Below are 88,671 nucleotides of genomic sequence, written 5' to 3'. Positions count from 1 at the left end.
TGCCAACCTGGGGCAGGCGGAGAAGGATGGTCGTGTTGTTACCCCAATGCACCTGGATGCCGAGTAATCCATAACTAACACAAATCCAAATGTGGGAGGGGGCTTGCCCCCGATGGCGGTGTATCAGTCGATGTGACATTGACTGAACGACTGCTATCGGGGGCAAGCCCCCTCCCACATTTGGATCTATGTTGGCCCGGCGATTTTAGTCCAAGCCAACAATAGAACAGGCCCTCACAAAAGTGTTAGCTGGGCCAAGACCGCGCCAGTACCATCAAGGACTATCTGGTGGATAAAGGGCAGTTGGAAGCAACCGGGTTTACTTCATCGATGCCAACCTGGGGCAGGCGGAGAAGGATGGTCGTGTTGTTACCCCAATGCACCTGGATGCCGAGTAATCCATAACTAACACAAATCCAAATGTGGGAGGGGGCTTGCCCCCGATGGCGGTGTATCAGGCGATGTGACGTTGACTGAACGACTGCTATCGGGGGCAAGCCCCCTCCCACATTTGTGCTTTGTAGGCCTGGCGATTTTCCAAGCCCACAATAGAACAGGCCCCGACACAAGTGCCGGGGCCTGCAATGACCACATCCGTGTGGTCGGTCGCATGAACTCGTGAGGTGCATTGAGTGGATATCTAACTCACTCTCCGCCGCCGACGTACAGTTCAGTCGATTGGTTAAGCGTTACTCTGCTTTCAGGCCATCGGCCGATACAGCTTTAACGCCTTTGATTTTCTTGGTGATGTTCACCGCGGTGGTTTTCTGTGCTTCGGTAACGGCTGCGGTCGAAGACAGGGAAACAACACCTTTGTTGGTTTCGACTTTGATGTCGGTGCCAGGGATGCCTTTCTCGGTTACCAGGTCAGCTTTCACCTTGGTGGTAATCCAGGTATCGGAAGTAGTTTCTTTAGCGCCAGCAGCTGCGCTTTTGGTTTTGTCGACGTTGTCGGCTTTGGTTGCGCCGCCAGCCAGCAGGCCGTCAGCGGAAACTGCAGTTACACCTTTGATTTTCTTGGTGATGGCTACAGCAGTAGCTTTCTGTGCGTCAGAGATAGCGACTGTCGAGGACAGGGAAACCACACCTTTGTTGGTTTCAACCTTGATATCCCCACCAGGAATGCCTTTTTCAGTCAGCAGGTCAGCTTTGACTTTGGTGGTGATCCAAGTGTCAGAAGTGGATTCTTTAGCCTTGGTCACTTCACCAGCAGCCAGGGTCATTGGCGCTTGGGAAGTCTGTGCAAAGGCCACGTTAGCACCCATGGCCAGGGTCAGAGCGGTAGCAGTAGCGAGAGCGAAATTCTTCATACGAGTAACTCCTGTTTTATTAAAAGTCTGCAGTGTGTGAACCTTGATGCTGCAGCGTTAACAGGGATATTGCAGGCAGTGTGCCAAGTTTTGGTATCGGAATAATCCCTTTAAAATCAATAAGATATGAATTATGCCGATTTCCGAAATCGTGCAACTTGCATGAAGCCCATCGTGCCTGCATGCAAGTTGCGGCTTTTGGCTTGGGGTAAACGGCTGATTTCGCTTCATTTTCCCGCGCCCATAAAAAAAGGACCCCTAGGGGTCCTCTCTTTCAACGTAAAGCGCCGGGGTAATTAAACGCCCGAAGCCTTGGCTGCTGCTACGTCCTTGATGGACAGCTTGATGCGGCCGCGGTTATCCACGTCCAGTACCAATACTTCCACTTCCTGGCCTTCTTTCAGAATGTCGGTCACTTTCTCAACGCGAGCGTCGCTCAGCATGGAGATGTGAACCAGACCGTCTTTGCCCGGCAGGATGTTGACGAATGCGCCGAAGTCGACGATGCGCTCAACCTTACCGACGTAGATCTTGCCGATCTCGGCTTCGGCAGTGATGCCCAGAACGCGCTGACGTGCTGCTTCAGCCGCTTCCTTGGTTTCGCCGAAGATCTTGATCGAGCCGTCGTCTTCGATGTCGATCGAAGCCTTGGTCTCTTCGCAGATCGCACGGATGGTCGCGCCGCCTTTACCGATAACATCACGGATTTTGTCGGTGTCGATTTTCATCGCGATCATGGTCGGAGCATTTTCCGACAGCTCAGTGCGGGACTGACCAATGATCTGGTTCATCTGACCGAGGATGTTCAGGCGCGCTTCCAGGGCTTGGCCCAGAGCGATTTCCATGATTTCTTCGGTGATGCCTTTGATTTTGATGTCCATCTGCAGCGCGGTAACACCTTTAGCGGTACCGGCTACTTTGAAGTCCATGTCGCCCAGGTGGTCTTCGTCACCCAGGATGTCGGTCAGGATGGCGAACTTCTCGCCTTCCTTAACCAGGCCCATTGCGATACCGGCAACCGGCGCCTTCATCGGTACACCAGCGTCCATCAGTGCCAGGGAAGCACCGCAAACGGACGCCATGGAGCTGGAGCCGTTGGACTCAGTGATTTCCGACACAACACGGATGGTGTACGGGAACACGTCGGCAGCCGGCAGCATGGCAGAGATCGAACGACGAGCAAGACGGCCGTGACCGATTTCGCGGCGACCAGCGCCACCCATGCGACCACACTCACCTACCGAGAACGGCGGGAAGTTGTAGTGCAGCATGAACGGGTCTTTTTTCTCGCCTTCCAGGGTGTCCAGCAGCTGTGCGTCACGGGCAGTACCCAGGGTCGCGACTACCAGCGCCTGGGTTTCACCACGGGTGAACAGGGCCGAACCGTGAGTCTTGGGCAGAACACCCACTTCGATGTTCAGCGGACGTACGGTGCGGGTGTCGCGGCCGTCGATACGTGGCTTGCCGTTAACGATGTTTTCGCGAACGGTGCGGTATTCGATTTCGCCGAATGCAGCTTTGACTTCGCTGGAAGAAGGCTGGCCTTCTTCACCGGACAGCTTGGCTACAACCTGGTCTTTCAGCTCGCCCAGGCGCGCGTAACGATCAGCCTTGACGGTGATGGTGTAGGCGTCGGAGATGGCAGTACCGAACTCGGAGCGGATAGCGCCCAGCAGTTCAGTCGCTTCAGCTTGTGGAGCCCAGGCCCATGTTGGCTTGGCAGCTTCGGCGGCGAGTTCTTTAACGGCGTTGATCACAACCTGGAACTCGTCGTGAGCAAACAGTACGGCGCCCAGCATCTGGTCTTCGGTCAGCTCTTTGGCTTCCGATTCAACCATCAACACGGCTTCCGAAGTACCGGCAACGACCATGTCCAGGCTCGAAGCTTTCTGCTGCTCGTAAGTCGGGTTCAGCAGGTAGCCGGTGCTTTCGTGGAAAGCAACGCGGGCAGCGCCGATCGGACCATCAAAAGGAATGCCGGAGATGGCCAGGGCAGCCGAGGTACCGATCATCGCAGCGACGTCCGGATCGGTCTTCTTGCTGGTGGAAACGACGGTGCAGACAACCTGCACTTCGTTCATGAAGCCTTCTGGGAACAGCGGACGGATCGGACGGTCGATCAGTCGGGAGGTCAGGGTTTCTTTTTCGGAAGGACGGCCTTCACGCTTGAAGAAACCGCCAGGGATCTTACCGGCAGCGTAAGTCTTTTCCTGGTAGTGAACGGAAAGAGGGAAAAAGCCTTTGCTTGGGTCAGCGGTCTTGGCGCCAACTACGGTCACCAATACGGTGACGTCGTCGTCAACGGTAACCAGCACTGCGCCGGAGGCTTGACGGGCGATACGGCCTGTCTCGAGGGTAACGGTCGACTGACCGAACTGGAATTTTTTGATAACCGGGTTCACGGTGTCCTACCTTCTTTGTGGCTCTTGGGGAACTTGTCTTCTTGCGAAATTCTTGGGCAATGTCGGGAATCGGCCCAACCCTTGTCCAGGGTAAAACGTGTGTCCAGATAAAACTTGAGGCTGGGAGCCTGCCATGGGCCAGCGGGAATCCCACTGACACACGGCAGACAACCAACCTCTAGCGCAATCGCTTATTAGCGACGCAGACCCAGGCGACCGATCAGAGTCTGATAACGACCCAGATCCTTGCCTTTCAGGTAGTCCAGCAGCTTACGGCGCTGGTTTACCATGCGGATCAGACCACGACGGGAGTGGTGATCTTTACCGTTGGCCTTGAAGTGACCTTGCAGCTTGTTGATGTTGTGGGTCAGCAGTGCAACTTGCACTTCTGGCGAACCAGTGTCACCAACAGCTTGCTGATAGTCAGCTACGATTTGTGCTTTTTCTTGAACGTCGAGAGCCATGAGGCAATCCTTTTTTCAGGAAACCACCCAAAGGGCAGTTTCAACAGGCCAGGGACAAATCCCTGTATCTAAAAATGAGTGTTGACCGTGCCTGTTAACAGCCACACTCGTTCGGTCATTCTGACCGAATCAGTCGACGCGGCGCGATGCGCCCGTCTTCGCTCACTTCACCGATACCGATAAAGCGACCGTTGTGATCTTGTACCCGCACCATGCCGAACTTAGGGGCATCCGGTGCACGTACCGGCTGGCCGTTGAGCCAGTAGAACGCGCTGTGCTCCGAGAAGTGCAGCAATGGCCAATCCAGCAAACCGCTGTCCGATGGCATCAGGAAGCGATCAACCGCTTCATTGCCGCCTTCGGCGTGTACCGCTTCCAGCTCTTCCAGCGTGACCGTCTGGGCCAGGCTGAAAGGACCGGCCTGGGTGCGTCGCAGCTCTGCAACGTATGCGCCGCAACCGAGCTGTTCACCGATATCTTCCACCAGGGTACGGATATAGGTGCCTTTGCTGCAGTCCACGGCCAGGCGGGCAGTGTCGCCTTCATGGGCGAGCAATTCCAAGCGCGCAATAGTAACAGAACGCGGTTCGCGCTCCACTACTTCACCCGCACGTGCCAGCTTGTAAAGAGGCTGCCCGTCACGCTTGAGCGCCGAGTACATCGGCGGTATCTGACTGATTTCCCCACGAAAAGCGGGTAAGGCAGCCTCGATATCAGCACGACCAACGGTCACGTCGCGAACCTGCAGAACATCACCTTCGGCGTCGGCCGTGGTAGTGGTCTTGCCCAGTTGCATCAGGGTTTCGTAACCCTTGTCGGAATCGAGCAGGTATTGCGAGAACTTGGTGGCCTCACCAAAGCACAACGGCAGTACGCCGGTGGCCAGGGGGTCGAGGCTGCCGGTGTGCCCGGCCTTCTCGGCATTAAGCAGCCAGCGGACCTTCTGCAAGGCGGCATTGGAGGTGAAGCCAATGGGCTTGTCGAGCAGAATGATGCCGCTGACGTTGCGACGGATACGTTTGACCTGAGCCACCGCTTACTCCTTGGCGTCTTCAGGTGTGGACGGGTGCTGGCTGTCTTCAGCCACGGCGCGCTCGATGAGTGCCGACAGGTGCGCACCACGCACGACGCTTTCGTCGTAGTGGAAGTGCAACTGCGGAACGCTGCGCAGCTTCATTTCACGGGCCAACTGCATGCGCAGGAAACCCGCGGCAGAGTTGAGCACCTTGATGCTTTGCGCGATTTCTTCGCTGCTGTCCTGCCCCATCACGGTGATGAAGATCTTGGCGTGACCTACGTCACGGCTCACTTCAACGGCGGTGATGGTGACCAGGCCAACGCGCGGGTCTTTGACTTCGCGACGGATCAGTTGGGCCAGCTCGCGCTGCATCTGATCGCCGATACGCTGGGTACGGCTGTATTCTTTTGCCATGTCTTGTTACCTGTTACTGCCACACGGTGAAACCCGTGGGGTCTGAAAGCGGCAAACGCCCGGCCTGACAAAAGCCAGACCGGGCGTTGCGTTTAGAGTCCGTACGCTGCGCGGGGCATTTGCATGCCCACACGCGGCGTGGCTCCGGAAGTACGCGAGTTAGAGGCTGCGAGCAACCTGGACCTTCTCGTAGACTTCGATCTTGTCGCCAGCCTTGACGTCGTTGTAGCTCTTGACGCCAATACCACATTCCATACCGGCACGAACTTCGGAAGCGTCATCCTTGAAGCGGCGCAGGGATTCCAGCTCGCCTTCGAAGATAACGATGTCTTCACGCAGTACGCGGATTGGACGGTTACGGTACACGGTGCCTTCGACAACCATGCAACCAGCGATCGCGCCGAATTTCGGCGAGCGGAACACGTCACGCACTTCGGCGATACCCAGGATGTTCTCCCGGACGTCACTGCCAAGCATGCCGGTGAGGGCTTTCTTGACGTCTTCGATGATGTCGTAGATGACGTTGTAGTAACGCATGTCCAGGCCTTCCTGCTCGACGATCTTGCGAGCGCCAGCATCGGCACGCACGTTGAAGCCGAACAGTACAGCGTTGGAAGCCAGTGCCAGGTTGGCGTCGGACTCGGTGATACCACCGACACCGCCACCGACAACACGCACTTGCACTTCGTCGTTACCCAGGCCGTTCAAGGCGCCGTTCAACGCTTCGAGGGAACCACGAACGTCAGATTTGAGGACGATGTTAAGCGTCTTCTTCTCTTCCTGGCCCATGTTCTCGAAGATGTTTTCCAGCTTGCCAGCGTGAGCACGGGCCAGCTTGACTTCGCGGAACTTGCCTTGACGGAACAGAGCCACTTCACGGGCTTTCTTCTCGTCGGCAACTACGCTCATCTCGTCGCCAGCGTCCGGGGTACCGTCCAGGCCGAGGATCTCGACCGGGATAGCCGGGCCGGCTTCCTTGATTGGCTTGCCGTTCTCGTCGAGCATGGCACGTACACGGCCGTAGTTCGAACCGACCAGCACCATGTCGCCTTGGCGCAGGGTACCGTCTTGAACCAGAACGGTCGCAACCGGGCCACGGCCCTTGTCGAGACGGGACTCAACCACAACACCACGGCCAGGAGCCGATGGGGTAGCGGTCAGTTCCAGTACTTCGGCTTGCAACAGAACAGCTTCAAGCAGTTCGTCAACGCCAGTACCCATCTTCGCGGAGACCGGTACGAATGGAGTGTCGCCACCCCACTCTTCGGAGGTCACGCCGTGCACCGACAGTTCGCTACGGATGCGATCGAGATCAGCGCCCGGCTTGTCGATTTTGTTCACTGCAACCACCAGAGGAACGCCAGCTGCCTTGGCATGCTGAACGGCTTCGATGGTTTGTGGCATCACGCCGTCGTCTGCTGCAACCACCAGGATCACGATGTCGGTCGCCTTGGCACCACGGGCACGCATTGCGGTAAACGCGGCGTGACCAGGGGTATCAAGGAACGTCACCATGCCACGGTCGGTTTCAACGTGGTAAGCGCCGATGTGCTGGGTAATACCGCCGGCTTCGCCTGCAGCAACCTTGGCACGACGGATGTAGTCGAGCAGGGATGTTTTACCGTGGTCAACGTGGCCCATTACGGTCACAACCGGTGCACGGGAAACAGCCTCACCTTCAAACTTCAGGGACTCGGCCAGGGAATCTTCCAGGGCGGTGTCGCTGACCAGGGTCACTTTGTGGCCCAGCTCCTCGGCAACCAGTTGGGCAGTTTCCTGATCCAGTACCTGGTTGATGGTGGCCGGAGTACCCAGCTTGAACATGAACTTGATGATTTCAGCAGCCTTGACCGACATTTGCTGAGCGAGATCGCCAACAGTGATGGTCTCGCCGATCTTCACTTCACGCACGACAGGGCCGGTTGGGCTCTGGAAACCGTGGGCGTTGCGTTTTTTCAGCTTGGCCTTGCCGCGACCACCACGACGGAAGCCATCGCTTTCTTCGTCGGTAGTACGTGGGGCAACGCGTGGAGCAGGCGCTTTCTCTTTGACCGAGGCACGATGCGGAGCGTTTTTACGCTCGCCATCGCCACCACCACCGCGACGATTGTTGTCGTCAGCACGTGGTTTGTCCGGACGACGAGGTTCGTCGCGCTTGCGAGCGTCAGCTGCCGGAGCAGGTGCGGCGGCAACCGGAGCGGCCTCACGCACAGCTTCAACAGGAGCACCAGGCGCGGCAACCGCGTCAGTGGCAGCAGGTTGCGCAGCAGCAGGCTGGCGACGCGCTTCTTCTTCGGCGCGACGCTTGGCTTCTTCTTCAGCCTTCTGACGAGCAGCATTTTCTACTGCGCGACGTTCATCCAGTTCGCGTTTGCGCTCGGCTTCGATTTCTTCCGGGCTGCGCTGTACGAAGACTTTCTTCTTGCGTACTTCAACGCTAATGCTCTTGCTACCAGCAACACGCAGGGTGCTGGTGGTTTTGCGCTGCAATGTAATCTTGCGCGGTTCTTCCACTTTCGCCTTGTGGCTGCTCTTCAAGTGAGTCAGCAAAGACTGCTTCTCACTATCGCTCACACCTTCGTCGGCGGCGGTGTGCGGCAGACCTGCCTCACGCATCTGCTGCAACAGGCGCTCTACCGGTGTTTTGACCTCATCGGCCAGTTGTTTCACCGTGACTTGCGTCATGCACTTCTCTCCTCAGGCCGCGCCTAGTTACTCGAACCAATGGGCTCGGGCGGCCATGATCAACTTGCCGGCACGATCATCGTCAATGCCGTCGATGTCGAGCAGATCGTCAATAGACTGCTCGGCCAGGTCTTCGCGGGTAATTACGCCGCGCACCGCCAGTTCCATCGCCAAATCCTTGTCCATACCCTCAAGCGAGAGCAGGTCTTCGGCCGGATGGGCGTCTGCCAGCTTTTCCTCAGTAGCGATGGCTTTAGTCAACAAACGATCCTTGGCCCGAGCGCGAAGCTCGTTGACGGTGTCTTCGTCAAAGCCGTCGATGTTGAGCATTTCTTCCAACGGTACGTAGGCAATCTCTTCCAGGCTGGTGAAGCCTTCATCTACCAGCACCTGTGCCAGGTCTTCATCGACTTCCAACTCTTCGATGAAGTTGCGCAGGATGTCACCGGTTTCAGCTTGCTGCTTAGCCTGGATGTCCGATTCGGTCATCACGTTCAGGGTCCAGCCGGTCAGTTGGCTGGCCAGACGCACGTTCTGACCACCACGACCAATGGCCTGAGCCAGATTGTCTGCGCCAACGGCGATGTCCATTGCATGGGCATCTTCGTCAACGATAATTGCCGCCACTTCAGCTGGCGACATGGCGTTGATCACGAACTGCGCCGGGTTATCGTCCCACAGCACGATATCCACACGCTCACCGCCCAATTCGCCGGACACTGCCTGGACGCGCGAACCGCGCATACCGATGCAAGCGCCTTGCGGGTCGATGCGTTTGTCCTTGGAGCGGACCGCGATCTTGGCACGCGAACCCGGGTCGCGGGACGCAGCCATGACTTCGATCAGGCCTTCGGCGATTTCCGGCACTTCGATACGGAACAGCTCGATCAGCATCTCTGGCGCGGTACGCGACAGGATCAACTGAGGGCCGCGGTTCTCGGTGCGGATTTCCTTGAGCAGCGCACGCAGACGCACGCCGACACGGAAGGTTTCGCGAGAGATGATGTCTTCACGAGCCAGCAACGCTTCGGCGTTGTTGCCCAGGTCGACGATCACGTTGTCGCGGGTAACTTTTTTCACGGTGCCGGAGATGATTTCACCCAGGCGCTCGCGATAGGCGTCAACGACTTGAGCGCGCTCGGCTTCGCGAACCTTCTGCACGATGACCTGTTTAGCGGTCTGTGCAGCGATACGGCCGAACTCGATCGATTCGATCTTTTCTTCGACGACATCACCGACCTTGGCGCCAGGGTGCGTTTCAGCAACCTTGCTTGGCCAGGTTTCGATGGCCGGATCATCAAGATCGGCTTCTTCGACGACCGTCCAGCGACGGAACGTCTCATAGGCACCGGTGTGGCGGTTGATTTCCACACGCAGATCAACTTCGTCTTCAAAACGCTTTTTGGTAGCAGTGGCCAGGGCCAGCTCCAGCGCTTCAAAAATCACGTTTGCCGGTACGCCCTTTTCATTGGATACCGACTCAACAACCAGCAGTACTTCTTTGCTCATCGTACGCCTCGCCTTTCGCAAGCCATTGGATCCGCGGGATCCGCGTCTCAGTCAAAACTGGGAATAATGTTGGCCTTGTCGATCATATCGATCGGCAACAGGAACTCATGGTCTTCTACCTGCACCACGACATCCTGTTCTTCTACACCGCGCAGAAGGCCCTGAAAGTTGCGTCGCCCTTCGAATGGGGAGCGCAGCTTGATCTTCACTTGTTCACCGGCAAATTTTGCAAACTGATCAATAGTGAACAGTGGGCGTTCCATGCCTGGCGAGGAAACTTCGAGGGTGTATTCAACGGAAATCGGATCTTCAACATCCAGCACGCCGCTGATCTGACGGCTGACAATGGCACAATCGTCCACCAGCACGCCGCCCTCTTTATCGATATAAACGCGCAACATTGAGTGGCGACCTTGAGCCGAAAACTCAATACCCCAGCATTCATAGCCTAGGGCCACGACCACCGGGGCCAGCAAGGCCTGCAACTCTTCTAGCTTGCTCGACACCTGAACCCCCTCGTGCATGTATGTGCATGCTGTGCAAAATAAAAAAATGGGCGAAACGCCCATCCTTGAAACGCCGTCGAACAGCGGCGTTGAAAGTGTCCAGTTAACAAAAAGCCCCTTAAAAGGGGCTCCGCTAAAACTGGTTGCGGGGGCCGGATTTGAACCGACGACCTTCGGGTTATGAGCCCGACGAGCTACCAGACTGCTCCACCCCGCGACAAAGCTGGGGCGGAAGTATACGACCGATCCCTTACAGGGTCAATGTAACCTTCCACCTACAAGAAAGCCCGCAACAGCGGGCTCTCCTGATAATTGGTACCGAGAAGGGGACTCGAACCCCTACACCCTATGGGCACAACCACCTCAAGGTTGCGTGTCTACCAATTCCACCACCTCGGCAATACAGCGCTTACAACCCTTCTTACTTCTGCTCTTGAGCTGGAGGTACGTCAGTCGCTGGAGTAGCCGACTTTTGCTCTTGAAGCACCGGGACATCATCAGAAGCCGGTTTTGCTTTTGGTACTTCCAACACTGCTGGGTTTGGGAGACCTACTTGAGTCAGCACATGAGCTTTCTCTTTAGCAAAGTAACCTAACCCCAAGCTGGTTATGAAGAAACCGGCGGCAAGTATAGCAGTAAACTTACTAAGAAAGGTAGAGGAACCTTGGCTTCCGAACACAGTATTTGAAGCACCTGCACCGAAAGACGCACCAGCATCCGCACCTTTACCCTGTTGCAGCAAAACCAGGGCAACTACGCCCAGAGCAGCCAACAGATGAAAAACGACTACGACTGTTTCCAGCATTTTTTCAGTTTCCCGCGGCGCGACAGATCGCACCGAACTCATCTGCATTCAGGGAAGCTCCACCAATGAGCCCCCCATCGATATCCGGCATGCCGAACAGTTCGACCGCATTGGCCGCCTTCACGCTGCCGCCGTATAGAAGCCGCACACCTTGTGCGACCTCAGAATTCTCTGCCGCCAACTGCGCGCGGATGGCTGCGTGCACATCCTGCGCCTGTTGCGGTGTAGCAGTCAGCCCGGTACCAATGGCCCAGACCGGCTCGTAAGCAATTACCGCTTTTGCAAATGCACCAACACCCAGCTCCTCGATGATGCTGCCCAGCTGACGCGAGACAACTTCAAGAGTCTTGCCCGATTCACGCTGCTCAAGGGTCTCCCCTATGCACAACACTGGAATCAAGCCACAAGCCTGTGCCGCTGCGAACTTGCGATTGAGTGTCCCATCACGCTCGCCCATCATCTGACGGCGCTCGGAGTGCCCGACAAGCACATAGGAACAACCCGCATCGACCAACTGACTTGGCGCAACCTCACCCGTCAGAGCACCTTGCATGGCTTCCACCGCAGAGTTCTGCGCGCCGACCTGAATCGACTTACCCTTCAAGCCATCAACCACTTGGGTGATATGCAAGCAAGGTGGGAAAACCGCAACATCAACACCGCTAGGCAAGGCCAAGTGACGAAGGCCGTTGATCAGCTCAGCGACACTGGCGCGGGTACCGTGCATCTTCCAGTTACCAGCTACCATAGTGCGACGCATGCTGTACCTCGTCGGTCAAAGTGGGCGCAGATGTTACCCAACCACATCATCACTGGCAAGCCGAATTCAGGTGCAAACTTCAGTTACCAGTTTTGCCAGGTCTTCGGCATGGCCGCGAACCTGTGTTTCGTCATCACCTTCGACCATGACGCGCACCAGAGGCTCTGTGCCGGACTTGCGCAACAGCACCCGCCCACGCCCCGCCATTGCCTGGGTCACGCGCTCGCAAGCCTCTTTGACAGCTGGGTGCTCGATCGGGTTTTCGCCACCGGCGAAACGCACATTGAGCAAAACCTGAGGGCACTTACGCAGGGCCTGCCGCGCCTGGGCGAGGCTCTCCTTGCGACGACGCAACGACAGCAACACTTGCAACGCGGCAATAATGGCGTCCCCCGTGGTGGTGTGCTGGAAGCAAACCACATGCCCGGAGTTCTCGCCGCCGACTTGCCAATTACGCTCAAGCAGCTCGGCAATTACATAGCGGTCGCCCACGTTCGCACGAACGAATGGGATGCCAAGATCAGCCAAGGCCAGCTCCAACCCCAGGTTGCTCATCAGCGTCCCTACGACGCCGCCTTGCAGCTTGTCACGCTCATGCAGGTCGCGAGCGATGATGAACAGCAGATCATCACCGTCTACCACCGCCCCCGTGTGATCGACCATCAGCACGCGATCGCCATCACCATCGAAGGCGATCCCGAGGTCGGCATGCTCAGAAAGCACGGCGGCTTGCAACTGCTCCATGTGGGTAGAGCCACAGTTTTCGTTGATATTCAAACCATTCGGCTGCGCGCACAGTACCGTTACATCGGCGCCCAGCTCCTTGAACACGCTTGGAGCGACTTTGTAGGTCGCGCCGTGAGCGCAATCGACAACGATCTTGAGACCGGCAAAATTGGTACTGCTCGGCACGCTGCTTTTGCAAAACTCAATGTAACGGCCAGACGCGTCATTGATGCGCGACACTTTGCCCAGCTTGCTGGACTCGACCACGGTCATCGGCGCATCCAGCAGCTCTTCGATCATCAGCTCGATCTCGTCCGGCAACTTGGTGCCCTGGCCCGAGAAGAACTTGATGCCGTTGTCATCATGAGGGTTGTGGGAAGCACTGATCACAATACCGGCTTCAGCGTGAAAGGTACGCGTCAGGTAAGCGATCGCCGGTGTAGGCATTGGCCCCAACAGCATTACATCGGCACCTGCTGCCGACAAACCGGCCTCCAGTGCGGACTCAAACATGTAACCCGAAATCCGGGTGTCCTTGCCAACCAGGATGCGGCACGCACCCATGCTGCGGAAGGCCATGCCTGCCGCCCAACCCAGCTTGAGCATGAAATCAGGAGTAATCGGAAACTCGCCGACCCGACCACGGATACCGTCGGTGCCAAAGTATTTTTTAGTCATAAGTACTCCATCATTCTTATTCGGCAGATTCTACAGCAGCGATCATGCGCACCACGTCCACGGTTTCGGCGACGTCATGCACGCGCAGGATCCGCGCACCTTTGGTCACCGCAAGCGCCGCCAGCGCAAGACCACCGTACAGTCGCTCACCCACAGGACGATTCAGGGCCAGGCCTATCATGCTCTTGCGTGAAACACCGACCAACAGGGGCCGACCAAGGGCATGCAGCGACTCCATGTGCTTGAACAGGCTTAAATTATGTTGCAGGGTCTTGGCAAAGCCAAACCCGGGATCAAGGATGATCTTTTCAGGTGCGATTCCCACGGCAGCACATTGAGCGATCCGCTCAGCCAGGAAATCACTCACCTCGCCAACCAGATCGTCATAGTGCGGATCGTTCTGCATGGTGCCGGGCTCGCCCAGCATATGCATCAGACAGACCGGCAGGCCAGTGGCCGCCGCCGCGTCCAGAGCACCATCACGCTGCAGCGAACGCACGTCATTGATCAGCCCGGCACCCAGGCGCGCGGTTTCACGCATGACCGCAGGGGTGGAGGTGTCCACCGATATGATCACATCCAGCTCACGCGCGATGCGCTCGACAATCGGCGCCACACGCTCAAGCTCCTCCACCGGCGAAACGACGCGAGCACCAGGCCGTGTCGACTCACCGCCGACATCGATCAGGGTCGCACCCGCTGCGACCATTGCCTCTGCATGACGCAATGCGGCATCCAGCTGACTGAAACGGCCGCCATCGGAGAAGGAATCGGGGGTTACATTGAGGATGCCCATAACATGCGTATGGGCCAAATCAAGAACCCGGTTGCCGCAAGGCAACCGGGTAGAGGACAACACAGAAGTCATTTCAAACCTTAGTGGTCAGCTGCCGGGCCGCCGATCGGGGTTTCCGGGCGTTCGTTCTGAACCACTGGCGGAGTACCGGAAGTACCCGAACCGCCTTCCCAATCGCGAGGTTCGCGCGGTGTACGACCCGCCATGATGTCGTCGATCTGATCGGCATCAATGGTTTCGTACTTCATCAGCGCATCCGCCATCGCATCCAGCTTGTCACGATTGTCAGTCAGGATCTGCTTGGCCGTGCCGTAGCACTGATCAATGATGCTGCGCACCTCGGAGTCGATCAGCTTGGCCGTCTCACCCGAGAAGCTGGCGCTCTGACCACCACCGCCACGACCCAGGAACACTTCACCTTCTTCCTCGGCATACATCAAAGGACCGAGTTTTTCCGACAAGCCCCACTTGGTCACCATGTTCCGTGCAATCTGGCTGGCACGCATGATGTCGTTGGAGGCACCGGTGGTGACACCGTCGAAGCCCAGGGTCATCTCTTCGGCAATCCGCCCGCCGTACAGCGAGCAAATCTGGCTGATGAGCGCACGTTTGGAGAGGCTATAACGGTCCTCTTCCGGCAGGAACATGGTGACACCCAGCGCCCGGCCTCGAGGAATGATCGACACTTTGTAGACCGGGTCATGCTCAGGCACAACGCGACCGACAATGGCGTGACCGGCTTCGTGATAAGCGGTGTTCTGCTTCTCTTTTTCGGACATGACCATGGATTTGCGCTCGGCGCCCATCATGATCTTGTCTTTTGCCAGTTCGAACTCTTTCATTTCAACGATGCGCTTGCCGGTACGGGCGGCGAACAGCGAGGCCTCGTTCACCAGGTTGGCCAAGTCGGCACCGGAGAAGCCTGGGGTACCACGGGCAATCACGGCAGGAGCCACGTCGTCACCCATGGGTACTTTGCGCATGTGCACTTTGAGGATCTGTTCGCGACCACGGATGTCCGGCAAGCCGACCACCACTTGACGGTCGAAACGGCCTGGACGCAGCAACGCCGGGTCCAATACGTCAGGGCGGTTAGTCGCCGCGATGACGATGATGCCGTCATTCATTTCGAAGCCGTCCATCTCCACCAGCAACTGGTTGAGGGTCTGCTCGCGCTCGTCATGACCGCCGCCCATGCCTGCACCACGATGGCGACCAACGGCGTCGATCTCATCGATGAAGATGATGCATGGGGCGTGTTTTTTGGCCTGTTCGAACATATCGCGAACACGGCTGGCACCGACGCCGACGAACATTTCGACGAAGTCAGAACCGGAAATAGTGAAGAAAGGCACCTTGGCTTCGCCGGCAATCGCCTTGGCCAGCAAGGTTTTACCGGTACCCGGAGGGCCGACCATCAGCACGCCGCGAGGAATACGACCACCCAGACGCTGGAACTTGCCTGGATCGCGCAGGAACTCGACCAATTCACCAACTTCTTCCTTGGCCTCATCGCAACCCGCGACATCAGCCAGTGTGGTCTTCACCTGGTCTTCAGACAGCAGGCGCGCCTTGCTCTTGCCGAAGCTCATCGGCCCGCCCTTGCCTCCCGCACCACCTTGCATCTGGCGCATGAAGAACATGAACACGGCGATAATCACCAGGATCGGGAAGCTGGCCACCAGCAGTTGAGTCCAGATGCTCTGCTGCTCGGGCTGCTTGCCTTCGACTACAACTTTGTTATCCACCAGGTCGCCGATCAGGCCATTGTCCGGAATGTTCGGACGAATGGTCTTGAAGCTGTCGCCATCGTTGCGCTTGCCGGTGATCACGAAGCCATCAACCGCTACGCGCTCGACCTTGCCATCCTTAACTTGCTGGATGAAGTCGGAATAGTTGAGGGTCTGCGGCTCGTTAGGGCTGGAGAAGTTGTTCATCACTGTCACCAGGACAGCCGCGATGATCAACCACAGGATCAGATTCTTTGCCATATCGTTCAATTAACTACCCTCTGAAGCAAGCTCCGCTACTGGCGCGCGCTTCGCATGATATTCACCGGCCTAACTTACTACATTACCTACACCACTGGCAGGCGCCGTCTGTAACCCTTTGTGAAACTTTGACTACACAATATTCGTAAAGCTTCATGACGAAAGCGATATAAAAAAACCTATCGCCCTCCTCCAATTCTTTAAAAACGCTCTTCGCTTGCAGCGCCTTCAACCCCGCGGAAGCCACGGCACAGCAGATACTGCTCTCGAGATCTGTCCCGGGAGGAGTCGGGTTTACGGGTCTGCACCTTGTCGAACAACTTGCGAATGTTCTTGTGGTACTCGTCAAAACCTTCACCCTGGAACACTTTCACCAGGAAATCACCCCCCGGACGCAACACCCGACCCGCCAAATCCAGTGCCAGTTCACACAGGAACATAGCGCGCGGCATATCGACGGCCGGTAATCCACTCATATTGGGGGCCATGTCGGAAATCACAAGGTCTACCTGCGAATTTCCCACAGCCTCAAGGATCTCTGCGAGCACGGTGTCCTGGGTGAAGTCACCGTGAACAAAGGTCACATCCGGGATGCTGTCCATTTCCAGGATGTCGGAGGCGATCAAGCGCCCCTGCCCACCAATCAGACGACTGGTCACCTGGGACCAACCACCCGGGGCCGCGCCAAGGTCGATAACGCTCATGCCTGGACGGATCAATTTGTCCTTGTCCTGGATCTCCAGCAGCTTGTAACTGGCCCGTGAACGATAGCCGTCCTTTTGCGCCTTTTTGACGTAAGGGTCGTTGAAATGCTCTTGCAGCCATTTAAGGCTAGTTTTGGAACGGGCCACGGGCCACCTCGAAAAATAAAACGGGTCGTGATTAACTGGGCGGTCCCGGACTCGCTCGGGTAAACTGGCCGCCGCTTTTTACAAGATCAGACGCAGGGGTCAGATTATGCCGCTCACTCAAGAGCAGAAGAAACAGTACAAATCCATTGGCCACCATCTGAAACCAGTTCTGATTGTGGCAGACAACGGTTTGACTGAGGGTGTGTTAGCCGAACTTGAACGCGCATTGGGCGATCACGAACTGATCAAGATCAAGGTCAACATCCTTGACCGCGAAGCGCGTCTGGCCGCCATTGCAGAACTGTGCAAGGTTGGCAAAGCAGACCTGGTTCAGGTCATCGGCAAGATGGCGCTGCTGTATCGCAAGAACTTCAGCGTCAACAAGCAACTGTCGAACGTTCATCGCTTCAAATGATATCAAGGGTTACGGGCGTGCTTCGCGCGCCCCGCCACTCCATCCCGGTGCCGGCTGTATAACCAGCACCAGGCCGGAGAACCCTAGCACAAGATAGCTGAATAACTGCCAGCGCAACGCTTCCGGCAGCCAGATATGCACGATGTAGTACATCACACACGCATACAGCGCCATCAACAGCAGTTGCCCGCGAATATCCCGCCACAAACTCCCCAAGCCTTCGGCCTTCACCAGCACCAACGCCTGGATCGTCACGCACGCCGCTGCAAAACCCACCAGCAACGCACTCAGTAATCCATCGATCTCATCGATCAGCAACGGTGCCAGGCCAATCAGGCCCAGCGCCGGCAAAACGCCAATATGCAACAGCCACAGGCCGCCTACCCAAAGCATCTGGGAGAGCTGCCAAAGCATAGCGCCCGCACGAAGCGGGCGCCGTCTTTCAGATATGACGAACTTCAACAATCTCGTACTCGATCACGCCGCCAGGGGTTTTCACCGCCACGACATCGCCCTCTTCCTTGGCAATCAAGGCGCGGGCCAGTGGCGATCCAACGGAGATCTTGCCGAGTTTGAAATCAGCCTCGTCCTCACCCACGATGTGGTAGACCACGCTTTCGTCAGTCTCGACGTTGGCGATTTCCACCGTGGTGCCGAAAATTACCTTGCCGGTCTTGGGAATGGTCGTCACGTCGATAACCACCGAATTCTGCAGGCGGCCTTCGATATCACGGATCCGCGCCTCGACCATACCCTGCTGCTCGCGAGCAGCGTGGTATTCGGCGTTTTCCTTCAAGTCACCCAGCTCGCGGGCCGTACCGATGTCCTGGCTCAGCTTTGGACGTACGACCTTGGTCAGGTGAGCGTGCTCCTCTTCCAGGGCCTTGAAGCCCTGGACGGTCATTGGGTATTTGGTCATGCCTTCAATCCTGCGTGTAGATCCTGCAAGCGACGCACGGTCTTTTCCGGACCGAACTTGAGCGCTTCGCAGATGGCTTCGCCAGCAGCAATGGTAGTGGTGCAGTAGATCTTGTGCTGCAGGGCGTTACGGCGAATGGAGTAGGAGTCCGCGATCGACTGACGACCTTCAGTGGTGTTGATAATCAGAGTGACTTCGTCATTCTTGATCATGTCGACCACGTGCGGACGGCCTTCCGTCACCTTGTTCACGCGACGTACTTTCAGGCCGGCAGCCTCGATCAGCTTGGCGGTCCCGGCGGTAGCCACGACTTCGAAGCCCAAGTTGATCAGATCACGGGCCACGCCTGCAACCAGTGGCTTGTCATCATCACGCACGCTGATAAACGCAGTACCGCCGGTTGGCAGCACTTCGCTGGCGCCCATTTGAGCCTTGGCAAATGCTTCGCCGAACGTGTCGCCCACACCCATCACTTCACCGGTGGACTTCATCTCTGGGCCCAGGATCGGGTCCACACCAGGGAATTTGGCGAACGGGAACACCGCCTCCTTCACACTGTAGAAGTTCGGGATGATTTCCTTGGTGAAGCCGATTTCCTTGAGAGTCTTACCCGCCATCACACGGGCAGCGATCATGGCCAGCGACACACCGATGCACTTGGAAACAAACGGCACGGTACGCGAGGCACGCGGGTTGACTTCGATGACGTAGATGTCTTCGCCTTGCAGCGCCAACTGTACGTTCATCAGGCCGACCACGCCCAGCTCCAGGGCCATTTTCTTGACCTGTTCGCGCATCTCGTCCTGGATGTGCGCCGGCAGCGAGTACGGCGGCAGCGAGCATGCGGAGTCACCGGAGTGAACGCCCGCCTGTTCGATGTGCTGCATGATCGCGCCGATCACCACGTCGGTACCGTCGCAAACAGCGTCCACGTCCATTTCGATGGCGCAGTTGAGGAAGTGGTCCAGCAGCACCGGGCTGTCGTTGGACACTTTCACCGCGTCACGCAGGTAACGCTTGAGCTCTTCTTCTTCGTAAACGATTTCCATCGCCCGGCCGCCCAGTACGTAGGACGGACGCACCACCAGCGGGTAGCCGATCTTGCTGGCCGCACGGATGGCTTCGTCTTCGCTGCGCACGGTGGCGTTTGGCGGCTGACGCAGGTTCAGGCGCTCAACCATTTGCTGGAAGCGCTCACGGTCTTCCGCGCGGTCGATGGCGTCCGGGCTCGTGCCGATGATCGGCACGCCGGCGGCTTCCAGGGCACGCGCCAGTTTCAGCGGGGTTTGGCCGCCGTACTGGACGATCACGCCTTTTGGCTTCTCGACGCGGCAGATTTCCAGCACGTCTTCCAGGGTCACTGGTTCGAAGTACAGACGGTCGGAAGTGTCGTAGTCAGTGGAAACGGTTTCCGGGTTGCAGTTGACCATGATGGTCTCGTACCCGTCTTCGCGCAGGGCGAGAGCAGCGTGTACGCAGCAGTAATCGAACTCGATACCCTGGCCGATACGGTTAGGACCGCCGCCCAGGATGATGATCTTGTCACGGCCCGACGGCGCTGCTTCGCACTCTTCCTCGTAGGTGGAGTACAAGTACGCAGTATCGGTGGCGAACTCGGCCGCGCAAGTGTCAACGCGCTTGTAGACCGGGAAGATCTCCAGCTTGTGGCGATGCGTGCGCAGGTTCTTCTCGGTCACACCCAGCAGCTTGGCCAGGCGCTGATCGGAGAAGCCTTTGCGCTTGAGGCGGAACATCATGTCGCGGTCGATGCTGGCCAGACCCAGGGTCTTGACCTTCTCTTCTTCCTTGATCAGATCTTCGATCTGCACCAGGAACCACGGGTCGATCATGTTCATGCCGAAGATATCTTCGACGCTCAGGCCGGCACGGAAGGCGTCAGCCACGTACCAGATACGCTCTGCGCCCGGCACGGTCAGCTCGCGCTTGAGCACGCTCATGCTTTCCGGGTTGCTCAGGTCGAGCTTCTCGTCCAGGCCACAAACGCCTACTTCCAGGCCGCGCAGGGCTTTCTGCAGGGATTCCTGGAAAGTCCGGCCGATGGCCATGACTTCACCGACCGACTTCATCTGAGTGGTCAGGCGTGCGTCAGCTTTGGCAAATTTTTCGAAGGCGAAACGTGGCAGCTTGGTCACGACGTAGTCGATCGACGGCTCAAAGGACGCCGGTGTAGCGCCACCAGTGATTTCGTTTTGCAGCTCGTCCAGGGTGTAACCGATCGCCAGCTTGGCAGCGATGCGCGCAATCGGGAAGCCGGTAGCTTTCGATGCCAGCGCCGAAGAACGCGATACGCGCGGGTTCATCTCGATCACGACCATACGGCCGGTGTCCGGGCAGATACCGAACTGGACGTTGGAACCGCCGGTTTCAACGCCGATCTCACGCAGTACCGCCAACGAGGCGTTACGCATGATCTGGTATTCCTTGTCCGTCAGGGTTTGTGCCGGAGCAACGGTGATCGAGTCACCGGTGTGCACACCCATCGGGTCGAAGTTTTCGATCGAGCAGACGATGATGCAGTTGTCCTTTTTGTCGCGGACAACTTCCATTTCGTACTCTTTCCAACCGATCAGCGACTCGTCGATCAGCAGCTCTTTGGTCGGCGACAGGTCCAGACCACGGGCGCAGATTTCTTCGAATTCTTCACGGTTGTAAGCAATACCGCCACCGGTGCCGCCCATGGTGAACGACGGACGGATGATGCACGGGAAGCCCAGCTTTTCGAGAACCGCGTTGGCCTCTTCCATGCTGTGGGCGATACCGGAACGCGGGCAATCCAGGCCGATGGACTTCATGGCCTTGTCGAAACGCGAGCGGTCTTCAGCCTTGTCGATGGTGTCGGCGTTGGCACCGATCATCTCTACGCCGAACTTTTCCAGAACGCCTTCGCGCTCCAGGTCCAGGGCGCAGTTCAGAGCGGTCTGGCCGCCCATGGTCGGCAGCAGTGCGTCCGGGCGCTCTTTCTCGATGATCTTGGCAACGGTCTGCCACTTGATCGGCTCGATGTAGGTAGCGTCAGCCATGTCCGGGTCGGTCATGATGGTGGCTGGGTTGGAGTTCACCAGGATGACGCGGTAGCCCTCCTCGCGCAGGGCCTTGCAAGCCTGGGCGCCGGAGTAGTCGAACTCGCAGGCCTGGCCGATCACGATCGGGCCAGCGCCGAGAATCAGGATGCTTTTTATGTCTGTACGTTTTGGCATGGGTTTGTCACTCAAATCCGCAGGTCAGTCGGCAAGCCGTCTTGGACAATCTTTGAAGAGCCTGCGGGGGCCGCCGAAATTCGGGGCCGCCCGCAAGCCGCTCAGTCAGCGTCGCTTGGCCATCTCATTGATGAAACGATCGAACAGCGGCGCTACGTCGTTCGGGCCCGGGCTCGCTTCAGGGTGGCCCTGGAAGCTGAACGCGCTCTTGTCGGTGCGCTCGATGCCTTGCAGGGAACCGTCGAACAGCGACTTGTGAATGGCGCGAACGTTGCTCGGCAGGGTTGCTTCGTCTACCGCAAAACCGTGGTTCTGGCTGGTGATCATTACAACGCCAGTGTCCAGGTCTTGTACCGGGTGGTTGGCACCGTGGTGGCCGTGGCCCATTTTCAGGGTTTTGGCGCCGGAGGCCAGGGCCAGCAGCTGGTGACCGAGGCAGATACCGAATACCGGAATCTCGGTTTCCAGCACGTCCTTGATCGCCTGGATGGCGTAGTCGCAAGGCTCAGGGTCACCCGGGCCGTTGGACAGGAACACGCCGTCCGGCTGCAGCGCCAGTACGTCGCTCGCCGGCGTTTGCGCCGGTACGACGGTGACGCGGCAGCCGCGCTCGACCAGCATGCGCAGGATGTTGTACTTAACGCCGTAGTCATAAGCGACAACGTGATAAGGCAACTCGCTGGCGTCGATGGTCGCGTGGCTGTCGGTTTTCAAGTCCCAGACAGTGGAGCGCCACTCGTACTTCTCTTTGACGCTGACGACTTTCGCCAGGTCCATGCCCTTCAGGCCAGGGAAGCCTTGCGCTGCAGCAATCGCTGCTTCTTCGGAAATATTGTCACCGACCATGATGCAGCCGTTCTGCGAGCCTTTTTCACGCAGGATGCGCGTGAGGCGGCGCGTATCGATCCCAGCGATCGCCACAACGTTGTTGGCTTTCAGGTAATCGGACAGCGACATCGTGTTACGCCAGTTGCTCGCAACCAGGGGCAGGTCACGGATGACCAAGCCCGCCGACCACACACGATCAGATTCAACGTCTTCCGGTGTAGTACCGGTGTTGCCGATGTGCGGATAGGTGAGGGTAACGATCTGTTGGGCGTAGGAAGGATCGGTAAGGATTTCCTGATAGCCGGTCATGGCAGTGTTAAACACTACCTCTCCAACGGTTTGACCGTCGGCTCCAATGGCTTCGCCGCGAAAAATGCTGCCATCAGCAAGGGCGAGTATGGCTGGCTTAGTCAAGAAGACCTCCCGTAAATAAAGCCTGAAAGGGCGATCGCAGGTTGTAAAAAAGCGGAGTGACGTATGGACACGTCACCCCGCTTCTTCACTGAATTATTCTGCGCGCTTTTAGTGGACACACTAAAGCTGTAGCTTACAGAAAAAGGCTTTTTTGGTCCACCGCTAATGAGCCTTAAAGGCAGGAGAATGCGACAGGACGTCGCTTAGCGGGTAAAAACGGGGCCTTAGGATAATCCTGAGGCCCCGTTTTAGCTACTGATTAGTGCAGATCCAGCACATCACGCATGTCATACAAGCCTGCCTCACGACCGTCCAACCAGAGCGCAGCACGTACCGCCCCCTTGGCAAACGTCATGCGGCTGGAGGCCTTATGCGTGATCTCCAGGCGCTCGCCCTCGGTGGCGAACAGCACGGTGTGATCCCCGACCACATCACCACCGCGCACGGTGGCAAAGCCGATGGTGTCACGCGCACGCGCGCCGGTGTGCCCTTCACGACCGTAAACCGCGACTTTCGACAAGTCCCGACCCAGCGCATCGGCAATTGCCTCGCCCATGCGCAGCGCGGTGCCTGACGGCGCGTCGATCTTGTGGCGGTGATGCGTTTCGATGATCTCGATATCCGCCTCATCACCCAGTACACGCGCCGCCAGATCAAGCAGCTTGAGCGACAGGTTCACGCCGACACTGAAGTTGGCAGCAAAGACGATAGGAATGTCCTTGCCGGCATCCACCAGCAGCTGCTTCTGCTCAGCACTCAAGCCCGTGGTACCAATCACCATGGCCTTGCCGGCCTTGCGGCAGAAGGCCAGGTTTTTCAGCATCACGTCCGGCAGCGTGAAGTCGATCAACACATCGAACTCATCGGCCACCTGCTCCAGGCTGCTCGACAACGACACGCCGATACGCCCAAGCGAAGCCAGCTCACCGGCGTCCGCACCGATCAACGTGCTGCCCGGGCGCACGATGGCCGCAGTCAGCCCGGAGGCCGGCGAGCGCTGCTGCACCGCCTCAACCAGCGTCTTGCCCATGCGCCCGGCTGCGCCCATTACGGCTATACGTCGCATACTCACTCCTTACAGATCGCCGAAGAAGCGCTTCACACCGTCGAAGAAACCGGTGGTTTTCGGCGAATGGGAGTCATCGCCTTCCAACGAGCTGCGGAACTCTTCGAGCAGTTCACGCTGACGACGCCCCAGGTTCACCGGGGTCTCCACCGCTACACGGCACATCAGGTCACCCGCACCACCCCCACGCACCGGCGCAACGCCTTTGCCACGAATGCGGAACTGCTTGCCGGTCTGCGTCCCCTCAGGGATCTTGAGCTTGACCCGACCATCGAGGGTCGGAATCTCCAGCTCGCCACCCAGAGCCGCGTCGACAAAGCTGATCGGCACTTCGCAGAACAGGTGCTTGCCATCGCGCTGGAAGATCGAGTGCTCACGCACACTGATCACCACATACAGGTCGCCCGTAGGGCCACCCTGCGTGCCAGCCTCACCCTCGCCCGACAGGCGAATACGATCACCGGTATCCACGCCCGCCGGCACTTTCACCGACAGGGTCTTGTACTCTTCTACACGGCCTTCGCCGTGGCAGGAGTCGCACGGATCGGAAATGATCTTGCCCTGGCCATGGCAACGCGGGCAGGTTTGCTGCACCGAGAAGAAGCCCTGCTGCATACGGACCTGGCCGATACCGCCACAGGTCGGGCAGGTAATTGGCGAGGAGCCCTTCTTGGCCCCCGAACCGTCGCACGGCTTGCAATTGACCAGCGTCGGTACGCGGATATTGACGCTGGTGCCTCGCACAGCCTCTTCCAGGTTCAGCTCGAGGGTGTAGCGCAGGTCGCTGCCACGCTGGGCACCGCCACGCTGGCCACCCCGGCCACCGCCGAAGAAGTCGCTGAAAACGTCGCCGAAAATATCGGAGAAGTTCTGACCGCCAAAACCCGCACCGCCGCCACCCATGCTCGGGTCGACACCGGCATGGCCATACTGATCGTAGGCCGCACGTTTGTTGGGATCAGACAGGCATTCGTAGGCCTCATTGGCCTCTTTGAACATTTCTTCGGATTCTTTGCTATCCGGATTACGGTCCGGGTGGTGCTTCATCGCCAGGCGACGGTAAGCCTTTTTCAGGTCCGCCTCGCTGGAGCCACGCTCCACACCCAACACTTCGTAATAGTCACGCTTTGCCATAAGTCTTTGCACTCTTAAGGACGTTCAGCCAGACCCTCCTGAGCCTTGCCAAACTCGTTGAGCCCCAATACAGGCCCGGACCCAACTCACGTCAATTCAACGATCCTGGTCATTACTGCTTTTAGCCAGGTACCCGGCCAAAAACGCGGTATTTAATGCTCGGAAAGCAGGAGCATCTCCGATCACACCGCCAGCATCCGACGCTTGTCGCATGCTGTAAAAATTCGCATACCCCAGACACGCCAACGCGGGAGCAAGCTCCCGCGCGGCGACATCCTACCAGTCACCGCTTGATAGCGGTCAACCGGGCGACCAACTTACTTCTGGTCTTTGACTTCTTCGAACTCGGCATCGACAACGTCGTCGTGCTTGGCTTCAGGCTCTGCCTGTTGCGCAGCACCGTCAGCTGGCTGACCTTGTTCGGCATACATTTTCTGAGCGACCGGCGCGGAAACTTTCGACAGCTCCTCAACCTTGGCTTCGATGGCAGCCTTGTCGTCGCCTTTGACGGCGGCTTCCAGGGCAACCACTGCAGCTTCGATCGCGGCCTTCTCTTCAGCGGTCACTTTGTCGCCAGCATCAGCGATCATTTTGCGCGTCGAGTGAACCAGCGCGTCGCCCTGGTTACGGGCACCGGCCAACTCTTCGAACTTCTTGTCGGCTTCGGCGTTGGTTTCAGCATCACGAATCATCTGTTGAATTTCTTCATCAGACAGACCGGAGTTGGCCTTGATGGTGATCTTCTGCTCTTTGCCGGTAGCCTTGTCTTTCGCGCCGACGTGCAGGATGCCGTTGGCGTCGATGTCGAAGGTCACTTCGATCTGTGGCACGCCACGTGGTGCTGGTGGAATCTCGGCCAGGTCGAACTTGCCCAGGGACTTGTTCTGAGCCGCTTGCTTACGCTCACCTTGCAGCACGTGAATGGTCACAGCGCCCTGGTTGTCGTCGGCAGTCGAGAACACTTGGGATTTCTTGGTCGGAATCGTGGTGTTTTTCTCGATCAGCGCAGTCATCACGCCGCCCATGGTTTCGATACCCAGGGTCAACGGGCTGACGTCCAGCAGCAGCACGTCTTTCACGTCGCCGGCCAGTACCGCACCCTGGATAGCAGCACCCATGGCAACAGCTTCGTCCGGGTTCACATCTTTACGAGCTTCTTTGCCGAAGAACTCGGTCACCAGCTTCTGAACCAGTGGCATACGGGTCTGACCGCCTACCAGGATCACGTCGTTGATCGAGCCAACGTCGATGCCGGAGTCTTTCAGCGCGATGCGGCAAGGTTCGATGGTGCGTTGAACCAGGTCTTCGACCAGCGCTTCCAGCTTGGCGCGCGAGATCTTCACGTTCAAGTGCTTAGGACCGGTAGCGTCTGCAGTGATGTACGGCAGGTTAACGTCGGTCGACTGAGCGGAAGACAGCTCGATCTTGGCTTTCTCAGCGGCTTCTTTCAGGCGCTGCATCGCCAGCGGGTCACCCTTGAGGTTCATGCCGCTTTCTTTCTTGAATTCGTCAACGAGGTAGTCGATCAAGCGAATGTCAAAGTCTTCACCACCCAGGAACGTGTCACCGTTGGTGGCCAACACTTCGAACTGGTGCTCGCCGTCTACTTCAGCGATCTCGATCACGGAGACGTCGAAGGTACCGCCACCCAGGTCATAAACGATCACAGTGTGGTCGCCCTTGGCCTTGTCCATGCCGTAAGCCAGAGCAGCTGCGGTAGGTTCGTTGATGATACGTTTAACGTCCAGGCCCGCGATGCGGCCGGCGTCTTTGGTCGCCTGGCGCTGGCTGTCGTTGAAGTAGGCCGGAACGGTAATCACCGCTTCAGTCACGGTTTCACCGAGGTAGTCTTCGGCGGTTTTCTTCATCTTTTTCAAGATTTCAGCCGAGATCTGCGGCGGCGACATTTTCTGGCCGTTTACTTCAACCCATGCATCACCGTTGTCAGCCTTGGCGATTTTGTAAGGAACCATCTTGATGTCTTTCTGTACGACTTCTTCGTCGAACTTACGACCGATCAGACGCTTTACCGCGTACAGGGTATTGTGCGGGTTGGTTACAGCCTGGCGCTTGGCCGACTGACCGACGAGGATTTCGCCGTCGTTGGCGTAAGCAATGATCGACGGCGTGGTACGCGCGCCTTCGGCGTTTTCGATAACTTTAGCAACGCCGTTTTCCAGCACGGAGACGCAGGAGTTGGTGGTCCCCAGGTCAATACCGATAATTTTGCCCATGATTTACTCTCCCGAAACTTGAATTTGGTTGCCGCAGCAGTGGTGGCTAACTGCGGTAGCACTTAAACGCTTGACTTATAGATGGGGGCTGAGCGGTGGATTTCAAGCCTGCTCATCAATAGAAGGTGAAACCGGTGCAGGAGCCTTGCTCACCACCACCATCGCCGGGCGCAGCAAGCGACCGTTAAGCTGATAACCCTTCTGAAACACTTTCAATACGCTGTTGGGCTCCAAGTCATGGCTTTCCTGCATGGCCATGGCTTGGTGGTGCTCAGCGTTGAACGGTTCGCCGCCTTGCGGATCGATGGCTTCCAACTGATAACGCTTCAGGGTGTCCTGGAACATTTTCAGGGTCAGCTCGATCCCTTCACGCATCGGACGGATGTTTTCGTCGTCAGGGTTGGACAACTCAAGGCCACGCTCCAGGCTGTCGATGATCGGCAGCAAGTCACCGGCGAATTTTTCCAGCCCGAACTTGTGAGCCTTCTCGACATCCTGCTCGGCACGGCGGCGGACGTTTTGCAGATCGGCGGCAACACGCAAAGACTGATCCTGCGCGGCGGCCAACTGCTCCTCGAGCACCAGCACGCGAGCGCCCAGGTCTTCCGAGGCAGCCTGGGTGGCGTCTGGAGTTTGCGTATCCTGCGTCTGTTCGTCAGCCATAGATTTCTCCTTTCAAAATCATGCGCGAACTCAACTCGCGCTTCTGTTCCGGTATATGGGGCCACAATTTCAGGGTTCAAGTGCACGCGCGTTATCAAAAGTCTCTCCATGACCTGGATCAATTCCTGCGCAGTGATTCCTTACGGCGCTAAAAAAGGCAAGTAACCAAGCAAATCGAGCTAAGCAGCAGGATTGTCAGCCCGGAACAAAACACTGTATAAATAACCAGACCTAAAGCCTGGGAGCGACCTTCATGCTCGTGCACCTGTCCGTACATAACTACGCCATCGTTGAACACCTGGATCTCGAACTGGATCGCGGGATGAGCGTAATCACAGGCGAAACCGGCGCCGGCAAGTCGATCATGCTCGACGCCCTGGGCCTCACGCTGGGCGACCGCGCCGACAGCGGCGTGGTACGCCCTGGCGCCGACAAAGCCGACATCCTTGCGACCTTCGACCTGGCAGACATTCCCGAGGCCGAAGCCTGGCTGGCCGAGCGCGACCTGAACAATGAAGGGCCGTGCATCCTGCGCCGCGTGATCACCGCCGAAGGGCGCTCCCGTGGCTATATCAATGGCACGCCCTGCCCCCTTGGCGACCTCAAGGCCCTGGGCGAACTACTGATCGACATCCACAGCCAGCACGAACACCAATCCCTGCTGAAAACCGACACCCATCGCCGCCTGCTTGACGAATATGCCGGCGCTACCGACCTCGCCCGTCAAGTCCAGTTGGCCGCACAACGCTGGCGCCAGACACGCCTGGAGCTGGAGCGGCTGTCTAACTCCGGCGACGAACAGCGCGCTCGCCATCAATTGCTCAGCTATCAGCTTGTAGAGCTGGAAAGCCTGGCCCTTGGCGAGACCGAACTGGAACAACTCGAGCAGGAGCACAAAAACCTCACCAATGCCGAAACCCTGCTGGGTATCTGCCGTCAGGTGGTGGAGCAATGCAGCGAGAGCGACTCCGGCAATGTGCTCAACGCACTTACGGCGAGCCTTAACCGGCTGTCCAGCGTGAATAATGCGTCGGGCTCGCTGAGCGAAGCCACCACACTGCTGACCAGTGCGCAGATCCAGGTAGAAGAAGCCGTCGGCGAGTTGAATCGCTTTCTGGACCACTTCGATGCCGACCCTTCTCGCCTGCAGGAAATAGAGGAACGTCTGGACACCATTTATACCCTGGCGCGCAAACACCGGATCCAGCCCACTGAAGTGGCGACGATGCAGCAAAAGCTGCTGGATGAAATCGAAACCCTGAATGCCAACGACGAATCCATTGAGCGGCTGGCCGATGAACTCGCCTCGTTCGCCCGTCACTATCAAGAGAAGGCCCGCGAACTGAGCGACCTGCGCCAGCAAGCCGCGACCGGCCTGGCGAGCGCAGTGGAGCTGGAGATTCAGCGCCTGGGCATGCCCGGCGGTCGCTTCACCATTGAATTGCGCGCCAATGCCAACAACGAACTGCAACCCCACGGCCTGGAGCAGGTAGAGCTGCTGGTAAGCGCCAACCCCGGGCAGCCACTCAAGGCACTCGCCAAAGTGGCATCCGGCGGTGAACTGTCGCGTATCAGCTTGGCCATTCAGGTCATCACCGCGCAAACTTCCCGGGTACCGACACTGGTATTCGATGAAGTGGACGTAGGTATTGGCGGGCCGACCGCAGAAATTGTTGGCCAGTTGTTACGCCGTCTGGGGGACAGGGGTCAGGTGCTGACAGTGACTCACTTACCGCAAGTGGCGGCACAAGGGCATCAGCATTTATTCGTGCACAAGGTACGAGGCAGCGATGCAACACACACCGCCGTGTCCAAGCTGAACAAATCGGAACGCGTGGAAGAAGTGGCACGGATGCTTGGCGGTATCGACTTGACCAAGGAGTCGCTGGCCCACGCGAAGAAAATGGTCGTGGCAGCCAAGGCCTAAGCTGACAATTTATCCTTTATAGAGAGCACGAAGGCGACCCTAGGGTCGCCTTCTATCGTTTCGCAGAGCGAATCTGCGTCGATTTTTACTTTTTCTTACGGATGTACAGAACCAGATTGTGATCAACCAAATCGAATCCATGCTCCTCAGCGATTTCATGCTGGAGCTTTTCGATTGCCGGACTGGTGAACTCGATAACCTCATTGGTATCCAGGTCAACCATGTGGTCGTGATGACCACCGTCAGCCAGTTCGAACACTGCATGACCGCCGTCGAAATTATGACGAACCACCAGCCCTGCGGCTTCAAACTGGGTCAGCACACGGTAAACCGTGGCCAGGCCAACGTCCTCGTTAGACTCCATCAGCGCCTTGTAAACATCCTCAGCACTCATGTGGCGCTGCTCAGCAGAATCGAGCATTTGTAGAATCTTGACTCGTGGCAGAGTCACTTTAAGACCGGCTTTGCGTAGTTCGCTATTTTCAACCATGGTTAGCTTTCTCGCGGATGCTGCTTCGCAGCTTCTCTTAATACGGGTATGATCGGCGTTTACGTTGTCCCAGCCAAGATAGTGGAAGTCGCCCACCGATGCAAAACACCAAGCTCTTGCTAACCAGTTTCACCTTTGTGGGACTGCTCGCACTCGCCGGTTGTTCATTCCCCGGGGTTTACAAAATCGACATCCAGCAGGGCAATGTCGTCACGCAGGACATGATAGACCAGTTACGCCCGGGAATGACCCGACGGCAAGTACGGTTTATCATGGGTAACCCCCTGCTGACCGACACTTTCCATGCCGATCGCTGGGATTATCTCTACAGCCTGCAGCCTGGTGGCGGTGAACGCCAACAGGAACGTGTCAGCGTCGTTTTCAACGGCAATGACCAGCTCGTCAGCCTGTCCGGTGACTTCATGCCCGGCGTAAGCCGCGATGAAGCCCTGCTCGGCAAGGACAACGGCACCAACGTGACTGCGCCAGCGCAGGAAAGCGAACAGCAGAAGTCCGAAGTACCGGCCAAGCCAGGTTCTTTGCTCGACAAGATCCAGAAAGACGTCGACGGTGTAGAAACCGTACCTGTTCCGACGCCGCAGCCTCTGGACACCAGCCCGCAATAAGCCCGCGGCGCTCAATAAAAAACCCGGCATGCCGGTTTTTTTATTGCTTGCTGTTTGCATAGGCGCAACACAATACTCGCTGAACTCAAAGCTATTGCAAAAGACTATTGTGGCGAGCGGGCTTGCCCGCGCTGGGCTGCGAAGCGGCCCCAACAGAGACCACTGCGGTGCGTCAGTCATTGAGAGGCGTCTGGGATTGGGGCGGCTTCGCCACCCAACGCGGGCAAGCCCGCTCGCCACAGAGGCAAGGTGCCTGCTATTTGGCAGACCTAGGAATTCTGTTGTTTGACCAAGGCCGCCCTGGCCGCACGCAACCTGCGCACTTCTTTAGGATCTGCCAGCAGGGGCCGGTAAATCTCAATACGATCACCCGGCTGCGCGGCACGCGCCTCGGGATCGGCAACCACTTTACCGAATACCCCCAAGGGGCAATCAGCCAGGTTCAGCGCGGGGAACTGCGCCGCAATGCCGCAAGCCTGCACCGCCGCCCGCAAGCTGGTCCCCGCCGGCACCGTCACCACCAACAGAACCTGGCGATCTTCGGCGGCATACACCACCTCTATATCAACCATGCAACTGCTTGGCGCGCTGACAGAATGCATCCACCAAGGTATTGGCCGCCTGATTGAACAAAGGCCCCAGCGTCGCGCGAACAATAGGCCCGGCGTAATCAAATGAAAGGTCCAGGCTGATCTTGCACGCCTTGTCGGTCAGTGCCTTGAACACCCATACACCATGCAACTGGGTAAACGGGCCTTCCTGCAGGTTCATTTCGATGGAGTTACCCGGCACCAGCACGTTCCGCGTAACAAAGTGCTGACTAAGCCCGCCCTTCGCCACCCCAACACTGGCAACCATATGCTCATCACTGCTTTCCAGCACTTCGGCCGTTGAACACCAAGGCAAGAATTCCGGGTAACGCGCCACGTCGTTGACCAGGTCATAGAGCGCCTGTGCCGGATAGGGCAGCAGCGCTGAACGTTGAATATGCGTCGTCATGTGTGCGTTATTTCCACAGCTGAGCGGCAAACATCGCGAAAGAACAGCCCGATCCGCGAAAGAAAAAAACCAGAGAACTGCCCGCATTGTCCGGGATTCGTCCAACACGCTCAAGCACGCAGGTTGACCGTAGCCGACACGCTCGCAACTCCCTATAATGCCGCCCCTATGGCTAAACAAAAGAAACACCCCACAGGGACCATCGCGCAAAATAAAAAGGCGCGACACGATTACTTCATCGAACATCGTTTCGAGGCTGGTCTGGTCCTGGCCGGCTGGGAAGTAAAAAGTCTGCGCGCCAGCAAGCTGCAACTGGTCGACAGCTATGTGCTGCTCAAGGACGGCGAGGCGTGGCTGCTCGGCAGTCACATCACTCCGCTGACCACCGCGAGCACCCACGTGATTGCCGACCCGGTGCGCACGCGCAAGCTCTTGCTCAATGCGCGCGAACTGGAAAAGCTCGCCCAGGCGGTACAGCAGAAGGGCTATGCCTGCGTCTGCCTGTCCTGGTACTGGAGCAAGCACTTGGTCAAGTGCGAGATCGCCTTGGGCAAGGGCAAGAAGGAATACGACAAGCGCGATACCGAGCGCGAGCGTGATTCCAACCGCGAACTGCACCGCGCCGTACGCAACAAGGGCAAGGAAGACTGATCCTTGTGAGGATGTAGCCCTCGGCTACATCCCCTTACGCCGCTCCGCACGCGCCACGCGCTGAACCTCTTGACGCACCTCTTCCAACACCTCCTGCACATACAACAGGTGGCGTGTTGAAACGTCCCGCGCCTGCTCGGCACGGCCCTCGACGATTGCCAGGTACAAATCCCGGTGCTGGCTTATCAGCATGTCGCGGGTTTCTGTGCGTTGCTGGTACATGCCGCCAATGTTGGTCACCACGTTACGCTTGAGCAGGTCGAACAAGCCACGAATGGTGTGCAACAACACTGCGTTGTGGCTGGCCTCGGCAATCGCCAAGTGAAACCTCGCATCCGCCGCGCCCTCCTCGGCTCGACTCACGTCATCGGCGCGGGTGTAGCAATCCTGCAGCGCCTCGAACGCTGCAGTCAGCCGCTCGCGATCAACCTCCGTAGCGCGCAGGGCAGCGTAGTACGCGCAAGAAGCCTCAAGGGTCTGACGAAACTCCAGCAGATCACGCTGAGCCTCGGGGTTGTTTTCCAACAGATGCAGCAGCGGATCGCTGAAGGTCGAGCCCAGGGAATCCGCAACATAATTGCCGCCTCCTTGACGACTCACCAGCAAGCCCTTGGCCGCCAGCTTCTGAATCGCCTCCCGCAGCGACGGACGCGACACGCCAAACTGCTCGGCCAGCGCGCGCTCGGCCGGCAAGCGCTCGCCCGACTTCAGCGTGCCCTCAAGGATCATGCCCTCAAGCTGCTCGACAATATCGTCAGACAAACGGCGCTGACGCACCTGATCAAACCCCATAGCTCACTCTCCACCATCCCGACCACTCGCCGGGCCCTCTATTCTGGCCTATCGCCGCTCTGACAGCACGTACCAGAACACCCTCGATTTACCCGCTCAGATCGCCGCGTCTGCCGAACTACGACCAAAGTTTCGCAGGCGGCAAATTGACACACCGCCCCCAAGCCTTTTAACCTAGCCGACAGCGATTGTAAATTGGTATTACCAATTACCCAAGCTGACCAAACAACAACAATCAGGGGCCACCCCATATGCAAACCTGGCAACAGCTCTATAGCCCGCTCGGCAGCCTCGGCCTGTCCGCACTGGCCGCCGTCATCCCGATCGTATTCTTCTTCCTGGCCCTGGCCGTGTTTCGCCTCAAAGGCCACGTTGCCGGGAGCATAACGCTGGCGCTTTCGATCCTGGTCGCAATCTTCGCCTTCCAGATGCCGGTAGACATGGCGCTGGCAGCCGCAGGTTATGGCTTTGCCTACGGGCTGTGGCCTATCGCCTGGATCATCGTGGCGGCAGTGTTTCTCTACAAACTGACGGTCAAGAGCGGCCAGTTCGAAGTTATCCGCAGCTCGGTCCTGTCGATCACCGACGACCAGCGCCTGCAAGTGCTGCTCATCGGCTTCTGCTTCGGCGCGTTCCTGGAAGGTGCCGCCGGCTTCGGCGCACCCGTGGCGATCACCGCCGCGTTGTTGGTGGGCCTGGGGTTCAACCCGCTCTACGCCGCCGGCCTGTGCCTGATTGCCAACACGGCCCCCGTAGCCTTTGGCGCATTGGGAATCCCGATCATCGTTGCAGGCCAGGTGACCGGCATTGATGCGTTCAAGATCGGCGCCATGACCGGCCGCCAACTGCCTTTGCTGTCGCTGTTCGTACCGTTCTGGCTGGTGTTCATGATGGACGGCCTGCGCGGTGTGCGCGAAACCTGGCCGGCCGCGCTGGTCGCTGGCTTGAGCTTTGCCATCACCCAGTACTTCACCTCCAACTTCATCGGCCCGGAGCTGCCGGATATCACTTCGGCCCTGGCCAGCCTGATCGCCCTGACGCTGTTCCTGAAAGTCTGGCAACCCAAGCGCACCGTAGGCGCGCAGATTGCCGGCGCCACCTCCAGCGCCGCTGTCACCGCCAACGCTGGCGGTTTCGGCCAGCCGCGCCGCACCGTCGCCTCGCCCTACAGCCTGGGGCAGATTTTCAAGGCCTGGTCGCCGTTCCTGATCCTCACCGTACTGGTCACTATCTGGACCCTCAAACCGTTCAAGGCAATGTTTGCAGCCGGCGGCTCGATGTACAGCTGGGTGTTCAACTTCGCGATCCCGCACCTGGATCAGCTGGTGGTCAAAGTTGCACCGATTGTCACCAACCCGACCGCAATCCCGGCAGTGTTCAAACTGGACCCGATCTCGGCCACCGGCACCGCGATTTTCTTCTCGGCGCTGATTTCGATGCTGGTCCTCAAGATCGATATAAAAACTGGTCTTACCACTTTGAGAGAAACCTTCTACGAACTGCGCTGGCCAATCTTGTCTATCGGCATGGTGCTGGCCTTCGCTTTTGTTACTAACTACTCCGGCATGTCGTCGACCATGGCCCTGGTGTTGGCTGGCACCGGTGCAGCCTTCCCGTTCTTCTCGCCATTCCTCGGCTGGCTGGGCGTTTTTCTGACGGGCTCCGACACCTCGTCCAATGCCCTGTTCAGCTCGCTCCAAGCCACCACGGCTCACCAGATCGGTGTTAACGACACGTTGCTGGTCGCCGCAAACACCAGCGGCGGCGTGACCGGCAAGATGATCTCGCCACAATCGATCGCAGTGGCCTGCGCAGCCACAGGCCTGGTGGGCAAGGAATCCGATCTGTTCCGCTTTACCCTCAAGCACAGCCTGTTCTTCGCCACGATCGTCGGGCTGATTACGCTGGCCCAGGCCTACTGGTTCACCGGTATGCTGGTGCACTGAAACCTGCATGCAATAGGGTAAGAATCGACGTCGGACACTGCGTCCGGCGTCAGCTATTTCTGGAGGACCGATGAGCCTGCCTGCTGCTTTTCTGAGCGACGTCGTACAGTTGATCCCGAACAATCGGCGTTTCGACGATCCACTTTCCACCCTCGCTTTCGGCACCGACGCCAGCTTTTACAGACTGATCCCACAACTGGTGATCCGTGTGGAATCGGAAGACGAAGTGGTGGCGCTGCTGCAACTGGCCCAGCGTGACCGCGTGCCGGTGACCTTCCGCGCAGCAGGCACCAGCCTGTCCGGGCAAGCCATCAGCGACTCAGTGCTGATCGTGTTGGGCGACAATTGGAATGGCCGGGAGATTCGCGGGCAAGGCACGCAGATCCGCCTGCAACCGGGCGTGATCGGCGCGCAGGCCAACGCTTGGCTCGCGCCGTACGGGCGCAAGATCGGGCCGGACCCGGCTTCCATCAACGCCTGCAAGATCGGCGGCATAGTCGCCAACAATGCCAGCGGCATGTGCTGCGGCACGGCACAAAACACCTACCACACCCTGGCCGGCATTCGCCTGGTCCTGGCTGACGGCAGCCGGCTGGACACGGAAGATGCCATTAGTGTCACGGCGTTTCGTGAACAGCACGGTGCACTGCTCGAACGCCTTGCGACACTGGGTCGAGAGACGCGGGCAAATGCCGAACTGGCGGCCAAAATCCGCCACAAATACCGTCTGAAAAATACCACTGGCCTGTCACTCAATGCCCTGGTGGACTTCGATGAGCCGTTGGATATCCTCAGCCATTTGCTGGTGGGTTCCGAGGGCACGCTGGGGTTCATCAGCGCCGTGACCTACGACACCGTGGTCGACCACCCCAATAAAGCCTCGGCGCTGATTGTGTTCCCCGATGTCGAGACCTGCTGCAATGCGGTCACCGTGCTGAAAACCCAACCCGTCTCGGCTGTTGAGCTGCTGGACCGACGCAGCATGCGCTCGGTGCAGGACAAACCCGGCATGCCTGCTTTCGTACAGCACCTGTCGGAAAATGCCTGCGCGTTGCTGATTGAATCCCGCGCCGCTACGCCTTCACTGCTGCATGAGCAATTGGCGCTGATCATGGCGTCCCTGGCTTGCTTCCCCGTGGAGAAACAAGTCGACTTCACCCAAGACCCGCTGGAAAACGCCCGCCTGTGGGCAATCCGCAAAGACACCTTCCCCGCGGTTGGCGCCGTCCGCAAAACCGGCAGCACGGTGATTATCGAAGACGTCACCTTTCCGGTCGAGCAACTCGCCATCGGCGTGAACCGCTTGATCGAACTGTTCGACAAGCATCACTACGACGAAGCCATCCTTTTCGGACACGCCCTGGAAGGCAATCTGCATTTCGTGTTCACCCAAGGCTTCAACAGCGCGGAAGAAGTCGCACGCTACCAGGCGTTCATGGACGACGTCGCGCAACTGGTGGCGGTGGAATTCGGTGGCTCGCTAAAGGCCGAACACGGCACTGGCCGCAATATGGCGCCCTTTGTCGAGCTGGAATGGGGCAGCGATGCCTATCAATTGATGTGGCAACTCAAGCGCCTGCTGGACCCCAACGGCATTCTCAACCCCGATGTGGTGCTTAGCGAGGACCCGCAGATCCACCTCAAGCACCTCAAGCCGCTGCCTGCGGCCGACGAGCTTGTGGATAAGTGCATCGAGTGTGGTTTCTGCGAACCGGTCTGCCCCTCCAAAGGCCTGACTCTGAGCCCACGCCAGCGCATTGTGATCTGGCGGGATATCCAGGCGAAGCAGCGCGCCGGCGTCGACACCACCGAACTGGAAGCAGCTTTCCACTACCAAGGCATCGAGACGTGCGCGGCCACCGGCCTGTGCGCCCAACGCTGCCCTGTGGGAATCAATACCGGTGACCTGGTGAAAAAGCTGCGCAGTCGTGACGCCGACCGTACGAAAACTGCCGAATGGCTCGCCACCCATTTCGCCACGGCGCTGCAAGGTGCGCGCTTTACCCTGCATGTTGCCAATGGCGCACGCATGCTGCTGGGCGCACCACGCCTGACAAAACTGTCCGCCACGCTGACACGGCTGTCCAAGGGGCAGATCCCGCAGTGGAGCAACGCCATGCCGCAGCCGGAAAAAGCCATTCGCTTCAGCCCGGCCGTGGCCGATGAACGGCCGCGGGTGGTCTACCTCGCGGCCTGCGTCTCACGTGCCATGGGCCCGGCGGCCGTTGATAAGGAGCAGATGTCGCTGTACGACAAGACCCGTAGCCTGCTGGAAAAAGCCGGTTACCAAGTAGCCTTCCCCGACAATCAGGACAACCTGTGCTGCGGCCAGCCTTTCGCCTCCAAGGGCTATGCCGAACAGGCCGAGCACAAGCGTCAGGAACTGATCGGCGCCCTGCTCCACGCCAGCCGTGGCGGCCTCGACCCGATCTACTGCGACACCAGCCCCTGCACCCTGCGCCTGGTGCAAGACCTGGGCGAAACGCGCCTGGATCTCTACGATCCGGTACGCTTCATCCGCACGCACCTGATGGACCGTCTCGACTTTACGCCCCAGGAAGCACCGATCGCCGTGCACGTCACCTGCAGCACCCAGCACCTGGGGGAAAGCCAGGCATTGATCGACCTGGCCCGACGCTGCTCCAACACCGTGGTTATCCCGGAAGGCATCCACTGTTGTGGTTTTGCCGGCGACAAAGGCTTTACCACACCGCAACTCAACGCCCACTCGCTGCGCACTCTCAAGGACGCCGTGCAATATTGCAGCGAAGGCATCTCCACCAGCCGCACCTGCGAGATCGGCCTGAGCCAGCATGGCGGCATTGATTACCACGGCCTGGTGTACCTCGTGGACCGCGTCACCCAGCCCCGCGTGCATTAAACCTGCAAAAAAACAGAACCCCTGCGCGCCAGCGTAGTCATCTGCATAAGCCTCGACGAACGAGGTTCATCAGTGATGTCGCTGGCCGCCGTCGAACGCCAGTAGCGTCGAACCCTTTTGCGCAAGGAGATACCCTATGAAGCGTTCCGCTCTTGCTGGCTTGTTCATTACCGCAGCGATGCTGGCCTCCCCTGTTTTTGCCGCTGGCGAGCCAGACCTGTGCAAAATCAATCTGGACAAAATCAACAACGGCAGAGCCCTGCTCGCCACCGACACCAGTGGCAAAAGCGGCGAGATAGACACTGCCGTGTCCCAAGCCAAGGCCGCTCACGCCGCGGGTGATGACAAGAAGTGCATCGAAATCACCTCCAAGGCCCTGCAGGACCTGCAAAACAGCGACAAAGGCGGCCAATAGGCGCCTTGATCGCGCAGAGCCAACCTCCGGGTTGGCCTTCCGCGAACGTTTGGCGTACACTGCACAGGCTTGTCACTCACTAAGAAACAACGAGTTACAAGCACGGGGCCGTTTAGGATTCGACGCCGGTCGCGAAACTTTAGGTGCATGCCGAGTTGGTAACAGAACTCGTAAATCCACTGTTGCAACTTCTTATAGTTGCCAATGACGAAAACTACGGCCAGGAATTCGCTCTCGCTGCGTAAGCAGCCTTAGCCCTGAGCTTCTGGTACCTTCGGGTCCAGCAATCACCAGGGGATGTCTGTAAACCCAAAGTGATTGTCATATAGAACAGAATCGCCGTGCAGTACGTTGTGGACGAAGCGGCTAAAACTTACACAACTCGCCCAAAGCACCCTGCCCTTCGGGTCGCTGAGGGTTAACTTAATAGAAACGGCTACGCATGTAGTACCGACAGCGGAGTACTGGCGGACGGGGGTTCAAATCCCCCCGGCTCCACCATTTAGTCTTCCCAGGAAGACCCAGAAAAGCCGTAAAGCCCAGAGAAATCAAAGCTTTACGGCTTTTTTCTTGCCCGCGTTTTCCCACCTAATCCCAGGGCATCCCACAGTTGACGGGGGCATATATGGGGGCATAAAACGCTCATCAGCTCGCTCGGAGAGGATGTGCCCCCAATGCCCCTGAAAGACACCAACTGCCGCAACGCCAAGCCCCAGGACAAGCCGTACCGCCTGTATGACGAACAGGGCTTGTACCTAGAAGTACAGCCCAACGGAGGCCGTTACTGGCGCTTGAAGTACCGCTTTCTGGGAAAGGAAAAGCGCTTGGCGCTTGGTGTTTATCCTGAGGTCGGCCTGCAGGAGGCCCGGCGCAAGCGTGATGACGCTCGTGTTCAGCTCGCCGGCGGCCAAGACCCTTCGCTGCAACGGCGTATGGCCAAGGTGGTCAGCCAGCTCGATCACCAACACACCTTTGAATCGGTCGCAAAGCAATGGCTCACTATTCGCGAGTCAACCTGGGATCCGGAGTACACCCGCACGGTGCGGCAGCGCCTTGAGCTCAATGCCCTCCCCTGGCTGGGAAAACTACCGGTCAGCAGCATTAGCACGCCCATGCTGGTCGAAAACCTGCAGCGCATCATCAAGCGCGGTGCTCGTGAGACAGCACGTCGTGTAGCCCAGATCTACAAACAGATTTTCGAGTTCGCCGAAGCTGCCGGTATCACACCACCCAACCAGATTGGCAATCTCTCGCGTACGCTCCCAGCCAAGCGGGTGAAGCACTTTGCCGCCGTGACCGATCCTGAAAAACTCGGCGCACTGCTCAAAGCACTGGATAGCTACACGGGAACACTGCCTGTTTGTTGTGCACTCAAACTGGCCCCGTTGCTGTTCTGCCGGCCCGGTGATCTGCGCCACATGGAGTGGTCGGAGGTCAATCTGGATGCGGGTGAGTGGTTGATTCCCGGCCACAAGATGAAAGGGCTCACTGCCACCAAACAGGATCGGCCGGATCATTTGGTTCCCCTGAGCCAGCAAGCAATCGCTGTTCTGCGCGAGCTGAAACCACTCACCGGCAGACATCGGTACGCCTTCCCCTCGGCACGAGGAGGCGACCGGCCGATGTCCAACAATGCCGTACTCAGCGCGTTACGCCGCATGGACATCAGCGGCGACGAAATGACTGGGCACGGCTTTCGTGCGACAGCGAGAACCATAGGCGCTGAGGTGCTGGGGTTTCGCCCCGATCTTCTGGAGCATCAGCTTGCTCACACGGTAAAAAATCCGCTGGGACGTGCGTACGATCGAACCACCTTCTTGCCGGAGCGGCGTAAAATGATGCAGATCTGGGCCGACTTTTTGGACTCGATAAAACGCTGAATGCAAGCGCCCCCATCAGCCAGCAAGCCTTCAAGCTAATACAAGCACTATCTTATCGCTCCAGTACTGGCTGAATTGCTAAACTGCGCCGATTTGGCGCCTGTAGTGCGCCAGGCGCAGTCCAAAAGGAATTCCTACCGATGTCAGCCTTATCAGCTTTGCTGAATACCTACCGCAGCGCTTCTGTCACCGAACGCGAAAAAGGTACTTATTTCGAAGAGCTGATTTGCACTTACCTCCGCAACGAAGCCACCTACCGCGACCTGTACGACAAGGTATGGACATATGCGGAGTGGGCGAAGGAGCAGGGCCTTAGCGGTAAGGACGCGGGCATCGACCTGGTGGCGCGCACCCAAGGTACCGGCGAGTACCACGCCATCCAGTGTAAGCTGTATGCCGAGGATTACCGCGTTCAGAAGAAGGACATCGACAGCTTCTTCACTGCCTCGGGCAAGGCGCCGTTCTCGCACCGCATCATCGTAGCCACCACCAACAACTGGAGCGAGCACGCCGAGGACGCGTTGCAGGGCCAGCAGCCCCCGGTCAGTAAGATCGACCTGCAAGCCCTGGAAGACAGCCAGATCGACTGGGCCAAGTACCAGCCCAATAAAGCCGTCGCGCTCAAGGCCAAGAAGCAGCTGCGCGAGCACCAGCAAACCGCGCTGAATGCCGTGGCCGCTGGCCTCAAGGACGCCGAACGCGGCAAGCTGATCATGGCCTGCGGCACCGGCAAGACCTTCACCAGCCTGAAAATTGCCGAGCAGCAGGCCGGCAAGGGCAAGCGTGTATTGTTCCTGGTGCCCAGCCTGTCACTGCTATCGCAAACCCTCACCGAGTGGACGCAGGAAAGCGCAACCCCGCTCCACAGCTTTGCCGTCTGCTCCGACAGCGACGTAGGCAAGAAGCGCAAAGCAGAAGATGACGCGGTTCAGGTGTTCACCCATGAGCTGCGCTACCCGGCCACCACCAAAGCGGATCGCCTCGCAGCGGAAATGCTCAAGCGCCACGATGCCGAGCACATGAGCGTAGTGTTCTCCACCTATCACTCCATCGACGTGATCAGCCGTGCCCAGGCTGATCATGGCCTGGCCGCTTTCGACCTGGTGATCTGCGACGAAGCGCACCGCACCACGGGCGCCACCTTTGGCGACGATGACGAAAGCAACTTTGTGCGCGTTCATGATGCCGACTACATCCGCGCCACCAAACGTCTGTACATGACCGCCACGCCTCGCATCTACGGTGACAACGCCAAGCTCAAGGCCGAGTCCGGCGAAGTCACCCTGTGCTCGATGGATGACGAAGCGCTCTACGGCAAAGAGCTGTTCGTCATCAACTTCTCCGAGGCCGTTCAGCGCGGTCTACTCACCGATTACAAGGTGCTGGTACTCACCGTCGAGGAGAGCACCATCAGCCGCCGCCTTCAGGAGATGCTGAAGGACGAGAACAACCAGCTCAAGGTAGACGACGCGGCCAAGATAGTCGGTTGCTGGAAGGCGCTGGCCAAGCAGGGATTGGCCGAAAACTTGGTGGGTGATGATCAGCCCATGAAGCGCGCTGTAGCTTTCTGCCAAGTCATCTCGCCCAACTACAAGGGCACCAAGCACAAGGTCAGCTCGATCAACATCGCCAGCATGTTCCAGTCGGTGGTGGAGGCTTATCAGGAGTCAGAAAACATCGATGAGGCCTCACGCATCATCTGTGAAGCCGCACACGTCGATGGCGGCATGAATGCCAGTGCCAAGGAAGCCAAGCTCAACTGGCTCAAGGAAGAACCACCAGCCAACACCTGCCGCATCCTCAGTAATGTGCGCTGCCTGTCTGAAGGTGTGGACGTACCAGCGCTGGATGCCGTGCTTTTCCTCACCCCGCGTAATTCCCAGGTCGACGTGGTGCAATCCGTTGGCAGGGTAATGCGCAACGCACCGGGTAAGAAGCGTGGCTATGTGGTACTGCCGGTGGTCATTCCTGCCGGTATGGAGCCCCACGAAGCGCTCAACGACAACCAGACCTATAAGGTGGTCTGGCAGGTGCTTCAGGCACTGCGCTCGCACGACGACAGCTTCGACGCCATGGTCAACAAGCTCGATCTGATCGGCTCTGACCCGCGAAAGATGGAAGTCATCGCCATCACCGACAAGGCCGATAAAAAGGCCAAGAAAACCGGCGGAACGAGCAACGGCCAGGCAGGCAAAGGCCAATACGGCATTGGTGAGAAACGCGCTAAGTACGATGTCGAAGGCCAGATTACCCAGCAAGCCGAGCTGGCCTATGAGGTGGGGGAAATCGAGAAGGCCATCTACGCCAAGATCGTCGACAAGTGCGGCAACCGCCACCACTGGGAAGACTGGGCCAACGATATCGCCAAGATCGCCCGCACCCACATCGACCGCATCCAGGGCATTTTGGAGAACCCTGAATACACCCAGGAGAGAGCGACTTTCGAGGCCTTCGCCGCTGAGCTACGCGATGATCTCAACGACAGCATCAGCGACGGCGAGATTGTTGAGATGCTTGCCCAGCACCTGGTAACCAAGCCGGTGTTCGATGCGCTGTTCGACGAGTACAGCTTTGCCAGCCACAACCCCATGTCCAAGGCCATGCAAGGCGTGCTGGACGCGCTTCATGAGCACCACCTCGCCAAGGAAGCCGACACCCTGGAGAAGTTCTACGCCAGCGTGCGTCAGCGTGCAGACGGCATCGACAATGCCCAGGGTAAGCAGAAGATTATCGTCGAGCTGTACGACAAATTCTTCCGCAATGCCTTCCCCAAGATGACCGAGCGCTTGGGTATCGTTTACACCCCAGTCGAGGTGGTGGACTTTATCCTCCACAGCGTCAACCACCTGCTGCAACAGGAGTTCGGCCAGACCCTGGGCAGCAAGGGTGTCCACATCATCGACCCGTTCACCGGCACCGGCACCTTTATCACCCGCCTGATCCAGTCGGGCCTGATCAAGCCGGAGGAGTTGCCGCACAAGTACAAGCACGAAATTCATGCCAACGAGCTGGTGTTGCTGGCCTACTACATTGCAGCCATCAATATCGAAGCTGCCTATCACGGCGAAGTGATCGACGAGTACACCCCGTTTGAAGGCATCTGCCTGACAGACACCTTCCAGATGTACGAGAAGGACGATTTGGTCGACGCCCTGCTGGAGGACAACAGCGCCCGACGAAAGCGGCAGAAGGCGCTGGATATTCGGGTGATAGTGGGCAATCCGCCTTACTCCGTAGGGCAAGGTAGCCAGAACGACAACAATCAGAACGTTGGATACCCTGCGTTAGATCGCCGAATTGAGGGAACCTACGCGCGTCGGTCTGCAATGACTTCTGTCCGCAATCTATACGACAGCTACATCCGCTCTATTCGCTGGGCCAGTGACCGTATTGGTAATGCTGGCGTCATCGGCTTTGTGACCAACGCCGGTTTTTTGGACGCCGCCTCGCAGGATGGAATGCGCAAGTGCCTGGTGGATGAGTTTTCCAGTATCTATGTGTTCCATCTGCGCGGAAATGCTCGTACGTCCGGTGAAGCTCGTCGCAAGGAAAAGGACAATGTTTTTGGCATGGGCAGCCGTGCTCCTATCGCTATCTCGCTGCTGGTCAAGAATCCAGAAGCGAAGGCTCATGGCCAGATCCATTTCCACGATATTGGCGACTATCTGAACCGTGAAGACAAGCTGGAGAAGATCGCCAGCTATGCCAGCGTCGCCGGTATTCAGCAGTGGCAGCATATCACCCCGGATGAGCATGGTGACTGGCTGAAGCAGCGTGATAACAGCTTCAATGAGTTCATCGTTTTGGGTGACAAGAAGGGCGATGCTCCCAAGTTGTTTGAGAGCTTCTCGCTGGGTGTGGCCTCAGGGCGAGATGTTTGGGTTTACAACGCTAGCCAAACCAAGCTGGCAGAAAACATGGCGGATATGATTGGGTTCTACAGCGCCGAATTGGAACGTTTCAACGCTGCTTACACGAAGCTGGATACCAAGGCCCGGCAAGCTCAAGTGGATGGTTTTATCGACACAGATCCCACCTGTATCAGTTGGACGCGCGCTCTGAAGCAGGATCTTGGCAAAGATCGTAGCTATGTCTTCGAGGCCAACTGCTTGGTGCTCGGTCTGTATCGCCCTTTCACCAAGCAATGGCTCTATTTCAACCGTCGTTTCAACGAGATGGTCTACCAGATGCCCCGCATTTTCCCCGATGCCGAAGCGGAGAACCTAGTGATTGGCGTTTCTGCCGCAGGGGAAAAAGTGGCATTCAGTGCGCTGATTTCACGCCATGTGCCTAGCCTTCACTTTGTGGATATCGAAGGTTCGCAGTGCTTTCCTCTTTACCTCTACGACGAAACCGCGCAGTCGTCGAAAGACGATCTCTTTTCCGAGCCAGTTGAAGGGGGATTGCGCCGCCGCGACGCCATCACTGACACAGGATTGGTTCACTTCCAGGCAGCCTATCCCGGCGAGCAGATCAGCAAAGAAGACCTGTTCTACTACGTCTACGGCATCCTTCATTCGCCCGATTACCGCGAGTGCTACGCGGACAACCTGAGCAAAGAGCTACCGCGAATTCCGGCGGTGAAGAAAGCCGTCGATTTCTGGGCGTTCAGTAGGGCTGGCCGTGCCCTGGCCGAGCTTCACCTGAACTACGAAACCGTCGATACCTACCCGCTGACCATCGAGGCCAAGAGCACGCTCACCAACGCCGATTACCGCGTAGAGAAGATGAAATTCGCCAATAAGGGCGATAAAACCACTGTCATCTACAACCACCACATCACCCTCAAGGGCATTCCTGAAGCGGCTTGGGATTACGTGGTCAACGGCAAGTCCGCACTGGACTGGGTGATGGAACGCCAGGCTGTTCGCACCGACAAAGCCAGCGGTATCGTCAACGACGCCAACGACTGGGCCGTGGAAACCATGGGCAACCCCAAGTACCCACTCGAGCTGTTCCAGCGCGTGGTCACCGTCAGCCTGGAGACCCAGAAAATCGTCAAGGCGCTGCCCAAACTCGATATCGGTACAGATCACTAGTTGAGTCCGATAAACGCTGAGCATTCAGTCAACTACTGCCTTGGTTGGGCCACCCCTTACCAACCAAGGCAGAACACCTGCTTATTGCCAGCCCGGCACTCTCATGTTAAATAGTGTCCGTCCCAAGCGATCCATATCGATCCGCAGCGGTCCGCCACGTCGCCCTGGTAACGACGTTAAAAACTTTCGCCTCGTTCGCATCCGCTGAACGGGCAGCACCAACTGCCATTGGTTGATTTGCGTATCTGGTCAGAACACTCGCAGTCCGTTCTGCCCCTAGAGGCCTTAGTGCCCTAGAACTTCTGTAGCCCACAACGACCTCCGACGCTACCGACCATAAATCTCGGAAACGCGCATATACCTATGCGTGTGGCAAATGCCCCTGCTCGCTATATAGCCAGCCGACATCCGTCTTTTACCCTTTTTAGCAGTAGTGCCGGAGGACGCTGCCCCACGCTCCAGAACCTAGGACTCAAAACCTATGGCAATGCACGTTAGCAACTTTGACGACGTCGGCGACGATGACAAGATTCTTCGTTTACGCGATGTCGAAGCAATCGTCGGCCTAAAACGTTCAACGATCTATCGGAAAATATCGGAAGGCCTTTTCCCGCGACAGCGCCTTTTGTGCGGCTCCAGCGTCGGTTGGCGTAATAGCGAAATCCAGGCTTGGATTCGGCAAAGGGAGGCGCTGTAATGCAGCGCCGAACACCTCAACAACCGGGCTGGATGATAGAACTCACAGCAGCGGTCGATATTCCAGTGGAAAAGATCCAGTGGATTTGGCCAGGCTGGCTGCCAAGGGCAAAGCTATCCATTCTTGCCGGCGCAGGTGGGTGCGGCAAAACCACGTTGGCAATATCGCTGGCCGCCAGGCTTAGTAGAGGAGATGACTGGCCAGATGGCAGCACATGTGAGGCCGCAGGCAACGTCGTAATATGGAGCGGCGAGGACGGTATCTCTGACACGATCATTCCTCGCCTTACTGCTGCAGATGCAGACCTAACCCGCGTGCACATTATCGAAGGGCTCAAGGATCAGAGTGGGAACAGGCGACAATTTGATCCTGCAGCCAATTTTGCCCTTTTGAACGAGGCAGCCGCACGGATTGACGGCGTTTCATTGCTGATTTTCGACCCACTGATCAACCTCATTCGGGGGGACATGCACCGAGCAAACGAAGTTCGACAGGGGCTACAAATGGTAGTGGATTTCGCAGAGCGGCATTGTTGCGCTGTCCTCGGCATATCTCACCTCAGCAAAGGTACGTCCCAGTCCTCCGCAGCTAATCGTGTAATCGGTAGCCAGGCATTCTCCGCGCTCGCTCGCACTGTACTGGTGGCAGAGAAGGATCAAAATTCAGAAGCGAGGGTGCTTGTCCGAGCCAAGTCCAACGTTTCCATTGATAACGGAGGAATCGAGTATTTCGTTGAGCCCATCGTTATAGACGAGCAGCTGGAGACAACCTGCATCCGATGGGGAGAGGCCATCGACGGTAGCGCTGAAGCCATTCTCGCTGCTATCGAGCAAACGGGTGACGCCAGACCCACATCAGCTACTCAAGAAGCGCGCAGCTTTCTTGAGGAGACGTTACAAGCTGGGCCTGTTGCAATCAATGCGTTGATGGCTTTAGCTGAAGAACGTTGCATTTCTTCGGCGTCCATTCGCAGAGCCCAGAAACAGCTAGGTATACGTTCACACAAAACAGGTATGCAGGGCGGATGGGCATGGGAGCTTCCCACCGCTCCCTGAAGGCGCTCAACGTACGTCGAAGGTGCTCAATACTCGTGTTGAGCATCTTCGTTTTCATTGAACGCCTTCGACTCGCGAGTCCGGCACACGTAGTACGCCAGAGATATCCTTCACTTGCCTGCTAGGTCATAGCGCCCAAAATTTTCTGGGCAACTTCAGCGGAAAACAACACCACCACTTAAACGACCGCAGATGATTTCGGCGAACCGACGTAGCGGTAAAGCGTTGTTCGAGAAACGCCATACCGTCGGGCAACATCGGTTACCTGTATCTCAGGATCTCTGAGAAGAGCTCGTATCTCACGCACCTGACGATCATCCAGCGCAGGCTTGCGTCCACCTTTTCTCCCACGGGCACGAGCCGCAGCCAGTCCTGCACGAGTTCGTTCTCGAATGAGGTTGCGCTCAAACTCAGCCAGGGCAGCGAACACGTGAAAAATCAGCTTGCCGGCAGCGCTGGTGGTTTCGATTCGTTCAGTTATGGATTCGAAGGCCACCCCTTCCTGCTCCAAGCTACTGACAATCCCAACCAAGTCAGGCAAAGAGCGACCGAGGCGGTCCAGTCGCCAGACAACCAGAGTGTCACCATTACGCAGAGCTTTAAGGCAATGCCCCAGCTCCGGCCTGTCCGCCGACTTGCCGCTCATGGTCTCCTCGTAGACTGTTGAACACCCAGCCAGAGCAAGTGCGTCTCGCTGCAGGTCGAGGTTCTGATCATCAGTCGACACTCGGGCATATCCAATCCGCTTTCCCATACGTTTTTCTCTCGCTGATTTCGGTACAGGAAAAGTGACAGGAAAGCGGTAAATCCCAAGTCCAAAAGATCAGCTGGAATATGTGTGCCGTAAACGACCGTTTACCGGACGGATGCGCTCGTCAATTTCAGGCGCTGAAAGCGACCGAAAACGAACCCCAGAATATTTTTCCTCGCTCAACATTTCCTTCAGCAGCTCAGCACCTGAGCTGAATGGAGGAATGACCATGAAGCAGAGTTTCCACGCACATTTTGATCAGGACTTGACCAAGGTCGGTTCGGCAATTCTCAGGGAGGCAGTCCGGCGCGGGCTTCTCAGTCAGCACGAGGCCATGATCCACGACCAGCAATGGGCGCAGTTTAGTGTTTATGCCAACGAGTCTCATGAGGTAGACATCCTGGAATTCGTCAATAAAAAATTGGTTAGGGAGTACGGGGAAGAGCTCTATAACCAGGCATACCAAGGAAATCTCCCGCTGCAAAGCGTGTCTGGCCTGCTTGAGACTGTATATTCAGTAATGGGCTTCGCAACTAATGGGCGCTGGAAAGGCGCAGCGGCTAACGTCGGTAGCCGTCTTGGCTTTCCAAGCCATGCACGGATTACCGTACCGCGCAGTCTTGACCGTACTAACTTTGAAGCCGCGATGGTGGATATTCAGGCTCTCTACTCAGAGCAGCTAGCAACATTAATCAGGTCAGTTCGATACCTCGGCATGTCATTGCTTGAGGCTTTTTTCTTCGACGCGGAAGATGCTCACAAGGAAGCCGAAGAAGAAAACATCTTTTATGTGTTCAGCAAAGATAAACATGAGCATCGGATCATTAATATCTCTGCCACTGAGCAAATTGTAATTTTGGAGAAGGCCGCGGCATTTCAAAAACTTCAGGGCAGCAGTCAGGCGACGCCAGCAGCTTGGCGTACATGGAAATTAGAGAACCTACCTGCAGCTCAAGAGCTTTTACTTTCTCACGGACTAAACATTGATGATTGTCGCGCGGCATATGCCTGCGAGCTCTACCGGCGATTGTCTGGTCACCACGCTCCGATTCTTGGGGGAAAAGCTCCCTACGATGAGGATCTGGAGGCTCGGAATCACGTCGCCTACGAACTCGGAAATATGCGTATCTGGGAAACTGATGCGTACGTCGGTGCCCGGGCCGACCTGCGGAAGGAAGCCGCTGCTATCAGTCGCTAAGCCATCGCACAGCAGATTTGGGATTAGATCAGACGCCCTTAACCTTGGCAGACCTCGAATCAAAGGAGTCAGGGTATGGATCGCTTTGAGTTGCTTGTATATGCCGTGCTTGCCGTCATCAGTGTGCTGACTATCGCAGGTGCATTTGGCTATATGGTCGCAGCGTATCTGGACAAGAAGCACGGCGACGATTGAGCCTTCAGCGGAGCGACCAGATACCTGCAAAAAACTGTCCGCTGCCATTGGCAGCGGGCGCTTCCCAAATCCATCGGCAAGGCACCCTACCGCTGCGATACGCAGTACTTTCCCAAGCCTATGAGGTCATGGGATGACTTCAGAACGGCTGTCAATTTCCGCAGCCTAACGAAGTTACCGGAGCGCCGAAGCGTATAGATTAGCAACATGCACGCCCTCCATGTGGCGAGCTAGCTTGCCCAGTACGCTAAAACCCGTGCACCGACTCGCAGGCAACATCTGATCTTGGGTTTTTCGAAAGCTACCGGAGAGTGTCTAGCGACCTCATCTATCCGGAACACACGCATGGAATTTCGTCGCCTCGGTAACGGGCTGTACTTCCCACCTATTGCACCAAACGGTCGTGTTTACGCTGTACCTCTTGGGCAGGAAACCCAGGTGGAAATTTTCTGCCTGACCCCAGTAGGCATCATGGGCGCGGGCATCCTATCGCACTGGTCAGAAATCGTTGGTTTTTACTACGACGACGAATCATGGGAGATCATCCCGCGCAATTACTCGGGACGAGGAATGCGCTTCCGCAGAGGCCTATCCTGCATCATGGTGATCGCAGGCAACGAGGCTCTTACGACCCACATCCAGGGCTACCCAATCCCTATCTGCGTAATGAACCGCATTGCATTCGAACAGCAGCGAGGCAGTAAGGGGTAGCGCGTTACCGTCACCACCCGCTGCGCGACACAGGTACCAGTTGGACCGGCACCTACCAATGTTTATTTTATGAAAGTGAAGCCTTTCACTACTAATACAGATCAAAGCTGACCGGCTGACTTGGTCGTAAGCGTCACTGCTAATAGCAAAAACGGCCTACGCGCCCGCCTGCATGGGCCTGATGGCCGACAGCGAGTAGATTTAGCGCCCTACACTGCTTATAGCCCGAACCCGTCGCCTTCCCTGATCAAGCGCAGCAATATATCTCGCCGTAGTTCACTGCTGATACGAGAAAGCCCCGCCAGACCAAGCTGCACGGGGCTTTCGGGATTTACAATCGGGTCAAATCTGTTCGGCACTGCTTATAAATACTCATCCGCTACCCTCCCGAATAGAGGTCGCCATGATTAAGCGCTTGGTATCTAGACAGCTTCTTCTCATAAGCGACCAACGTCCGACGTAGCTGACGATTGTCGCTCGCAACTCTGCGAATCTCAGCAAGCCGCCCCTCAACTTGCAGAACGAGGTGACGGTATGGGTATTCAACAAACTCAAACGAGGAAGCCGGGTATTTATGTTTGCCATTCCCCTTGGCAATAGTCAGGGGCGCGAATTTGTTTTTTTGTCCTTGCAGCGGCACCAGTTTGCACCAGTAGATCGAATACGCATTCGGGCTCACCTGCTTGATTGATACGCCGGCCACAACAGATTTGACCCCGGTCTTTTTGTACAGCTTCATGGACGCATCCACATAGCTTGCTACCAAGCATCTCGCGTCCACAAGCAGCTGCTCGTACTGCTGATCCAACAGGGTGACTATCGTTTGTGCTTCTTTACTCATGGCCAAGGCTCTCATTGCTGTAAGAGCCAAAATGGTGAACGATCGATGAGCACGCGGAATTCGATTTCAGACCGTTCTACCGTCGGAAATCTACCGAAAGTGGGTAGTCTGGCTCAGGCTGTCATCCTACCTAGCGCCAGATGATCGACGGATGACGACATGTCAGTCGCAGAAAAATATAACGTACAAAGGATGCACAATAGATGACGACGGCCGCCTTGACCTGAGCGGGACAATATCTACATGTTCGAAATAGATGATAGTGTGCTGACGTGCATCCCTGCCTAGCTGCAACTGGCCGATTTATACCAGTTACTACGGGCAGAAATCGGCCGATTGTGTTGAAAAAGTCGGCGTTCCCGAAACACTCGAATATTGAGGGATGAAAACACCTCAGTTGCACGCGGCTACGCGAAATCCGAGTCCTGAACCTTCTGCCAAAAATTCAGATTTCAATCTCAGGCGCGTACTTTTCTGGCGCGGAATTCGAAGCCGACTTTTTCAACAGAATCGGCCATAAGCGGTCACCAAACAGGTTTGCTTGCCGCTCATCAATGGAAGGCTGACAAGGAAGAAATTAGAAGCTGGCTTACCCCCGCATGACCTTGTTCCAATCGATCTCATGACCGGCGGCTTCAAGCTCACGGCCCAAGGCTTGTTTCCAGCTATTACCTTCCATGGACTCCCACACCACACCAGCAAAATCACTAGGAATCTCCAGAGTGCCGCGTTTCAACGCACAGACCTTGGCGCGGCCTAAACGGCCCAGAAAATAACCCAACTCCAGCAGGACGTTCTGCCGGGCTCGCGGCTCCGGCTTGCCACCCTTGGCACAACCCTCGTCGTCCGGCGTCAGCAGCACCACGGCAAAATCGACTTGTCCATGTGCTTCGACCTTCTCCATGACCGTACGGCCCTGATTGGCTTGCTCGTGCAAAATGATCGGCTCAAAGCCCAGCTGCATCAAAAATCGAGCCACGGTCTCACGTGCGCCTTCATCATGGCCATGCACTACAAATACGCGGCGTGATAACGCTGGCTTCACATTGTCTAGGTCGGTAGAAGAAACAGGAATCGCCGCATGATCGTGGTCCGCGAGGTCTTCCCTAAGCGTTCGCTGCGCCTCTGCAAGCATTAGGATTGATTGCTGAATATTTTCCTGAGTGCCAGTCACGTAATGATGCCTAAGCGGGTAGTCAGATGAATAATACCCAGGGAAGAAGTGCAGGTTTGCTGCGGATGAGAGGCGGTAATAAACCGAGGTGTTTTCACCAAAGCATCGCTCTAGGGTGTCTTGAATTGACGTTGCGAGGGCGGTCAGTTTTGGTGAGTCTCCCTCACCATTGAGTTCTGATACATCAAAACCTTCCAACTCGGTTATGCGATCTTGAAGGCGTTGAATCCCCCGCTGTATTTGGTCTGGGGTCAATTTCAGTTTGGGAGCGACGGTAGTGGTGGGAGCTTTAGCGCGGGCCATCGGCGTGAGTCCTTTTTGTTTTACATGTGATAAAGGACATTATCACTTATAGGCAAGGATAGCGGTGACTGCCTCGGTTACCTGCCGCATCCATGTAGCGGTCAAAATCTTTCTCCGGAACACTATTTTTTTCCCCATTTTTTCGAACCGCTTGTAACGTAGTCCGATGATCGACTTGCTCACCGCTTCCCATGTCCGAAGCTACCCGGCAGGCGTGCCCACGAGTCGAGCATATCAACACGCTTTGGCGCCTTCTTCTCCTTCGTAGCAACAGGCTTCACCGGCACTTTTGCTTTAAATTTCGCTCCTGCAAACTCTTCCACACTTACCTTAAAGCTCATATGCGTATTGGGAGGTTTCCCGCTCCTTGCGAAGACGGTTCCCACCGGCCCCATTTTGCTTGTTAGCCCAAGGCGTTCACAGATCCATGCTGAAACGAACAGCTTGAAGTCACGACCTTCGAATACATTCACTAATGCACCGAGAAGGGTGTAATCACCATGCTTCTCCGAATGCTCTATACAGTGCGTAAGCGCCTGGCTATACAGGTAGGACATGAGAACCTTTCTTTCGTCGAGAAGTGTTCGTACAGTGCCTTTGCTCAGGGCTACGATTTGTTTATATGAGTCCTTCATACTGCTTCCAGCTCCTGCCGCTCGTGTATTGAAGTCAATTAAACCTAAAAAGCAGGGTTTTGAATCGTCCATTGTTTCGTAGGCAAACCATAACTCAATTTTTGCCAGACGCCACCAGGGCTGATGGTCAGCTTTTGGCCGATAACTGACTTTCTGGTTGGAAAGGCCGAGCTGGAATGGCTGATAGGCAGCTAGTACGCTTGAGTCCCTCTAATGATGGCCATGGCGTTTTCATCGTACTGATAGTCGCCGTAATTACACTCCAAGATCTGCCCTATCTTGGGTTCAAAGTTAATAGCCATCAATCGTCCTTAGAGCTGGATTGCTGCCAGAACTCATGATGCTACAGCGCCACGCATTCCGCGCGAAGGAGTGCTGGGCATATCCATGCGATGGGTTGCTGCGAAGGTTGCGTGAGCGAGTGACGCCCGATTAGCGCCCCATGAGTGGGTAGTGCTCGATGCGACACGGATGCGGGTGGCCGTCGCCCTTGCAAATCCCATCCAGATACCGGTAGTCAATCTGCACCGACTGGCCTTTTCGAGGCCATTGCCGACGCGGGAAGGTGTTCTGGTAATCGGTGGTTTCCGGGGTGAAGGTGACCGTCGAGCCTTGCTGGGGACATTGCGTGGTGGGGGAGGTCGGGGCGACCTTGAGGATCCGCCCCTGCAGCTGTGGGTACGGTTGTTTCAAGACGTTGACGATCTGTACGTCCAGCCGGCAAATCTGCCAGCTCGCCGCGTGGACGGGGCTGCACAGGGTGGTGAGCGCAAGGGCCAGCGCTGCGTATGTTTTCATGGGCTAAATGTCCAGATCCTTGGAACAAGCAACCTGGCAAGGCCCTGAACTTCCGTCAGCTTCTGGCTGACTTAGTCCTTGGCGCCGGGTCAGATGGGGAGTGGTAGCACTATGCCAATTACCCAGCGGCCAATACAAGTCTTATGAATTTGAGAGGGGGCCTATAGGGATATAGGTGTAAGCAATAAGCCAGAATGACTTTAGATATGCAGTCGCATGCTGTGAGCCTTGACTATCGGGCTGAACCAGAACCGCGCCGCCGGTCCGCTTTTGGCCGATTGCTGCCTGTCGTGAGGGGCAGCAAGCGGCCGTCGGGTGTCTACGAAACCCGGGGCGAATCATTGAGCTAGGGCAGCTCATCCGCCACCGACAAACAACAGTCAATTGCAATCACTGCCCGCATTAGATCATTCCTCAATGATGGAAGCGTAGCGCTTATTACTGAGCTGTTTCGCTTGGACATATTTAGGAAAGTTGCCAATACGGCGTCGGAGTGCTGAACCAGACGGGCTAGATGCTCACCACGAGGGCCACAAGTCCCTTTCAGCCAGTTTTTAGCAGTACGTTCGTTTGCATTCGTCCACTTCATCAATGTCTTCACGGCCTGGTGCGTGGAGCCCAACTCACTTTGTAATGCTGCCGCAAGTCCCGACGCATAGTCTTGTTTGTCCGGAAAAATTTTGCCTTTTTTAGGAATCATTTTTCCCCCTCAAATCCTCTATGGTTGAAAGACACCGCTTGCTTAAGTAGCAAGTAGATTGAATGCGTCCCGATGGCGCACTCCCAGTGTGGATGCACGCAGGGGCTATTGCGTATGCGTAGTGGTAAAAGTGCTAAATCAGAACACTCACGCCGAGAACCAGGTTTGGCAGCGGCGTACGTCCGGATGTCCACAGAGCATCAACAGTACTCAACTGAAAACCAGCTCGACACCATCAAGGTTTACGCAGCCGCGCACTCTCTCGAAATCGTCAAAATTTATACCGACGCAGGAAAAAGCGGCCTTCGCCTCGAAGGCCGGGACGCGTTAATTCAACTGTTCAGCGATGTTGAAAGCGATGTTCTTGGTTTTTCGACCATTCTCGTCTACGACGTCAGCCGCTGGGGGCGCTTTCAAGATCCGGACTTGGCCGCCAGCTTCGAGGTCCGTTGCAGACAGGCAGGTGTGTCGGTTCACTACTGCGCGGAGCAATTTTCCAATGATGGCTCGCCCGTATCTAATATCGTCAAAAGTCTGAAGCGCATGATGGCGGGCGAGTACAGCCGGGAATTGTCTGTCAAAGTCTTTGCGGGCCAATCCCGCCTCATACAGTTAGGCTTTCGGCAAGGGGGAATAGCGGGCTACGGGCTTAGGCGTCAATTGGTGGACGCTGCTGGCAACCCTAAAGCAGAACTAGCGCTTGGCGAACACAAAAGCATCCAAACCGACCGTGTGAGACTTATTCCCGGACCACTGGAGGAAGTTGCAACTGTTCATTGGATCTATCAGCGTTTTGTTGAAGCGGGTTACTCAGAGGCCGAGATAGCCCAACAACTGAATAGTCGAGGACTTCAGAATGACCTAGCCAGGCCTTGGACCAAAGGGGGAGTTCATCAAATCCTGACCAACGAAAAATACATCGGCAACAATGTCTGGAACCGGTCCTCCTTCAAACTTAAACAAGAACATGTGAGGAATGATCCCGAACAATGGATACGCGCTGACGGTGTCTTTCCCCCTTTAGTTGACAACATACTATTCGCCGCAGCCCAAGAAATCATCCAGTCGCGCAGCTACCGCATGTCCGACGCCGAAATGTTGGAGAGGCTTAAAAAGCTATACGAGAAAGCGGGTTATTTATCCGGCATGATCATCAACGAGTCTGACGACTGCCCTTCCACCACAGCCTATACATCCCGGTTTGGCAGTCTTCTGCGTACCTACTCGCGCATAGGCTATACCCCTTCGCGGGACTACGGCTATGTCGCCGCCAATCATCAGCTTCGGTTGATGCATCCTCTCCTGCTGGCTCGAACCGTAGAGCATATTCAGCAAGTCGGAGGAAGAGTTGCAATCGACCCAACCAGCGACCTGCTTCTAGTCAACGAAGAGCTTTTGATTTCTCTCGTCCTGTGTCGCTGCCGGCGCGCTGACTCGGGCACGAATCGCTGGAAAATACGCTTCGATCTTGGTCTTTCACCTGATATCACCGTTGCCGTTCGAATGGAGCCAGGGGAAGAAATCGCCCGCGATTACTACATCCTGCCTACCCTTGATATTCAACAACCCAATATTCGTCTGAGCGAGTCAAACGCCTCCAATCTGGAAATCTATCGTTACGACAGCCTCGAAGCACTCGCGCAACTTTCTCGTCGAACGGTCGTGGGGAGAGCCGCATGAATATGCCGCACCATCCTCGTAGCCCACTACATGTTGGGGAAGCAACGACTATCCTAATGGTCAGCCTGGATCGTATCCGCGTCCTCAATCCTCGCGCGCGTAATAAACAAGTGTTTGCCAAACTTGTCGAAAACATTTCGAACCTAGGCCTGAAACGACCGATTACGGTTACCCCAAGCAGCGACCAAGACAACTCTGATTTTTTCGAACTAGTGTGCGGGCAAGGTCGATACGAAGCCTATTGCGCCTTGGGCGAGCGCGAAATTCCCTGTGTCGTCGTCAGTGCCAGTGAAGCCGACCGTTTTCTAATCAGCCTGGTCGAAAACTTGGCCCGCCGTAAGCACACGAACAAGGACCTGCTCTACTCTATTCAAATTCTGTCTGATCGCGGATACACCACCAAACAGATCAGCATGAAGACCAGTCTGGATCCCACTTACATCAACGCAATCCTTCTACTTTTACGTCAAGGAGAAGAGCGGCTCATCTCAGCAGTCGAAAAAGGCTGGTTACCCATCACACTTGCGACAATGGTGGCTAGGTCGAGTGATACGGAAGTACAGGTCGCGATGGTGGAAGCTTATGAAACGGGCCTCTTGAAGGGAGAACAGCTGATTAAGGTGAGACGCCTCATAGATAGGCGTCGATTTTCAGGAAAAAACTACGGTCAAAAGCGATCAGCCACCGAACAATCAACGACGCCTCAAAAACTTTTGAGTACTTATCAGACCGAAGTCAGGCGCCAACGAGTCATGCTCAAAAAGGCCGATATCAATGAGCAGCGAGTATTGATCATCGTTACTGCTATGCGCCGACTGCTGGCCGACGACTATTTCTGCACCCTACTACGCAGCGAAAATATCGCAGACATGCCTAAGTCGCTGGCTGACCGTATTCAAGGAGAGGCGTGATATGGGCCAAGTGAAACAAGGCTTTGAACGGCAGATCATCCCAATCCCCGTTGACCGAATCCTTCCGACCCGATCTTTGGACAAAGATATAGAACAGACAAAAAAATACTTAACTATCCTAACTTCGATTAGGGAGTTGGGCGTTATTGAGCCGCTGGCAGTGCATCGACAGCAGACCAATGTGGAGGGGACCGCAGCTTTCGTGTTGCTAGACGGCCATCTACGCCTGCATGCACTTAAAGCGCTGGGCGCCACTGAGGCACTGTGCTTACTCTCAATCGATGACGAAGGTTTCACATATAACCGGCAGATCAACCGCCTAACGCCTGTGCAAGAGCACAAGATGATTCTCACCGCTGTGCGTAAAGGCATTTCCCCCGCCTTGATAGCAAAGGTTCTGGGTATCAATGTAGAGAGAATCCATGATCGACAGCGCATGCTCGATGGCATCGCGCCCGAAGTAGTAGAAATGCTTAAAGTCAAAATGGTCAGCCAAGGAGTATTTCGCACACTGAGAAAAATGAAACCCATGCGCCAAATCGAAACCGTGGAGCTCATGGTATCCGCCAATTGCTTTACCCAAACTTACGCCGAAATGGTACTTGCAGCTTCACGGCCGGACATGTTGATCGAAAAAAAATCCAAGCTGTCCGCAGAGGTCAGCGTCGAGGAGCTGGCGAGGATGGAGCGCGAGATGGAAAAGCTCTTTCACGATTACAAGGTCGTGGAGGACACGCTGGGGGAGACCATGCTGTTTTTAGTCGTTGCCAAGGGTTATCTCGCTCGTCTGCTGCGCAATGAAACCATATCGGGCTACTTAAAGCGTTGCCACAGCGAACTTCTAGATGAACTAGCTGCAATCATGGAGGCAGTTAGCTCCGACGCAAGGAAGCCTGAGCGAGAGTGACGAACCGACCTGGCGAGAAGATAGAAAGCTGTACCAACCACAGGAACTTGCCAATTACTTGGCAATATTCAGGACATTTTCTGATAGTTCGGGATAAACCTAGAGCATATGTCAGCAACTCCATACCTACTGTCTCAATGACTGCACTGGGCTAGTTGCCGACTGGCATTCCTAGACAGAAATCTCTTGTCAGCAGTCTACAAACCAATTGTAAAACCGATATCCCGCAGCCACCGACACGGCGCAGGTTCCAAGGGCCAATAGAGGCCACTAGAGAATCCGGGGCGATTCAACCTTTGGGAATAGTCAGGGGCGCGAACTTGTTTTTTTGCCCTTGCAGTGGCACCAGTTTGCACCAGTAGATCGAGTACGCATTCGGGCTCGTTTGCTTGATTGAAACGGCAGCCACGACAGATTTAACCTCGGTCTTTTTGTATATCTTCATGGACGCATCCATATAGCTTGCGGCCAGGCATCTCGCGTCCGTAAGCAGCTGCTCGTACTGCTGATCCAGCAGGGTGACTATAGTTTTTGCTTCTTTGCTCATGACCAAGGCTCTCTGCTTTGTAAGAGCCAAATGGTGACCGATCGCTGAGCACCCCAAATTCGATTTCAGACGATTTTATCGTCGGAAATCTAACAAAATTTGAGTTGGCCGGCTGACACTATCGATCTGCCGTGCACTAGATAGACGACAGATGACGATAGGGCAGACGCAGGAAAATATCACGTACAAAGGATGCACAATAGATACCCCCGTTATTTCATGCTTACTCCTAAAAAATGTATTCCCATTCGCTCAATGGCTACATGCTCTATCGGCTTTATGAGGTTTATAGGAAAATCTTACGGCATCTGATTGTAAAGCTTAGCTATCTGTGCAAGTCGCGTTGGACGTCCTTTGGCTCTTCCCATAGGATGCCTGGCTAAAACTTCGTCAACCTTATTTTTCAATAACCCAGCCAAGAGCAAGTCTGAACTATCCCTCTCTAATATATCCACATTTTGTTCCTCGGCAAATCTGAGAAGGCGATCAAACTCTGTCTGGACAGTTTCCTTAAGATTTTCTCCGCCGGGGCAGATCGCATTATGAATCCCTCCAGGCGAATTAATTCCTAACGCCTCTAGTTCTTCAAATAGCTGTCCAGCATTGGCGGAAAACCCGGTTCCGACTTCTAGCTCCTTTCTCATACGCGCTACAAAATCATGGACGTCATCAAATGCGCCAGTTCGATGAGTAAGACGCTCATCCGTATCGGTCAGAAGTCTTTTGATCGTTAGGTCACCCGCCTTCGTCAGCAGCCCTAACTGGTCTATGAACTCCCTCTCCGCGTCAGACAGCTCACCGCTTAGCGGTTTATATTGAAGATCATGCTCAATTTCATTGAAAACATGTGCGAGCAAGCTACAGACTTGAATCTCACATGTAGTACCGTCTAGGTTAGAGTTTGTACCTGCGAAGTCTTCTTCAATTAAATATACTTGGCAGTGAGTTGCTCGGTAATGCCTCCCTACTTCTGCGCGATCTTTTACATCAATATCTGGCTCACCGCCGTCTCTTCCGACAAAGGCCTGCCTTATTTCCTGAACAACATTTTGACGATCTGATTCTAAATAGGTTGCGATTCGCACCCCGGCTAAATCACTGATCCTCTCAAAAACCTCATCAACACTGTTATATCTATTCCGAAGCTCTGCCTTTCGCAATTTGTCGAAAAAGCTCTTTGGATTCTTCGCGCGCCGCTGAACGGTTGCACGCACAGTTAATTTTTTCTGTACGATTTCTATACATTTTTGATATACCAAATCTGCCATCTTTGAGTACCTGTCATATTCCCGCAGATATCTCTGGTGACATTCCTGAATTTGCTCATCGCTTAATGGCATTCTCATTCCTTGAAAGCTTGGATTTGGTATCGCGTCCCGAAATGGCGGAAATCCCCATGGTGGACCGATTATTTAAGCGGGACCTCATAGCAAATAGATTCGCCGATATCATAATGCCATGCGACTAATCGCAATGCCATCCGAGGTACGTCTTTGCGATCAGCTTTGCTTGGTAGACGCCTCTAGGTCAGATTCGGGTCTATTTCGGCCGGTAGCGAAGGGTGAGCAGCCATCTCTGAAGGGCGGCTCCTGGCCGATTTTCGCCACCCCTACAGGCTGCAATGGGAAGGAAGTATCGTCCACAAACGCCTACCGCAGCGTCTGTTTTTGGTTCTTGTGCTCTAACTCGGTAAAGTGTGCTATATGCAAAATTTGACGACTAGCCGATAGCGCGCAGCCGCGCACGGGACAGATATGGAATCAGGCTACATGAAGAAGAATCAGACTGAACCGGTCTACAAAGAGTACCTACGCTTCAGGTTTCCTGGGTTTGGTTCGGAGGGTACGTGCTTCCTACGGGTCTGGGTACGACCAAGCGGGTTGGTTGTCCTCTGCAGTCAGCTTCTCGAATATTACGGTACGTCGGTGACCAACGCGGTGGAGCAAATCCTTGTGGCGGCCATCGAGCGGTTGCAAGAAGATGTCGGATTGGATCACCTTGTTGCTCCTAGGCGTTGGTGGCGATTTCGAGCTGATCACGAAGATTTCATTAGCCAGGTCGTGCGGCGTACGGTGTGGATTGAGCACTACCCACCTGGAGCCGGACTGCATCCTGCTGGTTCGTTTGCATTGGTGGCGTTCGACAGCGATCTGCATCCAGTCTGGAACTACGTATCCAAGAAGACGGCTGCAGGAGAATGTGGCGTGGACGCAGCACTCCTCGAAGTTGATACGCAGTTACTAAAATATGAATCCTAGACGCCTCATCCATCATGGGCCGCGGCTGATCAACATCCTGCACAACCAGCTCCCGCACCACGTTATATCTGAAAACGGCCTTGTGGGCGGCTCGAAGGACGCGCATCAGGCAGAAGCTTCAGTACAGCAATTGATCGTCAAACTGCTCACACCTCACCTACCCTCCCCTGACTTGGTAAGGAATAACAAGCAGGCTCTCGAGCATCCAACACTTGGCCGCTGCATTCCCGATGTGATCATTGATCGAATTGGCGGTTCTCCTTGGGGATATTTTGAGTTGAAGACCTTGCTTGCCGAAGATCAGTTGACTGAGGACGCAGTCGAGCATGATTTGAGAAAGTTATGTGCCTATAAGGACGCTCGTCCTGAAGCAGCGGCCGTCTTCGTCCTCGTAGGTACACGCAAGAGGCTATCGGATAAATACGCGAAAGCACGCTGGGAAAAAGCCGGAATTAGCGCTGAAGAGTCGGCATTCAGCACGGGGCAGTTGCGGCCTCAGAAATTGTTTGATGCTAATTACATTGCGATTCCTTGCGGATGGTCTGGAAAGGCTAACGAGGTGATGACCCTGACGTGGGAGGTTCAACCCACTAGCAAGCTTCGTATTCAGTCAGACACATACCGATTTCTGGCATGCATGGCTGGCCCTTGATATTCAAAACTAGGTTCTTAAGGTGCTGTTGGGTGAAAGCTCAAATAGGTCAAACAATTGATCGCTTCGGCTAGGGGCATACCGACGCACATGAATGTCTCTTTATGGCCGTCTGTTGCCTACCACGCAGGATAAAATACTGCTTATCAGCAAGCCACGAACCAGTTATAAAAACGATATCCCGCGCCAACCGACACGGCGCAGATTCCGAGGGTCAGTAGAGGCCACTGCCCTTCGACGCCTAGCCACCACTGCACTTTGAACAGAAACGCTCCTACCAAAACGCAGGCCAGAACACCAAGAGCCAGGCCAACCAAAGCGAACAGTCGAGCCCCTAACCCAGGATTTCCGCCGTGCCAGTTCTCACTCAGGCAAAAGGGGCAATGATTGGAAGAAAGCGAATACCCCCAGAAACCACGGCTATATGACGCTCTCGGAACCATCGCCTTGCCACAGTTGTGACAGGTAACCATCGAGTGTCTCATATCGCACCTCAGCTCAAATCATCCTAGATGAGCCGATGGTGCGCTACCGCTGAAAAAACCCAACTACGTGACCTGACATCTACCCAGCGCCCGGTGTGAGCTGGGCTCAAACCCTCGTAGCCAGATAACCGAGGTTATGGCTGTACACGACCAACTCCATTGAATGCTCGCCGGTGGCTGACTGACCTCGCCCGGTCGCAGAGCGATAATTCAGGACGCCAGTTCAACTCCTCAAATAGCCGCTCATCGGAAATGCGTGTACGGGGGCACTTATGGGGGCACTTAAAAATAAACCGCTCAGTAAAGTTATTTAAAACAATAGGTTATGTATAGATTTTCAATCCCCCCGGCTCCACCACTTCAACATCTAAAGACGTCCACGGACGTCTTTTTTTGTGCCTGAAATCCAGTAAAAACAAGGGTTTAGGGTCCACGAGTATCCGTCAGCATCCGTGGCCATCTACGATTTCGTGTATTCCAAGTGGTATTCCAAGCCCTCACCTGCTATTTTTTGGAATACATAAACAGCACTGGAATACACCATGGGGGCCCAAGCCACGCGCCTTTCAGACGTAAAAGTCAAAGCCGCGAAGCCAAAGGAAAAAGATTACATACTCACCGATGGCAACGGCCTTCAGATGCGAGTGAGAATCAATGGCTCAAAGCTGTGGAATTTCAACTACATCCACCCCGTGACGAAAAAGCGGATAAACATGGGATTGGGCACCTTCCCTGAGGTGAGCCTGGCGCAAGCACGCAAGAGAACCGTGGAAGCGAGAGAGTTTGTCGCCCTGGGGCTGGACCCTAAAGAGAAACGCGACGCCGAGCGGCACGCGAAAAAAGCAGCCACGGAACACACTTTCGAAAATATCTCGGCAGCGTGGTTCGAGCTCAAAAAGGATTCAGTCACCCCTGCGTACGCCGAGGATATTTGGCGTTCTCTCACGCTGCATGTCTTCCCTGATCTGGCGACCACCCCCATCTCTGCTATCACTGCCCCTAAAGTCATCAATTTGCTCCGCCCGCTTGAAACGAAGGGCAGCCTCGAAACCGTTAAACGTCTAACCCAACGCCTCAATGAGATCATGACCTATGGTGTCAATTCGGGATTGATTCACGCGAATCCGCTCAGTGGAATCCGCTCCGTCTTCAAAAAGCCCAAAAAGAAAAACATGGCGGCCCTTGCACCCGATGAGCTGAAAGAGCTCATGGTGGCAATTGCCAATGCCAGCATAAAAAGAACTACGCGCTGCCTAATTGAGTGGCAACTTCACACCATGACTCGGCCAGCCGAGGCTGCCACTTCCCGTTGGGCTGATATCGACTTCGAAAAGAAGATCTGGACGATACCGGCGGAGCGCATGAAGAAACGTCGCATACACATCATTCCGCTTACGGAACAAGCTTTGGCGCTCTTGGAAGCAATCAAGCCCTACAGTGAACGTCGGGAGTACGTTTTCCCCGCAGACCGAGACCCTCGCACCCACTGCAACAGCCAAACCGCCAACATGGCACTGAAGCGTATGGGGTTCGAGGGGCGTCTAGTAAGTCACGGCATGCGCTCAATGGCGAGTACCATCCTTAATGAGCGCGGTTGGGATCCTGAGTTAATCGAAGTTGCGCTAGCCCACGTCGATAAAGATGAGGTACGCAGCGCCTACAACCGAGCCGACTACATTGAGCGTAGACGCCCGATGATGGCCTGGTGGAGTGAGCACATCCAAGAGGCGGCAACTGGCAGCCTGTCAGTGTCAGCACTCTGTCAGAACCAAGATCGAAAAGTCGTCTCAATACGCTAAGGGTGGCTTCAACCAGTGACAAGCAATCACTCGACCATGACCGCCGGCTGCCTGGACTGTGCATCGGGCTCGCCCCTGCACTCTCAGTCAATATGTCAAGCAGTCGATACAAGCGATAGAGGCACCTAAAGGAATTGTTTCAGCTGTCGCCGCGAGGAAAGGAAACGCGTAAATGACGAAGAAGATCGTTCGGGAGTACTGCTGGGAGCTTTGCAGTGCCGTTATTGGACAGCTGAATGGCGACTGTCTTATTAAGGCCGGCGAATTTCACTTGGACTTTTTCCAGCACATGCTTGCGGCCGGCTAGCAGAATATCAGTAGCTTCGCGCACATCCCTTACCCCTTTGAGCAAGATTTTTCCCGTCACCCCGTCGTCTATTTCGACGCCCGAGACCTGGAGAGAGTCGACAGTGATGTCCTGATCCACGGCAACCTGCAGAGCCGAGACCCACTCAATCAGGTTAACCGTAGGAGGCGTTACTACTAGGTTGAAACTGCAAGCTTCCCCAAACTAGATCCCAATGATGAAGAGAGCCCTGCTTATTGGGGCAACATTCTCGAACCGATTGTGGCGACCCACTACACCAAGCGCAGCGGTCACCGGGTGCGGCGGGTCAATGCGGTGCTGCAGCATCCTGATCCTAAACTGCCCTGGATGCTGGCCAACATCGACCGCGAGGTCATCGGCGCCGACGATGTACAGATCCTTGAATGCAAGACTGCCGGCATAAACGGGGCACGCCTCTGGAAGGAGGGTGTGCCCGAGTATGTGCAGTTGCAGGTCATGCACCAGCTCGCCGTGACCGGCAAGCAGGCGGCGGATGTGGCGGTACTGCTGGGTGGCCAACACTTGGAGATCCACCGCATCGAACGAGACGAGTCGATGATTGCTCGGCTGATCAACCTGGAGCGGCTGTTCTGGGACTACGTAGTCAGTGATACCCCGCCACCGGCCGATGGTACTGATTCAGCGGAAGCCGCACTACGCTGCCTCTACCCCGAGGACAACGGTCAGACGCTGGACTTCAGTCAGCACCCGGAACTGGCCACCACCTACCGGGAACTCAAGGCTGTTCGCCAGAGTATTAACCAACAGGAGGCGCGAGAGGCGCAGCTCAAACAAGTCTTGCAGCAGGCCATGGGCATCGCCACCCGCGCGGAGTTTACCGAGGGCTACATCTGCTGGAAGAAGTCCAAGGACAGCACCATGCTGGATGTCGAGCAGATGCTCAAAGACAAACCCTACCTGCAGGCCCGCTATCCCAAGATCAAAACAGGCAGTCGTCGTTTCCTGATCCTCTGACTCTACCACCGTACATAAGCCATCTGGACCGATCACGTCCCGGTGGCTTTTTTATTTCCAGATCAAGGATAACCGCCATGCTTAAAGGTTTAGCCATTACTCCTCCGGTACTCGGGCGTATTTCCATTGGCAAGGTCGTCGAGAAAAACGGCAAACGTCTGCCGGAGAAAGATGATCAGTTCACCATCACCTCGCAGGTGCAAAGCCGCGACGGTTGGCTGCTGCACCCGCTCAATGACGAACTGCGCAATGGCCAGGACGGCAAGCTGCGCAGCATTCCGATTCGGCTACTGTTCAACGAGCCGGACCTCAACTTTCGCGCGGACTACAGCCTGTTCGACCGCACCACCGGCCGACCGCTGTGCGTCGGCAATGGTGAGACCTGCAAGCGTTTGACTAAGGACGGCATCCAGTCGCTGCCCTGCCCTTCACCAGATGGCTGCTCACTAGCCCAAGGCAATACCTGCAAGCCTTACGGCCGGCTGAACGTGGTGATTGGCGATGACGATCCGCTGGGCAGCTTTGTCTTCCGTACCACCGGTTTTAACAGCATCCGCACCCTGGCGGCACGCCTGCAGTACTTCAGCGCAATCTCCGGCAATCGCCTGGCCTGTCTGCCGCTGGAGCTGCGTCTGCGTGGTAAGTCCACTCGGCAGAGCCACGGTACACCGATCTTCTACGTGGACATCACGGTGCGTAGTGGCCTGAGCATGGAGGACGCCTTGCTGGAAGCCAAGCAATTGGACGAAGCCCGGCAAGCCTCCGGCTTTGACCAGGGAGCACTGGATCACGCGGCCCGCCGGGGCTTTAACAATGGAGCCTTTGAGGACAGCGAGGAGGACACCGGTGCCGTCGTCGAGGAGTTCTTCCCCATCATTGAAGATCAGCCCAGCCCTGTAGACCCCCAAGCCCAACGGGCAGCGCCTGCCAAACCATCACTCGCCCAAAAGCTGAAGTTGCAAGGCGCGCGGCACAACAGCAGGCCCGCCCAGTAATGCCCTTCTCAACCTCCTCTGCGTGCTCCTTCATTCGTACAGGAATACCGTCATGAAATATCACAAACTCAAAGCCGGTGAAACGAGCGGTACTTATGGCATGGAATCCCCGATCACCGAAGCCGACATTCTGCAGATGGCTCAACAACTGGCGATGAATCGTCTTTCTAAAGGACGGGCTTTGACTGAGCCGAAGCACGTATTCAGTCATCTGCAAACACTGCTGCAGTACCATGAGCACGAAGTCTTTGGATTGCTGCTGCTCGACACCAAACACCAGGTGATCGGCTTCAGAGAGCTATTCGGAGGCACCCTGGAAGGTGTCAGCGTATACCCACGGGAAGTGGTCAAGATCGCCCTAGAGCAGACGGCCGCAGCCGTGATTCTGGTCCACTATGATCCGTCTGAGGTCCCCGAACCTAGTCAAGCCAATCGCATGTTGTCCACCACACTCAAGAATGCCCTCAACATGATTGGCACCCCATTATTGGACCATGTCGTCGTAGGCTATCGAGGCTACGTGTCGTTGGCTGAACGAGGTTATTTGTAAGACGATTGCTAACCGCCCCTATGGCTGCCTTTGGCTGAGTCCAAAGGACGCCACTGAGGTGGCTGACTTGGCAATTTATTTTTTTGCGTTAAATCCGACTAATATCCAATGAGTGAGAGTTGGCCTCAGTTGTCCAGAGTCAGAAGTCCGCGGACAAATTTTTCGGAGGGTGCGATGCCCTCAATAAATCAAAACATCCGAGCTCATCTCTATACGCGCTTGGTTTTCTCATGCAGCGACAGGTTATGTACTCCAGGGTCACATTTCGGTCAGCGGCAACATCTTTTGCATCATTAAATGAGATAGCGTGCTCGAAGAAAGGACGCAGCCTGCCCGACCGTTTCGTCACAAAGCAGCCGAGATGAAGGGCTGGTAGGAGTCTCGACCAAGCCACTGACAGCCTCTACCAATATGCTCAGACCACTGGCCGTGCATCGAAGGCTCCCTGGCATTACTATGCTCCCTTCTACTCCAGCAAACGGAAGTGCCATGGATATCTTGATAGTAAATGCCGCATTGGAGACCATCGACCGCTACAAGCTCGGACGACGGAACACTCCAAACGCAGAGCAGCCTTTGCACTAAAAACATCTCCCTGCCACCAGCTTAAAACCTAACTCAGTCATGTCCACCTGCTCACTGACCAGATGGACTGCACCTTGGTGGAACAGGGCCGCGCCTGATTATTAAACGTTTCGAATGACCTAAGAGACTAGCCGTAATGGACTTGTTAAAACTGCTCTGGCCGGACTTCAGCTTGCTGCTGACTGGTAACACCAATGGCATCAGCGCCTGGTTCTGGCTGCTAACGGCGGGCATCTTTACTATCGCGCTGTTTGCTCTGCTGGTGCACTTAGTTCATTTCAAAGCAAGGTTGCAGGCGGTTAACAGCTTGCTAGCCGGACAGACAAGGGAGCAGCTTGCCCTCAATCGGCGGGAAACCGTGCAGCGCGCCCAGGCGTTGAAAAACACCGGCATCAGCATGCTTTGGCGAGAATTCGACGAGAGCTTGGTCAGCTCGGGCGACCAAAAGCTGTTGTTCAACACTCTAGATGCCGAGCACTTCTTTAACGCCCGCACCCTGGCGCCGGGCCTTACCGCCAGCCGGTTGCTGGCCGCCACCCCAGGTTTTTTGGTGGCGATTGGTGTGTTAGGCACCTTTGTCGGTTTGACCATCGGCCTGGTGGGGCTGGAGCTGAGCAGCTCTTCGGGTGTTGAAGCGTTGCGCAAGGGCATCGACGGGCTGATTTCTGGCGCGGCTGTAGCTTTTATGACCTCAGTGTGGGGCGTGACCTTCAGCCTGCTGCTGAACTTTATCGAAAAAATGTTCGAGCGCTCGGCACTGGCCCAAGTACAGTCTTTGCAGAATAAAATCGACGGCCTCTATCCAAGAATTTTGGCCGAGCAGTCGCTAGTGCACATCGCCGACTATAGTCGGGAAAGCAGCACTGCCTTGCAGGAGTTGCACGAACGCATCGGCGACCGCCTGCAGGAAAGCATGGCGGGGATGAACGAAGCCATGCAAACGGCACTCGCAGATACGCTGAACAACATCATGGGCCCGGCCATACAAACCTTGGTCAGTGGCGCCAGCCAGCAGTCCACCCAAGTATTGGACAAACTGGTCGGCAGCTTTATGGAAGGTATGACGTCGGTAGGCCGAGAGCAGGGCAACCTGATGCAGCAGGCAGCCGCCGATATAAACAACGCCGTAGGCGCAATGAGCGGTCAGCTCAATCAACTGTTCCACAGCCTCAGCGATCAGCAGGGCCGTCAGCAAGAAACCGCTCAGCAGCAGAGCCGTCAGTTTGAGGAACAGTTGCAGCGTGTCGTGAGCAGCGCCGAACAGCGAGAGCAACATTTGGAGCAGCGTTTCAATCAGCTCATGTCCGGACTGGGTGGGCAACTGGATGGCCAGTTGAGCGCCGCCCAGCGCCGCGATGACGAGCGCCAGACAATGTTCGAGCGGGCACAGGCCGAGGCCAATCAGCGCCAGCAGGAACTGCTAACGCAAGTCGCCAGTAGCACCCGTGAACAAATGCAGACGATGGCCGAAGCGGGTAACGAGCGGCACAACAACCTGGAGAACGTCTTCTCGCGCTTGATGATGAGCCTCAACACCCAGCTCGATTCGCAGCTATCGTCTTCGGAGCAACGTGAGCAGGCGCGCGCCGAACGTCACGAACAACAACTAGTGGCCGCCACTGCGCAACAGCAACAGCTGGTCGGCAGCCTGAGTCAGACCACGCAGCAGCAATTGACTGCAATGGTTGAAGCGGCATCCGCCCAACAGAGCAACCTGGAATCGGCCTTTGGCAAATTGCTCGGCAATCTCAACGAGCAAATGAGTGACCACAGCGCGAATGCCGAACAGCGTGAGCAGTCGCGCCAACAGCGCCAAGCCGAACAGATGGAAAACATGGCCAGCCAGCAACAGCAGTTGCTGGAAAGCATCGCCAAGGCAGTGCAGAGCACCCAACAGCAAAGCCTGCAAATGGCCGAGCAACATCAGCAGTTGCTCGGGCGCTTGCAGCAAACCAGCGAAGCTGCTGCAGCTAGCAGTAAGCACATGGACAGCAGCGCCAACCAACTTGGTCTACTGTCGACCAACGTGCGCCAAGCCTCCGAGCTATTGGGCCAGCGGCTGGAGTCGGTGTCTGAGCGAATTGAAGGCGCCAGCGCGCAAAATGCCGAGCTGGCCGCGCAGCTCAAGGGCCAATCAGCCTCGCTCTCGCAGCTGCAAGAGGCGCTACTGGAAGGCGCCCAGCGTTTCGAACAGGCCGCCAGTGAGGCGCGTAATGGCTTTGGTGAGATGAGGGCCCATCAACAAGAGTTTCTCGTCGGTATACGCACCGAGTTCACCGCCTTGGGCGAAACACTGCGCACGCAGGTTGCGGGTGTCGAGAAGCAGGCTGAAGAATGGCTACGTAGCTACTCGGGTGAGGTGCATCAGCAAGTACATGAGCGCATGGATCAATGGAACAAGCAGACCTTGAGCTTTGCCGACCAGATGTATGCCGCTGTGCAGGCAATCAGCAACGTTGTCGATGAGTTGGAGTCCCGCTGATGCGCTGGCGCAAATCCAACGAGGTATCCGTAGATGAGGAGAATCCGTACTGGATGTCTTTCTCGGACATGATGTCAGCGCTGTTGGTGATTTTCATCCTGGCGGCAGTGATCCTCATCTTGCAGTTGATGGAGCGGCAGAAGGACTTTGATCAGAAGGTTTCCCTTCTGGAGCAGGCCGAGCAGGTGCGTCGTACCATTCTAGATGAGGCGGTGGATGAGCTGCGCCAGCGCGGCATCAAGGTGGAGGTCAGCGAAAACCATACGGTGCTGCGTATCCCCAATGCGCTGCTCGGTTTTGACACCGGCGCTTATGAAGTGTTGCCACGCTACCAGCCAACGGCGCTGGAGATCGGCGAGGTGATTAACAAAGTGATCAGCAAAGAACATCGAGTTGACTTTCTGGATACGATTTTTATCGAAGGCCACACCGACAACCGGCCTTATAACAATGCACAGATTAAGGGTAACTGGGGGCTGTCGACCTTTCGCGCCATCTCGCTGTGGCAATTCTGGAGTAGCGAACTGCCGGAAGCCGAGCGGCTTAATCGGTTGAATAACCAGGATGGCGACCCCCTGTTCTCGGTCAGTGGCTATGGCGAGACCCGACCGGTGAACGACCAGCAATCAAGCGAAGATGACTACCGGCTCAATCGCCGCATCGACATTCGCTTCACTATTCGCCGGCCATTGAGCGCCGAATATGAGGGTGTGCGAGAGGTGTTGGGGGGAGGCACTACCAAATGAAGGTGCCGCCGATAGACAACCGTCCTGGGGAATGGCCGCATGGTGTCATTGAAAACTGGACGCGCTTGCTTGCGCGCGCTCAGCACCTGGAGAGCAAGGCCGGCGGTAGTGATGCCTTTGAACAGATGTTGGCTACTTTTCGCGAGATGATGCGCACCGGCCGTTTTGACGGTTTTAAAGCGTTGCTGACCAGGCGCCTGGCCGCTCGCGCACTGACCTGGCTATGGCTGCACGATGACGTGATTGGACCACGGCTGTTGAATGTACGGCTCCTCAATACGCTGATAGAAGCGCAACAACCACGCCTGACGCGAATCACGTTGGTGCAAATGGTTCAGTTGTATTTCCGCTTTTTTGATCGCTTGGATGACCGCGACAAAACTGCCGAGCAAAGCGTGCGGGCTGTGCTCGAGGCACATGTGCATGCCCAGTTGCGCTTGCTCCCCGAGCCGCGCATGCAGTCCCTGCGGCCGGATGCCTTAACCCAACTCAAGCAGCACGGATATTGGTTGTTGGGGCTTGAAGGCCCTTTGGCCTTGGCTAAGCACGTTCGCGAGCAGGGCCAAGAGCTGGCCGCTACGTTTGAGGCGTATGGCTTGGCAGGATTGAGTACTAGCCGTTACGGCGATGTTTGCCGCGCGCACTTTTATCTCGAAACTTTGCGCCAGCTGGTGCCAGGGGAATGGGACGAGGTACTGGATGAACTTCTGAAACCTTCGGTAAGCAAAGCACCCTACGAGGGTGACAAGCGCATTGGTCACGCGGCCTTAGAAATCATAATCGACCGCGCGGGTGATGCGCCGAGCGATATTTGGCAGAGTTTCATCCTCAATCTGGCAGGCGATCCGCGCATTGCCAGCTCATCGCCTAACTACCGGCAATGGTGGTTACCTTTGGGTGAGGCGCGTATCAACCAGGTGCGCGGCTGGCTGTCCAAAGAAGACTTGCGGCTGTTCCTGCAAGCGGTTGAGCAGTACGGCAACGAAAGTGGTAAAGAAGACTTGCAGCGGATGTTTCCAGCACGGAAAACCTTCCTTGAGGGGCTGTTCAAGCTTGGGTTAATTCGCCATACACGCTTGATGCTGGGCGGCATCGCGCAGCAGTCGGTGCGGCGAATTCTAGGGGAAGAGGTAAAGACCAACTTTGCCAAAATGGAAGGATCCATGAACGACAAGGCTGCAATCTACTTGGATTGCGGCGACTTCCATTTGGTTGAGGGCTCGCACAGCTTCAAGATTTGGTTGTATTTGGCTCAGCCTGGGCCGGCAATGAAATCGTACGAAAAAAACCTGTTTAGCCATTCAGATCTTACGATTGAGCTCCCTAAGGTATACAAAAAGCTCTATCCGGGACTAGGTTACGAGGCGGTAACCCACAATGGCACCTGGCAGCGCAAAGTCTTCGATTTTTTGGCTGAGAATGGCATCGGCGTGGACATCGAGAAGCTACTGAGCAAGCAGGAATACCGTAGTTATTTGAATCGCCACGGGGTGCCAGTGGTACGGAGCAACAAGGTCATCGTACCTCCAGCGATACAAAGTTCAATGCAAGCCGTAAAGCCTGAGCGTTTACCTGAGCCAGGGAGCAATGCATTTGAAACAACCAGCTATGCCATTGGATCTGCATCAGCGGCATCAAGGCCGCTGACCGAACCACGAACAGTAGGTGCGGCGGTGGAGGCTTCAGTCGTCAAATCTATTCGTGCGCAGAATAACGCCATCGCCGATGCCGGCTATTCAGGAAGTCGGCGGTTATTTGGTAAAGAACCTGATGTTGGTACTGCGCTTGCACCCGTCGATAGTGCTTTGCCCTCGGTAGTCGCCGCCGTCGCGGAATCGGCATCTGCACCTTTGGTGGTAAACGAGCTGAGTGGCACCGCGTTAGCTGGCAGCATCACGCGGCTGCCTAAAAGTGCCATTGCAGTCATGCATTACTTTGCCTCTAACCCGGGTGATAAGGCTCGCTACGCCAGTAACGTTCTCGAAATTGAAATACGTGAGGTTAATCGTCTGTTGCATGGGCCGCTAAGGACTTTTTGTAAGCAAGATGAGTCTTTTGGCTGGAGTGTTTCCGGCCCTGCTTTAGCGGTTCTGAATAAACTGTTCCCCTGACTCGGTAAACCTCCTATGGCATTTGTAGACGTTATAAAAGGCCTGCTCGGCAAGGCCGGTGAAGAACTAGCGGCGCAGCCTGGGTTTGATTTTCAGGCCGATAGCCATGGGCTGAATTTATACCTGCCCAAAGCGGCTTTCGTTGCATTGCAGGAAGGCCGCGGCAGCACGCTGCAGAAAGTCCAGCTGATTACCCTGCGTATGCTTGAAGAGCAGGGCCTGGCCAATCCCCTGCCTAATGGCTTCATGGTGTTGGAGGCTGACCTTGCCGGTCTTGAGGCCGAGCAAGCTGACTTACTCCGACTGCCGCCTCGCTTGCCCGGCTCGTTTGCGGCCCAAATCAGTGGCCGCACCGGTAACAGCAGTTTTCGCGTTGCGCTGCATTTGAAGATGACTGACGGCGATGCGCCTTTTACCCGCAAGGGCCCGCTGCTCTATTTGACTTCAATCGAGGCTTACCGGTTAACCCCCGCAGAGTTGATGGGGCTATTGGCCTGGGAACATCATCAGGAGCTACAGCCCGAGCAGCGAGGCGAAGCGGCCAATCTTCGCCTGATGGCCGAGCTGCAAACGGCCGCACGCAGCGGTATGCGTATCGATCTCAGCCATTTCGAGCGCTTGGACGTGGTGGTGCCGCAAAACATCGGTGTAGTGGCTACACGTTTGCCCGATGGCAGTTTATTGCTGTGCCCCAGCCTGGGGAATGGCACCACGCCGGATCAGCTGGAAAAACGTTGGTCGCAGTTAGATATGGGTGCCAATGATGGCGTACTGCGTATCGACAATCGGGTCGTACTGCTTGATCCACAGAAGATGGCGGCCATTAAGGAAGTCCTGAGTAATAAGCGTATTCCCGCGGATAAAGTCGCCGAATTCTTGACCACGCCAAGCGCTTTTCTCGATGCCGCGCTAGTAAATCTGGATATGGGGTTTTCCATCAGAGTAGTGGGTATCGGCAAGCTGCAGCATATGGATTTTGGAGACCAAGACAGCCAGAAAAATGATTGGTTTGCATTGGATAAACGTCCAGCATCTGCCGCCATCATCCAGAAGTTAGTGCAAACGCCGGAAGAGCTGGCCAGGTTTCAGGAGGTTTATGCGTCCGCCAAGGAGCAGGGCGCAACAAGCCTGACTTTTGCTGGTCAGGTTATTGATGTCTCCAATCCAGAACAAGTTGATGAGCATATTCAAAAGGTCCAAGAGATCTTTGAAGGTGCAACGGTTGCACCCGTTGTCGAGCCTGATGAACCTGATGAGGTGAAAGAAACAGTAAGTGTCCTGCTGCACGATGCCGACGATATTCACCAGGGCCTGCTGCGTAAGGCCTGTGAGGCCAAGCTATTCCGGGAACCGGACTGGGATGCCTATGCTCGCCAGCCATTTCCGCACCAGAGGGAGGGTGTGGAGTGGATGATGAAGTTGCTGGGGGCAGCCATTCAAGATGACCACGCCAACCTATATCGGCTGCAGGGCGCTTTGCTGGCAGATGACATGGGGCTGGGTAAAACCTACATGTCGCTGGTGACTGTGGGTGAGTACCTGGCTCAGCAAAAGGCGGCCAATAAGTCGCAAAAACCGATTTTGGTAGTCGCGCCGTTGAGTTTGCTGGAGAACTGGGAGGACGAGGTTGATCACACGTTCAAAAGCATTCCTTTTCGCGACATTGTGGTGCTGCAAGCCGGGCGTGACCTCAATCGCTTCCGCGTAAAAGGCGCAGAGCGTGAGTCCGTGCAATTAGCATCACTGGCGGATGAAGATGGTCAGCTGGATGGCGAGACCATACGTTATGCTCTGACCATCGGGCCTGAAGCCGGCGCCCAGCGCCTGGACATGGACCGGCGGCTGGTGCTGACCACCTATCAAACCCTTCGCGATTATCAGTTCTCGATGTGCATGATTGACTGGGGCATGGTGATCTTCGATGAGGCGCAGAACATCAAGAACCCTAACGCGCTTCAAACCCAGGCAGCCAAAGGCTTAAAAGCTGACTTCAAGCTATTGGCGACTGGCACCCCGGTGGAAAATAGCCTTGGCGATTTCTGGTGTTTGATGCATACCGCGCAGCCCGGTGTTTTAGGCGGTTGGAGCCAGTTTCGTGACAACTGGATAAAGCCGATTCTGCATGCGCCAGAGGATGAGCGTGATGCGGTGCGGCGCAAGGTTGGGGCTGAACTTCGTGATGCTGTAGGGATTTTTATGCTGCGCCGGGTCAAGGAGGACCAGCTCAAGGGCTTGCCAAGCAAGACCATTCACAGCGGCGTCGCTCAGCCGACAGGTGGTTTGTTAGTGCATACGCCACAGCTTTCGCGAGGGATGAAGGGCATTCAGCTAAAGGCCTACGATGCGATTTTGTCTGACTTTCGTGAACGACGAGCCACTGAGGATATGCGCGGCACGGCGCTTATAGCGCTCTCCCAGTTGCGTGAGATATCCCTCCATCCGCGCCTGCGTGAAGAGACGCAGCTCATGACCAACACAGCAAAGGATGCACGCGAGGTTATGGCCGAGTCTGGCAAGTTGACTGTGTTGCTGGAGCTGCTCGATCAGATTCGCCAGAAAAACGAAAAGGTCATCTTGTTCATGGTAACAAAGCGGCTGCAACGCTTGCTCAAGCTTTGGCTAGATCAAATTTATGGCTTAAATGTGGCCATCATTAATGGTGACACCGCTGCTGTTGCCAAGAAAGCCGACATCCTGACGCGCAAGCAGTTGATCACAGCTTTTGAGGCCAAGCCGGACTTCAACCTAATCATCATGTCACCGGTTGCAGCAGGGGTTGGTTTGACGGTGGTAGGCGCTAACCATGTCGTCCATCTTGAGCGCCATTGGAACCCGGCCAAAGAGGCCCAGGCTTCTGATCGCGTGTACCGCATTGGCCAAACCAAGGAAGTACATATCCACCTACCAGCAGTCCTGCATCCCCAGCATGATTCTTTCGATGTACATCTTGATCGCCTACTGCGCGGCAAATTAATGCTCAAAGACGCCGTGGTGACGCCAGAATCAGTAAGCGAAAACGAGATGATTCAGTCGTTGGGGTTGTAGCCACGTTGCCGAGTGAAACTCCTTTCACGTATCAACGCCAACGTTATTCGTAAGTGGCTGCCGCTTTACCGAGATCAACTACCTGCACCGCTGCCGGCATTTGTTCCGGTAGAGATTAGCAAATACATCCCATGCGCTTTGAGATAGTCGCGAAGGTGCTCCGGGCAGGCCTCCAAAAGAACGGGGTTAGGGTCGGGGCTAGGTAAGCTGTCAGCGCTTTCTTTTGAAAAACGACACCACGGCCGTGATCGCAGCGATGGCGAGGATGATGGGAATAGTCACCGCATTGATCGCGTTGGCCACTGCGAGTAGGCCGCTGCCGATCACCACCCAGATGACTATGGTGAAGGGCAATATGACCCACGCCCATTTGGCTTCATTGGACTTAGGAGCGGCCATTCTGTTGAGGCCATCAAGTCCCCACGCAACGAGTTGCTCAGCACACTTCTTGCCCCCGCCCTCGTGACGGCGCTTCCCCTTACGGAGCCATGCGACAGCCTCGCGGTACTCCTCGCCGGCATAATGAATCGACTGCTTACCCTGGCTGTGTAACATAGCCAGCTTGTAATAGGAGTTGGATGTGTAGTGAGACGCCTGGTACAGCCGCTCGATCTCTGCAACTTCTTCCGGGGTGCACTGCTCAGCGCATCTGCCGTTGACGAGGCGGTCAGCAAGGCACTCGGCGCCTGTTTCATTACCGAGATCAGCCGCTCTTCGTAGGCAATGCAGGGCCTTCTCGGGGTCTGTATCCGCAGGGTCTCGCCGGCCATCGTAGTGGTCGCAAAGCATCAGCATTGCGCGTACAGACCCGCTGTCGGCTGCAGACCCCAACAGCTCGATTGACCTCCGGCAATCCTGCTCGATGCCATCCCCTTTGGCCAGAAGTTCTGCCAGGATGATCTTGGCGCGCTCCTTGTTTGCAGCGACCAGCGCCTCAAGCAGAACCACAGCATCTTTGTTGCCAGCTCGTATGAAGTCACCAAGCTGGATGGCAACATAGCTCGCTGTGTCGTCATCAGCCTCAGTTGCAATCTGATACTCGACTGCCTCCCTCAAATGGTTAGGCAGTGTGCTAAAGCTCCCTTCGCTCAATTCCAGATCCCTCTTGGCCATGCCCATGAGGAGCCCCGGGGTCGGAGCTCCATCCATTCGATTTACTGCAGCCAGCTTTCCACGGTGTCAGAGCCATACTGCGCTTTCCAGGCCTTCAAGGTCTTGTGGTTGCCGCCTTTGGTTTCAACAACCTCACCGCTGTGCGGGTTGTGATAGCGCTTCACAGCCCGAGGTGCGCGGGAGCCTTTCTCGGGAGCCTGGGTAGTGAAGGATAGGCGGCCTGCTTGCAGGTCGAGCAGGTTGATGACGTCGCGCAGATTCACGCCGTAGCCAGCCATCAGGGTCTTCAGTTTATCTTCGAACTCGATCTCTTTCTTGAGCGAGTCGCTTTTCTTCATCTCTTCGAGCTGCTGCAACTGAGCTGCCAGCTGGGCTTCCAGCTCGCGATAACGGTTCAGTTGAGACATGCGATGATTTCCATGCGATGTAGGTGGTACAGCCAGTATGCCTGCAGAGCGTCTGGGTGGCATATGGGGGTGACATAGCTCACTGACATGATATCTACTGTAGCTCGACAAAATATCAGACATTTACAAAACCCCGTGTGATTCAGTGCCTGATCAGGTCTTTCTTGGGATCAATGAATGGCCCATGAAGACCTCCATAGGGGCAATGTCGACGTACCCACCGGCCGAGTAATCTTCAATGCACAGGTCGTCTTCCTCCGCCATTAAGCTGTCCAGCTTTTCCAGACGATCTTCAATTGCAAGGCGTCTCGCTTCGCCTGTCAGATGCTCATACCCCTGCACGCAGTGGCTGCTTTTCGAGAAGTACTGCAATAGGAACTCGGTATGGCCATCATCAGTAAAACTCGCCAATTCAAAAGACTCACTGTTGAGCTTTATGTGGACATCACCGTTTCCCACTGAAAGACTGAAATTCGGGAGCACAACCGGCATCCGCTGTAAGCCGAACAAGAGTCTCATCAGGCTTTGGCGTACTTGAGCGTCATCTTGGCCACGCACCAATCTGCAGGCTAGCATTTTCGTGAGCCACTGAATTATCCAGCAGTCTTCGGCAGGTATATTGATTTTGATGTTGCTCATTAAAGCCACCAGTCCGGCTCAACACACATCGTCTTCGTAATCGACTTGAACGATCTCAACAGTTAGGTCCTGGATGATCTCGATACCTTCAGGGCACTTCACCAACTCGACTGCGTCGACGGTTGGAGTTGTCAAACCGTAATCTGCCGTGACGCACCATACGACATCCCCAGCCTGGGTAGTCCCTGTGAACAAGGTCGCATAGGTTTCACCATCACCCTTGAATTTGGGAGCCTCCACCTGCTCAGATGAGGACTGAACAATCGAATCTGCCGGGATAGTTACCTTCTCGCCTGACAGCTCACAAACCACATCCTGAGTTACTTCAATCACTGATGCCATGGTGCCCTCCTAGTAAAAGGGCACCACTGTAGTGGCAATCAGCCAACCAGGAAATAGGCCGCTCGTTAAGTAGGAGGAATAACCACCAACTGTTCAATAGCACTCCCCCTTAGACCCGGCTGGCTCCGGCCCCACGCTGGCCATCCGCTGGCGTGGCAGCTCATGACGCCTGCATTTTCCTGAATGGCTTTCGTCGGCAACTGCCCCCTCAAAACAGCTGGCAGGCCTTCATCATTACCGTCCTTTATTTTTCGCCTTTTTGAAGCTCGTGATTGATCAGCTGCGCATAGGTTGCGGCCAACCCCAGCGCGATCTCGATATGCTCAGCAGTAAATTGATCACCTTCACGCAGTACTCTTCTCCCCTCGTCCAGATCCTGCTGAGCGCACACATACCGCAGTCCTTTCCAGCTGGATGCAGACGTAGGCAGGTCAAACGCAACCCCGTGGCTAGCCAGATCACCCTCACAGATAAAGGGAAACACCCCAAACCAAGTGTGCTTGTAGATCTTCACCCAAACGCCTTTCGGCCAGTGCTGAAGGCGCACATGCAAGTCATAAAAGAGCTCTTTTTCTCTCAACGCCTTGATGTGTTCAATCTGTAATTGACCCGATTCAAGACCAAAAGCTGGATCACTGATCAACCGATCAGCTAGGTGTTTGAAGGTATCTTCGACCTTGCGATTCAGGCAGTAGTGATACTGGTCGAACATCTCTCTATATGCGCTCTCGTGCTCACTGAAAAGCTGCCAGCATGATTCCCTGCTCTGTGTGCCGCCTGTCATGTTGCACTCGATATGCCCAATAAATTGTTTAATAAATACGTCTGTTTCAAGGGGAACATCTGTTGCAGATCTACAAAACCTTAGTACATGAGCAATGCTGGAGTAGTCCATACAGTAGACTGGCACCTGGCTGCATAGATTTGCCGTTTCTGGACTTCGCTTGTTGGGAGTCAAGAAAACCAGGGCCTGCTTGAAGCCACTGAACCGATCACTCAAGGTTTCTTGGTAACGAGTCAGTTGTTTTTTCTGCTCTCCTGCATGAATTTTGTTCTCAATGCCAATCACGAGCTTGAGTGCGGGAAAAACCACAACGATGTCGATAAAGTTCAGCTCTCGGTATACCTGCGAATGGACGTGCGCCGCACTTGCATCCCTGAGCATTGCTGCATCCAACGCTGTACCACTGAACAGGATTACCCCTGACCCCGGCTCACTCAAAACCTGTAAAAAACCATGTAAAAAGCGATTCCCTAAGCCATGGCTGCCAGTGGCTCTAAGCATGTGTGCAAGGAGCCTCGAGTGCACCAGCTCCTTGTTATGGATGCCCAGCACTCTGAACGGTTCAAAGCGCTCCGTGAAGTCGGTCAATGCTTGAAACGCACTGCTTTCAGCCAACTCCCTAACAGCTGAAGTATTCATTACGCCCTGGCTCCTTGCAGCAAGTCCCCACCCGCATCCTTCTTCAGCAACTCATACACCACGGTCAGGAACACATCCCGCGTCGCCTCGTCGCTCAACAGCTTGGTCGCCATGCTGGTGTGACTGCTCATGGCCCCCGCAATTGCCTGAATCGCTTTCATCGGCAGGTCGGCCTTCATAGCCTGATCCATGGTGTTGTTCTGCACCTGGGCCATGACCACAACATCGCCGCGAAGCTTTTCGGACACATGCACAGCGAAGGCCACCTGATCCGTGTCGGTGATGTCCTTACCGAAGGCGTTGTTAAGCTTTTCGATCAGCTCGGCGAGATATTTTTTCTCGCGGTCGCGTGCTTCGCGCAGGCCATTGTCGGTCATGCCATACAAACCAGGAACCTCGGCCAGCACGCCAACGCCGGCCAGGTCATCGCCTTTCTTGATCTTGTAGTGGGTCAGTTTGAGCTCCCCTAAATCGACCTGCTCGGCACTGATCCCTTTCAGACGCTTGCGCAGCAGCCGCGCATAGCTGGCGAAGGCTTCCAAAGCAGGATCAGCGAAGTCCACCAGTTGCGCGATGTACTCGTAAGCGCGGACGAACTTGGTCAGGCTCTCGCTAAAAACCATCAGTTCGTCACGCGCCTTGCAGTACTCGGCGCGCTGCACGTCGGCATACTCCATTCCCTTGTCATCACCGCTGTCATGGGCAGACTCCCAGGCCTTTTCCCACTGGTCGATAGCATCGTTGAGCGTCTTGAGTTTGCCATTGAAGCGGTCGGTAGCCGACTGGGTCAGCGAATAGAGCTTCTGGTGCGTGACATTCAGGTCAACGATGGCATTGCCGAACGCCTCAACCTCGGCCTGCTCATAAATGAACATGCCATCCAGCCGTTGTTTGATGTCGTAGACGATATTCGGGTCCTGAATGTCCGTCACCTGGGCATCGCGGTAGAAGGTTTTGAACCCCGCGAGGATTTCCTCGGCCTCGTTGGCAAAATCGATGACGTAGGTCTTGTCCTTGCCTGGGAAGGTGCGGTTCAATCGCGAGAGGGTCTGCACTGCCTCGACACCGGAGATCTTTTTGTCCAAGTACATGGCCACCAGCTTGGGCTGGTCGAAGCCGGTCTGATACTTGTTGGCGACGATCATCACCCGGTAATCAGGGGTATCGAACACCTTGCGCATATCGCGCCCATGTAAGCCAGGGTTCAGGTTGGTTTCGCTGAACTGATGATCCGCAGGCAGGCTGTTTTCTTCTACATCGCTGTTAGGTACTTCGCCAGAGAAGGCCACCATGGCCTGCACATTGTCGTAGCCCTTGCGCTGACAGTAATCTTGCAACGCCAGGTGATACTTCACCGCTGCTGCACGGGAACTGGTCACCACCATTGCCTTGGCCTGGCCACCGAGAAGGTGTGCGACGTTCTTGCGAAAGTGTTCAGTGATCAGCTCGACTTTCTGCCCGACGTTCACCGGGTTGAGCGCCAGCCACTTGGCCAGCTTGCGCCGGGCGCTCTTTTCGTCCACCCGCGTGTCATCGACAAACTCGCTGCCGATTTTGAACGCCACGTTGTAGCTGGTGTAGTTCTTCAACACATCGAGAATGAAACCTTCCTCAATGGCCTGCTGCATGGTGTAGAGGTGGAACGGAGCTGGTGGGTTGTCCTGGCTCACCGGCAACGCTGGATTGCGCGGGCGGCCAAACAGGCTGAGGGTCGAATGCTTGGGCGTGGCGGTGAAGGCAAAGTAGCTGGCGTTACCCGGTCGACTACGCGAGGCCTGCCACACGGATAGACGCGCTTCCTTGGAGAGCTTTTCCCACTCGGCCTCGCTCTGGCCAGTCAGTACGTAGCGCAGGTCATCGGCGGTACTGCCCCCCGTCGAGCTATGCGCCTCATCGATAATGATGGCGAAGCGACGGTCGCGCAGGCTCTGCTCGCCGAGAATGGTTTTCTGCGCATAGGGGAAGGTTTGCAGCGTGCAGACAATGATTGGCACACCCTCCAGCATTGCCTTGGCCAGCTGCTGGCTCTTGGGCAAGCTAGATTGTTGACGGTCGATGGCACATACCACCCCGGCTTGATGCTCGATCTGCTGAATGGCGTCCTGCAGCTGTTGATCCAGCACTTGGCGGTCGGTCACCACGATCACACTATGGAAGTACGGTTCGCCATCCAGACGGCGCACACGGATCAGTGAATGCGCGGTCCAGGCGATGGTATTGGTCTTGCCCGAGCCAGCACTGTGCTGGATCAGGTAGGGCTGTCCCGCCCCTTCGATGCGCACGGCATCGATCATCTTGGTCACGCCTTCCCACTGGTGAAACCGTGGGAAAATCAGGCCTTCCTTGAAGTAGGTCTTGCCGTTGACATCCTGGGCTTCCTTGCGCTCCTGCAGCACAAAACGGTGGAAGATGTGCAGCCAATTGTCCTTCTGCAGCACTCGCTCCCAGAGGTAGCTCACCGGATAGCTGTTGTCGCCGCCGGACGGGTTGCCGGCTGCGCCATCGTTACCCCGATTGAACGGCAGGAAGAAGGTCGAGTCACCCGCCAATTTGGTGGTCATGCGGATGTCGCTGTCGCTCATGGCGAAATGCACCACAGCACCACGCTTGAAGGTCAGTAGCGGTTCCAGACCACCGCTCTTACGCTGCGGCTTGCGATCCATGCAGTACTGCTGCATAGCGGCCTGTACCGACTGTGTGAAGTCGGTTTTCAGCTCCACCGTGGCCACCGGAATTCCATTGATAAAGAAAGCCAGGTCGATCTCGTCGGTCTTGTCCAACGAGTAACGCAACTGCGGCACCACACGCAGGCGGTTGGCCGCGTAGCGTGCAATCACCGTCTCGTTGCGATCATCTTCCGGTAAGCCTTGGCTCATGACTAATGTGCCGCCACCGGCCACGGCGAAGCCGTAACGCAGCAGGTTTACCGTGCCACCATCGACCTTGTTTTCCAGCTGTTTGACCAGCCGATCCAGCACCACATGGCGAGTGCCTGCACCATTCATGGCCTGCAGCTTGGCCATGGCCTGCGGCTGGCTTTCCTCCAGCCAGCCGAGCACATCATCAGGGAACAGCGCCCTTGCCGCGTCATAGTCGGCTGACTTGCCGACCAACCAACCAGCAGCAGCCAGTTGCTCGACGATATGGCGTTCGAGTTCGCATTCGTGGTGGATGTGGCTCATGAGGCGATCCTTCGTCTGGTCGGCCCCTATCTGAGAGAGGCAGCTTGTCTAAAGTTGGTCTTAAGTTCGTCTAGTGCTCGGTGCCGACAGAATGAGCCACCAGTCAAATACCCATCAAATACAAAAATATCAGGCTAAAGCCGCAGGCATTCTGATCTAGAGGCTTCAGCCATGAAAATATGTCGCCCAACAGACGACCAATCGAATATCCGTCAAATACAAAGTCTCTGCCCCCAGTAATCGGCGATACGCTCCAGAGTTATGACAGCCTTCTAAAATTATGGGTGCCCGACAGCTTATTCGTTGATCTGAACGGTACAGCTTATGGCTTGCTCATTCTGCCTCCGGTTTAGGAGTAACTGTGATCAACTGCTGCTCCTGCCAGGCCGCGTAGCTTAGCCCCGTACCTTCAACCACCCAGGAAGTACGACCGTTGGCGGAGCGGCCGCAGACTACGGCCGCAGCCGCGCTTGGGCTGGAGAACGCGTAGTCGTCGCGGAAGACCATATGCTCGCCGTCCTCTGCTACCAGCACGCCGTCCGCCACCAGTTGCTTGAATAGACCCTGATAGCCGCGCTCGGTACCCACCCACTCGGGGCGTGCCTTGGAGCCCTTGAGCACAAAGAACTCGCCGTCGACTTCCTGCCCTTGGGCGCTGAGGCGATAGCGGGGCACCTCCAGATTGAAGCGCGGCGAGTGGCTGACCGAAGTGGCCGGGCTGGCACTAGCGGCGGCGGAAGGCTTGCTCAGCTCACGCAAAAAGTCGAAGCCCAGCACCGGCAGCACAGTGCGAATCTGCTCCAGGAAGAAGGCCATATCAGCGCGGTCGGACTCCGGCAGGCTGCCATAATCGTGTGCAGTGCCATTGATCAAATCGCAGCGCCCAACATTATTAGCAATACCGATCAGCAGGCTTTCCAAGTGCTTCACATGGGTTTTGGTCAGATTCTGATCCTTGCTGGTGACAAGGCAGACCTTTTCCCAGAAGTCCTTGCCGCCCGCCGAACCATCTGAAATCTCGGGACGGTTGTGCTGCTTGAGGCGCTTGGCCACGTCATCCGACTCGCCGATGTACACCTTAGAGTGCAAGCTGTTCTCCGGGTCGGGGCCCACCAGAAAGTAAACGCCGGTACGCCCGCACTCTGGGCGCTGCACCAGCTCGGCTAGCTTGCTGCGCGGGCCGGTCAGCACATGACCGGTCCAGTTCATGATCTCGGCGGTAAGCAGGCCATTGGGTGTGCCGTCCACCAGGAATAGGCGAATGCTACGGCCTTGGTTCATACAGCCTCCCGCAGGTCGATCTGACCGGTGACGGCGGCGGTAATTAGGGCAGAGCGACGTTCTTTGAGGAGGAGGACACTAACCGCCGTTTTGTCCATCAACGCATCAATCCGGGCTAACATGGGTTGCAGAGTCGCAAGGATAGTGCGCTGTTCAACTACTGGAGGGATGGTGAATTTCAACTGCTTGAAATCTCCAAGTCCGACACGCAGCCGGGTGGACTCCACTGAGATTTGACTGATATTGAATCGTCCGTAGTCCGAGTTAATAAGCATTGCCATAAAAGCTGGCTCAATCTGCAGCTCATCAACGCGAAATCTCATGACATCTTGCGTCACGATCCCTTCCTGCTCCCCTGCTGGATAAACAGCAGCAATACCCGGAGGATCTCCGACCTTGGAAATAATCACATCCCCCGGAAGGACATTGCAGAACCGCAGTTGCTCAGCCTTATTAGGAGAAACGCAAACCTCACTGACCCTACGGTAAGCAGAAGCCCTAATATCTCGAATATAAACAACAGGCACACCCTCGGTCGTGAGTTCAGTGGTCAGCAGGTCACTACCAAATGGCCCATTCACAAATGAGTGCCTCTCATGCTTTGCGAGTGAAAGGAGGCTCATTGGCTTTGACCAATGTTCCGGCACCTCCCCCACCCACTCCACACCGGAGTCCTTCATCTTCGAGTAAGGGTCAAGGCCCTTGGTGACAGCATGGGTGATCAGTGCCTGGCGCTTTTCGCGCAGCAGTTCGATAAAACGGGTTTTCTTCTCCATCAGCGCGTCGATGCGGACGGTTTCGCGGTCGAGGTGAGTCAAGACAACAGAAAGCTCGTCATCTGGCGGGATAACTACTGGAAGCTCCATCACGTTCGATGACGAGATGGATGCGAGATTTGTGCTCTGCTTGGAGCGCCCCATGAAGTAGAACTGGGCTGCTTGTGAGCCGGTAAAAGCATTCAGCCAATAAGGAGGAATCTTGGCCGGGCGAACGGCAAACACATGGTTCTGGTGAATGCAAGGCTCGATCTCGCCCTGCCAGACATGTCCACGTCCAAGTTTGTCGAAGTCGCCACCTTCATTCATCAGAACATCGCCTGGGCAAAGGCTGTAGCGAGACAGATCTGCACGCGGGATTTCGATAGTGGTCACGTCATCAAGAGACAAGTAGCCGTCCTGCACGTTGGCAACACGCAGATAAGGAACCTCAATGGTGTCCTTTCCAACGTTGTCCTTGCCTTTGGCTACACCGGTTTGAACAGTAGCGATGAACTTGAGGCGCTTAATCTGCCAATGCTCCGGCACATGTCCCAACCACTCAACGCCGGAATTCTTGTACGCCGGATATGGCTTGTAATGGCTCATGGTCAACCCCGCATCGTTCTGTAACCGTTCTGCGCCCGTGACTCGGCATCCAGCAACCAGGTTAAGAACCGCTGAGCACATTCATGCTTGTTGAAAACCACCACCATTAGAGATTCATCCACCTTAACGAGCTCTGGTGAAGGCGTTGGCTTATGGCGTATTTGCTGCAGCCAGTCATCACCCATGGGGCAAGGCATCGAGAACTCCATATTGGAAGACTCATAGCTGAGCGAGTAAACGTCAGCACGGCAATCATCATCGGGGCTTTCTAGGTTCATAACCCAAACTTTCATGCCGTCACCTCGCCCAGCAGCCCGGCGATCTCCGCCTCAACAGCCTTCAAGTCGGCATCGATCTCGGCCAGCGCACGTGGCGGCTGGTAGACGTAGAAGTAGCGGTTGAAGTTTATTTCGTAACCGACGATACCCACCTGACCATCTTTCGCATCCACTTTGCTGGTATCGATCCAGGCATCCGGCAAATGAGGAAGCACTTCGCGGGCGAAGTAGTCGTCGATTGACTCATTGAGCGGCACATTCTCGTTCTCGCGCAAGTCGGAGTCGGCCTGTACGTTGCCCTTATCGTCCAGTACCGGCTGGGCCTCAGCATCGCGCTCGCCGAAGCAGACCAGCACGGCCTTAAGCGCAGTCTTACCGAGCTTTTTGATCCCGGCAGCCTTGAGGAAAGCCGGTAGGTTATCGAAGCTGCTTTCTACCTTGGAGAAAGCATCGGCCTGATCGGTACCCTTGGTGTTTTGGTAAGTCGCGAGCTTATCCGGCGTAACCGAGAAGCGCAGACGTAGGGGACGTTCGACAGTAATGCGCCGGTAGCCGAAGTCAGTGCTGGCGAAGACCTTGGTGTTCGGTGCGTTCTCACTGGCTTCATGCAGCTTGGCAATCTCAACAATCTGCGCTTCGGAAAGATACTTACGCTTGCTTCCCAGGCTCTTGCGCATCGGAGCGTGCATGGCGGTGGCATCGATCAGTTGCACCTGGCCTTTGCGCCCGCCGTCCTTGTGGTTGGACAGCACCCAGATATAGGTGCCAATACCAGTGTTGTAGAACAAGTCATTCGGTAGGGCGATGATCGCCTCCAGCCAGTCATTTTCCAGAATCCAGCGGCGGATCTCTGACTCACCTGAGCCTGCGCCACCGTTAAACAATGGCGAACCGGACAGAACAATACCGATACGCGTGCCGCCCTGCTCGACTGGCTTGCGCTTGGACAGCAGGTGCATGAGGAACAGAAGCGAACCATCACCCACCCGTGGCAGGCCGGCACCGAAACGCCCGGCGAAACCGAGGCCGACTTGCTCGTCCTGCACTTGCTTTTGCACCTTCTCCCACTTCACGCCGAACGGCGGGTTGGCCAGGCAGTAGTCGAATTGCTCATGGGGTAGCAGGTCGTTGGAGAGGGTGTTACCTAGCTTAATGTTCTTGGTGTCATAACCCTGGATCAGCTTATCCGCCACCGAAATAGCGTATGTTTCTGGGTTCAACTCCTGGGCATACGGCACCAGGCGCAAGTCTGACTCCCATTCATCCCGCACCAGTTCAATTGCGGAAGACAGAAACCCCCCGGTACCTGCGGCACAGTCATATACGGTGCGAATGGCCCCTGGTTGATTCAAAGCTCGATGATCGGGCTCAAAAACCAATGTGGTAGCCAAACGTACCACGTCACGCGGGGTAAAAAATTCACCGGCGGTATCGTTGGCAGACTCAGCGAACTTTCGAATCAGGTGCTCAAACACCAGACCCATTTCATGGTTGCTGATGACGCTAGGATGCAGGTCGATGCTGGCGAACTTCTGCGTCACCAGATACAGCAGGTTGGCATTTTCCAACTTGCTCAACCAGCCATCGAAGGCGAAGTGCTCGAACACCTGACGGGCGTTGGCGGAGAACTTGGCGATGTAGTCTTCCAAGTTGGCGCGGGTGCTGGTGGAGCCAACACTGTCTAGGGCGAACTGTGAGACGTTATAGAAGGTGGCCCCGGCGGTGGCAGGCAGAATCAGATCCATATCCACACCACTGGCCTGCATCGCCAGGAACTGGCTGCGCACCTTGTCACGAGTCGGCTCCAGAACACACTCCAGCCGACGCAATACGGTGAACGGCAGGATGATGCGGCCGAACTCGGACTGCCTGAAATCGCCACGTAGTACGTCGGCCACGTTCCAAATGAAGTCGGCTAGGTTTTGTTGGTTCACGCGAGAGGAATCCTTGTCTACTGTGGATCGCAGAGAGGGTGAGGGGTCAGCGGATGACGACCAATGGCTTCTCTGCGCTGTGCTATTACGAATAGCCGAACCTTAACCGTTCGGACAAACCTGAACCAGCGTAACGCATTCAACCTGTAAAGCTTTCAAGCAGTTGACCTCCGAATGCAGCCCGTCCGGAAGGCTTTCGCTCTCGCAGGCTTGAGGTGCAGGTACTGAGTATCCTTAGTCAAGTAGTGCATCGCCTTGACGACCTTAGTGCGTGCCTGGATATCATCCCGCCTGATCGTTCCGATTCCGACTTCATCACCATATTGGTCCTTCTCAGCGTTGCAGCTGTAGTAGTAACCCCGCCCAGCGGTTAGCTGCTCCCACAGTTCACCAATCTGCTGCGCTTTATAAAAGTCACTGCGGACCTCTGCTCCACCCAGGATCAGCAACGCAGGATCGACAAGCGGTGCAAGCAGATAATGGTCGATGCCGAAGCAATCGTAGAAGGTCAGAGTAGCCTGCTCCCAGGCGAGCTCTTTAATCACGCCATACCAGCAGGAGGCTCCACTCAGGCCTTAAAAGAGGCTGCAAAAGAGAGCCCACTTTGCTCGAAAAATTCTCCGGCAGACAATCAATCAAGCTCGACTGAAGATACGTTTAGGATTGACTCGGAGCGCCTGCGACGGCCAGAAGATCATTCTGACCCCAGCCTTGTGCTCGTAGCTGAGCCTCATGGTCCGGGAGCGAACAATCACACTGGTCTACGCCCAAAGGAGCTTCCGGAAGAGAAGAATTCTGTCTCCCTTGAAAAAAATGCGACCGACCTTGAGTCTCGATCAGAGCCACAACGCCTGCCAGACAGTGCCGCCACTGATGTAGCCCGTAGATCTAACAAAATCACTCTTCAAAGAAAGAAGCACTCCGTTATCCGAGGACCCCAGAGAAAGCTTGAAGAGGACTAAGCTATTCACCTTGAGACAGGCATAGGGCGACCTCAGTGAGGTATAGACACGAAAACGGCAGGGGCATCCGCAAGCGCCTATTCTCCCTTGATACCTCAGTTCAAAAATTACCGTGGTCGCTGCCAGCACCCTCCATATAAAGCCCTTTCTGAAGAATCTCAGCTGACGGTATTCCAAATG

Annotated in this window: 71 protein-coding genes, 2 tRNA genes, 1 other RNA gene and 1 pseudogene; 27 read left to right on the top strand and 48 right to left on the bottom strand. The window is 56.0% G+C overall.

The window, feature by feature from the left end:
* Window positions 1–689 precede the first annotated feature (689 nt).
* The 16 genes from GIW02_RS08970 to rlmE all read right to left on the bottom strand — a co-directional run bounded on the left by GIW02_RS08970 (window position 690) and on the right by rlmE (window position 16,915).
* Window positions 690–1,310 (bottom strand): BON domain-containing protein, encoded by a 621-nt coding sequence (locus GIW02_RS08970; protein ID WP_236410790.1) that lies wholly within the window; start codon window positions 1,308–1,310, stop codon window positions 690–692.
* Window positions 1,311–1,606: 296 nt separating this feature from the next.
* Entirely contained in the window at window positions 1,607–3,712 is a 2,106-nt protein-coding gene (pnp, locus tag GIW02_RS08965) for a polyribonucleotide nucleotidyltransferase (RefSeq protein ID WP_236410791.1), read from the bottom strand.
* A 194-nt stretch (window positions 3,713–3,906) separates the two neighbouring features.
* A complete protein-coding gene (gene rpsO, locus GIW02_RS08960) occupies window positions 3,907–4,176 on the bottom strand; it encodes a 30S ribosomal protein S15 (protein ID WP_003177875.1) in 270 nt (89 codons plus the stop codon).
* Between the two features lie 115 nt (window positions 4,177–4,291).
* On the bottom strand, window positions 4,292–5,209 hold the full coding sequence (truB, locus tag GIW02_RS08955) for a tRNA pseudouridine(55) synthase TruB (protein WP_236410792.1): 918 nt from the start codon (window positions 5,207–5,209) through the stop codon (window positions 4,292–4,294).
* 3 nt (window positions 5,210–5,212) lie between these two features.
* Window positions 5,213–5,608: a 30S ribosome-binding factor RbfA gene (gene rbfA / locus GIW02_RS08950; RefSeq protein ID WP_016973761.1), complete on the bottom strand. Its 396-nt coding sequence runs from the start codon at window positions 5,606–5,608 to the stop codon at window positions 5,213–5,215.
* Window positions 5,609–5,767: 159 nt separating this feature from the next.
* Window positions 5,768–8,293, bottom strand: coding sequence for a translation initiation factor IF-2 (gene infB, locus GIW02_RS08945; protein WP_236410793.1), 2,526 nt, complete (start codon window positions 8,291–8,293; stop codon window positions 5,768–5,770).
* Window positions 8,294–8,320: 27 nt separating this feature from the next.
* Window positions 8,321–9,802: a transcription termination factor NusA gene (gene nusA, locus GIW02_RS08940; protein WP_025857112.1), complete on the bottom strand. Its 1,482-nt coding sequence runs from the start codon at window positions 9,800–9,802 to the stop codon at window positions 8,321–8,323.
* Window positions 9,803–9,849: 47 nt separating this feature from the next.
* Window positions 9,850–10,308 carry a ribosome maturation factor RimP gene (rimP, locus tag GIW02_RS08935; protein WP_003235029.1) on the bottom strand — a complete coding sequence of 153 codons (459 nt, stop codon included), beginning with the start codon at window positions 10,306–10,308 and terminating at the stop codon, window positions 9,850–9,852.
* Between the two features lie 140 nt (window positions 10,309–10,448).
* A tRNA-Met gene (locus GIW02_RS08930) sits at window positions 10,449–10,525 on the bottom strand.
* A gap of 96 nt (window positions 10,526–10,621) precedes the next feature.
* A tRNA-Leu gene (locus GIW02_RS08925) sits at window positions 10,622–10,707 on the bottom strand.
* Between the two features lie 22 nt (window positions 10,708–10,729).
* The gene (secG, locus tag GIW02_RS08920) at window positions 10,730–11,113 is read right to left on the bottom strand and encodes a preprotein translocase subunit SecG (RefSeq protein WP_010206600.1); all 384 of its coding nucleotides are present in this window, start codon (window positions 11,111–11,113) and stop codon (window positions 10,730–10,732) included.
* Window positions 11,114–11,117: 4 nt separating this feature from the next.
* On the bottom strand, window positions 11,118–11,873 hold the full coding sequence (tpiA, locus tag GIW02_RS08915; RefSeq protein ID WP_236410794.1) for a triose-phosphate isomerase: 756 nt from the start codon (window positions 11,871–11,873) through the stop codon (window positions 11,118–11,120).
* Window positions 11,874–11,939: 66 nt separating this feature from the next.
* A complete protein-coding gene (gene glmM / locus GIW02_RS08910) occupies window positions 11,940–13,277 on the bottom strand; it encodes a phosphoglucosamine mutase (RefSeq protein WP_236410795.1) in 1,338 nt (445 codons plus the stop codon).
* Between the two features lie 16 nt (window positions 13,278–13,293).
* Window positions 13,294–14,145 (bottom strand): dihydropteroate synthase, encoded by an 852-nt coding sequence (folP, locus tag GIW02_RS08905; protein ID WP_236410796.1) that lies wholly within the window; start codon window positions 14,143–14,145, stop codon window positions 13,294–13,296.
* Between the two features lie 8 nt (window positions 14,146–14,153).
* A complete protein-coding gene (ftsH, locus tag GIW02_RS08900; protein WP_236410797.1) occupies window positions 14,154–16,064 on the bottom strand; it encodes an ATP-dependent zinc metalloprotease FtsH in 1,911 nt (636 codons plus the stop codon).
* Window positions 16,065–16,264: 200 nt separating this feature from the next.
* Window positions 16,265–16,915, bottom strand: a complete 651-nt coding sequence (gene rlmE, locus GIW02_RS08895) for a 23S rRNA (uridine(2552)-2'-O)-methyltransferase RlmE (protein ID WP_065892263.1) — start codon at window positions 16,913–16,915, stop codon at window positions 16,265–16,267.
* 106 nt (window positions 16,916–17,021) lie between these two features.
* Here rlmE and GIW02_RS08890 point away from each other — a divergent pair, with 106 nt between their 5' ends.
* Window positions 17,022–17,330: a YhbY family RNA-binding protein gene (locus GIW02_RS08890; RefSeq protein WP_017139256.1), complete on the top strand. Its 309-nt coding sequence runs from the start codon at window positions 17,022–17,024 to the stop codon at window positions 17,328–17,330.
* Window positions 17,331–17,339: 9 nt separating this feature from the next.
* Here the strand turns inward: GIW02_RS08890 and GIW02_RS08885 are convergent, their stop codons facing one another.
* The 8 genes from GIW02_RS08885 to grpE form a co-directional block, all read right to left on the bottom strand.
* Window positions 17,340–17,744: an MFS transporter gene (locus GIW02_RS08885; protein WP_236410798.1), complete on the bottom strand. Its 405-nt coding sequence runs from the start codon at window positions 17,742–17,744 to the stop codon at window positions 17,340–17,342.
* A gap of 28 nt (window positions 17,745–17,772) precedes the next feature.
* A complete protein-coding gene (gene greA, locus GIW02_RS08880) occupies window positions 17,773–18,249 on the bottom strand; it encodes a transcription elongation factor GreA (protein ID WP_025857108.1) in 477 nt (158 codons plus the stop codon).
* Entirely contained in the window at window positions 18,246–21,467 is a 3,222-nt protein-coding gene (gene carB / locus GIW02_RS08875; protein WP_236410799.1) for a carbamoyl-phosphate synthase large subunit, read from the bottom strand. Before carB ends, greA begins: the two co-directional genes overlap by 4 nt.
* 105 nt (window positions 21,468–21,572) lie before the next feature.
* Entirely contained in the window at window positions 21,573–22,709 is a 1,137-nt protein-coding gene (gene carA / locus GIW02_RS08870) for a glutamine-hydrolyzing carbamoyl-phosphate synthase small subunit (RefSeq protein ID WP_017139260.1), read from the bottom strand.
* Between the two features lie 259 nt (window positions 22,710–22,968).
* Entirely contained in the window at window positions 22,969–23,775 is an 807-nt protein-coding gene (gene dapB, locus GIW02_RS08865) for a 4-hydroxy-tetrahydrodipicolinate reductase (protein WP_236410800.1), read from the bottom strand.
* Window positions 23,776–23,784: 9 nt separating this feature from the next.
* Window positions 23,785–24,909 (bottom strand): molecular chaperone DnaJ, encoded by a 1,125-nt coding sequence (gene dnaJ / locus GIW02_RS08860; protein WP_236410801.1) that lies wholly within the window; start codon window positions 24,907–24,909, stop codon window positions 23,785–23,787.
* Between the two features lie 317 nt (window positions 24,910–25,226).
* Window positions 25,227–27,143 carry a molecular chaperone DnaK gene (gene dnaK, locus GIW02_RS08855; RefSeq protein WP_116629308.1) on the bottom strand — a complete coding sequence of 639 codons (1,917 nt, stop codon included), beginning with the start codon at window positions 27,141–27,143 and terminating at the stop codon, window positions 25,227–25,229.
* A gap of 102 nt (window positions 27,144–27,245) precedes the next feature.
* Window positions 27,246–27,806: a nucleotide exchange factor GrpE gene (gene grpE, locus GIW02_RS08850; RefSeq protein WP_236410802.1), complete on the bottom strand. Its 561-nt coding sequence runs from the start codon at window positions 27,804–27,806 to the stop codon at window positions 27,246–27,248.
* Between the two features lie 253 nt (window positions 27,807–28,059).
* On the opposite strand from grpE, the gene recN reads away from it, so the two are divergent.
* Complete coding sequence (gene recN, locus GIW02_RS08845) at window positions 28,060–29,733, top strand: DNA repair protein RecN (RefSeq protein ID WP_236410803.1); 1,674 nt, start codon at window positions 28,060–28,062, stop codon at window positions 29,731–29,733.
* 85 nt (window positions 29,734–29,818) lie between these two features.
* On the opposite strand, the gene fur is transcribed toward recN, so the two are convergent.
* Complete coding sequence (gene fur, locus GIW02_RS08840) at window positions 29,819–30,223, bottom strand: ferric iron uptake transcriptional regulator (RefSeq protein WP_010562662.1); 405 nt, start codon at window positions 30,221–30,223, stop codon at window positions 29,819–29,821.
* A gap of 98 nt (window positions 30,224–30,321) precedes the next feature.
* Here fur and GIW02_RS08835 point away from each other — a divergent pair, with 98 nt between their 5' ends.
* A complete protein-coding gene (locus GIW02_RS08835; RefSeq protein WP_236410804.1) occupies window positions 30,322–30,849 on the top strand; it encodes an outer membrane protein assembly factor BamE in 528 nt (175 codons plus the stop codon).
* 269 nt (window positions 30,850–31,118) lie between these two features.
* Here the strand turns inward: GIW02_RS08835 and GIW02_RS08830 are convergent, their stop codons facing one another.
* Entirely contained in the window at window positions 31,119–31,421 is a 303-nt protein-coding gene (locus GIW02_RS08830; RefSeq protein WP_236417435.1) for an RnfH family protein, read from the bottom strand.
* Window positions 31,414–31,848: a type II toxin-antitoxin system RatA family toxin gene (locus tag GIW02_RS08825; RefSeq protein ID WP_236417436.1), complete on the bottom strand. Its 435-nt coding sequence runs from the start codon at window positions 31,846–31,848 to the stop codon at window positions 31,414–31,416. The genes GIW02_RS08830 and GIW02_RS08825 overlap by 8 nt, the downstream gene beginning before the upstream one ends.
* A 168-nt stretch (window positions 31,849–32,016) precedes the next feature.
* On the opposite strand from GIW02_RS08825, the gene smpB reads away from it, so the two are divergent.
* Window positions 32,017–32,499, top strand: coding sequence for an SsrA-binding protein SmpB (smpB, locus tag GIW02_RS08820; protein ID WP_236417442.1), 483 nt, complete (start codon window positions 32,017–32,019; stop codon window positions 32,497–32,499).
* Window positions 32,500–32,523: 24 nt separating this feature from the next.
* On the opposite strand, the gene GIW02_RS08815 is transcribed toward smpB, so the two are convergent.
* Entirely contained in the window at window positions 32,524–33,291 is a 768-nt protein-coding gene (locus GIW02_RS08815; protein ID WP_236417443.1) for a GntR family transcriptional regulator, read from the bottom strand.
* A 251-nt stretch (window positions 33,292–33,542) separates the two neighbouring features.
* Here GIW02_RS08815 and GIW02_RS08810 point away from each other — a divergent pair, with 251 nt between their 5' ends.
* The 8 genes from GIW02_RS08810 to GIW02_RS08775 all read left to right on the top strand — a co-directional run bounded on the left by GIW02_RS08810 (window position 33,543) and on the right by GIW02_RS08775 (window position 47,204).
* Window positions 33,543–35,237 (top strand): lactate permease LctP family transporter, encoded by a 1,695-nt coding sequence (locus GIW02_RS08810; RefSeq protein ID WP_236417446.1) that lies wholly within the window; start codon window positions 33,543–33,545, stop codon window positions 35,235–35,237.
* 70 nt (window positions 35,238–35,307) lie between these two features.
* Window positions 35,308–38,118: an FAD-binding and (Fe-S)-binding domain-containing protein gene (locus GIW02_RS08805; protein WP_236417448.1), complete on the top strand. Its 2,811-nt coding sequence runs from the start codon at window positions 35,308–35,310 to the stop codon at window positions 38,116–38,118.
* A gap of 136 nt (window positions 38,119–38,254) precedes the next feature.
* Window positions 38,255–38,533: a hypothetical protein gene (locus tag GIW02_RS08800; protein ID WP_236417450.1), complete on the top strand. Its 279-nt coding sequence runs from the start codon at window positions 38,255–38,257 to the stop codon at window positions 38,531–38,533.
* Window positions 38,534–38,637: 104 nt separating this feature from the next.
* Window positions 38,638–39,034: a transfer-messenger RNA gene (gene ssrA, locus GIW02_RS08795) on the top strand.
* A gap of 173 nt (window positions 39,035–39,207) precedes the next feature.
* Window positions 39,208–40,413, top strand: a complete 1,206-nt coding sequence (locus GIW02_RS08790) for an integrase arm-type DNA-binding domain-containing protein (RefSeq protein ID WP_236417452.1) — start codon at window positions 39,208–39,210, stop codon at window positions 40,411–40,413.
* 140 nt (window positions 40,414–40,553) lie between these two features.
* On the top strand, window positions 40,554–45,452 hold the full coding sequence (locus GIW02_RS08785) for a type ISP restriction/modification enzyme (RefSeq protein ID WP_236417454.1): 4,899 nt from the start codon (window positions 40,554–40,556) through the stop codon (window positions 45,450–45,452).
* A gap of 481 nt (window positions 45,453–45,933) precedes the next feature.
* Window positions 45,934–46,149 (top strand): helix-turn-helix transcriptional regulator, encoded by a 216-nt coding sequence (locus GIW02_RS08780; protein ID WP_069519582.1) that lies wholly within the window; start codon window positions 45,934–45,936, stop codon window positions 46,147–46,149.
* Window positions 46,149–47,204 carry an ATP-binding protein gene (locus tag GIW02_RS08775; RefSeq protein WP_236417887.1) on the top strand — a complete coding sequence of 352 codons (1,056 nt, stop codon included), beginning with the start codon at window positions 46,149–46,151 and terminating at the stop codon, window positions 47,202–47,204. The genes GIW02_RS08780 and GIW02_RS08775 overlap by 1 nt, the downstream gene beginning before the upstream one ends.
* A gap of 178 nt (window positions 47,205–47,382) precedes the next feature.
* Here GIW02_RS08775 and GIW02_RS08770 read toward each other — a convergent pair whose 3' ends face one another.
* On the bottom strand, window positions 47,383–47,958 hold the full coding sequence (locus GIW02_RS08770) for a recombinase family protein (RefSeq protein ID WP_017735523.1): 576 nt from the start codon (window positions 47,956–47,958) through the stop codon (window positions 47,383–47,385).
* Window positions 47,959–48,184: 226 nt separating this feature from the next.
* Between GIW02_RS08770 and GIW02_RS08765 the strand changes: the two genes are divergently transcribed.
* Complete coding sequence (locus tag GIW02_RS08765; RefSeq protein ID WP_236417889.1) at window positions 48,185–49,153, top strand: integrase; 969 nt, start codon at window positions 48,185–48,187, stop codon at window positions 49,151–49,153.
* Window positions 49,154–49,693: 540 nt separating this feature from the next.
* Complete coding sequence (locus GIW02_RS08760; protein WP_015885944.1) at window positions 49,694–50,059, top strand: hypothetical protein; 366 nt, start codon at window positions 49,694–49,696, stop codon at window positions 50,057–50,059.
* 379 nt (window positions 50,060–50,438) lie between these two features.
* Here the strand turns inward: GIW02_RS08760 and mobI are convergent, their stop codons facing one another.
* The 5 genes from mobI to GIW02_RS08735 form a co-directional block, all read right to left on the bottom strand.
* Window positions 50,439–50,900, bottom strand: a complete 462-nt coding sequence (mobI, locus tag GIW02_RS08755; RefSeq protein WP_043205920.1) for a conjugative transfer protein MobI(A/C) — start codon at window positions 50,898–50,900, stop codon at window positions 50,439–50,441.
* Between the two features lie 589 nt (window positions 50,901–51,489).
* Window positions 51,490–52,377, bottom strand: a complete 888-nt coding sequence (locus GIW02_RS08750) for a TIR domain-containing protein (protein WP_043205922.1) — start codon at window positions 52,375–52,377, stop codon at window positions 51,490–51,492.
* 179 nt (window positions 52,378–52,556) lie between these two features.
* Entirely contained in the window at window positions 52,557–52,934 is a 378-nt protein-coding gene (locus GIW02_RS08745; protein ID WP_205477941.1) for a hypothetical protein, read from the bottom strand.
* Window positions 52,935–53,444: 510 nt separating this feature from the next.
* Complete coding sequence (locus GIW02_RS08740; protein WP_065890171.1) at window positions 53,445–53,810, bottom strand: hypothetical protein; 366 nt, start codon at window positions 53,808–53,810, stop codon at window positions 53,445–53,447.
* A gap of 346 nt (window positions 53,811–54,156) precedes the next feature.
* Window positions 54,157–54,510: a hypothetical protein gene (locus tag GIW02_RS08735; RefSeq protein ID WP_080567217.1), complete on the bottom strand. Its 354-nt coding sequence runs from the start codon at window positions 54,508–54,510 to the stop codon at window positions 54,157–54,159.
* Window positions 54,511–54,624: 114 nt separating this feature from the next.
* On the opposite strand from GIW02_RS08735, the gene GIW02_RS08730 reads away from it, so the two are divergent.
* From GIW02_RS08730 to GIW02_RS08720, 3 genes are read left to right on the top strand one after another with little or no spacing between them, the layout of a single operon-like run.
* Window positions 54,625–56,190, top strand: coding sequence for a recombinase family protein (locus GIW02_RS08730; RefSeq protein ID WP_236417895.1), 1,566 nt, complete (start codon window positions 54,625–54,627; stop codon window positions 56,188–56,190).
* Entirely contained in the window at window positions 56,187–57,101 is a 915-nt protein-coding gene (locus tag GIW02_RS08725; RefSeq protein WP_043205933.1) for a plasmid partitioning protein RepB C-terminal domain-containing protein, read from the top strand. Before GIW02_RS08730 ends, GIW02_RS08725 begins: the two co-directional genes overlap by 4 nt.
* A gap of 1 nt (window position 57,102) precedes the next feature.
* Window positions 57,103–58,008: a plasmid partitioning protein RepB C-terminal domain-containing protein gene (locus GIW02_RS08720; RefSeq protein ID WP_015885958.1), complete on the top strand. Its 906-nt coding sequence runs from the start codon at window positions 57,103–57,105 to the stop codon at window positions 58,006–58,008.
* Window positions 58,009–58,297: 289 nt separating this feature from the next.
* Here GIW02_RS08720 and GIW02_RS08715 read toward each other — a convergent pair whose 3' ends face one another.
* Both GIW02_RS08715 and GIW02_RS08710 read right to left on the bottom strand, forming a co-directional pair.
* Entirely contained in the window at window positions 58,298–58,555 is a 258-nt protein-coding gene (locus GIW02_RS08715) for a hypothetical protein (protein ID WP_236417899.1), read from the bottom strand.
* Window positions 58,556–58,854: 299 nt separating this feature from the next.
* Window positions 58,855–59,895, bottom strand: a complete 1,041-nt coding sequence (locus tag GIW02_RS08710) for a GTP pyrophosphokinase (RefSeq protein WP_015885964.1) — start codon at window positions 59,893–59,895, stop codon at window positions 58,855–58,857.
* Between the two features lie 429 nt (window positions 59,896–60,324).
* Between GIW02_RS08710 and GIW02_RS08705 the strand changes: the two genes are divergently transcribed.
* The 3 genes from GIW02_RS08705 to GIW02_RS08695 all read left to right on the top strand — a co-directional run bounded on the left by GIW02_RS08705 (window position 60,325) and on the right by GIW02_RS08695 (window position 63,749).
* The gene (locus tag GIW02_RS08705) at window positions 60,325–60,813 is read left to right on the top strand and encodes a hypothetical protein (protein ID WP_043205935.1); all 489 of its coding nucleotides are present in this window, start codon (window positions 60,325–60,327) and stop codon (window positions 60,811–60,813) included.
* The gene (locus GIW02_RS08700; RefSeq protein WP_015885966.1) at window positions 60,803–61,465 is read left to right on the top strand and encodes a hypothetical protein; all 663 of its coding nucleotides are present in this window, start codon (window positions 60,803–60,805) and stop codon (window positions 61,463–61,465) included. Before GIW02_RS08705 ends, GIW02_RS08700 begins: the two co-directional genes overlap by 11 nt.
* A 1,027-nt stretch (window positions 61,466–62,492) precedes the next feature.
* Entirely contained in the window at window positions 62,493–63,749 is a 1,257-nt protein-coding gene (locus tag GIW02_RS08695; protein WP_201500691.1) for an integrase domain-containing protein, read from the top strand.
* 139 nt (window positions 63,750–63,888) lie between these two features.
* Here GIW02_RS08695 and GIW02_RS08690 read toward each other — a convergent pair whose 3' ends face one another.
* Window positions 63,889–64,176: a hypothetical protein gene (locus GIW02_RS08690; protein ID WP_236418278.1), complete on the bottom strand. Its 288-nt coding sequence runs from the start codon at window positions 64,174–64,176 to the stop codon at window positions 63,889–63,891.
* A gap of 69 nt (window positions 64,177–64,245) precedes the next feature.
* Here GIW02_RS08690 and GIW02_RS08685 point away from each other — a divergent pair.
* The 7 genes and pseudogenes from GIW02_RS08685 to GIW02_RS08655 form a co-directional block, all read left to right on the top strand.
* Window positions 64,246–65,052: pseudogene (locus GIW02_RS08685) on the top strand (YqaJ viral recombinase family nuclease); the annotation flags it as partial.
* A gap of 77 nt (window positions 65,053–65,129) precedes the next feature.
* Entirely contained in the window at window positions 65,130–66,047 is a 918-nt protein-coding gene (locus tag GIW02_RS08680) for a recombination directionality factor (RefSeq protein WP_201500685.1), read from the top strand.
* Window positions 66,048–66,099: 52 nt separating this feature from the next.
* A complete protein-coding gene (locus GIW02_RS08675) occupies window positions 66,100–66,597 on the top strand; it encodes a JAB domain-containing protein (protein WP_106116333.1) in 498 nt (165 codons plus the stop codon).
* 721 nt (window positions 66,598–67,318) lie between these two features.
* Window positions 67,319–69,664 carry an anti-phage ZorAB system protein ZorA gene (gene zorA, locus GIW02_RS08670; RefSeq protein WP_201500684.1) on the top strand — a complete coding sequence of 782 codons (2,346 nt, stop codon included), beginning with the start codon at window positions 67,319–67,321 and terminating at the stop codon, window positions 69,662–69,664.
* Window positions 69,664–70,410, top strand: coding sequence for an OmpA/MotB family protein (locus tag GIW02_RS08665; protein WP_060772756.1), 747 nt, complete (start codon window positions 69,664–69,666; stop codon window positions 70,408–70,410). Before zorA ends, GIW02_RS08665 begins: the two co-directional genes overlap by 1 nt.
* Window positions 70,407–72,521, top strand: a complete 2,115-nt coding sequence (locus GIW02_RS08660; RefSeq protein ID WP_236421829.1) for an EH signature domain-containing protein — start codon at window positions 70,407–70,409, stop codon at window positions 72,519–72,521. Before GIW02_RS08665 ends, GIW02_RS08660 begins: the two co-directional genes overlap by 4 nt.
* Before the next feature lie 15 nt (window positions 72,522–72,536).
* Window positions 72,537–75,566: a DEAD/DEAH box helicase gene (locus GIW02_RS08655; RefSeq protein ID WP_201500682.1), complete on the top strand. Its 3,030-nt coding sequence runs from the start codon at window positions 72,537–72,539 to the stop codon at window positions 75,564–75,566.
* A 210-nt stretch (window positions 75,567–75,776) separates the two neighbouring features.
* Here GIW02_RS08655 and GIW02_RS08650 read toward each other — a convergent pair whose 3' ends face one another.
* The 11 genes from GIW02_RS08650 to GIW02_RS08600 form a co-directional block, all read right to left on the bottom strand.
* A complete protein-coding gene (locus GIW02_RS08650; protein WP_236416037.1) occupies window positions 75,777–76,685 on the bottom strand; it encodes an SEL1-like repeat protein in 909 nt (302 codons plus the stop codon).
* 35 nt (window positions 76,686–76,720) lie between these two features.
* Window positions 76,721–77,086: a histone-like nucleoid-structuring protein, MvaT/MvaU family gene (locus GIW02_RS08645; protein WP_236416039.1), complete on the bottom strand. Its 366-nt coding sequence runs from the start codon at window positions 77,084–77,086 to the stop codon at window positions 76,721–76,723.
* Window positions 77,087–77,239: 153 nt separating this feature from the next.
* Window positions 77,240–77,725 (bottom strand): hypothetical protein, encoded by a 486-nt coding sequence (locus GIW02_RS08640; RefSeq protein WP_150688475.1) that lies wholly within the window; start codon window positions 77,723–77,725, stop codon window positions 77,240–77,242.
* A gap of 18 nt (window positions 77,726–77,743) precedes the next feature.
* Window positions 77,744–78,067 (bottom strand): hypothetical protein, encoded by a 324-nt coding sequence (locus GIW02_RS08635; RefSeq protein ID WP_236416041.1) that lies wholly within the window; start codon window positions 78,065–78,067, stop codon window positions 77,744–77,746.
* A 244-nt stretch (window positions 78,068–78,311) separates the two neighbouring features.
* Window positions 78,312–79,490: a PDDEXK-like family protein gene (locus GIW02_RS08630; protein ID WP_236416043.1), complete on the bottom strand. Its 1,179-nt coding sequence runs from the start codon at window positions 79,488–79,490 to the stop codon at window positions 78,312–78,314.
* Window positions 79,490–82,672, bottom strand: coding sequence for a type I restriction endonuclease (locus tag GIW02_RS08625; protein WP_236416055.1), 3,183 nt, complete (start codon window positions 82,670–82,672; stop codon window positions 79,490–79,492). The genes GIW02_RS08630 and GIW02_RS08625 overlap by 1 nt, the downstream gene beginning before the upstream one ends.
* A 333-nt stretch (window positions 82,673–83,005) precedes the next feature.
* Complete coding sequence (locus tag GIW02_RS08620; protein ID WP_236416057.1) at window positions 83,006–83,953, bottom strand: GIY-YIG nuclease family protein; 948 nt, start codon at window positions 83,951–83,953, stop codon at window positions 83,006–83,008.
* Window positions 83,950–85,317, bottom strand: coding sequence for a restriction endonuclease subunit S (locus GIW02_RS08615; RefSeq protein ID WP_236416060.1), 1,368 nt, complete (start codon window positions 85,315–85,317; stop codon window positions 83,950–83,952). The genes GIW02_RS08620 and GIW02_RS08615 overlap by 4 nt, the downstream gene beginning before the upstream one ends.
* Before the next feature lie 2 nt (window positions 85,318–85,319).
* Window positions 85,320–85,610, bottom strand: coding sequence for a hypothetical protein (locus GIW02_RS08610; protein WP_236416063.1), 291 nt, complete (start codon window positions 85,608–85,610; stop codon window positions 85,320–85,322).
* Window positions 85,607–87,529, bottom strand: a complete 1,923-nt coding sequence (locus GIW02_RS08605; RefSeq protein ID WP_236416064.1) for an HsdM family class I SAM-dependent methyltransferase — start codon at window positions 87,527–87,529, stop codon at window positions 85,607–85,609. The genes GIW02_RS08610 and GIW02_RS08605 overlap by 4 nt, the downstream gene beginning before the upstream one ends.
* Window positions 87,530–87,684: 155 nt before the next feature.
* The gene (locus GIW02_RS08600; RefSeq protein ID WP_236416067.1) at window positions 87,685–88,074 is read right to left on the bottom strand and encodes a hypothetical protein; all 390 of its coding nucleotides are present in this window, start codon (window positions 88,072–88,074) and stop codon (window positions 87,685–87,687) included.
* Between the last annotated feature and the right edge of the window lie 597 nt (window positions 88,075–88,671).

The organism is Pseudomonas syringae (genome assembly GCF_021606685.1).
GTDB lineage: Bacteria > Pseudomonadota > Gammaproteobacteria > Pseudomonadales > Pseudomonadaceae > Aquipseudomonas > Aquipseudomonas syringae_R.
The sequence above is the reverse complement of the archived record's forward strand: the minus strand, read 5'-3'. Positions and strand labels throughout refer to the sequence as shown.

Bases quoted from the DNA above. Each gene is read 5' to 3' on its own strand.
- GIW02_RS08730 (WP_236417895.1), top strand. From the start codon at position 54,625: ATGCGTAGTGGTAAAAGTGCTAAATCAGAACACTCACGCCGAGAACCA.
- GIW02_RS08720 (WP_015885958.1), top strand. From the start codon at position 57,103: ATGGGCCAAGTGAAACAAGGCTTTGAACGGCAGATCATCCCAATCCCC.
- smpB (WP_236417442.1), top strand. From the start codon at position 32,017: ATGGCTAAACAAAAGAAACACCCCACAGGGACCATCGCGCAAAATAAA.
- GIW02_RS08700 (WP_015885966.1), top strand. From the start codon at position 60,803: ATGAATCCTAGACGCCTCATCCATCATGGGCCGCGGCTGATCAACATC.
- GIW02_RS08775 (WP_236417887.1), top strand. From the start codon at position 46,149: ATGCAGCGCCGAACACCTCAACAACCGGGCTGGATGATAGAACTCACA.
- grpE (WP_236410802.1), bottom strand. From the start codon at position 27,806: ATGGCTGACGAACAGACGCAGGATACGCAAACTCCAGACGCCACCCAG.
- GIW02_RS08645 (WP_236416039.1), bottom strand. From the start codon at position 77,086: ATGTCTCAACTGAACCGTTATCGCGAGCTGGAAGCCCAGCTGGCAGCT.
- GIW02_RS08680 (WP_201500685.1), top strand. From the start codon at position 65,130: ATGCTTAAAGGTTTAGCCATTACTCCTCCGGTACTCGGGCGTATTTCC.
- GIW02_RS08620 (WP_236416057.1), bottom strand. From the start codon at position 83,953: ATGAACCAAGGCCGTAGCATTCGCCTATTCCTGGTGGACGGCACACCC.
- zorA (WP_201500684.1), top strand. From the start codon at position 67,319: ATGGACTTGTTAAAACTGCTCTGGCCGGACTTCAGCTTGCTGCTGACT.
- GIW02_RS08825 (WP_236417436.1), bottom strand. From the start codon at position 31,848: ATGACGACGCATATTCAACGTTCAGCGCTGCTGCCCTATCCGGCACAG.
- GIW02_RS08655 (WP_201500682.1), top strand. From the start codon at position 72,537: ATGGCATTTGTAGACGTTATAAAAGGCCTGCTCGGCAAGGCCGGTGAA.
- GIW02_RS08695 (WP_201500691.1), top strand. From the start codon at position 62,493: ATGGGGGCCCAAGCCACGCGCCTTTCAGACGTAAAAGTCAAAGCCGCG.
- GIW02_RS08725 (WP_043205933.1), top strand. From the start codon at position 56,187: ATGAATATGCCGCACCATCCTCGTAGCCCACTACATGTTGGGGAAGCA.
- GIW02_RS08615 (WP_236416060.1), bottom strand. From the start codon at position 85,317: ATGAGCCATTACAAGCCATATCCGGCGTACAAGAATTCCGGCGTTGAG.
- GIW02_RS08625 (WP_236416055.1), bottom strand. From the start codon at position 82,672: ATGAGCCACATCCACCACGAATGCGAACTCGAACGCCATATCGTCGAG.
- folP (WP_236410796.1), bottom strand. From the start codon at position 14,145: ATGACTTCTGTGTTGTCCTCTACCCGGTTGCCTTGCGGCAACCGGGTT.
- mobI (WP_043205920.1), bottom strand. From the start codon at position 50,900: ATGAGTAAAGAAGCACAAACGATAGTCACCCTGTTGGATCAGCAGTAC.
- greA (WP_025857108.1), bottom strand. From the start codon at position 18,249: ATGACCAAATACCCAATGACCGTCCAGGGCTTCAAGGCCCTGGAAGAG.
- GIW02_RS08830 (WP_236417435.1), bottom strand. From the start codon at position 31,421: ATGGTTGATATAGAGGTGGTGTATGCCGCCGAAGATCGCCAGGTTCTG.
- GIW02_RS08640 (WP_150688475.1), bottom strand. From the start codon at position 77,725: ATGAGCAACATCAAAATCAATATACCTGCCGAAGACTGCTGGATAATT.
- GIW02_RS08805 (WP_236417448.1), top strand. From the start codon at position 35,308: ATGAGCCTGCCTGCTGCTTTTCTGAGCGACGTCGTACAGTTGATCCCG.
- GIW02_RS08660 (WP_236421829.1), top strand. From the start codon at position 70,407: ATGAAGGTGCCGCCGATAGACAACCGTCCTGGGGAATGGCCGCATGGT.
- dnaK (WP_116629308.1), bottom strand. From the start codon at position 27,143: ATGGGCAAAATTATCGGTATTGACCTGGGGACCACCAACTCCTGCGTC.
- ftsH (WP_236410797.1), bottom strand. From the start codon at position 16,064: ATGGCAAAGAATCTGATCCTGTGGTTGATCATCGCGGCTGTCCTGGTG.
- GIW02_RS08780 (WP_069519582.1), top strand. From the start codon at position 45,934: ATGGCAATGCACGTTAGCAACTTTGACGACGTCGGCGACGATGACAAG.
- tpiA (WP_236410794.1), bottom strand. From the start codon at position 11,873: ATGCGTCGCACTATGGTAGCTGGTAACTGGAAGATGCACGGTACCCGC.
- glmM (WP_236410795.1), bottom strand. From the start codon at position 13,277: ATGACTAAAAAATACTTTGGCACCGACGGTATCCGTGGTCGGGTCGGC.
- GIW02_RS08790 (WP_236417452.1), top strand. From the start codon at position 39,208: ATGCCCCTGAAAGACACCAACTGCCGCAACGCCAAGCCCCAGGACAAG.
- fur (WP_010562662.1), bottom strand. From the start codon at position 30,223: ATGGTTGAAAATAGCGAACTACGCAAAGCCGGTCTTAAAGTGACTCTG.
- GIW02_RS08815 (WP_236417443.1), bottom strand. From the start codon at position 33,291: ATGGGGTTTGATCAGGTGCGTCAGCGCCGTTTGTCTGACGATATTGTC.
- infB (WP_236410793.1), bottom strand. From the start codon at position 8,293: ATGACGCAAGTCACGGTGAAACAACTGGCCGATGAGGTCAAAACACCG.
- GIW02_RS08765 (WP_236417889.1), top strand. From the start codon at position 48,185: ATGAAGCAGAGTTTCCACGCACATTTTGATCAGGACTTGACCAAGGTC.
- GIW02_RS08710 (WP_015885964.1), bottom strand. From the start codon at position 59,895: ATGCCATTAAGCGATGAGCAAATTCAGGAATGTCACCAGAGATATCTG.
- nusA (WP_025857112.1), bottom strand. From the start codon at position 9,802: ATGAGCAAAGAAGTACTGCTGGTTGTTGAGTCGGTATCCAATGAAAAG.
- GIW02_RS08715 (WP_236417899.1), bottom strand. From the start codon at position 58,555: ATGAGCAAAGAAGCAAAAACTATAGTCACCCTGCTGGATCAGCAGTAC.
- GIW02_RS08705 (WP_043205935.1), top strand. From the start codon at position 60,325: ATGAAGAAGAATCAGACTGAACCGGTCTACAAAGAGTACCTACGCTTC.
- GIW02_RS08610 (WP_236416063.1), bottom strand. From the start codon at position 85,610: ATGAAAGTTTGGGTTATGAACCTAGAAAGCCCCGATGATGATTGCCGT.
- GIW02_RS08630 (WP_236416043.1), bottom strand. From the start codon at position 79,490: ATGAATACTTCAGCTGTTAGGGAGTTGGCTGAAAGCAGTGCGTTTCAA.
- GIW02_RS08635 (WP_236416041.1), bottom strand. From the start codon at position 78,067: ATGGCATCAGTGATTGAAGTAACTCAGGATGTGGTTTGTGAGCTGTCA.
- GIW02_RS08675 (WP_106116333.1), top strand. From the start codon at position 66,100: ATGAAATATCACAAACTCAAAGCCGGTGAAACGAGCGGTACTTATGGC.
- GIW02_RS08735 (WP_080567217.1), bottom strand. From the start codon at position 54,510: ATGATTCCTAAAAAAGGCAAAATTTTTCCGGACAAACAAGACTATGCG.
- GIW02_RS08785 (WP_236417454.1), top strand. From the start codon at position 40,554: ATGTCAGCCTTATCAGCTTTGCTGAATACCTACCGCAGCGCTTCTGTC.
- GIW02_RS08970 (WP_236410790.1), bottom strand. From the start codon at position 1,310: ATGAAGAATTTCGCTCTCGCTACTGCTACCGCTCTGACCCTGGCCATG.
- GIW02_RS08885 (WP_236410798.1), bottom strand. From the start codon at position 17,744: ATGCTTTGGCAGCTCTCCCAGATGCTTTGGGTAGGCGGCCTGTGGCTG.
- GIW02_RS08770 (WP_017735523.1), bottom strand. From the start codon at position 47,958: ATGGGAAAGCGGATTGGATATGCCCGAGTGTCGACTGATGATCAGAAC.
- GIW02_RS08835 (WP_236410804.1), top strand. From the start codon at position 30,322: ATGCAAAACACCAAGCTCTTGCTAACCAGTTTCACCTTTGTGGGACTG.
- GIW02_RS08650 (WP_236416037.1), bottom strand. From the start codon at position 76,685: ATGGGCATGGCCAAGAGGGATCTGGAATTGAGCGAAGGGAGCTTTAGC.
- GIW02_RS08760 (WP_015885944.1), top strand. From the start codon at position 49,694: ATGGAATTTCGTCGCCTCGGTAACGGGCTGTACTTCCCACCTATTGCA.
- GIW02_RS08810 (WP_236417446.1), top strand. From the start codon at position 33,543: ATGCAAACCTGGCAACAGCTCTATAGCCCGCTCGGCAGCCTCGGCCTG.
- rpsO (WP_003177875.1), bottom strand. From the start codon at position 4,176: ATGGCTCTCGACGTTCAAGAAAAAGCACAAATCGTAGCTGACTATCAG.
- carB (WP_236410799.1), bottom strand. From the start codon at position 21,467: ATGCCAAAACGTACAGACATAAAAAGCATCCTGATTCTCGGCGCTGGC.
- GIW02_RS08890 (WP_017139256.1), top strand. From the start codon at position 17,022: ATGCCGCTCACTCAAGAGCAGAAGAAACAGTACAAATCCATTGGCCAC.
- recN (WP_236410803.1), top strand. From the start codon at position 28,060: ATGCTCGTGCACCTGTCCGTACATAACTACGCCATCGTTGAACACCTG.
- GIW02_RS08740 (WP_065890171.1), bottom strand. From the start codon at position 53,810: ATGAAAACATACGCAGCGCTGGCCCTTGCGCTCACCACCCTGTGCAGC.
- secG (WP_010206600.1), bottom strand. From the start codon at position 11,113: ATGCTGGAAACAGTCGTAGTCGTTTTTCATCTGTTGGCTGCTCTGGGC.
- rbfA (WP_016973761.1), bottom strand. From the start codon at position 5,608: ATGGCAAAAGAATACAGCCGTACCCAGCGTATCGGCGATCAGATGCAG.
- GIW02_RS08665 (WP_060772756.1), top strand. From the start codon at position 69,664: ATGCGCTGGCGCAAATCCAACGAGGTATCCGTAGATGAGGAGAATCCG.
- dapB (WP_236410800.1), bottom strand. From the start codon at position 23,775: ATGCGACGTATAGCCGTAATGGGCGCAGCCGGGCGCATGGGCAAGACG.
- GIW02_RS08750 (WP_043205922.1), bottom strand. From the start codon at position 52,377: ATGGCCCGCGCTAAAGCTCCCACCACTACCGTCGCTCCCAAACTGAAA.
- GIW02_RS08745 (WP_205477941.1), bottom strand. From the start codon at position 52,934: ATGTCCTACCTGTATAGCCAGGCGCTTACGCACTGTATAGAGCATTCG.
- GIW02_RS08800 (WP_236417450.1), top strand. From the start codon at position 38,255: ATGAAGCGTTCCGCTCTTGCTGGCTTGTTCATTACCGCAGCGATGCTG.
- dnaJ (WP_236410801.1), bottom strand. From the start codon at position 24,909: ATGGCAAAGCGTGACTATTACGAAGTGTTGGGTGTGGAGCGTGGCTCC.